Source organism: Paenibacillus sp. ICGEB2008, from assembly GCF_000307675.1.
Classification (GTDB): Bacteria; Bacillota; Bacilli; order Paenibacillales; family Paenibacillaceae; genus Paenibacillus; species Paenibacillus polymyxa.
Genome location: NZ_AMQU01000010.1, coordinates 1 through 96,918, shown reverse-complemented (window position 1 = coordinate 96,918; position 96,918 = coordinate 1). Strand labels below are relative to the sequence as shown.

General features: G+C 47.7%; 69 protein-coding genes, 3 rRNA genes, 3 pseudogenes and 1 riboswitch. Of the genes and pseudogenes, 71 read left to right on the top strand and 4 right to left on the bottom strand.

The annotated features are described in order from the left end of the window. The 3 genes from C400_RS0111550 to C400_RS0111540 all read left to right on the top strand — a co-directional run. Positions 1-282: ribosomal RNA gene (locus tag C400_RS0111550) — 23S ribosomal RNA — on the top strand; the annotation flags it as partial. A gap of 144 nt (positions 283-426) precedes the next feature. After that, a 5S ribosomal RNA gene (rrf, locus tag C400_RS0111545) occupies positions 427-543 on the top strand. A gap of 235 nt (positions 544-778) precedes the next feature. Next, a complete protein-coding gene (locus tag C400_RS0111540; protein WP_013368653.1) occupies positions 779-1,198 on the top strand; it encodes a hypothetical protein in 420 nt (139 codons plus the stop codon). A gap of 372 nt (positions 1,199-1,570) precedes the next feature. Here C400_RS0111540 and C400_RS0111535 read toward each other — a convergent pair whose 3' ends face one another. Beyond that, on the bottom strand, positions 1,571-2,098 hold the full coding sequence (locus C400_RS0111535) for a hypothetical protein (RefSeq protein WP_016818935.1): 528 nt from the start codon (positions 2,096-2,098) through the stop codon (positions 1,571-1,573). A gap of 400 nt (positions 2,099-2,498) precedes the next feature. On the opposite strand from C400_RS0111535, the gene C400_RS0111530 reads away from it, so the two are divergent. The 10 genes and pseudogenes from C400_RS0111530 to rsmI all read left to right on the top strand — a co-directional run bounded on the left by C400_RS0111530 (position 2,499) and on the right by rsmI (position 10,518). Beyond that, positions 2,499-2,684 (top strand): sigma factor G inhibitor Gin, encoded by a 186-nt coding sequence (locus C400_RS0111530; protein ID WP_016818933.1) that lies wholly within the window; start codon positions 2,499-2,501, stop codon positions 2,682-2,684. Between the two features lie 143 nt (positions 2,685-2,827). Beyond that, complete coding sequence (locus C400_RS0111525; RefSeq protein ID WP_017427071.1) at positions 2,828-4,411, top strand: aminotransferase class I/II-fold pyridoxal phosphate-dependent enzyme; 1,584 nt, start codon at positions 2,828-2,830, stop codon at positions 4,409-4,411. Positions 4,412-4,514: 103 nt separating this feature from the next. Beyond that, a complete protein-coding gene (gene tmk / locus C400_RS0111520) occupies positions 4,515-5,162 on the top strand; it encodes a dTMP kinase (protein WP_017427070.1) in 648 nt (215 codons plus the stop codon). A gap of 74 nt (positions 5,163-5,236) precedes the next feature. Further along, positions 5,237-5,566, top strand: a complete 330-nt coding sequence (locus C400_RS0111515; protein ID WP_007427998.1) for a cyclic-di-AMP receptor — start codon at positions 5,237-5,239, stop codon at positions 5,564-5,566. A gap of 197 nt (positions 5,567-5,763) precedes the next feature. Further along, on the top strand, positions 5,764-6,207 hold the full coding sequence (locus C400_RS0111510; RefSeq protein WP_013368659.1) for a YaaR family protein: 444 nt from the start codon (positions 5,764-5,766) through the stop codon (positions 6,205-6,207). 248 nt (positions 6,208-6,455) lie between these two features. After that, a pseudogene (holB, locus tag C400_RS0111505) lies at positions 6,456-7,452 on the top strand (DNA polymerase III subunit delta'). A gap of 138 nt (positions 7,453-7,590) precedes the next feature. After that, complete coding sequence (locus tag C400_RS0111500; protein WP_013368662.1) at positions 7,591-8,391, top strand: PSP1 domain-containing protein; 801 nt, start codon at positions 7,591-7,593, stop codon at positions 8,389-8,391. 27 nt (positions 8,392-8,418) lie between these two features. Beyond that, a complete protein-coding gene (yabA, locus tag C400_RS0111495) occupies positions 8,419-8,793 on the top strand; it encodes a DNA replication initiation control protein YabA (RefSeq protein ID WP_016818929.1) in 375 nt (124 codons plus the stop codon). An 88-nt stretch (positions 8,794-8,881) separates the two neighbouring features. Beyond that, positions 8,882-9,640, top strand: a complete 759-nt coding sequence (locus C400_RS0111490; protein WP_016818928.1) for a tRNA1(Val) (adenine(37)-N6)-methyltransferase — start codon at positions 8,882-8,884, stop codon at positions 9,638-9,640. After that, entirely contained in the window at positions 9,637-10,518 is an 882-nt protein-coding gene (gene rsmI, locus C400_RS0111485) for a 16S rRNA (cytidine(1402)-2'-O)-methyltransferase (RefSeq protein WP_016818927.1), read from the top strand. Before C400_RS0111490 ends, rsmI begins: the two co-directional genes overlap by 4 nt. A 124-nt stretch (positions 10,519-10,642) precedes the next feature. Here the strand turns inward: rsmI and C400_RS0111480 are convergent, their stop codons facing one another. After that, positions 10,643-10,897, bottom strand: coding sequence for an AbrB/MazE/SpoVT family DNA-binding domain-containing protein (locus C400_RS0111480; protein WP_007428005.1), 255 nt, complete (start codon positions 10,895-10,897; stop codon positions 10,643-10,645). A 331-nt stretch (positions 10,898-11,228) separates the two neighbouring features. Between C400_RS0111480 and C400_RS0111475 the strand changes: the two genes are divergently transcribed. The 13 genes from C400_RS0111475 to C400_RS0111415 all read left to right on the top strand — a co-directional run bounded on the left by C400_RS0111475 (position 11,229) and on the right by C400_RS0111415 (position 23,814). Next, positions 11,229-12,512, top strand: a complete 1,284-nt coding sequence (locus tag C400_RS0111475) for an HD domain-containing protein (RefSeq protein WP_017427068.1) — start codon at positions 11,229-11,231, stop codon at positions 12,510-12,512. A 42-nt stretch (positions 12,513-12,554) separates the two neighbouring features. Then, positions 12,555-13,325, top strand: a complete 771-nt coding sequence (locus C400_RS0111470; RefSeq protein WP_016818925.1) for a TatD family hydrolase — start codon at positions 12,555-12,557, stop codon at positions 13,323-13,325. A gap of 200 nt (positions 13,326-13,525) precedes the next feature. Next, positions 13,526-13,805: riboswitch (cyclic di-AMP (ydaO/yuaA leader) on the top strand. Between the two features lie 271 nt (positions 13,806-14,076). Continuing rightward, on the top strand, positions 14,077-15,225 hold the full coding sequence (locus C400_RS0111465; RefSeq protein WP_017427067.1) for a 3D domain-containing protein: 1,149 nt from the start codon (positions 14,077-14,079) through the stop codon (positions 15,223-15,225). Positions 15,226-15,371: 146 nt separating this feature from the next. Continuing rightward, entirely contained in the window at positions 15,372-15,917 is a 546-nt protein-coding gene (rnmV, locus tag C400_RS0111460) for a ribonuclease M5 (RefSeq protein WP_016818923.1), read from the top strand. Between the two features lie 7 nt (positions 15,918-15,924). After that, positions 15,925-16,809 (top strand): 16S rRNA (adenine(1518)-N(6)/adenine(1519)-N(6))-dimethyltransferase RsmA, encoded by an 885-nt coding sequence (gene rsmA / locus C400_RS0111455; RefSeq protein WP_017427066.1) that lies wholly within the window; start codon positions 15,925-15,927, stop codon positions 16,807-16,809. Between the two features lie 55 nt (positions 16,810-16,864). Next, positions 16,865-17,761, top strand: coding sequence for a sporulation peptidase YabG (gene yabG, locus C400_RS0111450; RefSeq protein WP_014599339.1), 897 nt, complete (start codon positions 16,865-16,867; stop codon positions 17,759-17,761). Between the two features lie 199 nt (positions 17,762-17,960). After that, positions 17,961-18,242, top strand: a complete 282-nt coding sequence (gene veg, locus C400_RS0111445) for a biofilm formation stimulator Veg (RefSeq protein ID WP_013308120.1) — start codon at positions 17,961-17,963, stop codon at positions 18,240-18,242. A 165-nt stretch (positions 18,243-18,407) separates the two neighbouring features. Then, entirely contained in the window at positions 18,408-18,587 is a 180-nt protein-coding gene (locus C400_RS0111440) for a small, acid-soluble spore protein, alpha/beta type (RefSeq protein ID WP_007428013.1), read from the top strand. A 144-nt stretch (positions 18,588-18,731) separates the two neighbouring features. Next, positions 18,732-19,586, top strand: a complete 855-nt coding sequence (gene ispE / locus C400_RS0111435) for a 4-(cytidine 5'-diphospho)-2-C-methyl-D-erythritol kinase (RefSeq protein WP_017427065.1) — start codon at positions 18,732-18,734, stop codon at positions 19,584-19,586. A gap of 181 nt (positions 19,587-19,767) precedes the next feature. Further along, complete coding sequence (gene purR / locus C400_RS0111430; RefSeq protein WP_013368673.1) at positions 19,768-20,607, top strand: pur operon repressor; 840 nt, start codon at positions 19,768-19,770, stop codon at positions 20,605-20,607. Between the two features lie 163 nt (positions 20,608-20,770). Next, positions 20,771-21,058, top strand: a complete 288-nt coding sequence (spoVG, locus tag C400_RS0111425; protein ID WP_007428016.1) for a septation regulator SpoVG — start codon at positions 20,771-20,773, stop codon at positions 21,056-21,058. Between the two features lie 345 nt (positions 21,059-21,403). Continuing rightward, entirely contained in the window at positions 21,404-22,801 is a 1,398-nt protein-coding gene (gene glmU / locus C400_RS0111420) for a bifunctional UDP-N-acetylglucosamine diphosphorylase/glucosamine-1-phosphate N-acetyltransferase GlmU (protein WP_017427063.1), read from the top strand. A gap of 59 nt (positions 22,802-22,860) precedes the next feature. Further along, on the top strand, positions 22,861-23,814 hold the full coding sequence (locus C400_RS0111415) for a ribose-phosphate diphosphokinase (protein ID WP_013308125.1): 954 nt from the start codon (positions 22,861-22,863) through the stop codon (positions 23,812-23,814). Between the two features lie 68 nt (positions 23,815-23,882). Here C400_RS0111415 and C400_RS28575 read toward each other — a convergent pair whose 3' ends face one another. After that, positions 23,883-24,083, bottom strand: coding sequence for a hypothetical protein (locus tag C400_RS28575; protein ID WP_013368676.1), 201 nt, complete (start codon positions 24,081-24,083; stop codon positions 23,883-23,885). Between the two features lie 74 nt (positions 24,084-24,157). Here C400_RS28575 and pth point away from each other — a divergent pair, with 74 nt between their 5' ends. The 44 genes and pseudogenes from pth to C400_RS0111195 all read left to right on the top strand — a co-directional run bounded on the left by pth (position 24,158) and on the right by C400_RS0111195 (position 94,736). Beyond that, a complete protein-coding gene (gene pth, locus C400_RS0111405; protein ID WP_016818918.1) occupies positions 24,158-24,718 on the top strand; it encodes an aminoacyl-tRNA hydrolase in 561 nt (186 codons plus the stop codon). An 86-nt stretch (positions 24,719-24,804) separates the two neighbouring features. Further along, positions 24,805-25,035: an anti-sigma-F factor Fin family protein gene (locus C400_RS0111400; protein WP_007428020.1), complete on the top strand. Its 231-nt coding sequence runs from the start codon at positions 24,805-24,807 to the stop codon at positions 25,033-25,035. 134 nt (positions 25,036-25,169) lie between these two features. Further along, positions 25,170-28,697 (top strand): transcription-repair coupling factor, encoded by a 3,528-nt coding sequence (gene mfd / locus C400_RS0111395; protein ID WP_017427062.1) that lies wholly within the window; start codon positions 25,170-25,172, stop codon positions 28,695-28,697. Next, positions 28,681-29,799, top strand: a complete 1,119-nt coding sequence (locus C400_RS0111390) for a peptidylprolyl isomerase (RefSeq protein WP_017427061.1) — start codon at positions 28,681-28,683, stop codon at positions 29,797-29,799. Before mfd ends, C400_RS0111390 begins: the two co-directional genes overlap by 17 nt. A 167-nt stretch (positions 29,800-29,966) precedes the next feature. Next, a complete protein-coding gene (spoVT, locus tag C400_RS0111385) occupies positions 29,967-30,509 on the top strand; it encodes a stage V sporulation protein T (protein WP_017427060.1) in 543 nt (180 codons plus the stop codon). Positions 30,510-30,649: 140 nt separating this feature from the next. Next, positions 30,650-32,308, top strand: coding sequence for a putative polysaccharide biosynthesis protein (locus C400_RS0111380; protein WP_017427059.1), 1,659 nt, complete (start codon positions 30,650-30,652; stop codon positions 32,306-32,308). Positions 32,309-32,475: 167 nt separating this feature from the next. Continuing rightward, the gene (gene mazG, locus C400_RS0111375; protein ID WP_017427058.1) at positions 32,476-33,975 is read left to right on the top strand and encodes a nucleoside triphosphate pyrophosphohydrolase; all 1,500 of its coding nucleotides are present in this window, start codon (positions 32,476-32,478) and stop codon (positions 33,973-33,975) included. Between the two features lie 333 nt (positions 33,976-34,308). After that, positions 34,309-34,581, top strand: coding sequence for an HU family DNA-binding protein (locus C400_RS0111370; protein ID WP_007428028.1), 273 nt, complete (start codon positions 34,309-34,311; stop codon positions 34,579-34,581). Beyond that, on the top strand, positions 34,581-34,859 hold the full coding sequence (locus C400_RS0111365) for an RNA-binding S4 domain-containing protein (RefSeq protein ID WP_017427057.1): 279 nt from the start codon (positions 34,581-34,583) through the stop codon (positions 34,857-34,859). Before C400_RS0111370 ends, C400_RS0111365 begins: the two co-directional genes overlap by 1 nt. Positions 34,860-35,038: 179 nt before the next feature. After that, positions 35,039-35,323, top strand: coding sequence for a sporulation protein YabP (yabP, locus tag C400_RS0111360; protein ID WP_013368685.1), 285 nt, complete (start codon positions 35,039-35,041; stop codon positions 35,321-35,323). Then, positions 35,320-35,898 carry a spore cortex biosynthesis protein YabQ gene (gene yabQ, locus C400_RS0111355; protein ID WP_017427056.1) on the top strand — a complete coding sequence of 193 codons (579 nt, stop codon included), beginning with the start codon at positions 35,320-35,322 and terminating at the stop codon, positions 35,896-35,898. The genes yabP and yabQ overlap by 4 nt, the downstream gene beginning before the upstream one ends. Before the next feature lie 4 nt (positions 35,899-35,902). Then, entirely contained in the window at positions 35,903-36,232 is a 330-nt protein-coding gene (locus C400_RS0111350; protein ID WP_013368687.1) for an FtsB family cell division protein, read from the top strand. A 122-nt stretch (positions 36,233-36,354) separates the two neighbouring features. Further along, the gene (locus tag C400_RS0111345) at positions 36,355-36,870 is read left to right on the top strand and encodes a S1 domain-containing RNA-binding protein (RefSeq protein WP_013368688.1); all 516 of its coding nucleotides are present in this window, start codon (positions 36,355-36,357) and stop codon (positions 36,868-36,870) included. A 507-nt stretch (positions 36,871-37,377) separates the two neighbouring features. Beyond that, entirely contained in the window at positions 37,378-39,885 is a 2,508-nt protein-coding gene (gene spoIIE, locus C400_RS0111340; protein ID WP_017427055.1) for a stage II sporulation protein E, read from the top strand. Between the two features lie 126 nt (positions 39,886-40,011). Then, the gene (locus C400_RS0111335; RefSeq protein WP_017427054.1) at positions 40,012-40,761 is read left to right on the top strand and encodes a vWA domain-containing protein; all 750 of its coding nucleotides are present in this window, start codon (positions 40,012-40,014) and stop codon (positions 40,759-40,761) included. After that, positions 40,745-41,683, top strand: a complete 939-nt coding sequence (locus C400_RS0111330) for a protein kinase domain-containing protein (protein ID WP_016818909.1) — start codon at positions 40,745-40,747, stop codon at positions 41,681-41,683. Before C400_RS0111335 ends, C400_RS0111330 begins: the two co-directional genes overlap by 17 nt. 66 nt (positions 41,684-41,749) lie before the next feature. After that, complete coding sequence (gene tilS, locus C400_RS0111325) at positions 41,750-43,198, top strand: tRNA lysidine(34) synthetase TilS (protein WP_017427053.1); 1,449 nt, start codon at positions 41,750-41,752, stop codon at positions 43,196-43,198. A 47-nt stretch (positions 43,199-43,245) separates the two neighbouring features. Further along, entirely contained in the window at positions 43,246-43,785 is a 540-nt protein-coding gene (hpt, locus tag C400_RS0111320; protein WP_013368693.1) for a hypoxanthine phosphoribosyltransferase, read from the top strand. A 97-nt stretch (positions 43,786-43,882) separates the two neighbouring features. Then, the gene (gene ftsH / locus C400_RS0111315; protein WP_017427052.1) at positions 43,883-45,922 is read left to right on the top strand and encodes an ATP-dependent zinc metalloprotease FtsH; all 2,040 of its coding nucleotides are present in this window, start codon (positions 43,883-43,885) and stop codon (positions 45,920-45,922) included. Positions 45,923-46,202: 280 nt separating this feature from the next. Then, positions 46,203-47,816, top strand: a complete 1,614-nt coding sequence (gene nadB / locus C400_RS0111310) for an L-aspartate oxidase (protein WP_017427051.1) — start codon at positions 46,203-46,205, stop codon at positions 47,814-47,816. Then, entirely contained in the window at positions 47,806-48,696 is an 891-nt protein-coding gene (nadC, locus tag C400_RS0111305) for a carboxylating nicotinate-nucleotide diphosphorylase (protein WP_016818905.1), read from the top strand. The genes nadB and nadC overlap by 11 nt, the downstream gene beginning before the upstream one ends. A gap of 6 nt (positions 48,697-48,702) precedes the next feature. Then, positions 48,703-49,470, top strand: coding sequence for a type III pantothenate kinase (locus tag C400_RS0111300; RefSeq protein ID WP_013308148.1), 768 nt, complete (start codon positions 48,703-48,705; stop codon positions 49,468-49,470). 217 nt (positions 49,471-49,687) lie between these two features. Next, positions 49,688-50,572 carry an Hsp33 family molecular chaperone HslO gene (gene hslO / locus C400_RS0111295; RefSeq protein ID WP_016818903.1) on the top strand — a complete coding sequence of 295 codons (885 nt, stop codon included), beginning with the start codon at positions 49,688-49,690 and terminating at the stop codon, positions 50,570-50,572. Between the two features lie 20 nt (positions 50,573-50,592). Next, positions 50,593-51,543: a peptidyl-prolyl cis-trans isomerase gene (locus C400_RS0111290; protein ID WP_017427050.1), complete on the top strand. Its 951-nt coding sequence runs from the start codon at positions 50,593-50,595 to the stop codon at positions 51,541-51,543. 240 nt (positions 51,544-51,783) lie between these two features. After that, positions 51,784-52,722: a cysteine synthase A gene (gene cysK / locus C400_RS0111285; protein ID WP_016818901.1), complete on the top strand. Its 939-nt coding sequence runs from the start codon at positions 51,784-51,786 to the stop codon at positions 52,720-52,722. A 128-nt stretch (positions 52,723-52,850) separates the two neighbouring features. Continuing rightward, positions 52,851-54,472: pseudogene (locus tag C400_RS0111280) on the top strand (anthranilate synthase component I family protein). 5 nt (positions 54,473-54,477) lie between these two features. Continuing rightward, positions 54,478-55,052 (top strand): annotated as a pseudogene (gene pabA / locus C400_RS0111275) (aminodeoxychorismate/anthranilate synthase component II). A gap of 3 nt (positions 55,053-55,055) precedes the next feature. After that, positions 55,056-55,943: an aminotransferase class IV gene (locus C400_RS0111270; protein WP_017427048.1), complete on the top strand. Its 888-nt coding sequence runs from the start codon at positions 55,056-55,058 to the stop codon at positions 55,941-55,943. Beyond that, a complete protein-coding gene (gene folP / locus C400_RS0111265) occupies positions 55,940-56,806 on the top strand; it encodes a dihydropteroate synthase (protein WP_017427047.1) in 867 nt (288 codons plus the stop codon). The genes C400_RS0111270 and folP overlap by 4 nt, the downstream gene beginning before the upstream one ends. A 71-nt stretch (positions 56,807-56,877) precedes the next feature. Then, a complete protein-coding gene (folB, locus tag C400_RS0111260) occupies positions 56,878-57,240 on the top strand; it encodes a dihydroneopterin aldolase (RefSeq protein WP_013368705.1) in 363 nt (120 codons plus the stop codon). A 9-nt stretch (positions 57,241-57,249) separates the two neighbouring features. Then, positions 57,250-57,798, top strand: a complete 549-nt coding sequence (gene folK / locus C400_RS0111255; RefSeq protein WP_017427046.1) for a 2-amino-4-hydroxy-6-hydroxymethyldihydropteridine diphosphokinase — start codon at positions 57,250-57,252, stop codon at positions 57,796-57,798. After that, the gene (locus C400_RS26805) at positions 57,750-57,950 is read left to right on the top strand and encodes a helix-turn-helix domain-containing protein (protein ID WP_080561116.1); all 201 of its coding nucleotides are present in this window, start codon (positions 57,750-57,752) and stop codon (positions 57,948-57,950) included. Before folK ends, C400_RS26805 begins: the two co-directional genes overlap by 49 nt. Positions 57,951-57,996: 46 nt before the next feature. Continuing rightward, a complete protein-coding gene (gene dusB / locus C400_RS0111250) occupies positions 57,997-59,025 on the top strand; it encodes a tRNA dihydrouridine synthase DusB (RefSeq protein ID WP_017427045.1) in 1,029 nt (342 codons plus the stop codon). A gap of 214 nt (positions 59,026-59,239) precedes the next feature. After that, on the top strand, positions 59,240-59,716 hold the full coding sequence (greA, locus tag C400_RS0111245; RefSeq protein ID WP_013308160.1) for a transcription elongation factor GreA: 477 nt from the start codon (positions 59,240-59,242) through the stop codon (positions 59,714-59,716). Between the two features lie 112 nt (positions 59,717-59,828). Next, on the top strand, positions 59,829-61,355 hold the full coding sequence (gene lysS / locus C400_RS0111240) for a lysine--tRNA ligase (protein ID WP_016818894.1): 1,527 nt from the start codon (positions 59,829-59,831) through the stop codon (positions 61,353-61,355). 87 nt (positions 61,356-61,442) lie between these two features. Next, on the top strand, positions 61,443-62,780 hold the full coding sequence (locus tag C400_RS0111235) for a TrkH family potassium uptake protein (protein WP_017427044.1): 1,338 nt from the start codon (positions 61,443-61,445) through the stop codon (positions 62,778-62,780). A gap of 289 nt (positions 62,781-63,069) precedes the next feature. Then, entirely contained in the window at positions 63,070-63,603 is a 534-nt protein-coding gene (locus C400_RS0111230) for a hypothetical protein (protein ID WP_016818892.1), read from the top strand. A gap of 422 nt (positions 63,604-64,025) precedes the next feature. Continuing rightward, complete coding sequence (gene fabI / locus C400_RS0111225) at positions 64,026-64,796, top strand: enoyl-ACP reductase FabI (RefSeq protein WP_017427043.1); 771 nt, start codon at positions 64,026-64,028, stop codon at positions 64,794-64,796. A gap of 12 nt (positions 64,797-64,808) precedes the next feature. Beyond that, positions 64,809-66,269, top strand: coding sequence for a class I adenylate-forming enzyme family protein (locus C400_RS0111220; protein WP_017427042.1), 1,461 nt, complete (start codon positions 64,809-64,811; stop codon positions 66,267-66,269). 44 nt (positions 66,270-66,313) lie between these two features. Beyond that, positions 66,314-67,537, top strand: coding sequence for an aldehyde dehydrogenase family protein (locus C400_RS0111215; protein ID WP_016818889.1), 1,224 nt, complete (start codon positions 66,314-66,316; stop codon positions 67,535-67,537). After that, positions 67,534-69,234, top strand: coding sequence for a thiamine pyrophosphate-binding protein (locus C400_RS0111210; RefSeq protein WP_017427041.1), 1,701 nt, complete (start codon positions 67,534-67,536; stop codon positions 69,232-69,234). The genes C400_RS0111215 and C400_RS0111210 overlap by 4 nt, the downstream gene beginning before the upstream one ends. A 20-nt stretch (positions 69,235-69,254) precedes the next feature. After that, a complete protein-coding gene (gene fabF, locus C400_RS0111205; protein ID WP_016818887.1) occupies positions 69,255-70,499 on the top strand; it encodes a beta-ketoacyl-ACP synthase II in 1,245 nt (414 codons plus the stop codon). Positions 70,500-70,503: 4 nt separating this feature from the next. Then, positions 70,504-70,911: a 3-hydroxyacyl-ACP dehydratase FabZ family protein gene (locus tag C400_RS0111200; protein WP_017427040.1), complete on the top strand. Its 408-nt coding sequence runs from the start codon at positions 70,504-70,506 to the stop codon at positions 70,909-70,911. Positions 70,912-71,006: 95 nt separating this feature from the next. Continuing rightward, entirely contained in the window at positions 71,007-94,736 is a 23,730-nt protein-coding gene (locus C400_RS0111195; RefSeq protein ID WP_017427039.1) for a non-ribosomal peptide synthase/polyketide synthase, read from the top strand. A 112-nt stretch (positions 94,737-94,848) separates the two neighbouring features. Here C400_RS0111195 and C400_RS0111190 read toward each other — a convergent pair whose 3' ends face one another. Beyond that, positions 94,849-95,883, bottom strand: coding sequence for an alpha/beta hydrolase (locus tag C400_RS0111190; RefSeq protein ID WP_016818884.1), 1,035 nt, complete (start codon positions 95,881-95,883; stop codon positions 94,849-94,851). Between the two features lie 612 nt (positions 95,884-96,495). Between C400_RS0111190 and C400_RS0111185 the strand changes: the two genes are divergently transcribed. Further along, positions 96,496-96,918, top strand: a 16S ribosomal RNA gene (locus tag C400_RS0111185); the annotation flags it as partial.

Genomic DNA, 96,918 nt, shown 5'->3' with positions numbered 1-96,918 from the left:
CCCTATCTGTCGTGGGCGTAGGAAATTTGAGAGGAGCTGTCCTTAGTACGAGAGGACCGGGATGGACGTACCGCTGGTGTACCAGTTGTTCCGCCAGGAGCACCGCTGGGTAGCTATGTACGGAAGGGATAAGCGCTGAAAGCATCTAAGCGTGAAGCCCCCCTCAAGATGAGATTTCCCAGTATGTAAGACCCCTTGAAGACGACGAGGTAGATAGGTTGGGGGTGGAAGTGCAGTAATGCATGGAGCTGACCAATACTAATCGGTCGAGGGCTTATCCTAAAGATAAGACGCAATGAGTTTCGGATCCAGTTTTCAGGGTGTAAGCATCACATCGTATAAGTTCGAGTAGCTTATATGAGACGAGCTAACACACAGCATTTGGCGATGCTGATTCCTGAAAAGAATTTGCAAGGCAAATTCATGTTTGGTGGCGATAGCGGAGGGGTTCCACACGTACCCATCCCGAACACGACCGTTAAGCCCTCCAGCGCCGATGGTACTTGGACCGCAGGGTCCTGGGAGAGTAGGACGTTGCCAAGCAACAAGTAAAGAGGACCATGATCTTATTGAGATTATGGTCCTCTTTTTTGCATATAGATGTAATTTAGAAATATCCTTACAAAAGGAAGGTAACATTTTTGTTACGGAATGTAAGAGCAAACCCTGTATAATATAGGTATTGAATCCCATACACATACGCTGCTATATTGCAGAATTATGCAAACTCCATTATAGGATTTTGTATAGTCAATCAGGCTGGTAAGGAGGGAAGATCATGCGGCGAAATAAATGGCTTGCTCTATTGGTGCTATTCAGTGTCGCTGTCGCGATTCTTACCGGGTGCGTGGAAGAGGAGCCTTCTTGGACATCGTTTGAGGGTGCTGCTAACGAGAAGACGTTTCCAGTTCCCAAAGAAGCTAGTAAAACCGATCGGGCCAGCAGCAATTCGGACATGGACTATGTACGCTATGCACTGCCAGCGTTGAAGGAAAGCGATAGCCTACCTGCTCCTTATCTGGAGGAGATTGCAGCCTGGGGCTGGACTGAGGAACCGAATTTATCTACCTCGAATCAAAAGGTGTTCCAGAAAAATAAACACATGGTGCATTTGTCTGTGCATGATGGTTCTTTTACCGTATTGGTTCCAAAAGACAGAAAAGCTACTGTGAAGAGTAAAAGTGTAGACCTTAATTAAGAGTGCGATTTTCACTCAAGCGTGCAACACAAGATGTATTGTAAGGTCATAATTAACTCATAGCGTATTGGTTGCTGTGCGTATAATGATGAATGATGAGATGGGGAAGCACTTGAAACTGCCGTTGTGTAGAAAGTGGCTTCCTTTTGTATATTTGTGTATAGATCGGTTTACTACTTTTATGACATAGATAATGTGGGTAAATCCTATGTGGGTAAAGTTATTTAATGAGAGAACTAAGGGAATATAATTGCTAAATTATAAAAAAGGAGCAACCCGACCCGGGTTGCTCCTTTTTTATTGTTTTAAGGCTGAAGCGTTGGGGATGTATTAATTGAAGTTTCGATCTGTACAGATGGGAAGTGAATTGATTTACTGTTGATAGTAGGAGGCTTCTTCATCGGTGAACTTCAACATGCCGTCTTTTCTTTCGCCTATAAGCCGACTCAAGACGTATAAACGCGGTGCAATGAGCCATAGGTGCCAGAAGAGTAAGGATACGGTAAAGGCTGGCGGAGACCAGAGAATGAATACGGCTGAAAAGCAGATACCAATCCAGAGTGTATGTATGTGCACACGACGAAAAATCCTATAGCCTATGTATTGGTCTGTCATATAGCCTAGCCAAGGCAACCTGCGATGGAACGCCCAGCGTTTGCGGAAGGCTGTCCCACCACCTATGTATAGGACAGATCGCGAGATTACGAAGTGTACCCATAAGGTTAGGAAAAGGGCAAGAGCAAACAAAAATACACTAGTCCAGGAGAAGGCTAGAAGCAGAAAGAGAAGCATAATAACAGGCAGTGTGAGGTGACTCCATATCAGCTGACGTGGTATATTGATTTTTTTGATGAGCTTGTAGTGATAGTAGGTAGCTTTGGTTCCGGTTTCCTCTGTCATGCGAACAGTCCTTTCATTAATCTACTGCATCACAAGTGGCTTCCCGTCCACAGCCGGAAAAAGGGACGGTACTTCGCTCATGCGGCTTTAATAAGCATCAATCATTTTTTTGTAATAGTATAGAGCAACGACATCTAGCGTTAGCTAACCTATTCTATAATTACAGGAAAAGCTCTCACTGATGAAGTGTGCAAAGGCTTCAATGAAAGGGCATCCATACATAGAAGCTTTTCTTATTATATCGGCATATGCGGCTGTTTTTTTAAACATACGGGGTACAAACACCATAATAGCCCAAGGGGAATATATATAGAGTATATCGTCGAATTGGGCTATGAAAAGGTTTAAAATACTAGAAAGTGACCCATACTAATAGTAAAAGAAACAAGGTGGGATGGATATGCATGATCAAGGTGACCACCGCTGCATCATATGCGGACAACACAAACATGAAGGCATTTTTATCGTTTCCGAGTTTATCTGTGATGCGTGTGAAGCCGAAATGGTGCACACGGATGCAACTGACGCCAAATATCATTTTTTTATTGATCAACTAAAGCAAATTTGGGTTCAGAAAAATGCATAATATCCTTCGCTAGCTAGCGTTTGAAGGATGGGCATTCCAAGGTCTGTCGATACGGGCCTTTTTTCTGTGAGTAAAAGTAGGATTCCGCTTGATTTTACGATAAAATAGGGTAGATATAAAGCTTTGTTTGGAAGGATTGCAGAATGATGGGGAAAAAGGCGGTTCATGCACCATTAGTGGAAGCTCTAATACGTTACAGGTCTCAGGGAAACGCTTCTTTTCATGTACCCGGTCATAAAAACGGGCAAGTCTATAGGTATGAAGAAATGGCATCTCTGTTGCAAGAGGTGATGTCTATTGATGCGACTGAAATTACCGGACTGGATGATTTGCATCACCCAGAAGACGTGATTCGTGAAGGTCAGGAGCTGGCTGCGAAGTGCTTTGGTGCAGAAGAGAGCTTTTGGCTTATTGGAGGCAGCACGGTCGGTAATTTGGCCATGATTTTGACCGTATGTACGAAGCCGGGAGATGTACTACTGGTACAGAGAAATGTACACAAATCTGTTCTGAACGGTCTCATGTTATCGGGAGCCAAGGCCGTATTTCTAGATCCGGAAATAGATACACTAAGCGGGCTGGCGGTTGCTCCATCGACAGACACAATAAAGGCTGCTCTCAAGGCCTATCCATTGGCTAAAGGAGTATTACTTACGCTCCCTAACTATTATGGGATGGGGCATGATCTGACTGCTACAGCTAAAGCTTGTCATGCAGCCGATGTGCCGTTGATGGTAGATGAGGCACATGGTGCTCATTATGGACTGCATCCTCGTTTGCCAGTCTCTGCTCTTTCCTGTGGTGCTGATATAGTTGTCCAATCGACACATAAGATGCTTCCAGCTATGACCATGGGAGCCATGTTACATGTGCAAGGACGGAGAATTCATCGGGAACTGCTCCGTCAGCGGTTGGCTATGGTGCAAAGCTCCAGCCCTTCGTATCCATTAATGGCCTCGCTCGATTTGGCAAGATGGTATATCGATGCTTATGGCACGGATGCCTTTACCGGGGGCCTAGCAGCAGCAGACGCCTTTAGGAAGGGGCTGACGCAGCTCCCACGCTTTCGCTTGGTAGAACCTACACAGCAGGTAAGTGAAGAGTGTGGCGCTCAGAAGGGGATCTCTGAGGCCCTGGAAAGGGACGAGAAGAGAAGTGATGGTTACTCAACTCAGGACCCTTTTAAAATGGTGCTATATGATACATGGGGTGTACTAGATGGCTTTGGGTTAAAACGTGAGTTGGAGACTTACCGGTGTATCTCAGAGATGAGCGATGAGAAGCATGTGGTCTTATTGTTTACGTTAGGCTCTACAGCTAGGGATGCGAGTCACCTGTTGCAGGCTCTTGTGCATATAAATAATGATATAAGGTTTAAGTGGACGGCTGATAAGCCGGAGTTAGCGGGGATAGAGCAGCAGAGACTAGAATTGGATTTTTCCACGTGGAACAATGAGGGAATGAAGGCTTACTCCAGTCCGGTGCAGTTTGGGCTTCAACCGATTAATCCAGATCAGATGGAGATCGTGCCTGTGGAGGAATCAGCTGGCAGGATAGCTGCTGAAATGATTATCCCGTATCCTCCAGGTATCCCGCTGCTATATGCAGGGGAAATGATCACAGAAGTGATTGCTCTACGGATGATTCGTCTACGTGAGCTAGGAGCTAAATGGCAAGGGATAGCAGATGAAAGTATGCTTACGATTCGGGTATTCCGTTTACAATAAAGATTAGATACTAGAGAATTAACAAATACAGAAGACTGGATAAAAGAAGCATACGCAGCCTGTGGATGACTTTTATTTTTCAGGCAGGAAAGCAGGGAATAACATGAATCGCAAAGGCATTTTTATTACGCTGGAGGGGGGAGACGGCTCCGGTAAAACAACCATGATCCAACGACTGGCGAAGTATATGGAGGAAGAAGGCTATCCAGTCGTCACGACGAGGGAACCGGGCGGCATTGAAATTTCTGAAAAGATTCGTTCTATCATTCTGGACCCTGCTCATACCAGTATGGATGCCCGAACAGAGGCGCTTTTATATGCGGCGGCGCGGCGCCAGCATTTGGTGGAGAAGGTAAAGCCGGCTATTGAGCAAGGAGCTATCGTATTGTGTGACCGTTTTGTGGACAGTAGCCTGGTCTATCAAGGGTTTGCAAGAGGCATTGGCATTGAAGAGGTAGCTTCGATTAATCGCTTTGCGGTGGATGATTGGGAGCCGGATGCCACGTTCTATCTGGATATTGAGCCCGAGTTGGGATTGGCAAGAATCAATGCGTCACGAGGAGAGGAAATGGATCGCCTAGATATGGAAAGCATATCGTTTCACCATAAGGTGCGAGAGGCTTATCTGGAGCTAGCTCGCGAATTTCCGGAACGAATTACGATTGTGGATGCCTCTCCCGCACCTGAACAGGTAGAGCAAGTATTGAAGGATTTGCTGAAAAAGCGGTTTATTCAGAATTTTAGCGTATAATTGTCGAAGGATATACGGTAAAATTGAGCTAGGGACAAGGCTGTCTCTAATATGACTTGAAGGAGGAATACAGGATGAAGCTGATTATTGCGATTGTACAGGATAAGGACAGTAATAGATTATCCAGCGGACTGGTGAAAGCTAATTTCCGTGCTACCAAATTGGCCAGCACAGGGGGATTTCTGCGTGCAGGTAATACGACATTTATGATTGGTGTCGATGACAATCAGGTAGACTCGTTGATGAATGTCATTCGCAGCAGTTGCAAGGTACGTGAACAGCTGGTCACACCCGTCACCCCTATGAGTGGGACGACGGACTCTTATCTGCCGTTGCCTGTTGAAGTGCAGGTGGGTGGAGCGACAGTTTTCGTGATGCCTGTAGACCGTTTCGAGCATTTCTGAATCTACACAATAGAACCTATTTTGCCGATATGATAGTGGAAATGCCTGTTTCTCGCTCATACGATGAGAATGAGAAGCAGATCCACTAAAACGGCAGCGCTACAGCGCAGCCCCCGGAAAGCCGAAGAGACTCCCGAGTTCTCTATTGAACTGTTCGTTGAGGCAAAGGAAAGCATCCGGGGAGAAAGCAGGTTTATATGAAAATAAATCCGGGCTACCGCCCTTTACACAGTACATTGTCTACAAATGAAACGAGTGCCAAGCCAATTCAGCCGAAAAGCTTCTCCGATGTTATGCAGCAAAATGGGGAGCAGGCTTCGAAGGAGGAATTGAACCGGCGCTTTAAGGAAATTCAAATGCAGGGAGATCGTCTTGCTCGCTCAATGACGATTCGTGAGTTGAAGGCTTATAAGATGCTGGTTAAACGGTTTTTGGAAGATACGGTTCGGCGGGGCGTGTCTATGAAGGACACAAAGGGATGGGATCGTCGGGGACGCAGCAAGCGTTATAAGCTGATTGATGAAGTGGATGAGCTATTGCTCAAAATGGCAGATGAGCTGCTCGATACCGAGCAAGGGAAGATTGAGCTTTTGCAAGGAGTCGGTGAGATTAGAGGCTTGCTGATTAATCTCTCATTTTAATGCAGTCTTATGTTATAAATGAATACAGACGGGCTGTTGCCACGAAGAAATAATCTGCTTGCTGATCATGCTGGCAGATTATTTTTGACTATGTACATGTGGGCAAACGTAATATGCGAATAGCGGCACAGCTATACTGAAGAACCATGATTTGAGGGTGAGAGCATCACAACATCAACAAACTCGCCCGGGAAAACAATGATTTGCTGATGATTCATCGTTGTTTTCAGTGGAGAAAGTGAGGAAATATGTCTTTCCAACATATATTGGGGCAGGATGTAGCCAAAAAAAATGCTGCAAAGTGCATTGCGAAATCACACAGTCAGCCATGCTTATGTTTTTAGCGGACCGCAGGGAAGCGGACAGATGAACATGGCACAGACCTTTGCCAAGGCTTTATTCTGTGAAAAACAGACGGATGATGCATGTGGCGAGTGCTTATCATGCCGCAAGGTAGAGCACGGGAATCACCCGGACTTGCACATTGTGGAGCCTGATGGAGCAACGGTTAAAATCGATCAGATTCGCGGGCTTCAACGAATATTTTCATACAAATCTGAAAGCTCCAACCCGAAGGTATATATCATTCGACAGGCGGATACCATGACAGTGCAAGCTGCTAACAGCTTGCTTAAGTTTTTGGAGGAGCCTCAGATTCCCGTGGTCGGTATACTCATTTCAGAGAATGGACAGGCGTTGTTGCCTACGATTCAATCGCGGACACAGCAGGTGCCTTTCCACGCTTTACAGCCGGAAATGATGATGCAGGTGTTAATTGGGGAAGGCTATACGGCAGGACTTGTCCGGTCAGTGGTTCATATGGCTTCAGGACTGGAATCATGTAGAGAAATTCTCCAGCAGAATTGGTTTGCAGAAATTAGAAACGTAGTGTTACAATTAGTGAAGGAGTCCATGAGCCGGGGGAGTTCGTCGATTATTCTGGCTCAACAGAAGATTTTTAAAACTGGACTTTCTGAACACCTGGATATTCTGTTTCATCTGTTTCATTTGTGGTTTAAAGATATGCTTCATTTCCGTTACGGAAGGCACGAAAGCATTGTTTTCATAGATCATTTGGAGTCCGTCTCCAAATTGGCAATCACCCGCAGCACGGAACAATGGGTCTCTTATATGGATTTGGCCGCGAATTGCAGGAAGAAGCTCCGTTTTCACGTCAACGGACAATTATGCGTGGAGCAGCTTCTGATTGGGTTGTCCGATACAAGCGGTTCTATCACCGGCTAACAGGAAGGCGCGCTTGTTCCACTCTGCACAATCCGCGACGCCAGGTTCCCGGTTTGTGCGACAGTGAGACTTCAATTGCGGCCATTCTTACAATGTCGGCTACAAATGAGGTTTAGTGGCATACAAGGGGGTTAATTTTTGTATAGTGTAGTGGGTGTCCGTTTCAAGAAGGCGGGCAAGACTTATTATTTTGATCCGCTGGACCTTCCAGTGGAGAAAGAAAACTGCGTCATAGTAGAGACCGCTCGCGGTATTGAATATGGCAAGGTTGTGGTGGGCAAAAAAGAAGTAAATGATTCGGATGTTGTCCTACCCTTAAAAAAAGTCATTCGTATTGCCGGAGATGATGACGCTCTTGTTGTAGAAGAGAATAAATTGGCGGCCAAGGATGCATTCGGTACGTGTTTAAATAAAATTAAAGACCATAACCTTAAAATGAAGCTGGTAGATGTGGAATTTACATTTGACCGCAATAAGATCATTTTTTATTTTACGGCTGAGGGTCGGGTTGATTTTCGAGAGCTTGTAAAGGATTTGGCCAGCATTTTTCGTACACGAATTGAGCTGCGGCAGATCGGAGTACGGGATGAGGCTAAAATGCTTGGTGGAATCGGACCTTGCGGACGTATTCTGTGTTGTTCCTCATGGCTGGGGGATTTTGACCCGGTATCTATTAAGATGGCGAAGGATCAGAGCTTGTCACTGAATCCGACGAAAATTTCCGGGTTGTGCGGAAGATTGATGTGCTGTCTCAAATTTGAACATGATAACTACGAGAGCATGCGGGAAGAGCTGCCTCAGGTAGGTAAGATGGTTATCACCTCTCTGGGAGAAGGGAAAGTGGTAGGTGTCAATGCAGGCCATCGTACGGTACATGTTCAACTGTTTGAGATCAGTAAGGTCAAGGAACTTCCAATGGACGATGTAGTCGTCAAGTAAACCATTAGGTTGCTTCGGGGTGGAAACTTGGATAAATTAAATGTTTTTGCGCGTATTCACGAAATGGAAACCCAAATGGGACAGTTGCATAGCGATCTGGGTGAATTGAAACTGGCAGTAAAAGAGCTGCTGGAGGAAAATCAACGACTAACGATTGAAAACGAACAGGTGCGCAAGATGCTCAAACGTGAAACCTCTGGAGAAGAAAAGACGGCAAGCAAGCCGAAGCTTCCTCCTCCGATTGTCGTTAAGAATGAAGAGGAGACGGGTGAGGTCGTGGGCGAAGGCTACGACAATCTGGCAAGGCTGTATCATGAAGGATTTCATATATGCAACGTGTATTACGGACATTTGCGAACAGAAGGCGATTGCCTCTTCTGTCTGTCATTTTTGAATAAATAAAAACAAGCCGTAGGAGCAAGATGCCTACGGCTTTTTTGTAAGGAAGTATGAGTAAAAAGCGATTTAGGTTATAGGATAGGAGAGCATTATGTACGAAAATGAAAAGAAGTCTGAACGAATTGATGATCTGCTTTCACATAATCTGCGTATTATTCAGAGTGATGAAGTGTTCAGCTTTTCGATGGATGCGGTCTTGCTGGCACGGTTTGCTGGTATTCCGCTTCAGCGTGGGAAGATTCTCGATTTGTGTACGGGCAATGGGGTTGTTCCCATACTGTTGACGACACGCACCAAAGCATCTATTGAAGGAATTGAGATTCAACCACGCCTGGCAGATATGGCTAGACGGTCTGTTAGTTTGAATGGATTAGAATCTGCAATTGAGATTCGGGAAGGAGACTTGCGTGAGCTGGTTCAAATCACGGGACATGGCGTGTATGATGCGATTACCGTGAATCCTCCCTATATGCCGCTAAATGGTAGCGATATCAAGCTGAATCCTCACCAGGCCATTGCTCGTCATGAAGTGAACTGTACACTGGAAGAAGTCATCCAGGCATGTTCTCGGCTTGTCCGAAATGGGGGGAAAGTATCGATGGTTCATCGCCCACAGCGCCTGGGTGAGATTATATCCTTGATGCGCAGTTATAGCCTGGAACCCAAGCGGATACGTTTTGTTCACCCACGGATTCATATGGAAGCAAATATGGTACTTGTTGAAGCAATGCGTGACGGCAAACCGGAAGTTCGTCTATTACCCCCACTCATTGTATATCAGGAAGATGGGAACTATACTCAGGAAATAAGGGAAATCTATGGAGAAGTAAGCAAGGGGGATTCAGTGTGACAGCAGCTGTACAAAAAAGCTTTAGTAACCGTGAAGAGGAACGGGGAAAGTTATATCTCGTTGCTACCCCGATTGGCAATCTGGACGATATGACCTTTAGGGCAATTAACACCCTAAAGTCATGCAATATTATCGCTGCTGAGGATACGAGGCAAACACGCAAATTGCTCACACATTTCGACATCACGCCGGAAATGCTCTTCAGTTATCATGAACATAATAAAGCTGCCAGTGGGCCTGAGCTGATACGTTATATAATAGAAGGAAAAAATTTGGCACTGGTTAGCGATGCAGGTCTACCGGCCATTTCTGATCCTGGTTCGGATCTGGTCAAGCTGGCACTTGAAGCAGAAATCAGTGTTATTCCTATCCCAGGGGCAAATGCTGCACTATCCGCTTTAATTGCCTCAGGACTGGATACAGAGAGGTTTACCTTCGCTGGATTTCCACCAAGGGAGAAAAAGGATCTAGAGAAGTTGTTACAATCATTTCAGGTATCCCATGGCACGATTCTTTTTTATGAGTCGCCCCACCGTATTGTAAAGACATTGACAGTAATAAAGGAAACATTAGGATCACGCAACGTAGTACTTGCCCGTGAACTGACCAAGCTGCATGAGGAATGGGTGCGTGGAACGGTGGAACAATGTCTTGCAAAACTAGAGGAGAATCCACCGATTGGTGAATATTGTCTGGTCGTTGAGGGGAAAAACGAAGAGGAAGAGGAACAGGAGCGTCAGGCATGGTGGCAGGACTTATCTTTGGAGTCTCACGTCGCGCATTACGAGTCAGAGGGGCTTACGCGCAAGGATGCCATGAAGCGTACAGCTACAGACCGTTCAATTTCCAAGAGGGATGTATACAACGCACTTTTATGAGTACGTGTGTAAACAAAAAAGGGCCTTCCAACGGTTGGGTTCAAACCGTGGAAGGCAACAAGGAGTATATATGAAAAAGGTTAGAATTAACAATCTCTGATAAGTCTATTATATACTAAAATTCTCAGTTTGTCACAGGTGTTGGGATTTCGGAAATGCAATCTTGGCAAACAATTTTCCCTTTAAAGTAAATTACGTTCTCAGCATTGCCGCAGAAGATACAAGCAGGCTCGTATTTTTTAAGCATGATGCGCTCACCATCAACGTAAATTTCCAAAGCGTCTTTCTCTCCGATTCCCAGGGTACGGCGCAATTCGATTGGAATAACAACACGTCCGAGCTCGTCAACTTTTCTTACAATACCAGTGGATTTCATCATAATAAATCAGGCTCCTCTCGCCGTTTAAAATAATATAAGTGTCATCATTCGACAAAATTTTCTCTTTTCTGATATTTACTATACCAACGATTCCCAAAACAGTCAACCTTAAAAAAGTAGTAACAGCCTAATTATGCAAAAGTATTTAGAACAAAGAGCTTTATTCATGTGAATTACCTTATTTTACGGATGATTTGTCTTGTGTGTCGATTTGGAAATGTCGAAAAGTGATAATTCGACATATTACGACAAATAATGTCGAATAAGGGAGGGCGTTTAGGATTTTATTGTATTTTAATCCATTATTCCGAATATTAAAGGAGCTGATATCTTGCACCAGCCACTCAGTGAAGAAAAAGTTTTTAAGGACCCGGTACATAATTACATCCATGTTCAGGATACTGCGATATGGCGATTGATCAATACGCCGGAGTTCCAACGTTTACGACGCATTCGGCAGTTAGGCACATCTTATCTTACGTTTCATGGAGCGGAGCATAGCCGGTTTTCACATTCACTGGGCGTATACGAGATTACGAGACGCATCATTTCCCAATTTGAACGTGGAGACTTTCCCGACTGGCCAAAGGAAGAAAGACTGGTTGCTCTGTGTGCTGCTTTGTTGCACGATGTGGGGCACGGTCCATTTTCTCATTCCATTGAAGAAGCCTTTCATATGAACCATGAGGATTGGACATGCCGCATTGTACTGGGGGACACGAAGATTAACGCTGTGCTACGGCAAGTGGATGAGATGCTGCCCCACAAAGTCGCGGCGGTTATAGCCAAAACGTATGATAAGCCGATTGTTGTCAACCTGGTAACAAGTCCGCTCGATGCTGACCGTATGGATTATTTGTTGCGGGATGCTCATTCGACAGGTGTTAACTACGGAACGATTGATTTGGATCGTATTTTACGTTTGTTGCGTCCTCATAATGGGAGAATTGTCGTAAAAGAGTCGGGTATGCATGCTGTAGAGGATTATCTAATGTCACGCTATCAGATGTACTGGCAAATTTATTTCCATCCTGTAACACGCAGCTCGGAAATCCTGTTACGTAAAATTTTTAAGAGAGCAAAGGAATTGTTCAAAAACGGATATGAATTTGGTTTTCTGCTTGATCCGCTGCCCGATCTGTTAAAAGGAGAACTAACAGTGGAGCAGTATTTGATGCTGGATGAGTCCTTGATTCAGACGGTATTTAGCCAATGGAAACGAGAAAAGGATGAAATTTTAAGTGATTTGAGTAGCCGTTTTATGGATCGTAGATTGTATAAATATGTAGAGATTGAAAATATGGATACAGATACCGTTGACCATATTCGAGAGGCTTTGAAAGAGGCTGGATTGCATCCTGAATATGATCTTGAAATTGATTTTCCAACAGATCTTCCTTATGATGTGTTTCGGCAGGGCGGCTCAACGGACAACCAGATTTTACTGCTTGGACGTCAGGGCGAGGTGCGGGAAATATCCGAAGTTTCGGAAATTGTGCGCTCAATAAGTGGCATTCACCGAGGAAAATATCACATGTATTTTCCCCAAAATAAATTGAATGGGGTAAAAGACAGGCTTCCTGCCGAAATAAGGAATTATTTTGTCAAACAATAGACAAATATATAGAAATGTAAGTAAAAAAAGGAGATGAAAACCTTGGATTTATTCGACACTCATACTCACCTGGATGCCCCACAATTTGACGAAGACCGTGAAGAAGTTATAGCACGTGCTGTCGAATCAGGAGTAACACGGATGATCAATATCGGATTTAATCGTGAGACCATTCCATCCACCATGAAGCTGGCTGAGACGTATGATTTTATTTATGCGGCCGTTGGATGGCATCCGCAGGATGCTATTACAATGCAGGAGGGGGATTTAGAATGGATTGCATCGTTATGCAGTCATAAAAAGGTTGTAGCGATCGGAGAGATCGGTCTGGATTACTATTGGGATACATCACCAAAGGATGTACAGCAGCGGGTGCTTCGAAACCAAATTGGTCTGGCACGTGAGCTCAACATGCCAATTGTTATCCATAACCGGGATGCACATGAAGATATTGTGAGAATTTTACGTGAGGAAAAGGCGAGCGAGATTGGCGGAGTCATGCACTCCTTTTCTGGGAGCTGGGAGACCGCTAAAATGGTGCTGGATATGGGCTTTCACCTTTCCTTTGGCGGGCCCATAACGTTCAAAAATGCCAAGCAGCCAAAAGAGGTACTGGCCCAGGTTCCGCTGGATCGTCTGCTGATTGAAACGGACGCGCCATACTTGACGCCTCATCCGTTTCGCGGGAAGCGAAATGAGTCGGCCCATGTGAGATTGGTGGCAGAGGCAGCCGCCCAAATTAAGGGAATTACGGTGGAGGAATTGGTATCCATTACGACCCAAAATGCTTTGGAACGATTTGACATTCAGTGAAAAAGCGAAGAAATCAATCAAAATAAAGAGATAGACGGAGCTAATTATGATTTTGTTGCAGGAAACTCAAGAATATTACAATTTTTTAACCGAATATTTTAAAAAATGTACTTGAAACCTGCTTTACAACATGCATGTAAACAGGATATCATCTTTTCAGTGAATTGTTGTTGAGTGTAAACATCAACAAATCATTTCATGAACCAGTCTCGCTGAGTCCCTTTTGCAGGGAACGGGGGAACCGATATGGCTTACAGTACGTCCGGCGTATGTGCAAGAGAGAATGTCTCTTCAGCAGCCGGCTCAACCGAAATTCATTTCCCGAATGGGATGAACAGGTAGAGAAGCCGTATTTCGATTTCTTTCTGGGTCTTCGGGGTGAATGTGAAGGCGACCGCCATGAGCGGTTGACCTAAGCTAGGGCGACTCTCTACGTCCGAACCCGACAGCTAACCCCGTAAGCGTAACAAGAGAGAAGCCATCTCGTGCATGAGTTTTCCCGCATATTCACACATGTCGGAAGCCACGAAAGAGCTCTCTAGTCTCTTTCTTTGGCTTTTTTTGTTGTGAATAAAAGAAAATCTGTCATCATACTGTGGTTAAACAGGGGAGGACAGCATGCCGCGAAGACGGGTACATGGTGCAGGACAGTCGCAGTACGGGCTTGTCTTGTAGAAAATCTGTTATAGTCACGTCAACGATCAACTATGTCTTACTCCAGACGGCGGGCTATGTAAGGAGGACGGAGGAAATGGGCATTTTCCGAAAAGAGGAGACCCATGAGTCACGCTCATCCAGCATGTCTTACGTATTACGTTGGAAGCAAGAGAATGTGCGCCAGGCTGCTTTGGTTGCTATTTTTCTAATCGCACTAACGATTATGATTTCAATTCTGATGTACACGCAATCTAAAAAACAAGTCTTTTTTGTCATCGATGGTAAGGCATCTGCAGTAGAAACCCGGGAATCCAAGCTCCAAGATTTGCTCAATGAGCATTCTATTTCACTTCAGCCGCATGATACAATTTCCATGCCGCTAAATGGAGCAGTACAGGATGGGGATCGCGTAGTCATTAAACGTGCCAATCAGGTTAAAGTATCCTCAGGCAATAAGACGAAAAAGCTGTACACAACAGAAAATACAGTAGAGGGTGCCATTCGCACTTCGGGCTATAAATTATCATCAACGGATAAAGTTTACCCTGCGTTGGATGCCTCTGTTTCAGCTAACATGGACATAAAAATCGTCCGTGTGAAGAAACAGCAGGTCGAACAGAAAAAACAAGTGCCTTATCAGGTCATCAAAACGGCAGATCCAAGTCTCTATAAAGGCGATAATCGAGTCATTCAAAGTGGCAAATCGGGTGTGGTAGTCCAGCATGTTCAAAAGGTATACCATGATGGAAAATTGGTATCCAAACAGCTGGTCAACAAGGAAGTCGCACAGAATCGTGTGGATAAGGTAATTGCGGTAGGAACGAAGAAAAAACCGGTCGTTCTAGCTGCTTCCATCGGCCCTAAAGATGCAGTTAAGGCTACAAAGGTTAGTTCGGGCAGTGCTGTCCGTAAAGCAGGTATTAATTTTAATTATAAAAAAGTTTTACAAAACGTCTCCATGACGGCGTATTCCGCACAGGAGCCAGGTATCGGTACACGTACCGCCTCCGGCACACGTGTCACGGAAGGACGCACCATCGCTGTCGATCCGAGTGTAATTCCAATCGGGTGGTGGGTGTATATTGAAGGGGTGGGCTTCCGCCGTGCGGAGGATACCGGTGGCGCGATTAAAGGCCACAAAATCGATGTGTATTATGAGAGTTTGAGCCGGGCCAACCAATTTGGTCGTAAGCACGGTAAAACCGTATATGTTATCGGACCTGTAAAGCCGGAAATCAACTAAAACAGGTTGTGTATGTTGAGGACAATGCGATAGTATTAACAACATAGTTATGCCATGCTAAGAAGAGGATACCCTCTTCTTATTTTGTTTTCAAAAGCAGGGAAAGATAAATATATGTTGCTGTGTAGCAGTGGAGGGAAACGAAGATGATCAAGGAAGTGATCGTGGTGGAAGGCCGGGATGATACGGTAGCCATTCGCCGTGCTGTCGAAGCAGATACGATAGAAACTGGCGGTTCAGCCATTAATAAAATGACGCTGCGGAAAATTGCATTGGCGCAGGAACGGCGGGGGGTCATTATTTTAACTGATCCCGATCATGCAGGGGAGCGTATCCGTAAAATCATCGCCTCCAAGGTACCCGGCTGCAAGCAGGCTTTTATACCTGAGGCAGAGGCGACGCGCAAAGGGGATATTGGCGTAGAGAATGCCTCGCCGGAAGCCATCAGACACGCTCTCGCGCGGGTACATACGACAGTGGAAGGTGCCGAACCGCTGATTGAATGGGCGGACCTGATTGACGCTGGACTTATTACCCATCCCAATGCTGCTGCACGCCGTATGGCCTTGGGGAATGTACTGGGTATTGGCTATTGTAACGGAAAGCAGCTACATAAGCGGCTCTCTGTATTTCAGATCAGCCGTGAGGAATTTGCCAGTGCGCTGGCACAAATCGAAAGTGAAGGATTGTGATATCCGTATGACAGGGATTCAAGATATAGCAACACCGCGGCGTACGAAGGAAATTATTCAAAAGCACGGTTTTTCGTTCAAAAAGAGCTTGGGACAAAACTTTTTGATTGATCAAAATATTCTGAGCAAGATCGTAAATGCTGCCGGTTTGGATGATACAAAGGGTGCGCTTGAGATCGGTCCGGGGATTGGAGCTTTGACTGAAAAATTGGCGCAATCGGCTAAGGCAGTTACCGCTGTCGAGATTGATCAGCGGCTGCTGCCCATTCTTGAAGAAGTGCTGGCCCCTTACAATCACGTAAAGGTTCGTCATGGAGACGTATTGAAGCTGGATTTGCGTGAGGTGTTCGCAGTCGATTTTGCAGACGTGAGCAAAGTGAGTGTCGTCGCTAATCTGCCGTATTACGTCACTACACCGATTCTGATGCGTCTACTGGAGGACAAGCTTCCTTTGGAGAATATCGTCGTTATGATTCAAAAGGAGGTGGCTGAGCGCATGGCTGCGTCTCCTGGTACGAAGGATTACGGCAGCTTAAGCATAGCCGTGCAATATTACAGCGAGCCTGAGTTAGTCTGTACGGTGCCGAATACAGTATTTATTCCTCAGCCGAATGTTGATTCGGCAGTTATTCGGCTGCGTGTACGAGAAGTTCCTCCGGTGGAAGTGGTGAACGAGAAGCATTTCTTTGAAGTGGTTCATGCCGCCTTTGCCCAACGTCGTAAAACCATTTCAAATAACCTAAAAAGCCGCTTCTTCACTAAAGAGAACAGGGACACGCTGGAGCCGCTGTTGCAACAAGCTGGTATTGAGCCTTCCCGTCGAGGGGAAACGCTGAGTATCGAGGAATTTGCGCGTCTCAGCGCCGTGCTGTTAGAGGCTGGAATATCCTAAATTGGAACCAAACTGTGCATTCACCCATACGATATAGGAGGGGTGATACAGTGTGATGAGTTTAGGAGACTTGGTCGTTCGGAAATCGTACGGCGGTGATGTCACGTTTCGCGTTGAGGACATCCAGCGGGATAAAGCGATCATTAAGGGGACGGAATTTCGGCTACTGGCCGATTCCCCGGTGAACGATCTGGTCAGAGTGCCGGCAGACCAGATTAGCGGTAAGACTCAACAGGCCCACATTAAGGCCGGGGAGTCTCTTAATCTTTTGCAACGGGCACGCCAGCAGCAAGCTGCCCGTAGCCAGGCGGCTCTGATTGGAGAGTGGAGTGATCCGGTGGAGTCAACGTATTTTGAAATGCCAGGAAAGGTTCTTCATCTGGATGGAGACCCTGGCTATTTAAGGAAATGTCTCAGTCTATATGAACAGCTCCGTGTTCCCGCAGAGGGACATCACGTTCACGAATCGGCAATGGCGGATACGTTATACCGACTGCTTCCCCGCATTCGTCCTGATATTGTAGTCATCACTGGACATGACGGTGTGCTAAAGCAACCGCAGCCTTATGATTTGTACAGCTTGAAAAGCTACAAGAATTCGCAAAATTTTGTGGCAGCGATTCAGGTAGCGAGACAATATGAGCGTCATCTGGATTCACTGACAATTGTAGCGGGTGCGTGCCAGTCCCATTTTGAGGCGCTGCTACGTGCGGGAGCCAACTTTGCCAGTTCCCCAGGGCGTATCTTGATTCACGCTCTGGACCCCGTTTACGTGGCTGCCAAGGCCGCATTTACTTCAATCCGTGATACGGTCAATATGGGAGACTTGTTTCACCAGACCATCAGTGGCAGCCGCGGAGTGGGTGGAATTGAAACAAGGGGAAGCTACCGCATCGGTTTGCCGAAGCTTGAAAATTTGTCAACGCTTAAAGTAACGCCTTCAGCGATCTGACATTCAAATGTGTATGATAGGATTTATCTGAACAAAAGCCTCTTTTTAGAGGCTTTTTGTCATTTTTTATGTATATTATTCCTGTTCGCAAAAAATTAAATTGACAACTTATTTTTCGTGTTGTTATAATATTTAGCTTGATTTGACAATCCCTCTAAAATTCGTTATAATGGACAAGGAAAGAGGTGGTCGTTAGGCAATGGCTAAAAATACGCTGTTGGAAATCAAACGCAGTCTCGACGCACATGTAGGGCAAAAGATTTTGCTGCGGGCTAACGGCGGACGCCGTAAGACCGTCGAACGAACTGGTGTCTTGGAAGAAACGTACCCTTCTGTTTTTATCGTCAAGCTGGATCAGGAGCAACAGACGTTTAAACGTGTCTCCTACAGCTATGCTGACATTCTTACCGAGTCGGTGGAGGTCAGTGTATATGATCCCGACTCTCACACAAGTGTAGTCGAATATTTCGAAACACCTTAATTCTTTTTTACGTGATTTATACCAGCTTTGCAGGTTTAACGGCGACCTCGTCATTTTTAATGGCGGGGTCGTTTTGTATTTACAGAGCAGGATGAAGCATGATATCTCTGCACATACTAAGGCGGGAATGATCTTCCTTATTCCATTGCCGAAGGAGGCGTATGCATGAGCCGAAGAAGACGGAGTGTTATGTCGGAAGAGCTAAAGTACGAACTGGCCAAAGATCTTGGGTTTTACGACACGGTCAAGGAAGAAGGCTGGGGAGGCATTAAAGCCAAGGATGCGGGCAATATGGTCAAGCGGGCCATTCAGCTTGCGGAGCAGGCGGCTTCTCGCAAATCGTAGCTCTCGGTGGTGCTGATGAAAAGCGGGGATATCCGGGGTCATACCGGGGCATCTCCGCTTTTTTGAACCTCATGACTTGACAGGCTGAGTCTGATATAATATGTTAAGCTGTCTTGAGGGAAAAGTTGAAGGTGGGTGAACGCCTTGAAAATATATGAAAAAGCACCGGCGAAAATTAACTTAATGCTTGATGTTCTACGTAAGCGGGATGATGGTTATCACGAGGTCGAAATGATCATGACTATGGTTGATCTATCCGACCGATTGACGATGTCCGAGTTACCGCGTGATACCATTATCATTTCTAGTCAAGCCGGGTACATACCATTGGATGAAAAGAACTTGGCTTTTCAGGCTGCGCGTCTGATCAAAGAACGTTATAACGTGTCTACAGGCGTCCATATCCATCTGGATAAGCATATCCCGGTGGCTGCAGGATTAGCAGGCGGAAGCAGCGATGCTGCTGCAGCATTGCGTGGACTGAACAAGCTGTGGAAACTCGGTATCTCGGATGCGGAATTAAGGGTACTGGGTGCTGAATTGGGTTCAGACGTACCTTTCTGCATTACAGGGGGCACAGCTTTAGCGAGCGGGCGCGGAGAACTGCTCAAGCCACTGCCGAATCCGCCACAATGCTGGGTGATCCTCGCCAAGCCGCCGATTAATGTTTCGACGGCTGAAGTGTATGCTCGTGTCAAAGCGGATCAGATTACGCACCACCCGTCTGCCCGGCAGATGGAACAGGCGATTCGTAACGCTTCTTTTACCGATGTATGCAACGCCCTGGGTAATGTACTGGAGGATGTGACATTAAAGCTGTATCCAGAAGTGGTGCATCTTAAAAACTCCATGATCCGTTTAGGAGCAGATGGCGTGCTGATGTCAGGCAGTGGACCTACAGTGTTCGGGTTGGTATCTAAGGAAGCCAAAGTGCCACGGATCTATAACGGACTAAGAGGCTTTTGTAAAGATGTATACGCAGTACGACTTTTGACCTGATTTTAGATATTTTCTTCATATTATAGTGGTAATTGTTGTACAAATACGTACGAAGATGATATATTTACTATTAAATATTCGGATTTTACTATATCACTTACATTCCGCCAGCAACCGGCCAGTCCGCCGGTGCTTTATTGTACGAAGCGGGCGGCAGGAGAATAGATCGCGAGGAATTGTTGTGAAAAAACTTAAAAGAAGCTCACGATTGGTGGAAATGACACAATTTTTGTTGTCACGGCCGCATACATTGGTGCCTCTTACTCATTTTGCAGATCGATACGGGGCAGCTAAGTCGTCGATAAGCGAGGATCTAGCTATTATCAAAGAAGTATTTGAGGATGAGGGTACTGGCGAGCTTCTGACACTGGCGGGAGCAGCAGGGGGCGTCAAGTTGATCCCACGGCTCTCCAAGCAGCATGCGCTTGCGTTTGCGAATGACTTGTGCGCGCAACTGGAGCAGCCTGATCGTATATTACCGGGAGGGTACCTATATTTATCCGATTTGCTGGGCCAACCAGCGATGATGAACGAAGCAGGTAAAATATTTGCGACCGCTTTTGCCGATCGTCAGATTGATGTGGTTATGACTGTAGAGACGAAGGGCATTCCGCTCGCATATGCAACCGGAGCACAGCTTAATTTGCCAGTCGTGCTTGTACGACGTGACCATCAGGTGACAGAAGGCTCAGCTGTAAGTATTAATTATGTTTCTGGATCACAAAAGAGCCTGCATACGATGTCTTTATCCAGACGTGCAATGCGTGAGAAATCGCGTGTGCTCATCGTAGATGATTTTATGAAGGCTGGCGGCACGATACAAGGAATGGTCGACTTGTTAGCAGAGTTTGATGCTGAGGTAGCTGGTGTCGGTGTTCTGGTAGAGTCGGGCGAGGTGGAGAACGAAGAGCGCCTGTTGCACGATTATATTTCACTGGCAAATCTGACCGCAGTCGATTCTCGAAGCAAGCAAATTACAGTCAAGCTGGGTAATTATTTTGATGAGTTAACAGGGCAGTAAATTGTCACAATTCATCATAAAATACCTAAATATGTCGAAAAGAAATCTTTTCAAAAAAATTACCTGAATTTAGGATACGAATTGTCCAAAAAAAGAAGGAATTCGAAATGCTGTGTGGAATGTATACACCAAGTCCTATTTGGAAAAAGGTGGTGAAACACACATGCAGATTACGGATGTTAGACTCCGCCGAGTGAACTCAGAAGGAAGAATGAAGGCGATTGCATCCATTACAATTGATAACGAGTTTGTTGTTCATGACATCCGAGTTATCGACGGTAACAACGGGATGTTCGTAGCTATGCCAAGCAAACGAACCCCTGACGGAGAGTTTCGCGATATCGCTCACCCGATATCTTCAGGAACTCGTGAAAAGATTCAAGCTGCTGTATTGACTGAGTACGAACGTGCAGCTGTTGATGAAGAAGTTGCTATTGAAGAAGGCGCTTAATTCGCCTAAAGCAGGATTGGGGTACAAAAGAAAAAGAGAGCCACTAACTGTGGCTCTCTTTTCTTTTTGTCTGGAATGAGATATATTCTTTAGTGAGTTAACAGTCAGTTTTAAGGCAACTTGGAGCCATCCGGGCTGCCGAAGCGGCTTTTTCATAAGACAGGGACTAGGCAGCGATGCGTCCCGGGGATGAACGTCCAGCACAAGCTGGCCTGAAAAAATAGCCATTAACCAAAGGTTCGCCGTTATTTTTCAGGAGGATTGTGAAAAGTTAAGCAAAATCTGATCTGGGAATTAACGTTTTAGCCAAGGGGTAACTGTTATTTTCAGGATAGGAGGTTGGACTTGTTGGAAAGGTTGGCAGTCATTCTTGCCGCAGGGCAGGGAAAACGTATGAAATCCAAATTATATAAAGTTCTGCATCCGGTGTGCGGAAAACCGATGGTCGGACATGTGCTCGACACGGTTCGTGAAATCGGTGTGTCCCGAAGTGTAGTCGTCGTGGGTCACGGAGCAGAGGCGGTACAGTCTTATTTGGGACCGTCGGCAGAATATGCGCTTCAGGCAGAGCAGCTGGGAACGGGCCATGCTGTCAAGCAAGCCAAGGACCTGCTCGGCCAGGAACAGGGCACCACAATTGTCATTTGTGGAGATACTCCGTTGATCACAGCGGAAACGCTGGAAGGTTTGGTGCAACTGCACGAAAGCCGCGGAGCGGCAGCAACAATTCTGACCGCTGAGTTGGACAACCCGAAAGGATATGGACGAGTTATCCGTGATACTTCCGGGGCCGTGCTTAAGATCGTGGAACAGAAGGATTGTTCACCTGAGGAAGATGCTGTCTGTGAGATTAACACAGGCACGTATTGCTTTGACAATGCCAAGTTATTTGCAGCGCTGGACAAGGTAACGAACACCAATGCACAGCAGGAATACTACCTGACCGATGTCATTGGTATTTTGCATGGCGAAGGTGAGCAGGTTGAGGCGTATTTGACCAATGACGTGTCGGAATCTATCGGTGTAAACGACAGAGTTGCTTTGTCGGTTGCTGAAGGTTATATGCGCGAGCGTATTGTTCGCAAACATATGCTGAATGGTGTCACCGTCATTGATCCGTCTTCTACCTACATCGGGAGCGATGTTGTCATTGGTTCCGATACAGTATTGTACCCAAATACATGGCTGCATGGTCAAACACAAATCGGAGAAGATTGTGTGATTGGTCCGCAGGCAGAGATCCAGAATACGGTTATCCACTCAGGGGCAACAGTGAAACATTCGGTGTTGAACGAAGCGGAAGTGGGAAGCAGTACATCTGTAGGTCCGTTTGCTTATCTACGTCCAGGCGCGAAGCTTGGCGAACATGTGAAGATTGGTGATTTTGTAGAGGTGAAAAATGCGACCATTGGAGATCATTCCAAGGTGTCTCATTTGAGCTATGTCGGTGATGCCAAGGTGGGTACAAACGTAAATATTGGCTGCGGGGCAATAACGGTTAATTATGATGGATATAATAAATCCATTACAGAAATTGAAGACGATGCCTTTATTGGCAGCAATGTGAATCTGATCGCCCCGATTAAGATTGGAAAAGGTGCTTATGTTGTCGCAGGCTCCACTGTAACACATGCTGTCCCTGATAACGACCTGGCCATTGCCAGACCACGTCAAGAGAACAAAGCCGGATATGCGGACAGAATCCGCGCGCGTGCCAAAGCAAAGAAAAAAAGATCGGAATGACCTTAATCAGCAAGCTGTTGAATCTGTAATGAATGAACCAGCACGGAGGGTTTCTATTAATGACTTATTGCGATTCCAAACTCAAAATATTTACTTGTAACTCCAATCCGAAGTTAGCCCACCAGATTGCGGACTACATCGGAATCCCAATGGGGGAATCCCATACCACATCGTTTAGTGACGGTGAAATTCAGGTTAAGCTGTCGGAAAGTGTTCGCGGCTGCCATGTGTATATTGTACAGTCCACTTGTCTGCCAGTTAACGACAACTTGATGGAGTTATTGGTTATGATTGATGCACTTAAACGCGCTTCTGCCAAAAGTATCAATGTTGTTATGCCATATTACGGTTATGCTCGTCAGGATCGTAAGGCTCGTTCGCGTGATCCAATCACGGCGAAACTTGTCGCTAACTTGATTGAAAAGGCAGGGGCTCACCGCGTAATCAGTATGGATTTGCATGCGATGCAGATTCAGGGATTCTTTGATATTCCAGTTGATCATATGCTGGGAGCGCCAATTCTGGCCCAATATTTCCGTTCCAAGCAAATTGAGAACCCGATTGTCGTTTCACCCGATCATGGTGGGGTTGTTCGTGCGCGCAAGCTGGCGGACTTCCTGAGTGCGCCGCTCGCTATTATTGATAAGCGTCGTCCAGAGCCAAATGTCAGTGAAGTGATGAATATCATCGGGAACATTGAGGGTAAGACGGCTATTTTAATTGATGATATCATTGATACAGCCGGAACGATTGTATTGGGTGCAAATGCGCTTAAAGAAGGCGGCGTAAAAGATGTGTATGCATGTTGTACACATGCCGTGCTGTCCGGTCCTGCGATGGAAAGACTGGAGAATTCGCCATTAAAAGAGGTGGTTGTGACGGATACGATCCCGATCGTTCACCCAAATCCGACAAGCAAGCTGAAGGTACTGTCTGTGGCTCCATTAATGGGAGAAGCCATCATCCGTGTGCATGAAGAATTGTCGATCAGCAAACTGTTTGAAATCGAATAAGCGCTGGCTCATTAAAAAAGGGGTTGCTTTTTCCATATGGAAAAGGTAACCCCTATCAGCATGTCAGGCTAAAAGCCTGGCCGAGATATGAATGTGAAGCGTTGACGATTGTATAGTGTGTCCTCGATTTCGACGAAATGCTCATTAAAACGCGCAACGATGCCAATTTGAACATGTACATTCCCGTCATAAATTTGGACAGGAACGGAATGTTTTAAATGATATAGAAAATGGCTGTCATATAAGAGGATATCACCTTGATTGAGCATATCGGCACGCACCTTCCTGTTCACTAAAACTATTTTACCAAAAAATCAAGACTTCGAAAGAGGTGTCAAGGCTAATGAAGTGGATTGTAGGATTGGGCAACCCCGGTCCCCAATACGAGAAAACGAGACATAATGTCGGATTTATGGCCTTAGATGCACTTGCCTCACGCCATAATATCCAGATTACCCAAAGCAAATGTAAGGCGTTGATTGGTGAGGGTCACATTGGTGGCGTGAAAACGGTATTGATTAAGCCTATGACATATATGAATCTCTCAGGCGAGTCTCTACGTGCATACATGGACTACTATAAGGCCGATATGGAAGATCTGATTGTCGTTTACGATGATCTGGATACAGAGGTCGGTAAAATAAGACTGCGTTATCAAGGTAGCGCAGGCGGTCATAATGGTATTAAATCGATCATTCAGCATACAGGGACGCAATCCTTCAACCGGATTCGCATGGGCATTTCCCGCCCAGAGCCTGGACATGCTATTGTCGATTATGTTTTGGGCACCTTTCCAAAGAAGGAAAAGGAACTATTGACCGGAATGATAGAAGATACGTGCAACGCTTTAGAATACAGTCTGAATCATCCGTTTGAGCGGACGATGGCTGAATTCAACAAGTAAGTTCTGACGTAGGTAGACGGGCTTAAATGGAAGATTGTTGGACATACTGAAAGGTATAGAAAACTTTCAGGAGGCATATACATTACATGGTTGTTAATTATGTATGCAGACATTGTCGAACTTTCTTAGGGCGAATTGACTCCGCTGCAATAACCGAAGAAAGGTTGGGCTTCCATTCCTTGACCCCTGCTGAACGTAGAGATATAATAGCGTATAATTCGGGTGGTGAGGTGACCGTTAAGGTTATTTGCGAGCATTGCAGTCAGGCGCTGGAGAATAATCCGGAGCTGAGTCTGCTCGTAAACCCGCTCCAATAACAGGTATTCAACTGGTCTGATGTACCAGCTTGAGAGGTGAAGCGGCAATTCCGCTTATGGAGCCTTGGCAGCATTGCTGAGGCTTCTTTTTCGGTTTACATGTAACTATTTATAAGCATAAAGGGGTGCCTTTTTTGTTACAAGCACTTATTCAGGCTTTTACGAAGGATGCTGATTATGCATCCATTGCGGCAGGTATTTCCTCAGGCATGAAGGAACAGCTGATATCAGGCTTGTCAGGCTCTTCAAGACAGGTCCTGATGGCCGCGCTTGCTGAAGATACTGGACGACCGTTAATGGTCATGACGCACAATATGTTTGCCGCTCAAAAGATAGCAGATGATTTGCAGGAAGCGCTTTCTCCTGATCAGGTTTTATTGTATCCAGCTAACGAGTTGGTAGCTGCTGAAGCAGCCATATCCAGTCCAGAGACGTTATCCCAACGAATTGATGTATTGATCCGATGTGCCCAGGGTTTTCGTGGGGTTGTTGTCGTGCCGTTTTCTGGAGTCCGGCGTCTACTACCAATCCCGGAAACATGGCGTGAGGCTCGTGTTGAGCTGAAAGAGGGAGAAACGATTCAACTGGAAGCATTTTTGCTGCATATGGTGGAGATGGGATACCAGCGTGTAGAACGTGTTGAATCCCGCGGGGAGATGAGTGTACGCGGGGGAATTGTTGATTTTTATCCAATGACAACCCGTTGGGGCTATCGTGTGGAGTTGTTTGATGATGAAATTGACTCCATCCGTATGTTTGATCCGCAAGATCAGCGTTCGGTGGAAAAGGTACAGGAAGTTACTGTAACGCCATGTAAGGAAGTTATTGCAAGCCACCAGCGTATGGATCAAGCTGCTGATGCCGCTGCTCTGTTGTTGGAGGAACAGCTGGACAAAATGACAGATCGTCAGGCTAAGCAGCATCTGAAAGAGGAAATTCATCGTGAAATTGAGCTGCTGCGGGAGCATGTGTATTTTGACGAAATCTATAAATATATCTCCCTGCTGTATCCTGAACGCAAAACCTTGGCTGATTATATGCCGGAAGATACGATTCTAATCATTGATGAACCAGCACGGATGCTAGAAACAGCTAGGCAGCTAGAGCGGGATGAGTCTGAGTGGAATCTGCATTTGCTTCAAAACGGTAAAACTCTACCGCAACTGGAGCTATCGGATAACTCGGATAATCTGCTGTATAATCGGAGATTTCAAACGCTGTTCCTGTCGATCTTCCTTCGCCAGGTTCCGCATACGCAGCCGCAAAATATTTTGAATTTCATCTGCCGTGGCATGCAGGATTTCCACGGTCAAATGAATGTACTCAAGGCAGAGATGGATCGTTGGCGCAAGGCAGGCACACAGGTTATGATGCTGGCGAGTGGAGATGAACGTCTGGATCGGATGCGGCGAGTGCTTCAAGACTACGGTATTGATGAGCCGACTATGGCGATTGGTAATCTGCAAAGCGGTTTTGAGATGCCGTCTATTCATCTGGCGGTGATTACCGAGGGTGAGATGTTCTCCCAGAAGCAGCGGAAAGCACGTAAGCAGGGCCGACATGTAGACAATGCAGAGCGGATTAAGAGCTATAGCGAGCTGAAGGTGGGCGACTATGTCGTACACCAAAATCACGGGATCGGGAAGTATATGGGAATCGGTACGCTGGAGGTTGGCGGTATCCATAAGGATTACATGCATATCCTCTATGCAGGCGGAGATAAGCTGTCTGTACCGATTGAACAAATTGATCTGATTCAGAAGTATGTGGGCTCAGAGGACAAGGAACCCAAGATTTACAAACTGGGCGGCAATGAGTGGACACGTGTTAAAAGTAAGGTGCGCAGCTCGGTTCAGGACATCGCAGATGACCTGATCAAGCTATATGCGGAAAGACAGTCAGCACCAGGCTTTGCTTTTGAAAAGGATTCGCCGGAGCAACAGGAATTTGAGGATATGTTCCCGTATGATGAGACACGTGACCAGGTTCGGGCTATTGAAGAAATTAAGAAGGACATGGAGCAGAGTCGTCCAATGGATCGTTTGCTGTGCGGTGACGTAGGCTACGGCAAGACTGAGGTGGCTATTCGTGCTGCTTTTAAGTCTGCTATTGAGGGCAAACAAGTGGCTGTGCTGGTACCGACGACGATTTTGGCGCAACAGCACTATGAGACATTCCGTGAGCGCTTTTCTGGGTATCCGTTCAATATTCAGGTATTGAGCCGTTTCCGCTCGCGCAAAGAGCAGAATGAGACGACCAAGGGAGTTCGACAAGGTACGGTTGATATTGTCATTGGTACTCACCGTCTACTTTCACAGGATCTGGTGTTTAAAGATCTGGGGCTGCTTATTGTCGATGAGGAGCAACGTTTTGGTGTCACGCACAAAGAAAAGCTGAAAAAACTGAAAACGAATGTAGACGTGTTGACGCTAACGGCTACACCTATTCCGCGTACGCTGCATATGTCCATGCTGGGTGTACGTGATTTGTCAGTCATTGAGACGCCACCGGAAAATCGTTTTCCAGTGCAAACTTATGTCGTTGAGCATAGCCAGACTCTAGTTCGTGAGGCCATTGAACGCGAGATGGCACGCGGAGGGCAGGTTTATTACCTGTATAATCGCGTGCAGGGCATTCAGGAGATGGCTGCCGAGATCAATGCACTTGTCCCAGACGCCAAGGTGGGCGTAGGCCACGGACAGATGTCTGAAACGGAACTGGAGAAAACCATTTTGGATTTCCTGGATGGTGAATATGATGTACTGGTTAGCACGAGCATTATCGAAACCGGTGTGGATATTCCCAATGTGAATACACTCATTGTGCATGATGCCGATAAAATGGGGCTCTCCCAGCTTTATCAGCTGCGTGGGCGTGTAGGTCGTTCCAACCGGATTGCCTATGCTTATTTCACGTACCAGCGAGATAAGGTGCTTACAGAGGTAGCGGAGAAGCGACTTCAGTCTATCAAAGAATTTACGGAGTTGGGCTCCGGGTTCAAGATTGCAATGCGTGATTTGTCCATCCGCGGAGCGGGTAACTTACTTGGCGCCGAGCAGCACGGATTCATCGCATCCGTCGGTTTTGATCTTTACTCACAAATGCTGGCTGAGGAAATCAATAAACGTAAAGTCAGTGTGCTTGGAGAAGAGGATCAATCCAACCGGAATTGGAGTACATCGATTGATTTGAGCGTCGATGCTTACCTGCCGGGAGACTATATTTATGACAGCATTCAGAAGATTGAGATTTATAAAAAGGTTGCGGCAGTCAGTACCTTTGACGAGGCTTCCGAGCTAGAGGATGAGTTGGTCGACCGGTTTGGCGATCTGCCAGAGGCAGTGCGTCATTTGCTGGCCGTGGCCCGTCTTAAGGTGTATGGACGGATGTATGGCATCGAGTCCATTGTTCAACGGGATGACAATATGGTGTTGAAATTTCACGAGGGGCGCCAGCAGGCGCTGCAGACTGCCAAACTTGCCGAGATTGGCAATCGCTTTGAAAGACGTGTACAATTTGAACAGGGTACTTCTATGAGCGTACGCATAAAGGGTAAAGGTCTAAATGATGCACAACTGCTAGAACTGCTGGAGCAATTTTTGAGTGCATTGAAAGAAGCATTCACATTGAAGGAGGAACTGCAAAATGTCACAACTAAATAAAAGAAAACCTTGGAGAATGCTCTCCTTGGGCATGGCAGCGTTGCTAGCTATATCGGTGCTCGCAGCATGTACGAAGCAAGCGGATGAGAATAAGGTCAAGGATGAGCCGAAAGACAACAGCAAGGTTGTCGTGACCTATAAGGGTGGAACGATTACCGAAAATGAGTTCAACCAAGAAATCAGCATGATGAAATTTCTGTACCCAGAGTATGAGGCTGCTTTAGCTTCTGATCAGGTACGTGAGCAAATTGTAAAGCAGGAAGTAGTGTACAAGCTTTTGGCAGCCAAAGCGGACGACAAAGCCAAGGAAGAGGGCGCCAAACAAGGAAACGAGCAGTTGGAGCAGTATAAAAAGTCGGTCGGAGAAGATAAGTTTAAGACATTTCTAAGTGATCAGAAGCTGACCGAACAAGGTGTGAAAGATTACTTCACGCGTGTAATGACGGTAATCAACAGCGAAACCAATAAAGTAACGGATGATCAGCTGAAACAGGAATTTGAAAAAAATAAAGATCAGTTCACGACAGCAACTGTACGTCATGTATTGATTAATTTTGAAGATCCAAAAACAAAGAAACAGCGTACAAAAGAGGCTACTCTCAAGCTGGCCAAAGAGGTAAAGGCAAAATTGGATGGTGGAGCGGATTTTGCAACGATTGCTAAGAAGTATTCGGAAGACCCAGGTTCCGCATCTAATGGCGGGCTGTATGAGAATGCATCTGTAGCGCAATGGGTACCTGCTTTTAAAGAGGCTGCCGAGACTCAACCAATTAACAAAATTGGTGAACCCGTGGAAACAGAATACGGATATCACGTGATCAAAGTGGAGTCCCGCAATGAGCCGACATTTGATAAATTGAAGGACAACGAAAAGGCTGCCCTGAAAAATAAACTAGCTGGGGAAAGTATCCAAAACTTTACCGAAAATGATTTGACGAAGCTTGATTTGAAAATCAATCTGCCGAAGGCACCTGCTACGCAAGAGAAAAGTGGTGCAACGTCCGGTGCGGGCAGCACAACTACGCCGAGCGGAACAACAAGCGGTACGGGCGATAGCAAAGCTGGAACAGCTAAAGATGGAGCTGCAAACGAAGGTAAATAACTGAACATGCATAAGGAATTGGGAACAGATGAATACTATGGTCAGATATCACCATAAACACCATGACCGCGACGTTCTTCGTGACCGCTTCTGGGGGAGTGGAAGCGTCTTTCGATACCGTCAGTAGTTTACTAAATTCTTCTTGAGAAAGTGGGGCAACATGTGAAATGAAAGCTACTGGTATAGTTCGCCGTATTGATGATCTTGGGCGGGTAGTTATTCCAAAGGAGATTCGCCGCACCTTGAGAATTCGTGAAGGAGATCCGCTTGAGATTTTTGTGGATCGTGACGGAGAAGTCATTTTGAAAAAGTATTCACCTATTGGTGAACTTGGTGATTTCGCCAAAGAGTATGCTGAGTCCCTGTTTGAAAGTACTGGCCATATTACGATGATTACCGATCGTGACACCATTATTACGGTGGCTGGAGGCTCGAAAAAAGAGTTTCTTGACAAGCAAATCGGTAGCATTATTGAAGGTAGCATGGATAATCGCAAGACTGTGCTGGAGACAGCCAGCGGCTCTTACGAGCTGACGCGAGACCACGAAGAAACACTCTCGTCCTTTGTGACGGCTCCCATTGTTTCGGGTGGTGATCCCATTGGTTCTGTTATATTGTTGAACAAGGATGAAAATGTAAAAATGTCCGAAATGGAGATCAAGATGGCTGAAACAGCCGCTGGCTTCCTGGGCAAACAAATGGAACAGTAACACCCCGTTTCACCCCTGTATGACGTACAGAATGGCTAAAGCCGTTCAACGTTGTACAGGGATTTTTTTCTTTCCGGGAGAAGAGACGGTATAATAGGACTCGTAAAAACGCTTATTCCAGGTGGGAGTGGAGACGGAGAATGCAGGAAAATCGCGCTGCTTCGCGGCTGCTACGAGGCGCTGTCATCTTAACACTGGCAGCTGTAGCAAGCAAGCTGATCGGCACATTGCAAAAAATCCCGCTGCAAAATATTGGCGGCGACGGCGTGTTTGGCATTTATAATACGGTTTATCCTTTTTATACGCTGTTCATTACCATTGCAGCTGCTGGATTCCCGGCGGCTGTATCCAAATTTGTAGCTGAGTATGAGGCTGTGGGAAACCAGGCAGCGGGGCAACGTGTTGCCCGAATATCTTCGCTTGTACTAGGCATATTCGGATTGATTCTGGGGCTGCTGATGTATACGTGTGCGCCACTAATCGGCCAGTGGATCGACAATGCTCATGTCATTCCATCGGTGAGGGCGGCGGCAATTGCCTTCTTGTTCGTGCCAGTTATGGCGGGACTGAGAGGCTATTTTCAAGGCTTGCAAAATATGATCCCAACGGCGGTCTCACAAGTGACGGAGCAGGCGATAAGGGTAAGCGTGATGATCATATTGTTGCTGTTCATGCTGTCACAAGGAGCAGGGGCGGATATGATTGCCGCTGGAGCAGTGTTTGGCTCAGCAGCAGGCGGAGCAGCGGGCTTGGTGATCATGCTGCTGTATTGGCGAGGTCACAGAAAGAGACTTAGGCGGCAAGAGACGGTCATGACAACAGTGCAGGCACAGACTGGTGAGCTTCACCCAGCGGAAAGCAGTGGTGCTTTGCTAAAGGCACTGCTACGTTATGCTCTGCCTGTTTGCCTTGGAGCGCTAGCCGTTCCGTTAATAAACCTGGTAGATACATTTACCGTCCCTCGCCTGTTAAAGCAGGAGGGCTTGGATGATACGGCGGTTATGGTGGCCTTCGGCGTGTATAACCGGGGGCTTCCGCTAGTACAGCTGGTCATGATGTTTGCCACCACATTGTCGGCATTGTTCATACCCTCGCTGGCTGAGGCACGGGTGACCGGAGGTACGGAGCTGGCACGTCGTCAGTGCGAGCAATCGCTGCGCTGGTTTTGGCTGCTGGGACTAGCCGCTGCGACAGGTCTGATCGTGCTGGCCGTGCCCGTCAATGTGATGCTGTATGCAGACGACACTGGCAGCACGGTTATGCGCTGGATGGCGCTGACCGCCGTAGGTGGCACGCTCAGCATCATCTCGGCTGCGCTGTTGCAAGGGCTTGGCGCGGTTCGTGCGCCAGCCCTGGCTATGCTCGCGGCCGCTGCGGCCAAGGCGCTGCTAAACTGGCTGCTCGTGCCACAGCTCGGTACGGCGGGCGCCGCCATTGCGGGGGCTGTCGCCTATCTGCTGGCGGCTGTGATCAACATCGCGCTGCTGGCCCGCTTGGTGGGGCTGCGCGGGAGCTGGTCCGCCAGTGTACTCAAACCGGCGGCATTGCTTGTCGCCTTGGCTGGTGCAGCCGGGGCGGCGATGTGGGGCACCAGTGCTGTGCTGGGTGCCTTGGGATGGGCTGCCGGAGGTCGTGCCACGGCAGCGGCGGAGAGCCTGCTGGGAGTAGCTGCAGGCGCCGTGGTGTTCGTGATCGGCCTCGCACGCTTGAGGTTGATCACGGAAGCCGAACTTGTGGCAGTGCCCAAGCTCGGACGACCGCTGGCAGCCGTGCTGCGCAGACTGCGTGTACTGGCTTAGCCGGGGTTATACGACTTGCCGCGCGACAGCTGCGCAAGCCATTTTATGAGCCTATACAACTTTGTGGTATAGTAAATGCCAAAGCAAAGGAAGCGGAAGCTGGATTGGATTGCGCCGGGTGTTTTTTCCGAGCATGAATCCTGCTTTTGCGGAACGGAGGATTGGATATGAGCGTAACATTAACGATCGTAGGTCTGGGCTCGGGAGATCCCGATCAGCTTACGATAGGGATATTGAACAAAATGCGGGGGGCTTCAGCGCTATATCTGCGAACCAAGGAACATCCGGCGGTTCAAGTGCTGGATGAGTTTGAAGTGGCCTTTGAGTCATTTGATGCGGTATATGAGACAAAGGAATCTTTTCCAGAGGTATACGAGGAAATTACCAGTCAATTGATGGCAACAGCTGCTAAGGCGGCAGACGGAAGCGAAATCGTCTATGCGGTTCCCGGTCACCCGATGGTGGCGGAAGCAGCGGTGCAGTTGCTCAAGGAGCGTTGTCCTGCGCAAGGGATTGAACTAAACATCTTGGGGGGCGAAAGTTTCCTGGATGAGGCTTTTGTGCGTCTTGGTTTTGATCCGATTGAGGGTTTCCAGCTGTTGGATGCAGGTACACTGGATGCAAGCTGGCTCCAGCCTCAGTTGCACACGCTGATCGGACAGGTATATGACACCTTTACGGCTTCCGATGTGAAGCTGTGCTTGATGGAGCGGTATCCTGACGATTATGAGGTGTATGTCGGCCACGCGCTTGGGGTAGAAGGTGAGGAAGCAGTCCACAAGGTGCCGCTGTACGAGCTGGATCGAGTAGAGGGCTACGGGAATCTATCCTTGGTGTACATACCTCGCAGTGAGGATGAGGCGCTGAAACGGCGTTCTTTTGACCGTCTACATGAGATTGTCGATATTTTGCGCAGTCCAGAAGGCTGTCCATGGGATCGCGAACAGACACATCAATCGATCCGCAAAAATCTGATCGAGGAAACGTATGAGGTCATTGAAACTATAGATGAGGATGATCCTGAGCATATGAAGGAAGAGCTCGGCGATCTGTTGTTACAAATTTTGCTGCATGCCCAAATGGAAGAGGAAGTCGGAACCTTCAATGTCTATGATGTGATCCAAGGGCTGAATGATAAGCTTATTTTCCGTCACCCGCATGTGTTCGGTGATAATCAAGCGAATGATGCGGAAGAGGCGCTGCAAAACTGGGAACAGATGAAGGCTGAGGAAAAACGACTTAAAGGTACAACGGCAGCAGACCCTTCCGTGCTGGATGGGGTTCCCCGTGATCTACCTGCTCTTATGAAATCGTACAAGCTCCAGAAAAAAGCAGCTAAAGTAGGCTTTAACTGGGATAGCATTGAAGGCGTATTTGATAAACTGGACGAAGAAGTGGCTGAGTTGAAGGAAGCGGTTCGGGAAGGGCATTCCGTGGAAGCTCAGTTGCTGGAGTTGGGCGATGTGTTATTTGTTGCCGTGAATGCAGCCCGGTTCATGGAAGTAGATCCAGAGGAGGCGCTGTCAGCCACTAATCGCAAATTTGTGAGCCGTTTCCAGTATATTGAGCAGAAATTACGCGAGCAGGGACGTCGTCCCGAAGACAGCAGTGTAGATGAAATGGAGACCTACTGGCAGGAAGCGAAAAAGCTCCTTAACAGAAATTGACTCCATAGATTTGATCTTTGGCTGTATGGGCCAGTAAAATGAGACATAAGCAGGGTTGAAAACACGCCCAGCTTGAGCAGACTTGCCAATGGGCAGAGTTTTGTAGTAGGATGTTGGCTTAACTGGGGGTCGAATAAAAAACGCCTGTCATTGCAGGATTTTTAAGGACAAGCCCGAATAACTTGTAATAATTCTGAAAATAACTGTAGCCTATAGTTAACATGTTACAGTAGTATTCAGAAAGGCTACGGCCACAGTTGGACCTCACGTCTGCTCCATTTATGGATATGTAGCGTGATGATTATTTTTTGACATTTAGGAGGCTTTTATCTTATGAACAAGACAGATCTGATCAACAATATTTCCAGCAAAAGCGGTTTGAGCAAACGTGACGTTGAAGCTGTATTGAATGGCGTACTTGGTGAAATTACAGATGCACTTGCAAGTGGCGACAAAGTACAACTGATCGGCTTTGGTACTTTCGAAACGCGCAAGCGTTCTAGCCGTACAGGCCGCAATCCACAAACCGGCAACACGATTGAAATTCCAGAATCGACCGTTCCTGCTTTTAAAGCCGGTAATAAGCTTAAAGAAGCCGTTAACTAATGCGTCTTGATAAATTCTTGAAAGTCTCGCGGCTGATTAAGCGTCGTACAGTAGCCAAGGACGTCTCTGAACAAGGGAGAGTGCTGGTGAATGGACGCGAAGCCAAGCCGAGCAGTGCGGTCAAAGTGGGCGATGAAATTACCGTCCAATTTGGCCAGAAGCTGGTGACCGTGCGAGTGGAACGGCTCGCCGAAACTACACGCAAGGACGAGGCTGCAAGTATGTACACTTTGGTAAAGGAAGAGCCTATTGCCAGGGACAACGGTTTGAACTGGTAAGCAGACATCTGATTTTCTCATAACGTTGTACATAGAAGCATTCCTTCATATTTTATGAAGGGATGCTTTTTTCTTTTGGATAATGAGCTTTCGTCTAATATATGCTCGTGAATAACCAATGCGGTTCTAAATCATGCCCACCCCTTCATAAGCTAAGAACAGAAGGAGGGGTACATGCCATGATTGAACAAGGGAAGTCCAAGCACCATGATCTGCGCATGCAAAGCCGCAAGCAGCTCGACATTTCAGGCGTCAGCAATGTGGAGAGCTTTGACAGTGAAGAGTTTTTGCTTCAGACCGAGCTGGGCCATCTCACCATTCGCGGACAACATTTACATATCAAAAACCTCAGTCTGGAAGAGGGGCTGCTGTCCATTGAAGGTCTGATTACTTCCCTCGTCTACCTAGAGCCTGGGGCCCCGGCCAAAAACGGAAAAAGCCTATTCGGCAAGCTCTTCAAATGAACCCTTACACACAATGGCTGACATTGACGTGGATGCTATTGTCGGGCATAGCGATGGGAGTGGTATTTGACAGCTACCGGGTGCTGTCAATCCGCTTTCATTTTGCCCGTTGGAGTGTTCATATGTTGGACGTGCTGTATTGGGTGGCCTCGGCTTTGTTTATTTTCCGTGTGCTATACGCGAGTAATTGCGGTGAGCTGCGGTTTTATGTCTTTTTAGGACTACTTTTGGGGGTTTGGCTCTATTTTTGGGCCTTTAGTGTTACAACCCAACGTTTTGTGGTAATGTTAATAGAGATCGTTCGCAGACTGACGTTGATCGTGAACAGCATACTGCGCATCCTGATTGTTCTTCCGGTGTTAGCGCTGTATCGGCTGTTACGCAAGCTGGTCGGATGGACATGGGCACTTATTGTGTTCCTAGGAAGGATGCTGATATACATCCTGATGCCGGTTTGGAAGCCGATTCTATGGTTGATCCGTCCGCTTATAGCGCGCTGGAAGACGCCAGATCCGCTCATAAAGCTAGGTACCAGACTGAAAAATACAGCAAAAAGATGGTTTGGAAGGGGGTAGTATCATGCGTAATTCGTCTGTAGATCGCCATTCATCTCCTACGTCCAAGTCCAATGCGGGCGGGCGCAGGCGAATCATGATTTGGTTGCTATCGCTTGCCGCCTTTGGTAGTTGGGCCATATTCACCTTTTTTTCTCAAGGCATGATCATGGCCGATCGAAGTGAACAGCTCACCCAGAAGGAAAAACAGAAGCAAGCTGCTACACAAACGGAACAACAGCTTCAAACCGAAGTGAATCGTCTCAAGGACCCTGAGTACATTGGAGAAATTGCTAGAAGCAAGTACGGTCTTTACAAACCGGAAGAGACGCCAATCATCGGAGATCAAAAATAGAGGCATTATCGGGCCAATGCTTAGTTGACCTTGGTTCCGCCATTTTGTATAATCAAATCACCACAGCGGGATTTTTTTGCAAAAAATCGGTTGTATATTTTAAGGGAGGATCATTTTATTCTATGGCAATTGAAGTGGGCACCAAGTTAGAGGGCAAAGTGACAGGCATCACGCATTTTGGAGCATTTGTGGATTTGTCTGGAGGTGTCACGGGTCTCGTTCACATCTCGGAAATCGCCGATAATTATGTTAAGGATGTTAACGACCACCTGAAGATTAATGATGTTGTGACGGTGAAAGTCATTAATGTTGACAAAGATGGCAAAATCGGACTTTCCATTAAGCAAACGATTGATAAGCCGGCAAGTGAAGCCCGTCCCCCAAGAGCTCCAAGACCGGAGCGTACAGGAGGACCAGGCGGAGGAGACCGTTTTGGCGGCGGAGGTTCAGGTCCAAGTCAGGGACGCGGTGGTGGTTTCAACCGCGATCGTGGAGGCCGTTCTTTCAAGCCTGCACCGGGTAAACCTTCATTTGAGGATAAAATGTCACGCTTCCTGAAAGATAGTGAGGAACGCATTTCGTCGCTGAAAAAGAATACCGAAGGTAAACGCGGAGGACGCGGCGCGAAGCGTGTTTAATTCACTTTGACAACCGTATCAACCATACACGGAAAACCGTACAGTCGAAAGACTGCTACGGTTTTTTTGCGTTCTACCGACAAGAGATGCGACAAGCTGTGGCTGCGGGCAATACATTTGGGCGAAGGTGTACAGGCACATTTTTAAGATTAGTAGTTTCATGAAGAAGAGTAGAAGCATCGTACTGAAATGTTAGATGTTTTTTTTGTCGTGTGGACATAATCGTCCGACAAACTCCAACGGTTTTCCGTCTATCTTCTGTGCAAATCGCTAGTCTGGGAATCAGGGTGGACGACATACAGAGGCCGTGCAAGGCGTGGAGTGATACAACTTCCATCTGCTTCCATACGGGCGCAGCTTGATGTACAGGGGGATGCTCCGTCCTTTCGCGCGGCACGTTTTTTTTGTCGGAAATTTCTTGGAATAAGACGTGAGGTTCTGACAAACTTTCTCAATCGTTCCGGTTTAAGATGGGAACATCAAATTGATGAATGGGGTGCCTGACGCATGATGGAGAAATGGAACGTGGTACATTTTCCGGGGTTAAAATCTAGAAAGTCCAAATCCAAAGAGCGTACGGAAGGTTGGCCTTCCAGACTCAAGAAACGGCTCGATTCACATAAAATGGTGCAATGGGTAACCGCGCAAAGATGGATGCTGCTATTGTCAGCTATGGGAGTTCTACTGGGACGCGCCACTATTTTGGACGAGCTTTCTCCTTTTGCCCTCGCTTATTTTGCGGTCATTACGTTCCTTCGGCGTGATCTAATGCTGCCTGTAGCTGTATCCGTTGTGCTAGGCAGCCTGTTAGCTCCTTACCCATCGTTGTTCATGATTGGTGGTGAGCTAATCGTATTTTATCTCCTGTATCGCGGGCTACGTACCTTCGATCGTCTGGAATTATCCTATGCCCCGCTTATGGTCTTCTTGTCTGTGTTTATGGTCAATTTATTTAACGCCGTGATGGCTCCGGCTTTTACATGGTATGAGCTTGTCATTGTGGGAACGGATGCTGTGCTCAGTTTTATGCTTACATTGGTGTTCACACAGGCCATACCGCTGTTTACGTACCGCAAGAAGGCAAGCCAATTGAAGAACGAAGAAATTTTGTGTCTGATTATTCTATTAGCCTCTGTGATGACGGGAGCAGTAGGATGGACCGTTCATTCACTGTCTGTCGATCATGTGCTTTCACGATATTTGGTCTTGGTGTTTGCTTTGGTGGGAGGTGCTTCGTTGGGTGCTTCGGTCGGTGTGATTACCGGTTTAATTTTAAGCCTGGCCAATATGTCCGCAATTGTGCAGATGAGTCTACTTGCTTTTGCAGGTTTGCTGGCAGGAATGCTGCGTGAAGGGAGAAAAGGTGCAGTGGCCCTTGGCATGCTGTTGGGCTCCTCCATTTTGACGATCTATTTGGATGGGACTGGGGACGTGTTGACATCAACCTGGGAGAGCTGCGCGGCAATTCTATTATTTTTAATGACTCCAAAAAGTTTCTTTAAAGCGGTTTCTACCTATGTCCCTGGTACGCAGGATCACGCCAAGTCCCAGCATGAATATGCCAAAAGAGTTCGTGATCTCACTGCCGAGCGGGTGACGAAATTTTCCCGTGTATTCAGCCAGCTATCGCGCAGCTTCCATCAGATATCTGCGAGTGAGGGAGCAAAACCGGACGGAGAAATGGAACACTTTATGAATGCGGTGGCGGAAGGAACCTGTGCCACTTGCTTTAAGTGCGAGCAGTGCTGGGACGGCAAGTTTATGCAAACCCATCAGTATATGACGGAAATGATGAGTGCCATTGAGGATAATCCTGATTTGGAGCCGGAGCAGATGCCGCCACAATGGAGCAAGGCATGTGCCAAGACGGGCGCTGTCCTGCAGGTAATGAAGCAGCAGTATAGTCTCTACCAACATAATATGCAGTGGAAGCGCCAAGTATACGATAGTCGTCAGCTTGTTGCTGATCAGCTATCCGGTGTATCGCAAATTATGGAGGATTTAGCGCGGGAAATTCAGCGAGAAGGGCAGACCATGCATCGGCAGGAAGAGCAAATCCGAGAGGCTCTTGATCGACTCGGCTTGTCCATCCAATCCATTGAGATTATTAGCCTGGATGCAGGTCAGGTTGAAATAGAGATTGTCCATGCCTATACAAGGGGATTTGATGAATGTCGGAAAATCATTGCTCCACTGCTGTCGGACATACTGGACGAGCATATAGCTGTCATGCGCGAAACGGCGGCAGATCGCCGCCAAGGCTTGGCTACAGTCATGTTCGGCTCTGCTAAAACGTATGAGATTGCTACAGGAGTAGCTAGTGCGGCCAAAGGAGGCGATTTCTTCTCAGGAGACAGTTATAGCATGATGGAGTTAGGGAATGGGACTTTCGCAGTCTCTTTAAGTGACGGTATGGGGAACGGAGAGCGTGCGCAGCAAGAGAGCAGTGCAGCACTTAACATTTTGGAAGAACTACTGCAATCAGGTATGGACGAAAAATTAGCGATCAAGTCGGTTAACTCTGTCCTGATGCTCCGATCACCTGAGGAAATGTATGCTACGGTGGATATGGCGCTGATTGATCAGTATACGGCCCGGACAACCTTTATGAAGATTGGATCTACACCGAGCTTTATTAAAAGAGGGGAGGAGGTCATTCCTGTATCTGCCAGCAATTTACCGATTGGCATTATACAGGATATCGAAGTTGATTTGGTGTCACTGCAACTCCAGCCAGGAGATATTCTCATTATGATAACAGACGGTATATACGATTCACCGGGTTATGCAGTCAATAAAGAAATATGGATGAAACGCATGATTCAAGAGATTGAAAGTGAGGACCCGCAGGAACTGGCCGACTGTTTGCTAGAACGGGTTATTCGATATCAACAAAATCAAATCTATGATGATATGACTGTAGTTGTTAGTAAAATTGATCACTTTCGCCCAGAGTGGGCCACCCTTCATGTACCTGGCATGAGGTGGTTGGAACGTCCGCGGACGGTGAGCTAGACTGACATTGCCCGGGAAATTGCTTATTCATTTTTAAAAATCCGCATCCTTCGTTTGAATCGTTCCGGATTAGGCAAAGATAGAATCTATCGGAATAGATTAAGAGGAAGCGGAGGTCAAAAAGCGATGAAGCAAATTTTGATCATTACAGATGGATGCTCTAACGTAGGGGTTAGCCCAGTGATGGCGGCTGCCCAAGCTTTACGGGAGGGAATTACAGTGAACGTCGCCGGAGTCATAGATTATGGAACCATCGGCGAGCTTGGGAGCGCAGAGATTCAGGAAATTGGTAAAGCAGGGGGAGGGTTTAGCCAAATCGTCGGTACGAAGCAGTTGGCACAAACCATGCAAATGATGACGCGCAAAACAGTGGTTCAAACGATTCAGCAGGCGGTTAATAGAGAGTTAACGCACATTTTGAGTGAGGGCGGCGCCCGGCATATCGGTGAACTGCCTCCGGCCAAACGAGCCCAGGTAGTTGAGGTAATGGATGAACTGACAGAAACAAGCCCTCTGGAAATTGCCTTACTCATTGATGCAAGTGCAAGCATGAAGCCTAAGCTGCCTGCTGTAGAGGATAGTATCCGCGATTTGCTGCTCAGTTTACAGTCCAGAAGCGGACTCAGCCGTATATCTGTATTTCATTTTCCGGGTGGACGAATGGGAGAAGACGCAGTCATGGATATCGGGTGGACCTCTGAGCTAGACCAGATCAAATCGATATTCGGACGCTTGCGGATGAAAGGAGCGACACCGACAGGACCAGCCATTTTACAAGTGATTGATTATTACCGATATGTTACACTAGGGGAACAGAAAGATCTGGAAGAATCCTATGGCAAAGGAGAAGGGATGCTCGGTGACTACGTCGTCTGATCCCGTTCTTGCACCCGGAACGGTCATCAAGGGCAAGTGGAAGCGGAGTAGCTATGTCATCCAGCGCTTGCTGGGCCGGGGAGCGAACGGAACTGTATATTTGGTAAAAGAAGCACAGGCCGATCGGCAATTTGCTCTCAAAATGGGAAAGAACACGCTTGATCTGCAATCGGAGATTAATGTGCTGACCACATTACAGTCTCAAGGGACTCAGGCTGCCCTCCAGCGGAATGGAAATCCTTCCTTCTTGTTTGAAGTGGATGATGTAGTGTTACGCAATGGGGAGATCCCCTTTTATGTTATGCGATACGTTAAAGGAGATCCGCTTCATAAATTTGTGGCAGCCAAAGGGTCTGAATGGTATGGTGTGGCTGGGACTGGCATACTGAATCGTCTGGCCGATCTCCATCAGGCAGGATGGGTGTTTGGCGACCTGAAGCCTCAAAATATATTGGTCAATGCCTATGGAGAGGCTGAGTTGATTGATTATGGTGGCGTGTCCCTTGCAGGTCGGAGTGTTAAACAATTTACAGAATGGTACGATAGGGGATTTTGGAATGCTGGTAGCCGAAATGCTGATCCCCAGTATGATCTGTTTGCCTTTGCTCTTTTAACGGTTCATATATTGGAGAGCGAATCGTTAAAGGCGGCTGCGAGTAGGCTGCCGCAGCTACGTAATACGGCAGAATTGACAGTCATTATTCGTCGCAGTCGTGTATTACGCCCCTACGCCGAATGGCTGCTGGGTGCAGTACGTGGGGAATATTCCGATACTCGTGCAGCGGCCCGAGCTTGGTCGCGTCTGGCTTCCGCGCATGTCAGGCAATCATCTGTCAAAAGAGGAAATCCACGCTGGTTGGGATATGCTTTCACGGTATCGCTTTTGCTGCTTGCTGGAGCGCTCTGGATTGCGTTAAGGTAGCAGCATGACTTACATAAGATAACAGAGGATCATCATTTTTACGGTCGGGAGAAAAGAGGGTCGTGAATGGGAACAACAAAACCGACCGGTGTTGTACAGGAAGTGCTCGCTTTGGCGCGAGAACATTCCCTGTGGAGCCCCGGAGACCGCATTGTGGTTGCTGTATCCGGTGGACCGGATTCGGTGGCCCTTTTGCACATTTTACATGAAATATCCGTTATACATATGCCATTACAACTTGTCTGCGCTCATGTTCATCATGGCTTCAGGCCAGAGGAATCGGATGCGGAGGCTGAAGAGGTACGCAATATTGCCCGAAAGCTCAAGCTTCCATTTGAAATGATCCGGGTTGATGCACCCGCTTATATAAAGGAAAGCGGCAAGGGTCCACAGGAAGCGGCCCGTGAGCTACGGTACAGCTTTTTACATGATACGGCTACGAAGTGGGAGGCACAGCATATTGCTATGGCTCACCATGGCGATGATCAAGCGGAGACAGTCCTCTTGCACTTGCTGCGCGGTAGCGGACCGGCGGGTTTGGCGGGTATGCGTTTGGCACGCACCGAAAAAAATGTGCAACTCATTCGCCCGCTGCTTCGTATGTACAAGGCTGACTTGATTGAGTATTGTAACTTTTATGGTCTTTCCTATGTGACAGACAGCACTAATTTATCGACCAAATACCGTCGTAATGCCATCCGCATGGATGTGCTTCCTTTTTTGGGGCAATATAATGAGCAACTGACACCGTCCCTGAACCGGCTAGCCGAAACGATGGCTGACGAAAATGATTTTATGGAGGCAGCTACACTGTCGGTATACGAGAAAATGGTGCATTTCAATAATGGCAGGTACATGTTTTCCATCGCATCATACCGTGAGCTATCCGTTGCTTTACAACGGAGGTTGATTAAACTAATATTAAATTATCTGCCTTCGGACAGTGGAAATTTTGATTTTCGTAAAATTGAGACCGTTCGACTAAGACTTCTCCAGGAGACAACTTCTACATGGAGCTTGGACTTGGGCGGCGGTGCGGTTGGAGTCCGCGAATATGACCAGGCGGTTTTGTTTGACCGTACGCAAGTCGTTATGGGTGAATGGAGCTATGGACTGAGCGTATTGCCTATTTCCGGTGAGCTTGAGTTGCCTGAAGCGGGTGGTATACTCCGGTGGCAAAGAGCTTCCTATTTGGATGGACAACATCCGGCGAATGAGGAAGAAGCATGGTTCGACGCAGATGAATTGACTCTGCCGTTGACTGTACGCTCGCGATTACCTGGAGATACCATGTATGTAATGGGATTAAACGGAAGAAAAAAGGTTAAAGATATTTTTATTGATGAAAAAATACCTCCTTCAATGCGTTCCGTTCTTCCCATCGTCTGCGACCATTCTGGAGTTGTTCTCTGGATTCCGGGCGTACGACGTTCTGTACATGCTGCGGTGCAAAAGCACACGTCTTCGGTTATATATATGTCATGGCAAAGACGAGAGAGTCCGGGGTACCGGTAATTGCGCAGGAACGGCTTTCATAGTATAAACTTAGGAGGTTTACACCGTTGCAAAATGATATTCAGGAAGTATTGATCAGTGAAGAAGAAATTCAGAGTAAAATCAAGGAATTAGGCGCACAGCTTAGCGTGAAATATGAAGGGAAAAATCCATTGGTGATTTGCGTGCTGAAGGGTGCGTTTATCTTTATGGCCGATTTGGTTAAATCCATTACAGTGCCGTTGGAACTTGATTTCATGGCTGTATCTAGTTATGGAGTATCCACCAAATCATCAGGCGTCGTTAAAATCATCAAAGATTTGGACGCTTCCGTAGAAGGACGCGATGTTCTGATTGTCGAAGATATTATCGACAGTGGTCTGACACTGACACATTTGATTGAATTGCTTAAAAATCGTAATGCCAATTCGGTATGTGTCGTAACTTTGTTCGACAAGCCTGCACGCCGGACAGTTAATCTTGAAGCTGATTACACCGGATTTACACTTCCGGATGCGTTTGTTGTCGGCTATGGTCTGGACTATGCCGAGCACTACCGGAACCTCCCATACATAGGGATTTTAAAGCCGGAAATCTACACCAGCTAATCTCAGCCTCCAGTCCTAGGACTAAATAGGGTCCTTTGTTGAGAAGGGCTTACAGGCTATGGTAAAATAACTTAAGTGTCTCGAGAGGAGGTAGGGGATGAATCGGTTCATCCGGAATTCTGGTTTTTATTTGATTCTTTTTTTAGTTGTGGTGGGTATCGTTCAGTTTGTTAGCAACAGTAACGAAGCCTCCGATCTCCCTAGATATGACCAATTACGGCAAGAGGTTAAAGCTAATAATATCTCTAAAGTAACGGTCCAATTTGACGGTTACGCCTATCTTGTAACCGGTGCATATAAGAAGCAGCCGGCTAATGCTAAATCAACCAATTTTTCCGTATACGTTCCACCAACGGATCAAGCACTAAGTGAACTGGTGAATGCCAGCGAAACGAACGGGTTTGAATACGTACAGAAGAAAATGGAAGGCGAAAGCATTTGGCTGACATTTTTGACTTCTATCATTCCTTTGGTGATCATGTTCCTGTTGTTCTTCTTCCTGTTTAATCAGGCACAGGGCGGTGGCGGCAAAGTAATGAACTTCGGCAAGAGCAAAGCCCGTCTGTATAACGAAGAGAAGAAGAAAGTTACCTTCGAAGACGTAGCAGGGGCTGACGAAGAGAAGCAGGAGCTTGTCGAAGTCGTAGAATTCTTGAAGGACCCACGTAAGTTCGCAGCCGTGGGCGCTCGTATTCCAAAAGGTGTTCTGTTAGTGGGTCCTCCAGGTACGGGTAAAACACTCTTGGCGAGAGCTGTTGCAGGCGAGGCCGGAGTGCCGTTTTTCAGTATCTCAGGTTCTGATTTTGTAGAAATGTTCGTCGGGGTCGGTGCTTCCCGTGTTCGTGACTTGTTCGAGAATGCGAAGAAGAACGCTCCTTGTATCATTTTTATTGATGAAATTGATGCCGTTGGACGTCAACGTGGCGCCGGATTGGGTGGCGGACATGATGAACGTGAGCAAACGCTCAACCAATTGCTCGTAGAGATGGACGGATTTGGCGCAAACGAGGGCATCATCATCGTTGCTGCTACTAACCGTCCGGACATTCTAGATCCAGCCTTGCTTCGTCCTGGACGTTTTGACCGTCAAATTACGGTTGACCGTCCAGATGTTAAAGGTCGCGAAGCAGTATTGCATGTACATGCACGCAACAAACCATTAACGAAGGATGTTAAATTGGACGTCATTGCGAAACGTACAACAGGCTTTACGGGCGCTGATCTGGAAAACTTGTTGAACGAAGCTGCCTTGCTGGCCGCTCGTCGCAACCGTAGAGATATTTCGATGCGAGAAGTAGATGAAGCTATCGACCGCGTGATCGTAGGTACTGAAAAACGCAGCCGCGTAATCAGTGACCGCGAGAAACGGATTGTTGCTTATCATGAAGCAGGGCATACGATTATTGGTTACTTCCTGGAGAATGCCGATATGGTTCACAAGGTAACCATTATTCCACGTGGACGTGCAGGCGGATATGTCATCATGCTTCCGAAGGAAGACCGCATGCTGACAACCAAGCAGGAATTGCTGGACAAAATCACTGGATTGTTGGGTGGACGTGTTTCCGAGGAGCTGTTTATTGGTGAGATCGGAACAGGGGCTTATAGTGACTTCCAACAAGCGACAGGCATTGCGCGTAGCATGATCGTGGAATACGGTATGAGTGAGAAGCTCGGCCCGATGCAGTTCGGAACTTCCCAAGGTCAAGTATTCCTTGGACGTGATATTGGTCATGAGCAAAACTACAGTGATCAGATTGCTTATGAGATTGACCAGGAGATGAATCGCTTCATCACTGACTCCTATGAGCGTGCTAGAGAACTCTTGACGAAGTATTCGAAAGAGGTTCATTTGATCGCTCAAACCTTGTTGGAAGAAGAAACCCTGGAGCTTGAACAAATCAAACGTTTGATCGAGACAGGTTCTTTGAACGGCAATACGAATGAGGGAGAAGGAACACCGGAAAACGGTGAGCCTGTGATCGACAACATCGGTGATGTTCGTGTACGTATTCAAGGTAAGGATGACGAGCCTAAGAATACAACAGATCAACCGAACGATATCCCTAATCTGCAAAAACCAGAGGATGATAACAATTCAGGCAATTCCGGCGGTACTCCACCGACAACAACCTGATCATCTGATGGATAGTTGAATAAGCATATATGTAAGCTTCGGGGAACCAGATCCTATTGGTTTTCCGAAGCTTTTTTAAATGTGGAAGATTATTGCTGACGTGATTTGACAGACACAGGAACGTTGTGTACATTTATTGTTAAATAAACGGCTGTCGCCTTCCTAGCTTAAAAGGCCAACAGCCGCTGCAATCGACTTACTATCATTTTGAACATATCCGTGAGCGCATACTGTACGATCTATGGTGTGCGCTATTCTTCTGTGAAATCAGGTGAAAGGCATGATTCCAAGATATCTAGTTGATTTTAATGTAGCGGAATTGACCCAATACGAAGCCGACGTCTTAATCATCGGCTCCGGTATTGCGGGCTTATATACAGCGATTAAGGCTGCGGAGAATCGGAAAGTGTTGCTGATTACCAAGAAAACTTTAATGGAAAGCAACACACGTTATGCTCAAGGCGGCATTGCTGCTGTCACATCGGACGAGGATACACCGGCTTACCACATGCAAGATACTCTGATTGCTGGTGCAGGTCTGTGTGAACCCGAGGCGGTCAGAACGCTTGTTCATGAAGGCCCAGAAGGTATTAAAGAGTTAATACGATTGGGGACAGCCTTTGACCGTGTGAATGGTGAACTAGCGCTAACCCGAGAGGGGGCGCATAGTCATCGTCGCATTTTGCATGCAAATGGAGATGCCACCGGTTATGAAATCGTGCGTGCCTTGTCACAGCAGGTTGTCGCCCATCCCGGTATTGAGGTGTGGGAAGAGTGCATGGTCATTGACCTGCTGACTGAGCATGGTGAGTGTATTGGGGCCCTCGTTCAAATGCCAGATGGGGAAAGGTCGTATATCACTGCCAATGCAACCATTTTGTGCTCAGGAGGTAGCGGGCAATTATACCGTTACACGACTAACCCGGGTATCGCAACTGGGGACGGTATTGCTATGGCTTATCGTGCGGGGGCAGTTGTACGGGATATGGAGTTCGTACAGTTTCATCCTACGGCGTTGTGCCATCCGGGCGCTCCAAGGTTTCTAATTTCCGAAGCCGTACGGGGAGAAGGGGCCGTGTTACGCAACATTCATGGAGAACGCTTCATGGACAAGTACGATTCCCGACAGGAGCTTGCACCCAGAGATATCGTAGCTCGTGCGATCATCCATGAGATGGAACGCACTCAGTCTACGTTTGTATACCTGGATATTACACACGAGCCGCCTGAGCGGGTAAAGCAACGTTTTCCGACGATTTATCGGACATGTCTGTCATATGGTTTGGATATGACGACAGGCTGGATTCCCATTGCTCCTGCTGCCCATTATATGATGGGTGGTATCCAGACTAATCTATACGGGGAAAGCTCCGTTAGGCGTTTGTTCGCTTGTGGAGAGACTTCTTCCACAGGTGTTCACGGTGCTAATCGTCTGGCGAGCAATTCGTTATCTGAAGCTATTGTGTTCGCCAGCAGGATTATCGAGCGGCTGCATTCATTGCCACCGCTGGTCGGCCATACTTTGATATCTTACAGTGATAACCGTGCAGAGTTCCAGGCTTCATCCGTCGTGGGACAGCGACATAAGCTGCAAGAAACGATGGTTCATTATGCTGGAGTTCGTCGGCATAGTGAAGGGCTGCAAGCAGCTTTAGAAGAGCTGCACGGGCTAGTGTCTGTTTTTCAGGCTGTGATCACCAGCCGGGAAGAGATCGAATTCGCCAATTTGCTCACCTGTGCTTTATTAGTAGCAGATGGTGCGCTACTGCGTGAGGAGAGCCGGGGGGCACACTATCGTGAGGACTTCCCTGAGACAGATGATCGCATGTGGCGAAAGCATGTCCAGCAGCGACGTGAGCAAGGCATAACGGAGGAGAGCGTTCATGACATCTAACAGCGAGCTTTATGGAGAGTTTAGCGGATATCAGGAAGAACTGACGGCACAAATTCGCAGCTGGCTGCGAGAAGATACAGGTTCTGGCGATGTGACCACACGTTGGACGATTGAGCCGGGTCACCAATCCAAGGCTGTCATTCATGCCAAAGAGAGCGGCGTGATTGCGGGTTTACCTGTGGCTGAACTTGTATTTCGAGTAGTGGACCCTTCCTTGTCGTTCACTCCGTTGGTGACCGATGGCCAATGGATTGAAAAGGGGAGCGTTTTGGCAGAAGTGAATGGGAGTACTCATGCGATTTTGACCGGGGAGCGATTGGCATTAAATTTACTTCAGCGGATGTCCGGTATTGCAACGCGGACGCGGACTTTTATAGATCAACTGCATGGACTTTCCACGCGCTTGGTGGACACACGTAAAACAACGCCAGGACATCGACTGTTAGAGAAGTATGCTGTGCGTGTAGGTGGCGGCTCGAATCATCGCTTTGGTCTGTACGATGCGGTTATGATTAAGGATAATCATATTAAGGGCGCGGGTGGGATTGCACAGGCGGTCAGCCGAGCGCGCGCGCATATACCGCATACAATGACGATCGAAGTAGAGACGGAAAACATGACGCAAGTCCGGGAAGCTCTGGAGGCTGGGGCGGATATTATTATGCTGGATAACATGTCCGTCCCAGATATGAAGGAAGCCGTTCGCTTCATTCGTGAACAGGCCCCACACGTCAAAACAGAAGCCTCAGGCAATGTATCGTTGGATACAGTGCGTGAGATGGCTGAGAGCGGCGTAGATGTGATTTCTGTAGGCAGGCTGACATACTCTTTTCATAACCTGGATATCAGCCTTGACCTTAACGCTAAGAAAGATAGGTGACACCGATTGATTCTTGTAGTGGATGTAGGTAATACCAATATTGTTCTAGGAATGTATGAAGGGCGCGAGCTGTTGCACCACTACCGGATCAGCACCTCCAGACAGGCAACAGCGGATGAATACGGCGTACTCATACATAATCTTTTTAGTATGGGCGGCGTATTAAAGGATGACATTCAGGGAGTTATTATTTCCTCTGTCGTTCCGCCGTTGGTCCGTGTATTAGAGGAAATGTGCGATAAATATATAGGCAAAACGCCGTTAATCGTCGGACCGGGAATCAAGACCGGTCTTAACCTGCGTTACGAGAATCCGCGTGAAGTAGGTGCGGATCGGATCGTGAACGCTGTTGCGGCTGTAGAACGGTTCGGCGGGCCTCTCGTTGTGGTGGATTTTGGAACGGCGACGACGTTTGATTGTATTGACGATAAGGGAAACTATCTGGGTGGAGTCATTGTGCCGGGTATCGGCATTTCGACAGAGGCACTGTATCAACGGGCTTCCAAGCTCCCTCGTATCGAGTTGGAGAAACCCAAAAAGGTTATTGGTCGGAATACGGTCCATGCCATGCAAGCCGGGATTATTTTCGGTTACGCTGGGCAAGTGGATGGCATTGTGAGGCGCATTAAGGAAGAAATGCAGGCAGAACCCACGGTTATTGCTACCGGAGGTCTTGCAGAGCTAATCGCATCAGAGACAGAGAGCATTCAGAAAGTGTTGCCGATGTTGACGCTCGAAGGATTACGCATCATTTACCAACGTAACGCCGAATAAAAAGTGGATATAAGCTGCCGCTGAGTCAAGCCGATGATCTTATCGGTTTGGATTAGCGGCGTTTTTCGTCTATACTGAAATATGTTACGTTTTTGAACAATTCGGTGATCTGTTAAGGCAGGTTGTTTATATAGTGGGAAATGATGTTTCAAGGATGAGGAAATACTAACGAAAATAAGCAGCATGGCTGCCTTGGATAATAGGGGAGGATATCAATATGGAAAATAAGCAGGATCGACTTATTCGCGGTACAGCCATGGATGGAAGGGTTAGAGCCTTTGCGGTTCGGACAACTCAATTGGTAGAAGAATTGCGGAGAAGACATGATACTTATCCTACAGCAACTGCTGCTTTGGGACGAACTCTCACAGCAGGTGCAATTATGGGTTCCATGCTCAAAGGCAAAGAAAGACTGACCATTCAAGTCAAAGGTGATGGGCCGATTGGTCAAATCGTCGTGGATGCCAATGCTGTAGGGGAAGTGCGAGGGTATGTTACTGAGCCCCATGTGCATTTGCCAAGCAATAGTATGGGCAAACTGGATGTAGCGGGTGCAGTAGGTACAGAGGGATTTATTCATATCATCAAGGATTTGGGATTAAAAGAGCCGTATCGCGGTAGTATCCCGATTATTTCAGGTGAACTTGGTGAAGACTTTACCTATTATTTTGCCAAATCCGAACAGACTCCGTCAGCGGTGGGTTTGGGTGTGCTGGTAGATACGGATAACTCCGTTATAGTGGCCGGCGGGTTTATTATTCAATTGCTTCCAGGTTTGAATGATGATGAGATTACTGCTATCGAAAATGCAGTCGGCTCCATTCCACCCGTTACCGCTCTGTTGGATCAAGGGCTAGAGCTTGACGAAATGCTGCGTTGGATGCTGCCGGACGTTCGAATCCTTGATGAAATGGATATCCATTTTCAATGTGAGTGCTCACGCGAGCGCGTAGAGAAAACATTGATCAGTCTGGGAGAAAGTGAATTGAAGCAATTGATTGAGGAAGAAGGACAGGCTGAGGTCGTGTGTCACTTTTGTAATGAGGCTTATCAGTTTAATAAGGATGAATTGCAAAATCTGTTAGATCAAGCCAAGGCCTAACCGGATAGGCGGTGTAAGCGATGACTACACGGGAAAAGGGATTATGGACAGCTGTCATTATTCTGACCGTTAGCGTCGCCGCCTTGGGTGGTCTTATCATGCTTCGGGGGCTGTTAAAGCCGGGTGATGTAAGCAAGGATGACGGCGATCATACTGTGGCGGAGATGGGTCAGGAAGGCATATCGGAGGAACAGTGGGTAGCGGAACTGAAAAAGCGATATGGAACGAATACGCTGTTGCAAATGTTGAATCGTAAAGCCGTGCAGGCTGAAACCAAGCGTCTCGGTATCAAGATCACCCAAGAGGATTTACAGCAGGTGCTGGAGCAGGATAGCAAAGGGTACGACTCAGAACACGCCTACTTTGAGGAAATGCAGCGACAATTTGGCCTAGATCCGGTTGACTTGCGGAATGAAGCGGAGTACCGAATTGGCTTGGAGAAAATAGCCACGCAAGGTATTCAGGTTGAGGAAACGGAGATTGACGAGTATTGGGAACAGCACCCTGAGGAATTTGCCGTTGGTAAGCAGATCAAACTGGCAGCTCTTTATGTGGCCAAAGCAGAGGAAGCAGAGGTGTTGCTGGATCGGGTTAAGCAAGGAGAAAGCTTCGACACGCTGCTTCGGGAACATTCAGGCTCAGGTAATCTTCTCGGCGAGGATCATAGCGGACAGCTAGGATGGGTGGATGAATATGACCCATATCAACCGGAGGCGATCATGAAGGCGGCAAGAGAACTAAGCTCCGGGGACGTTGCAGGTCCCATCTCCATTAACGATGGCTATGCGGTCATTTATGTACAGGATGTCAGGCTAAAGAGTTCTTCGGATAAGCGGCAGATTCGTCAGCAAATTCGCCGGTCGCTTGCGCTTGCACAAGCCGCTCCTTTGGATGAGGTCGAGAAGAGTCTGCGTGATAAATATGGAGCTCGTATTTTATCTGGGAAAGAGGTACCTTCCGCTTCTCTATAGCGTCGTAAAAGAATCTAGATTTGAAGGAAGCACGGTGCGGATAACGCGGGCGAACAGCATTGTAGCTTATTTACTCGTATTGACAATGGAATTGAAGATTGTTATGATTAGCGTATAAAACCAACTATTTTTATCGGAAATTAAATGAACGGCATAACACGAAGAATGATTTACCTAGAATCATCTACAATATGTTTTCGCAATTTTTAATATATCATCTACAGTCAGGGAGGAATTATCATGGCTAAAGTTGTTAATAACATCACCGACCTTATCGGGGAGACTCCCCTCGTTCGCCTCAACCGGATCGTACCGGAAGATAGCGCCGAAATTTATTTGAAACTGGAATATCAGAACCCGGGCTCCAGTGTAAAAGACCGTATTGCGATTAGTATGGTGGAAGAAGCTGAGCGTGAAGGTCTGCTTAAGCCGGGCGGTACTATTATTGAAGCAACTAGCGGTAACACAGGAATCGGCTTGGCTATGGTTGCTGCTGCGAAGGGGTATAAAGCAGTAATTGTTATGCCAGAAACGATGAGTATAGAGCGTCGTAATTTGCTGCGTGCTTATGGAGCCGAGCTTGTGTTAACACCTGGCTCAGAGGGTATGAACGGATCTGTTAAGAAAATGGAAGAGCTATTGAGCGAAAACCCGGATTATTTCGCTGCCGAGCAGTTCAAGAACAAAGCTAATATCAAAATTCACCGTGAAACGACGGGTCCTGAGATCGTAGAAGCGATTCGTTCCATTGGCGGCACTCTGGACGCTTTTATAGCAGGTATAGGGACTGGTGGAACTATTTCCGGTGCTGGAGAAGTGCTTAAAAAAGAATTCCCTGATATTAAAATCGTGGCTGTAGAGCCCGCTTCTTCCCCATTGCTAGCAGGCGGCAAGCCAGGACCTCACAAAATTCAAGGGCTGGGTGCCAACTTTATTCCTGAAATTCTAAATCGCGATATCTATGACGAAATTTTTCATGTAGAAAACGATGAAGCTTTCGAGGTAGCGCGTAGAGTGGCCAAGGAAGAGGGCATTTTGTCCGGTATTTCTTCTGGCGCGGCTGTTCACGCGGCCTTGAAGCTTGCTAAGCAATTGGGCAAGGGTAAGCGGATTGTTGTCATTATTCCAAGTAATGGCGAACGTTACCTGAGTACACCACTATACAATTTCGAGCTGTAATTATGTCGTAATTGTGTATACTATACGTAAGGAAACCCTCATTTCCCTGTAACCGGGGGATGAGGGTTTCTTTGTAAGGAGAAGAATGCAGACTTTTGGCAAAGTAATGGAAGGGGTAGCGCACACAGATGAAATGGACAGCTAGAGTGACGGAGGCGCAGTGGCAAACCTGGCAGAAGGAGGGCTGGAGTATACTTCCCTATATTGCTGAGTACCCATTGCCCGGAGGCGGATTGCCTCCATCGTGGCGGAGGCTTGGGAGGATTCGTCGCCATATGCCTTCTTGCTGGAGAGCGCTAAAGGTGGAAGATATACGTATCTAGCCTTGAATCCGGTTGCTATATTGGAAGGCAAGGGAGAACAAGCAGTTTGGACTGATTTGCAAAGCGGGGAGCATGGTGCTATACATGGACAACCTTTGACAGTCATGAACGATTGGATCGCCCCTTACCGTGCGCCACGTGTACCTGGCATGCCTTTTTTCTCTGGGGGATTTGCAGGCTACCTGGGCTACGATGTAGCTCGCTCGTTAGAGCGTTTGCCAACTCAAGCTGCAGACGATACCGATATACCTGATTATGTGTGGATGCGGGTGAATGAGCTATGGATTTATGATCATGAAACATCATGCCTATACTGTGCTGTTCATATGCCTAACCCTGTCCGCTTCGGTGAATTCAGTAGTCAGACTGATTTGGCAAATGAGGTTATGTTGAATGAGACCGCATCGATACTTGGCAAGCATTATACGGAAGCGGTCCAACGTACAGAACGCATGGTGACTCAGTGGAAGAACATTATACATGCGGGAGAGACTGATCCAGCTTACCCTCTTCGTTGTGCTCGGCTGTCCGAAAAAGGATTAGAGGCTGTTCATCAGGAATCTGAGGGCTGGAAAACGGCATTCAGTCAACAAGATTTTGAACATGCTGTGAAACGTGTGCAGGAATACATTGCTCAAGGGGATGTATTTCAGGTGAACTTGTCGATTCGTCAGAAACGTACGCTTGCAGCCCTTCCTGAGAATATATATGAATGGCTTCGTCTGCTGAATCCTTCCCCTTATATGGGGATGCTGCGCATGCCAGATTTGCGGATCGTCAGTGGCTCACCGGAATTGCTGGTGAAGCTGGAGGATGGACGTGTGAGTGCCCGACCTATTGCAGGTACGAGAAGAAGGGGACTAACACCGGATGAAGATGCCGCTATGGCCGCAGAGCTTCTATCAAGTGAAAAAGAACGAGCCGAGCATATTATGCTCGTCGATCTGGAGCGTAACGATATCGGACGGATTGCTGAATACGGATCGGTGCATGTTCCTGAATTGCTGACTGTCGAATATTATTCGCACGTTATGCATCTGGTTTCTCAGGTTGAGGGGAAGTTAGCCACGGGTCGTACAGCTATAGACGTAATTGCTGCTACCTTCCCGGGTGGAACCATTACCGGAGCTCCTAAGGTGCGTACGATGGAAATTATTGAAGAATTAGAGCCCGTCCGTCGGGGTCCTTATACGGGGTCCCTTGGATGGATTGACTATAATGGTAATATGGAATTAAATATTATAATAAGGACATTAGCTGTTCAGGGCAATACTGCCTATTTACAGACAGGTGCGGGTATCGTCATTGATTCAGACCCGTACAGAGAATATCGGGAGTGTCGGAACAAGGCCAGAGCTGTCATGAAGGCGGTACAATGTGGGGAAGAAGAAGCCGCTTTGAGCAGGAGCGGTATCACAGGAGGGTGAGTTTAATGATTTTGGTGATTGATAATTATGATTCATTTACGTACAATCTTGTTCAATATCTGGGTGAACTTGGCGAAGAAGTAACCGTAAAACGGAATGATGAGATTGATGTGAAAGGCATAGAAGAGCTGGCACCAGATCACATTTTGATCTCGCCGGGTCCATGCACGCCGAATGAAGCGGGAATATCGCTGGATGTAATCAGCCATTTTAAAGGCCGGATTCCGATTTTTGGCGTGTGTCTCGGTCACCAGGCCATCGGACAGGCTTTTGGCGGTAAGGTTATCCGGCTGATCGTCTCATGCACGGCAAAACGTCACCGATTCTCCATCACAATACCTCAGTATTTGAAGGCCTGCCTTCTCCATTTACAGCCACCCGGTATCATTCATTGCTTGTAGAGCGCGAGAGCCTGCCTGAATGTCTAGAGATTACCGCTGAAACCGCAGAGGGTGAAATTATGGGTTTGCGGCATAAAGAATTTGCCGTAGAAGGAGTCCAGTTCCATCCCGAATCCATTATTACGGACTACGGGCATCAACTGTTGCGCAATTTCCTAAAACGCAAGGTAGGCGTCTGATTTATGAGATATATCGGAGTCAATGGCGTCCTCACGGAAGCCGCAAAAGCCGTGATTCACGTAAGTGATCACGGCTTTTTATACGGAATGGGCTTGTTTGAGACATTCCGCACCTATAACGGGGTTCCCTTCCTGCTGGATCGGCATCTACGTCGACTGGAGGAAGGCTGCCGAATGCTCGGCATTCCTTTTCAACCGGATAAGGAGCAGCTTACGAAACACATCCAGCATCTGATGGTGGCAAATGGGCTGGATGAAGCCTATATCCGCTACACCGTATCAGCCGGTGAAGAGGCACTGGGCTTGCCATCTGGTGACTACACGCGGCCCAACCATATTTTGTTCGCCAAGCCGCTGCCCTCTACAAATACACAAACCTGGCAATCCTCTGCGCTTCAGTTGCTACGAACCCCCAGAAATACTCCGGAGGGGGAGGTTCGATTAAAATCGCTCCATTATATGAATAATATTCTTGCGAAGCGGGAACTTCAGCAGTATGCCGAGGCTGTCCATTATAAGGCTGAAGGAATAATGCTTACAGCCAACGGTTTTCTGGCAGAGGGAATAGTTAGCAATCTGTTTTTTGTGCGGAATAATACGCTGTATACCCCTGACTTGTCTACAGGAATTCTGCCAGGCATTACACGTGAGTTCATTTTGGAGTTGGCGGACCTGCGGGGCATTCCATGTGAGCAAGGGTTATACCACTGGGATGAGCTGAAACAGGCTGATGAAATTTTTATGACCAACTCTATACAAGAAATACGACCCGTGGATTTATTGTTGGAACCGGGAGGCGTAGCAAGTCATTTATCGGTGCCCTTGGCGCAGACCGAGTCCATAACAGCTTTGCTGTTGCATGATTATAGGCAGAAAGCAGGGATGAAGTGAATATACCAACTCTTTATGAACGCAGCTATCAAATGGGGGATGCCAAGCTTACACTCGGGCATTCCACCCAGATTATGGGCATACTTAATGTGACCCCGGATTCATTTTCGGATGGAGGATTAAATTATAATCCAGAGATTGCTGTTTTACATGCATTGAAGCTAGTGGAGGATGGAGCGAATATCATTGATATTGGTGGGGAATCTACCCGTCCGGGTCATGAACCAGTAGGTGTGGAAGAGGAGCTGGCTCGGGTCATTCCGGTCGTCCAGGCAATCCATCGTATTGCACCGCATATCCCGTTGTCTGTGGATACTTACAAAGCCGAAGTAGCCAGACAGGCGCTTGAAGCAGGCGCACACATCATTAATGATGTGTGGGGGTTTAAGGCAGACCCCGATATGGCACGAGTAGCAGCTGAATTCGATTGTCCGGTCATTTTGATGCATAATCGTCACGACCGTAACTATACCGATTTGGTTTCTGATATGCTGTCCGATTTACAAGAAAGTATCCAATTAGCACTGAAAGCAGGGGTCCGTAAGGAGCAGATCATTTTAGACCCAGGCATCGGTTTTGCCAAAGACTATGATGAAAATATTCATGCCATGACTTCTCTTGATACATTAAGTCAGCTGGGATTTCCGCTGTTGTTGGCTACGTCGCGTAAAAAATTTATCCGTACAGCACTGGATTTGCCAGTGGATGATGTAGTGGAGGGAACTGCGGCTACCGTGGCCTTTGGGATTGCCCAAGGGTGCCAGATTGTGCGTGTACACGATGTGGCACAAATCAAGCGCACTGTACGTATGTGTGATGCGATGGTGTACGGGTCTAAAAATCCACTGAGTTATGGTGGGTAAAGCCCGCTTCACGAATCCTTTATGTGGAACTTATATAGATAAAATCAAAAAAACAGGGGGACTTACCTAAGATGGATAAAATGAAATTGCATCGCATGGAGTATTACGGATATCACGGCGTTTTTCCCGAGGAACGTAAGCTGGGACAGCGTTACTATATTGACTTGGAACTGGAGCTTGATCTGCGTGAAGCAGGGGAGCAGGACGCTTTGGACAAAACGGTTAATTATGCTGAGGTGCATTATACCGTGAAAGATATCGTAGAAAAGGAATCTTACCAATTGATTGAAGCTTTAGGCGAACGTATTGCATCTTCCCTACTGGACACTTATACTAGTGTCAATGCACTGACTGTCAAAGTGACGAAGCCGCATCCGCCGTTTGATATTCATTTTCAGGGTGTGACGGTTGAGCTTTATCGCGCAAGAAAGTAGGAACGATACATGAATGCACATTCGACCTCTGAGGCATCAGAGGCTTATATTGCTTTAGGGGCTAATTTGGGGGAGCGTGAGCATACCCTGTATGAAGCCATTACCGCACTGGACGAACATCCGGCGATACGAGTGCTGCGCTGCTCCAGTCTGTATGAAACAGAGCCTGTTGGATATCTGGATCAGCCTTCTTTTTTGAATATGACGGTAGCCGTATCGACAACACTTGCTCCAGAGGAGCTTTTGTTTTATATGCTGGACGTGGAGAGTCGTCTGGGAAGGGTAAGACATATTCCTAACGGTCCACGAACCATTGATCTGGACTTGTTGTGGATGGAAGCGGAACAACTGGCTACGACGGATTTGGAGCTTCCTCACCCTCGTATGTTGGAGCGTGCTTTTGTGCTGGTTCCCTTGGCTGACATTGTTCCGAACCAAGATTCGTCCGGTCTGTACAGTATCGTGCATACTGCATTGAATTCTGTGGATGGAAAGGACGGCATACAGCTTTGGAAAACTTGCAGCTGGCGCAACGACTCCGCGCCTTTCGGAAGCTAAAAGGGTTCACCCAGCAGGAGTTGGCAGACCGAACGGGCATATCTTTGACTGTATTAGGTGCTGTAGAGCGAGGTAACCGTGCAGTAGACCCAGACATGCTAAACATCATTGCCCAAACGCTAGAGATTGAAGTCCGGGAATTGACGGAATGAAGATAAGTATACGATATATAAAGAAGGAGTAAAGGAGGGAACGGATATGCTGAAAATCGGCGACATTGAAATGAAAAACCAAGTCGTCCTGGCACCAATGGCAGGCGTGTGCAACCCTGCTTTTCGCTTGATCGCCAAGGAATTCGGTACAGGCTTGGTATGTGCAGAAATGGTTAGTGATAAGGCCATCATTCACGGCAACAAGCGTACACGCGAGATGCTGTTTGTAGATGAGCGCGAGAAGCCGCTTAGCTTGCAAATTTTCGGGGGCGACCGCAAATCTTTGGTGGAAGCAGCGAAAGTCGTAGACCAGGAGACGAATGCAGATATTATTGACATCAATATGGGCTGCCCGGTTCCCAAAGTGACCAAATGTGATGCAGGTGCTCGTTGGCTGCTCGATCCAAACAAGATTTATGAGATGGTATCCGCAGTAGTGGAATCGGTGAGCAAGCCGGTTACCGTGAAAATGCGTATCGGTTGGGATAGCGAGCATATTTACGCTGTAGAGAACGCTCGTGCTGTTGAACGTGCCGGAGGTCAGGCCGTCAGCGTACATGGCCGTACACGTGAGCAATTGTATACGGGGCATGCGAATTGGGATATTATAAAAGAAGTTAAAGAAGCAGTATCCATTCCTGTCATTGGAAATGGTGATGTGTTAACTCCGGAAGATGCCCGCCGAATGTTGGATTTGACCAATTGTGATGGCGTTATGATTGGACGCGGCGCTCTGGGGAATCCATGGATGCTGTACCGTACGATTGAGTATTTGCAGACGGGTAAGCTGTTGCCCGATCCATCACCGGAAGAAAAAATCCGTATTGCCATTCTGCATATGGACCGTCTGGTGGCGCTGAAAGGCGAAGCAGTAGCTGTTCGTGAAATGCGCAAGCATCTGGCTTGGTACCTCAAGGGGATTAAAGGTTCTGCACGTATTAAGGATGTAATTATGGAAGAAACAAAGCGCGACGATATGGTACGTATTTTGAATCAATTTGTATCTCAATTGCACATGGTGGAAAACGAGGGGGCTTCTACAAGCGCTGCTTCTCCTGTTACTGTTGCGCAATAAGGAAGCAGTTCCGGCTTGTGCATGCGATTGACTTTTCCAATTGCTTGCCCTATAATCGTTCAGTATAAAATCTTGATGTATATTACAAATTGTATGCAGCTCTCAAGACAACAGCAGGAAATGTTCTCATTCCCTCAGAGTGGCATATTATGTTTTGAAAGCGTGCATTCCGATGCACTTTTAAACTTTTCCCATGACAGGAGAATCGGTTGAGATGAGCGATAAAGAAGTCATTCTGACACAGGAAGGCCTTAGAAAGCTCGAAGATGAGCTTGAGAACTTAAAGTCTGTCAAACGCCGCGAAGTGGCTGAACGGATTAAGGTAGCCATCGGATACGGAGATATTAGTGAAAACTCCGAATACGAGGATGCGAAGAATGAGCAGGCCTTTATTGAAGGCCGTGTAATTACTTTAGAGAAGATGCTACGTAATGCCCGTATTATCAATAGCGATGAAATTGACACCGATGTTGTGGGAGTAGGGGCAACTGTAACCGTTGAAGACTTGGAATTCGGGGATATTACAGAGTATGCTATCGTAGGTTCTGCCGAATCCGACCCGCTCCAGAACAAGATCTCCAATGAAAGCCCGGTTGGCAAGGCTATTCTCGGTAAGAAAAAAGGAACTGTTGTAGATGTAACCGTTCCAGCAGGTGTTATTCAATATAAAATCGTGGATATCAAGAAATAAAAACACGGACTTTGGAATTTAATGTAAAAGCTTCCTTGTGGAAGCTTTTTTTCTCTACACCCGAGACGGACCCCGGCCCGTCTATTCATATTGAAGGAGCTGATTTAGCACCATGTCGGATGAAACTACTAACCAGGAATTACAGGAAAATCGCGAGGAATTAAGTGAATTATTGCAAATTCGTCGTGCCAAATTGGACGAGCTTCGCTCATTGGGCATTGATCCTTTTGGACGCAAATACATACGCACGGATGAAGCGGGCGTACTACTGAGCAAGTATGACAGCTTGACCAAGGAAGAATTGGAAGAAAAAAATATTGAAGTTAGCATAGCAGGCCGCATTATGGCTAAACGAGTGATGGGGAAAGCCAGCTTTGCTCATATACAGGATCTTAGCGGACGTATTCAAATCTATGTTCGTCAAGACACTGTACCTGAAGCGAATTATAAAGCATTTGGTATTTTGGATCTCGGCGATATTGTTGGTGTTAAGGGCGTGCTCTTTAAAACCAAGACAGGCGAAACGACGATCAAAGTATTGGATATTGAAGTCTTGTCCAAATCCTTGTATCCATTGCCGGAGAAATATCATGGTTTGAAGGATGTTGAATTGCGTTATCGTCAGCGTTACGTAGATCTGATTATGAACCCAGAAGTACAAAAAACGTTCATTATGCGGTCCCGTATTATTCAATCCATGCGTCGTTATCTGGATTCGCTCGGTTATTTGGAAGTTGAAACTCCAACGTTGCATGCCATTGCTGGCGGGGCGGCGGCGAAGCCATTTATTACGCACCATAATGCATTGGACACACAGCTTTATATGCGTATTGCTATTGAACTTCATTTGAAACGACTAATTGTTGGCGGAATGGAGAAAGTATATGAGATCGGGCGTGTATACCGTAACGAAGGTGTATCGACTCGTCATAACCCTGAGTTTACGTTGATTGAGCTGTATGAGGCGTATGCTGATTATAAAGATATCATGCAATTGACGGAAAACATGATTGCACATATTGCGCAGGAAGTACTGGGCACACAGCACATTCAGTATCAAGGTCAGGAAGTCGATCTGACGCCGCAATGGCGCAGAGTTTCCATGGTGGATGCTGTTAAAGAAGTAACAGGCGTAGACTTTAGTGTGCAAATGAGTAATGAAGAAGCTCATCGCCTTGCGAAAGAGCATAAGGTTCCGGTTGAACCGCACATGACATTTGGACATATCCTGAATGCATTCTTTGAGCATTTTGTAGAGGAAACGCTCATTCAGCCGACCTTTATTACTGGACATCCGGTTGAAATCTCGCCATTGGCGAAGAAAAATGAACAGGACCCGCGTTTTACGGATCGCTTCGAGCTGTTCATGGTCGCTCGTGAGCATGCGAATGCGTTCACTGAGCTGAATGATCCAATTGACCAGCGCCAACGTTTTGAATCGCAATTGCTGGAACGTGAGCATGGCAATGATGAAGCTCATCAAATGGATGATGACTTTATCCGCGCCTTGGAATACGGTATGCCGCCAACAGGCGGGCTGGGCATCGGCATCGATCGTTTGGTTATGTTGCTGACAGATGCGCCTTCCATTCGCGATGTGCTGCTTTTCCCGCATATGCGTAACCGTACAGTAGAATAACATCACATTATGAATATAGAGGATCAGCCGGGGTTCCCGTGTCTTGTTCCTCTTTTTCATAAGAACGGATGGAGAGGAATAGTTCTGATGAAACGCAGCGTCAAGCTTAGTCGGTTCGCATCGCCTCCTTTTATATTGGTCATCGGATATGTATTGATTATTGCATTGGGTACTTTGCTGCTGATGCTTCCTATTGCCAATCATGGTGGACATGCTCCGCATTGGATTGATTCGCTTTTTACGTCCGTCTCTGCTGCTTGTGTCACAGGATTGGTCGTCGTTGACGTCGATTCGACCTATACGGTATTTGGAGAAACCGTCATTTTGGTGCTGATGCAGCTAGGTGGGCTAGGGTTTATGACCTTAGCGACCTTGTTTGCGCTGTTGATGGGACGACGGCTATCGTTGAAGGATCGGCTGCTGCTTAAGGAAGCGATTAACGCTGATAGCATGGAAGGGATCGTGCGCATTATTCGCAAGGTGCTGATCTTTTCTTTTACCATTGAAGCAATTGCGGCTGTCGTCTTAGCTTTGCGGTGGATGCGAGAGATGCCGGTCGGACAGGCGATATATTATGGGATTTTTCATTCCGTATCCCTCTTTAATAACGGGGGGTTCGATCTGTTTGGGACCAGCTTTCAACAATACGCTGGAGATTTTGTTTTCAATATGATTGCATCTGTGCTTGTGATTTCGGGAGGATTGGGTTTCCTTGTACTAAGCGACTTGTTCGATTTTCGTCGTACCCGGAGACTGACTTTACACTCTAAAATGGTGCTAAGCGTGTCGGGAGCGCTCATTGTCATTGGTGCGCTGGTTATATTTATTTTTGAGTTTACCAATGCACGAACCTTGGGTGGACTGAACTGGGAAGGCAAAGTATATGCCGCTGTCTTTCAATCCGTCTCCACGAGATCATCGGGTACAAGCACAGTCGACATCAGCGGGTTAAGGCAGGCCAGTCAATTTTTTATTATGCTGCTGATGATTATCGGTGCTTCCCCAGGCTCTACTGGAGGAGGAATTAAAACAACTACGTTTCTGCTTATGGTAGGTGCGTTAATCGCCGTCATGCGAGGACAGAAGGAGATTGTGTTTTTCCGTCATAGAGTTCCTCAGGATATCATGATGCGGGCGTTGACCATTATTGTAATGGCGCTATTTATATTCTCGATTGTGGTTATACTGCTCTTAATGACCGAGGATGCCCCATTTCTCTCTCTTGCCTTTGAGGCGGCTTCTGCCATCGGAACGGTAGGGCTGTCTGTAGGAGTGACGCCAGGATTGTCTGACGCAGGCAAGCTGATTATTTGTGTGACGATGTTTATTGGTCGAATCGGTCCTCTTACGATCGCTTATGCCATTCGCCCACGTTCGACCAAGACGTTGTACCGTCGTCCTGAAGGACATATTGTAATTGGATAGCTTATCTATATAAAAGATGCACCCGTGCTGATGACAGGGGCGCATCTTTTTTTTATTGCATATAACATAATCCTTTATTTGCAGCATATTATGAAAAATGCCCAATTTGAGAATAAGAGGAAATGGACTAAATAGCCGCAATTTTATTGTAAAAAAACGGCTATTTGTTCCCTTTTATGTAATTATAGACAAAATACTAGGAATATTATGTATAATATTGTATGATAGTGGGCATGAAGGGGGGGACTTAGGGAAATACCAATTTCAAATTTGAAAGGAATCGTCCATTATGTATTTATTTATTATTAGTGCTGAGGTTTTATTTTGGGTTTTTGTTGTTGCAGGGTTAGTCGCAAGGTATATGTTTGGGTTGAAGAAATTAGGGGGCCTTCTTTTACTCTTTACCCCAATTATTGATATCCTGTTGCTGATTGCGGTGTTCATCACGGTGAGAAGTGGCATGGAGATTACGACTGCTACTGGCCTGGCAGCCTGTTATTTTGGTATTACAGTGGCATTTGGTCATAGGTTAATTAAGTGGGCCGATGTACGATTCTCTCATTGGTTTGGTAAAGGACCCAAGCCTGAACGCAAGTATGGTGCTGCTCATGCAAAAGAGGAGCGTATAGGTTGGTTGCTTCACCTGTTGGGGTGGGCTATAGGCAACGCTTTGTTGCTCGCCATCATTGTATATGTAGGTGATCCGCAGCGTACGGCGGCACTGGAGGGCATCATGCAAACATGGGCGATCGTTCTGGCAATCGACTTTGTTGTCTCCTTCAGCTATACCTTAGCTCCTAAAAAACATAAACATAAGGCTTAGCCAAGAGGAATAGAGCCGCAAGCTTGAAACGAATCAGGCTGGTCACTCAGGATGTTCAAATCGGGAGAGTCATTGATGGTGAAATGAAGTGGTTACTTTCGATAATGGGATGAGTCTATCGTCGGAATGGAAATATTTATAAGAGTATGATATTTTTATATTAAAATCGCTTTGACAGTCATCTTATCGTTGCCTCACCACTTTTTTCACACGCATGGACTCCTTTCGATTTGAACACAGACCAACAGAAACCACATTCACAATTTTTAAAATATTCTTGCCATCTGCCTAAAACGGCGCCTATATAAGTTTGGCAACTGACGAGATAATATTCCAGGAAAGATTATATATGTCTATATATGTAGACAAACGCAATTAAGTTGTTATTATGTTTAAAAATGTAAAAAGGAAAGGTGGTTTCTGTGGCAGTACTACTGAGTGGAAAGAACATTTTGATTATGGGTGTGGCTAATAACAGGAGTATTGCCTGGGGGACAGCCCAATCTTTAGCTGCGGAAGGAGCAAATCTCATTTTTACTTACGAAAATGAGAGGGTTGCAGAACGGGTGCTAAAGCTCGCTGAAACCATTCCGGGTTCCATTGTCTGTCCTTGCAATGTACAGAGCGATGAAGAATTGGATGCACTGGCGGACTTTCTCAAGGAGAAGGTAGGCGTCTTACACGGATATTTCCACAGTGTTGCGTTTGCTAAGGCTGAGGATTTGGAAGGCTCGTTCGTCGATACTTCTCGCGAGGGATTCGCGGTTGCTCAAGAAATCAGTGCCTATTCTCTGGCTGCTGTATCCCGCCGCGTATACCCGCTGATGACGGAGGGTGGAAGTATCGTCACCATGACGTATATCGGCGCAGAACGAGCCATCAAGAATTACAACATTATGGGTGTAGCAAAGGCCTCACTAGAAGCCAGCATGCGCTATCTGTCGAATGATCTGGGTACTTACGGCATTCGTGTAAATGCGATTTCGGCTGGTCCTATACGTACTTTGGCCGCCTATGGCATTAAAGATTTTAACACAATGCTAAAGCATATTGAAGAAACTACGCCCCTACGCAAGACGGTCGATACGTCTGAAGTCGGAGATACGGCGTTATTCCTATTTTCCCATTTATCGAGAGGCATTACGGGTGAAGTTATCCATGTAGATGCTGGATACCATATTACGGGGATGTAAGGAGGGAACGTTGTGCTTATTACGCATACGGATTGCCGTATTATCTCACCTGAAGGAATTATGAGCAGGAAACGTCTGGAGCGGGATGTGACGATCTTCTCACGGATGTTGGCTCTCAGAGGAATTCCTAAAGACGGTAGAGTGATTCTGAAAGCGGCCAATTCCTATTGGTTTGTTGTTTCTCTGTTTTCCCTGTGTCATCTCGCAGTTTCGGTAACTGTGGTGGACGAGCAGACGGTAATTGATGAGGTGGCCCAAATCTATGATGAGGCGGGTGCCTGTTGCATTCTGACGGATTCCGATTTAGAAGTTCCTCATGCTCTCGTTATTCTGATTCAAGATCTCATTCAAGAAGAAGCAGTACACCCGCATTGGGTGGGAGAGCCAAAGCCCGAAGCCCTCGACTTTAACAAGTGGTGCGAGAGACCGGATGCGCTCATTCTGTATTCTTCAGGTACGACGGGAAAACCCAAGGGAATCGTGAAAGCTGGTTCAGCTTTTATGGAGAATATCAGACATTCCATACACGCTATGAACTACATACCGTCTGACCATATGCTCCCCGTAGTGCCTTTCTCTCATTTTTATGGAATTTCACTTATCTTCTCCTGGTGGTTAACCTCATGTTCTCTCATCATCTGCAATCCAAAAAACCTCTGGAGCGTCATTGCAAGTATTACGAAAGACCGGGCGACGGTCGTAGACGCTAACCCCTCTGCTTTTTACACCTTGTTGCGTATGCTAAGCCGAAAACCCGAACAACTGGAATTGATCAAGCAATCCCCAGTCCGCATGTGGTGCGTAGGCGGCTCTCCACTTACTCAAGACCTCGAAGAGAAATTTAACAACATATTTGGACAGCCCCTGCTGAATGGTTATGGCCTTTCTGAACTGGGCAACGTCACGCTGGGGACGCTGGAGTGTCCGAAGGGGTGTGGCAAACCATTACCTGGTGTGGATTTGAAAATACTTGATTCTACTGGCAACCATCAGGTGGACGGTATCGTAGGCGAAGTGTGGATACGAAGTGCCGGGTGCATGGAAGGTTATCTGAATCGTCCCGACCTGACACAATCTGTTCTCCAGGATGGCTGGTTCAAGACGGGAGATTTAGGCTATCTGGATGACGGAATGCTGTATGTTATTGGTCGCAGTGGTAAGACAGTCAACCGGATGGGCTACATGGTCTCCCCAGTCTATATCGAAGACCGGATTGGTTCACTAGGTTACCGATCCTGTGTGATTACTTTGGAGGATGAGGCAAAAGGTACTTTGCTTGTTGCATTCATCGAAAGTGAATCCTCACAGGTCTTACCTGTGCTCCGCAAAGAGATGAATCGGGTACTCCCTTCTTACATGTTTCCCGATCTTTTGCTTCCGCTCGACCATTTTCCTTTAAATCGCAATGGAAAAGTAGATCGTCTGGAGATGGAGCGCACTGCTCTAGAGAAAGCTGCTTCTCGCAAAGCATAACAAGATATTTACCAAAATCGCATATAGGAAAGGGAGAATGTGCCATGAGTATAAATCCAGAACTGGCAGAAAACACGCTGTTTTTGAAAAGGCATGAATCTATTCTGAAATGCCTCAATTATTTGATTGAAAATCGGCAAGAAGTGATGGATATTCTCACACAATTTTCATCCTATCGGGCCGCCAATGCAGAAATTGACTCCACGATCCTCACACTTCAAGGTGCATTGCAAGAAGTGCAGACCCATCAGCCAAGCTGGCAACGATCTATGGCTGTATTCATGCCCTCCAACGTCATTTTGTACTCCTATGCATTATACCTCTTGATTCCATCCCTGTACGTTGAAAATATAGACTTTCGTCCTTCTTCTCACGTAAACGAGTATGTCGATATGTTGCATGAAAAGCTGCAAGCAGTACACCAATTACCTATCTATATTCGCAAAGTTAGCCAGAAGGTGTTCATGGAGAATTCCGTGATGCCAGCTGATATTGTGGTGTTCACCGGGAGCTATACCAATGCGGAGAAGATCAAAAAACAGATTCGCAAGGATCAGCTCTACATTTTTTATGGACAAGGGATCAATCCTTTCATCATTGGACCAGATGCCGATCTGGAGCTGGCGGTTACCGATGTGATTCGCATGAGATTGTTCAACTCTGGACAGGACTGCCTGGGGCCCGACATCATCCTGGTACATCAAGAGGTGAGCGAGCCATTTAAAAACTTGCTGATTCAACGGATTGACGAACTCGTATTTGGGGCCAACAATGATCCGAACGCGAACTACTCCCCTATATTCTATAAAGACACGCTATATTCGGTTTCTGAATATTTTAATACGAACGATAAGTTTATTATTTACGGCGGCGGCATTGATTTCCGTACGAAAAAAATGGAGCCAACGGTTGTATATAGCGAATTGGATCAGAACTTGGAGATTATTGAGTATTTTTCGCCAGTGTTCAATGTAGTTAGCTACCAAGACGACGAGCAATTGATCAAGCGCATTTCCTCCAGTTATTTCAGCGAACGGGCAATGGGTTGCAGCTTATACGGGTCAGAGCATCTGGCAGACGTTCTACGAAAGAAGCACACATTGACCATTAATCAAACCCTTGAGGATGTGGATCAAGGCAATAAGCCTTTTGGTGGCTATGGCACGATGTCGAACTATATTTTTTACGATTATAAGCTCGTTTCGAAGCCGATCTTGATCTCGGAAATTGTCGCAGAATATTTGTCAGAAAAGAGGAGTTTGGTATGACCGCGAGCATATCCCCCTGGGATGCCATCATTGGCTACTTACAATCGGCTGGGGCCCAGCACCTCTTTGGATTACCAAGTGACGATCTCAATATTGTAGCGTCACTCCCCTCATCCGGTATGGATTTTATTTTGTGCAAAGATCAGCGTAATGCTGTGTTTATGGCTGCAGGCTATGCGCTCACAACTAACCAGATGTCCGTATGTGTTGTGGGAAAAGGTCCTGCGCTCAGCAATACACTTACGGGGCTACTGGAAGCCAAGAACCTGGGTGCCCCGCTCCTGCTCTTGGCGCTCGGCACCGGAGGAGACAAGCTGGGTACCCGATCCTTTCAGGAAGCCGATCAAATCTCACTCGTGAAGCCGCTCGTCAAATGGGCTTATCGTGTTGAGCATGTGGATCGGCTTGTATGGGCGATGGAGCGGGCTGCCTTTTTGGCTATCAATGGAGCACCAGGTCCTGTCTATATAGAATTACCCGAAAACCTGATGGACCAGTCTGTGCCAACAGGGATTCAGTTTGCCCCGCCAGAAAAGCTCTCGTGCTCTCCGTCTGTTAGGGAACTGGATGCGGCATGGAACATCATTGAGAATGCCCGTAGACCACTCGTTCTAGTCGGAGGCGGAATGAAGTCAGGGACAAGCGATGTGATTGAGCGGTTCGCTAACCAACATGGAGCGGCTGTGTTCGCAACTGCCTCGGGACGAGGTGTAGTGAATGAAGACCATGAACTTTTCTGTGGTGTTGCCGGTCTTTATACCGATCTTAGTCTGAGACAAATCTGGCAGGAATCCGATGTGGTCATTACGCTTGGCAGTCGATTGGAAGAAACGGCTACGTTCGAGTGGGATATTTTGCTACAGGATACGCCTTTAATTCAAGTCAATGTAGAGCTGGAGGATTTTGCGCACGAATTCAGAGGCATCAAGGTGCTTGGCGATGGATATGCGGCAGTGGAGCAATGGCTAGAACGGCGCGGACAGGAGCCCGATGGAGCGTGGCTTGAAACGATCAGAGGATGTAAACAAAAGGCTTTTTCAGAGAGGACTAATTATTTGGAAGGGTTGAAAAAGGCCCCCGGCATCCACGTTCCAGAACTGTTGGACATGATTCAGACGGAGTTTCCTGAAGACCTAGTGCTTCTACAAGAGAACGGATTGCAGGATATGTGGTCCTACTTTTATCCATATTTCCGTTTTACCACAGGCTCACTTTCCATTGTCCCCAGTGACCAAACGAGTCTTGGATTCGGTGCGGCCGCTGCTCTGGGGGCAAGTGTGGCGACAGAACGCCCGGTAGTAGCGCTTGTAGGTGACGGTGCATTCAATCTATTTTGTTCAGATTTTATGACGGCGGTACAGTATCAAATACCAGTAATTTATCTTGTACTTAATAATGGCGGCTACGGTTGGCTGCAAAACCAGATGAATTATAAGCATATCTCAGGACAAGCCTTCCCATTTGTTTCGGAGGCGGTCAAGACAGGAATCCAAATTCCCCAGTATGAATTTGTCGAAAGTCTGGCAATCCGCAGCAAGGGAGAGGCTCGGGAGCAGCTTCAGCTTGCTTGGCAAAAGTACAAGGAGAACAAGCTTGTGGTCGTCGAGGTGTTTGCTGATCTTGCAGATGTGCATGAGAAAATTAGTCATGTATATGGCGACTTTCCTCTCTACGAGCAACAGGCTTCCAAGAATTAATTTCAGCGAAGGACGTGGGTATGGTGAGAAGACGTGTTGTAGTGACAGGACAGGGAGTCGTAACGCCGATCGGGCTTCATCTTACAGATTTCTGGAATTCACTGCTGGAAGGAAAGAGTGGAATCGGACCTGTCACTGTTTTCGATACAGCAAATATACCAACAAAAATTGGTGCACAAGTTACGGGCTTTGACCCGTTGGAGTATATGAGCAAAAAGGAAGCCCAAAAGGTTGCACAGTTCACTCAATTCGCTTTGGCGGCTGCCCGTCAGGCAGTCGAGCAATCGAGGTTAGTCATAGACGAACGAAATGCAGGTCGTGTGGGTGTTATCGTCGGCTCTGGAGCAGGCGGCCTCGATGTCATAGAGGAGAACTACAGAAAATTAACGGAGCTTGGTCCTAAAAGGGTCTCTCCTTATTTTGTTTCCTCGATGATGATTAATTCCGCGCCTGGCGAAATTTCTATTGCCATTGGTGCTAAGGGACCTTCGTTTGCTGTGGTCACTGCTTGTGCCACAGGAAGCAATGCCATCGGTGAAGCATTACGTACGATCCAATACGGCACAGCTGATGTCGTAGTGGCTGGAGGAGCAGAGGCCAACTTTAGTCAGCTTGATTTGGCTTCTTTTGCGAATATTCACGCTCTTTCCAGACGTAATGAAGAGCCACAGAAAGCCAGTCGCCCGTTTGATACGGATCGCGACGGTTTTGTCATCGGTGGTGGGGCAGGGGTTCTAGTGCTGGAGGAGTTGGAACATGCCTTGAACCGGGGCGCCACCATTTTGGCCGAAGTAGCGGGTTATGGATGCACAACGGACGCATATCATATCACGGCTCCAGATCCCTCGGGCTCCGGCCCGGCAGAAGCGATCAATATAGCGCTGCAAGATGGGGGCTTAACACCGCAGGAGATTGACTATGTCAATGCCCACGGTACGAGTACGCCATTTAATGATCGCATGGAGATTAATGCTATTCAAAAAGTATTTGGAGAGCATGCACCCCGGTTGGCAATATCGTCTATTAAATCCATGACAGGCCATTTAATGGGCGGTGCTGGGGCAGTCGAATTAATTGCAACGGTACAGAGCATGATCCACAGCAAAGTACCACCGACACTCAATTGTGACAATCCCGAAGCCCCTGAACTGAATTTTGTACCGCATGTATATCAGGAACGTGAAGTCCGTGCGGCGATTAGTAATTCTTTTGGTTTTGGAGGACACAACGTCTGTCTTGCCGTTCGTAAGTGGGAGGGGGTATAAGCCTGTGAGCGAAGAGCTAGTCCATATTCAGGATGTGCTTCCGCACAGGTACCCATTTCTTCTGCTCGATGGCGTGACCGGGTACGAAACGTCGCAATGGGCGAAGGGGTACAAGCTTGTTACCTCAAGCGAATGGTTTATTACAGAAGCTAATCCATACATGCCTCCTATGCTGATCGTGGAGTCGCTTGCACAATTAGCGGCATTCGCTGCGATTGACAAAAGAGGTATTTCATACCTAACCAACCTCAATGGCGTTCGCTTTCATAGCCTTGCGAAGCCTGGGGACCGAATAGATCTCTATTTTGAAGTGGTCAAGCGTCGGCGTGGTTATATTCTCGGAAGTGGCCGGGCTACCGTAGGCGAACGATTGGTGGCTGAGGCGGAAGAAATTGTTTCACTTGATCAATGACGGGGTGGAAGCGCGCGTTAAACTGTCTTTTTGTCCTCCTGACTGCCAAGTGCAGCGGGAGGATATTCACATCACGGAAATAGGAGTGAAATGAGATGAATAACATGCAGTTATTTGATTTAACGAATGCGCAAAAGCGTATATGGTATACCGAATTACTCTATCCAGATACATCCGTGTCACAGCTATCCGGTACAGCCAAGATGAAGGGTCACATCAATATCGCTGCCTTCATGCAGTCCATCAATTTGATTATCAAACAGTATGATGCGTTCCGCATTCGTATTACTTCAGTGGATGGAGTGCCCCAGCAGTATGTCGTTCCTTATGAAGAAAGACAGTTGGAGTGCTTGGATCTTACTCATATCGATAGTATTTCCGAGGTGGAAGCCTTACTTGAGCAGCACAAAAGCAAACCTCTGCCATTGCTGGACTCTGAACTCTTCCAGTTTTTGATTGTGAAGATTAGTGAGGAAGAGTATTGGATTAATATCAAAATGCATCATATTATTTCTGACGGGATCTCTATGGTGGTTTATGGAAATCAACTGACAGCCTTTTATATGGATTTAATTCAAGGAAATGAACCTAAGCTGAGCGATGATTGCTCTTATATTGAATATATTGCAGATGAGAACGCATATGAGCTTTCTGACAGGTACCAAAAGGATAAGGCATACTGGCTGGATAAGTTTTCTGACTTGCCTGAGCTGACAGGTTGGAAGTCATATAATCCATTATCGCTAAGTACCCAAGCTGTTCGAGAACATTTTACTGTGCCGGAGACGCTATATAACGAGCTACAGGCATTTTGCCAACAAAATAGGATTTCTCTGTTCCAATTCTTCATGGGTGCGATGTATATCTACATACACAAAGTGACGAATCAGCCGGATGTGGTGATCGGTACCTCGTTCGCTAACCGGGGGAACAAGAAAGAGAAGCAAAAGATCGGTATGTTTGTCAGCACGGCTGCCGCCAGAACATACGTTGACAAGGATGTAGAGGTGTTAAGCTTCCTGCAGGAAGTAGCCAGGGACCAAATGTCAGTCTTGCGGCATCAGAAATATCCATACAATCAGTTAATTCAGGATCTTAGAGAAATGCACGGCAACAAGGATATTCAGCGGCTTTTTGGTGTTTCCATGGAATACCGCCTTATCAACTGGGTTGACTTGGATGACGTGCGCATTTTGACGGATTATGATTTTTGCGGCGATGAAGTGAATGATTTCGTGCTTCATATCGTGGAAATCTTGGATGAAGGCGAGCTTGTACTGGATATCGATTATCGGACAGAGCTGTTCGAACGCAGTGAAGTAACGGACATGGTGTCCCAGCTGCTTACGATCGCCGAGCAGATCATTCATACACCGCAGCTTTCCATTGCAGAAGTAAATCTATTGGGAGAAGCAGAAGAGCAATCCATTCTGGCTCTTTCGGAAGGCGATGTAGTGGATTACCCGCGTGATAAGACCATTCATGGCTTATTCGAGGAACAAGCTGAGCGCACGCCGGACCACGTAGCTGTTCAGATGGGCGAGCAGAGCATTACATACCTAGCTCTAAATGAGCAGGCTAACCAGCTTGCGAGATATTTGCGCACCGAAGGCGTTGGTGCAGATGTACTCGTGGGGATTATGGCGGATCGTTCCCTAGATATGGTCGTCGGCATGTTGGCGGTTTTGAAGGCAGGAGGGGCCTATGTGCCAATTGATCCTGAATATCCTGAAGAACGCATTCGTTACATGCTAGAGGATTCAGGAGTCCGTCTATTGCTCACCCAAAGCCATCTATGGGAGAGTACCATTTTTGACGGAAAGCTTGTGAGTTTGGACGAAGCGGCAACGTATACAGGAGATGCTTCTAATCTGGAGAGCATTTCGGGACCGAGCCATTTGGCCTATGTTATCTACACATCGGGTACAACTGGCAAGCCGAAGGGAACGCTGATCGAGCACAAAAATGTAGTTCGCCTGCTCTTTAACGATAACAATTTATTTGATTTCAGTTCCCAGGATACATGGACGCTATTCCATTCGTTCTGCTTCGATTTCTCTGTTTGGGAGATGTATGGAGCGCTTCTTTACGGAGGAAAACTGGTAATTGTCCCATCCCTTACAGCCAAGAGTCCGGCAGCTTTCTTAGAGCTGTTGAGGGACAATCAAGTCACTATTTTGAACCAGACGCCAACATACTTTTATCAGGTTATACAGGAAGAATTGGCACAATCGTCCACAGAACTTAGCCTTAGAAAAATTATTTTTGGCGGAGAGGCTTTGAGCCCATCTCTTCTTAAAAACTGGCGGGCAAAGTATCCTGATGTGCAGCTGATTAATATGTACGGAATTACGGAAACGACGGTTCATGTCACTTACAAGGAAATCACAGAACATGAGATAGAAGCAGGCAAAAGCAATATTGGTAGAACCATTCCAACGCTTAGCGCTTATATTTTTGATGAGCACAGACGCTTGCAGCCTGTCGGGGTTCCGGGAGAGCTATACATTGCGGGGGATGGTCTTGCCCGTGGGTATTTGAACCGGCCAGATTTGACGGCTGAGAAATTTGTAGAACATCCGTATCGAGCGGGAGAACGCCTGTACCGAACTGGGGACCTGGCTCGCTGGTTGCCTGACGGCAATATTGAATATTTGGGCCGGATCGATCATCAGGTCAAAATTCGCGGCTACCGAATTGAGCTGGGCGAGGTCGAAGCCCAAATTCTCAAAGCTCCGGGCGTACGGGAAACGATTGTCCTCGCCCGGGACGACGAACAGGGACAAAAATTGCTGTGCGCCTACTATGTAGCCTCCAGCGATCTTTCGCCAGGGGAATTGCGGTCTCAGCTGGCAACGGAATTACCAGCTTACATGATTCCCTCTTATTTTGTTCGGTTGGAGCAAATGCCGCTTACACCTAATGGCAAGCTGGATCGCCGCGCGTTGCCGGCTCCTGAGGGTAGCGTACAATCCGGCGAGGATTATCTGGCTCCAAGAACTGCAGTGGAAGCACAGCTGGTGCTTATTTGGCAGGATATCCTGGGAGCTGCCCGCGTTGGCGTCCACGATAATTTCTTTGAGATCGGTGGTCACTCTTTGCGGGCAACATTGCTCGTTACGCGGATTCGCAAAGAGCTGGGATGCAGCATTTCGCTGCGTGAAGTATTTCAATCGCCTACGGTTGAATCCCTGGCGCGACTGGTGAAGGAACGCATTCCAACCGTGTACGAGTCCATTCCACAGGCTGAAGAAAGCGAAGCATACCCAGTGTCCTCAGCGCAAAAGAGGTTATACGTGCTGAGACAGATGGATGGGGGAGAGCTCAGCTACAATATGCCAGGTGCCTTCACCGTGGACGGACCGTTGGATCGCGTGCGGCTGGAGTCTGCGTTCAAGGCACTGATCCAGCGCCATGAATCGCTGAGAACTGGCTTTTATATGCGGGATGGAGAGCTTGTTCAGCATGTGCATAAGGATGTTCCGTTCACGTTGGGCTACACAGAGGCTTCAGCGGAGGAGACGGATACGCTCATTCACAGCTTTACCCGTGCCTTTGATCTGAGCCAGGCTCCATTGCTTCGTGTTAGCTTAGTGAAGCTGCAGGAGGAGCATCATCTGTTGCTGTTTGATATGCACCACATCATTTCAGATGGGGTTTCCATTCAAATACTAGTGGAGGAACTCACGCAATTATATCAAGGAGAACAACTACCAGAACTGCATATTCAATACAAGGATTATGCGGTATGGCAACGGGAACAGTCGGCAAGAGAATGGCAAGATCTTGAAGCGTATTGGCTGCAAACCTTTGAAGGAGAGTTGCCGGTATTGGATTTGCCTACGGACTTCCAGCGCCCTTCGGTTCGGAGCTTCGAGGGTAGCCGTATTGATTTTACATTGGACGAGTCTGGCAATAAGGCGATACAAGAGCTTGCATCCCGTACAGGTACTACACTGTATATGGTATTGCTGGCCGCTTATTCGGTGCTGCTGCACAAATATACAGGGCAGAAGGACATCGTCGTAGGTTCTCCAGTAGCCGGCAGACCACAAGCGGAGCTTGAGGGCATCATTGGTATGTTTGTCAATACACTGGCTTTGCGCAGCTACCCGGCAGGAGAAAAAACCTTTCAGAATTATCTTCTGGAAGTCAAGGAAACAGCGCTCAAGGCGTTCGAGCATCAGGATTACCCTTTTGAGAAATTGGTCGAAAAACTGGGCGTAGGACGTGATGTCAGCCGCAATCCGCTCTTTGACACCCTGTTGGTATTACAAAATACGGAGCAGGAAGAGCAAGACATGGATGGCGTGCACTTTACTCCTTACCCGATGGACACAGTTACAGCCAAATTTGACCTGTCCCTCAATGTAGAGGAGAAGGGCGCTGAACTAGCCTTTGGCCTCGAATATAGTACAGCTTTGTATCGGCGGGAAACTGTAGAGCGACTGGCCACGCACTTGCTCCGGGTTCTGCATGCAGTCGCGGCCAATCCTCAGTTGCAACTGGCTGAGATTGAAATGATTACACCGGAGGAGAAAGTACAGATCATTGAAGTATTCAACGCGACAGCTACTCCTTATCCAAGGGATAAGACCATTCATGAATTGTTCGCGGAACAAGTCAAGCATACACCAGAGCAGACGGCGTTGGTATTCGGCGATGTCCGGTTAACATACCTTGAGTTGGAAGACAAGGCGAGCCGCTTGGCCCAAACACTGCGTCGTTTGGGGACGCTAAGGGAGCAACCGGTGGCTATTATGGGCGGACGGAGTATCGAGATGGTGGTTGGTATGCTCGCCGTGCTTCAGGCTGGTGGAGCCTATGTGCCAATCGATCCTGATTACCCGGAAGATCGGGTTCGTTATATGCTCGAAGATTCCAATGCCAAGCTACTACTGGTACAAAAGGGCGAGCTTATAAATGTAGACTACGGTATACCGATTGTTGACCTCAGCAGTGAAGAGGCTTATGCATCTGATCCTGTCCAAGCTGAGGAGACAGTTCAGGGACCACAGGGACTCGCTTATGTTATCTATACCTCGGGTACGACAGGTAGACCGAAGGGCGTTATGGTTGAACATCGGAACGTGGTCCGTCTGGTCAAAGAAACAAATTATGTGGAGCTGAACGAATCCACGCGAATTTTGCAGACAGGAGCCGTGGCCTTCGATGCCTCGACCTTTGAGATATGGGGAGCGTTGCTTAACGGCGGACAGCTTTATTTCGTAGAGAACGACGATATCCTGATTGCCGATCGGCTCAAAGCAGCTATTGCCAAATACGGAATTACGACCATGTGGCTTACTTCACCGCTTTTCAATCAGCTTTCACTGCAGGATGAGTACCTGTTCAGAGGATTGAAAGCATTGCTGGTGGGCGGTGACGTACTGTCCATATCTCATATAAACCGTGTCATCGAGGCTAATCCTGGTCTTGTCCCTATCAATGGCTATGGTCCGACAGAGAATACGACCTTCTCCACCACCTACAAGATTCCGGGTCGTGCTGAAGGGGGCGTGCCGATTGGGCGCCCGATTAGTAACTCGACCGCTTATGTGGTCAATGGATCGCTGCAATTACAGCCCATTGGTGCTTGGGGCGAGCTGATTGTCGGTGGTGAAGGTGTAGCGCGCGGATACCTCAATCGTCCTGACCTCACAGCAGAAAAATTTGTCCCTAGTCCTGTTAAGGAAGGGGAACGCTGCTATCGAACTGGTGATTTGGTTCGCTGGCTTCCAGATGGGAACCTGGAATTTAAGGGAAGAATTGATGAGCAGGTCAAAATACGCGGTTACCGTATCGAACTCCCCGAAATCGAGGCTCAATTAGCCAAGGTGGAGTCAGTAGTTGAAGCCGTGGTCGTCGTTCGTGCGGATGAGCTTGGAGAGAAGCAGCTTTGCGCTTATTATGTGGCAGATCGTACGCTCACGGCAGGCGAAGTACGCCTTGCCCTATCGCAGGTACTTCCGGGCTACATGATGCCATCCTACTTTATCCAGATGGATCGAATGCCATTAACGTCGAACGGAAAAGTGGACCGCAGATCTCTGCCAGCTCCGCAAGTAGGTGCGCATACAGGACGGAAGTATACAGCTCCTCGTACACCGGCTGAGGAAGCTTTGGCATCTGTCTGGCAAGGAGTGCTGGGTGCCGAACAGGTGGGGATCCATGACAATTTCTTTGAATTGGGTGGAGACTCTATCAAGGCCATTCAGGTGTCGTCACGGTTACTGCAAGCTGGTTATCGGTTAGAGATGAAGCAACTGTTCAAATCCCCAACCATTGCCGAGCTAGGTGCAGAAATACAAACAGCCGTGCATATGGCTGAGCAGGGAGTTGTGCGTGGAGCGGCTCGCTTGACTCCAGTCCAGCAGTGGTTCTTTGGGCGGAAGCAGACAGAGCCCCATCACTTCAATCAAGCAGTTATGCTGTACCGTGAACAGGGATTTGAGGAAACGGCCTTGCATCAAGTGCTGAGAAAATTGGCAGAGCATCATGATGCCCTTCGCATGGCTTTTCGTCAGACCGAGCAGGGCTACGAGGCTTGGAACCGTGATCTTGGAGAAGGAGAGCTGTATAGCCTGATCACTGCTGATTTACGGAGCGAATCTAATCCGGTTGCAGCCATTACAACGCTGTCGGATGACATCCAGCGCAGCATCAATCTGGCAGAAGGTCCACTGATGAAGTTAGGGCTTTTCCATTGTCAGGATGGAGACCACCTCCTGATCGTGATCCATCATTTAGTGGTGGACGGAGTATCCTGGCGGATTTTGTTCGAGGACTTCGCAGCAGGCTATGAACAGGTGATCCAAGGACAAGCACTGACCTTTCCGCAGAAAACGGATTCCTTCCGTGATTGGGGAGACGCTATTGCTCGTTATTCGGAAGGACCAGAAATCGAGGTGCATCGGGCGTATTGGAGCAAGCTTGGGGATCAGCCACTAGAGCAGTTGCCGAAGGATGAGGCTGTGGAAAGCCTTTTATTGCAGGATAGCGAAGTGGTGACAGCACAATGGACGGTAGAAGAAACCGATCAACTGCTGAGAAAAGCCCATCGTGCTTACCAAACGGAGACGAACGATCTGCTATTGACTGCTCTAGGCATGGCGGTATCCAAATGGTCTGGTATTGGAAAGATCGCTGTGAATCTTGAGGGGCACGGTCGTGAGCCGATTATACCGAATATCGATATTACCCGTACTGTTGGCTGGTTTACAAGCCAATACCCAGTCATTTTAGACTTGGGAAATGATCTTGAGTTGTCAGCCTTAATCAAATCAGTGAAAGAAGAGCTGCGCCGTATTCCGAATAAAGGTATCGGATATGGGTTGCTCAAAACGATGGCGAGTCAGGAGGACGCAGACAGTTTCAATTTGCAGCCTGAAATTTCTTTTAACTATCTGGGGCAGTTTGATCAGGATTTGCAAGGAAGCTCGTTGCAGGTTTCTCCTTATCCGACCGGAAGCGCGCAAAGCCTGTTGGGAGAGCCAGCCTATACGCTAGATATTAATGGCATGGTGACAGACGGAGCCTTGACTCTGACGATGAGTTATAACGGAAAACAGTATAAGTCATCTACAATGAAACAGCTCGCTGGATATATTGAAGAAAGCCTACGGCAGCTTCTTCAGCATTGTGTAACCCAGGAAAGAACTGTATTGACACCAAGCGATGTGCTTGCCAAGGGGCTGAGCATTGCTGATCTGGAGGAGCTTTCTAAGCAGACCAGCCACATAGGCGATATTGAGAATGTATACAGCCTGACGCCGATGCAGAAGGGCATGCTGTTTCATGATATGTTCGAGCCGCATACAGGTGCTTATTTTGAGCAGGCCGCCTTTGACTTTAAGGGTAGTTTTGATCCGACCGCTTTCGGACATAGTCTGGATGCAGTGGTGGAGCGTCATGCCATTCTGCGCACGAACTTCTACAGTGGTTGGGGCAGTGAGCCTTTACAAGTCGTATTTCGGCACAGAGGCGCCAAACTGGTGTATGAAGACCTGCGTGAGATGAATGCACCGCAGCGTGAAGCTTACCTAAAGACATTTGCCGCTGAGGACAAAGCACAGGGCTTCAACCTGTCTGAAGATGAGCTTCTCCGTGTATCGATTTTGCAAACAGATGAAGAGAGCTTCCGTCTCTTGTGGAGCTTTCACCATATCGTCATGGATGGATGGTGTGTTCCATTAATTACACAGGAGGTGTTTGAACACTATTTTGCCCTCCTGGAAGGAAGAGAGCCTCAGCTGGCAGAGGTCCAGCCGTATAGCCGATATATTGAATGGCTGGAACAGCAGGATGAAGCAGCTGCGGCCGACTATTGGAGCCGATATCTGGCCGGTTATGAGCAACAGACGCTTTTACCTCAAGTCGGTGGAGCAGTCAAAGGAGAAGGCTATGTAGCAGAAAAGCTGAACTATCCTGTCAGCAGGGAATTGACTGAACGTCTGGAAAAGGTGGCCAGAGATGCTCATGTCACGATGAATATATTGCTGCAGTCCATCTGGGGCGTTGCGCTTCAACGCTATAACGGTAGTCGGGATGTTGTATACGGAAGTGTAGTGTCAGGCAGACCGGCTGAAATTCCGGGAATTGACCGGATGATCGGTTTGTTCATTAATACAATTCCAGTTCGTGTGAAGACGGAAGAACATCTCCCCTTCACAGTCCTGATGAAGCAACAGCAGGAGCAATATATGGCTTCTCATATGTATGACACCTACCCGTTGTTTGAAATTCAGGCTCAGACGGACCAAAAGCAGGATCTAATCTCACATATTATGGTATTTGAGAATTATCCTGTGGAAGAGGAAGTAGAGCGTCTAGGAGATGGCGAGGCTGCCTTTGAGATTGAGGAAGCGGAGCTTCTTGAACAAACGAATTACGATTTTAACTTAATTGTTCTACCGGGCAAAGAGATGAGATTGTTGTTCCAATACAATGCGCTCGTCTATGATTCAGCCACGATTGAACAAATCAAGGGTCACTTGTTTCACCTCATGGAACAAATTGTGGAGAATCCTGCAATTTCCGTGGATGCTCTGGAATTGGTTACGCCGCAGGAGAGAGAACAGATTCTGAGCGTATGGGGAGAAACGGAAGCCAGCTCCAAACACCGTACCACGTTTCACGGGCTGTTAGAGGAACAGGCGGCTCGAACGCCGGACGCGACTGCCATTCTGTTTGAGAACGAGATGCTGACCTATGCCGAGCTGAACGCAAAAGCCAATGGATTGGCGAGAAGACTGCGTGCTGAGGGAATCAAGACGGGAGACCTAGTGGGGCTGCTTGTTGAACGGTCAACGGATATGATCGTTGGGATGTACGGCATTATGAAAGCCGGGGGCGCCTACGTTCCAATGGATCCAGAGTATCCGAAAGAGCGAATCAACTACATGCTCGAAGATTCGGGGACGAAGATGATCCTTACCCAAGCGCATCTTTTGGAGCATATAGGCTGGATGGGAAATGTCCTGTTGCTGGAAGAACCGTCGACCTATGATGCCGATGAATCGAATTTGAAGGATACGGCCGACTCTGATGATCTGGCTTACGTGATCTATACCTCAGGCACGACGGGTCAGCCTAAAGGCGTATTAGTGGAACACCGCGGACTACGAAATTTGTCGGACGTATATCGGGGACTCTTCGAAGTTACACCGCAGGATCGGATCGTTCAGTTTGCAAGTCTGTCGTTCGATGCATCGGTTTCCGAGATTATAACGGCACTGAGCCACGGGGCTACTCTATGCATTCCTTCTACGCAAGATATTTTAGATCATGCCCTGTTCGAGCAGTTCATGAACAGCAAGGCAATTACGATAGCGACTCTGCCACCAGCTTACATTATTCACCTTGAGCCGGAGCGCCTGCCAGCACTGCGATGCCTGCTAACCGCCGGATCGGCCACATCGGTCGAGTTGATCGAAAAATGGAGGAAGCACGTACAGTACTTCAATGGCTATGGCCCAACAGAGGATTCTGTATGCACCACAATGTGGACGGTCCCGGACAGTGAAGAAACGATGGAACGGGTGTCCATTGGACAACCCATTGCTAACCATCGTGTGTATATCTTGGATGACCATTTCAGAGTGCTGCCTGTCGGCGTAGCTGGAGAGCTATGCATTTCAGGTATCGGGTTAGCCCGGGGCTATCATAACCAGCCTGCGTTAATGGATGAGAAGTTCGTGGACAATCCGTTTACTCCAGGAGAGCGTATGTATCGGACGGGTGATTTGGTTCGTTGGTTACCAGATGGAACTATCGAGTACTTAGGCCGAATAGATCACCAAGTCAAAATTCGTGGCTATCGGATCGAGCTGGGCGAGGTCGAAGCACACATGCTCAGAGTGCCGTTCGTTCAGGAAGTCGTGGCCTTGGCTGTGGAAAGTGAGGATGGCTACAAAGATCTAGTCGCTTACTTTGTAGCTGCTCAGAAGCTTGAGGTATCGGAGCTCCGGGCAGTTCTGTCGGAGATGTTACCTGGATATATGATCCCTTCCCGCTTCGTACAACTGGAGGACATGCCTCTGACGTCGAACGGAAAAATAGATCGAAAAGCGCTGCAGGGAGAGCAAGGATGGGCAGTTGCTTCATCTGAGGCTCCACAGACACCTGTAGAAATTCAATTAGCCGAAATCTGGCAAGAGGTGCTGGGTGTAGAGAGCGCGGGAGTAAAGGATAATTTCTTCCATTTTGGAGGCCATTCACTGCGTGCAGCTCTGCTAGTCTCACGAATTCGTAAGGAGATGAACCGCGAGATTAGCCTAAGAGAAGTGTTCGAGTCGCCTACCATTGAAGGCTTGGCTCGTGCCATTGAGGGCTATACACCGCTGAATTTTGAAGAAATTCCTACAGCGGGAGCGCGAGAGCACTACCCATTGTCCTCAGCCCAAAAGCGGCTGTTTATCCTTAGCCAGCTGGAAGGCGGAGAGCTGAGCTACAATATGCCAGGTATCCTTACGGTTGAGGGAGCCCTGAATCGGGAACGACTGGAGCAGGCATTCCGACGTCTGATTCATCGTCATGGTTCACTGCGCACCCGTTTTGTGACGGTTAACGGTGAACCTGTACAGCAGATCCTACCGGATGTTCCGTTTACGGTGGAATATGCGGAGTTGAGCGAGACAGAGGCAGAAGCTGCCCTTCAGCAGTTTGTTCATCCTTTTGACCTTGGCGAAGCACCATTGCTGCGGGTAGGTCTCATTCGAATTGCACACGAGCGCCATTTACTGTTGTTCGATATGCATCATATTGTCTCGGATGGGGTTTCTATGAATATTCTCATAGAAGAGTTCCTTCACTTCTACCAAGAAGAGGACGTATTGCCTGCGTTGCAGATCCAGTACACGGACTATGCGGTATGGCAGCAAGAGCAGCTCGGAAGCGAGCGTCTCAAAGCCCAGGAAGCTTACTGGCTGGATGCATTCCGCGGAAGCTTGCCAGTGCTGGATTTGCCAGTAGATGAAGTTCGTCCTGCGGTACGAAGCTTTGCGGGAGATCGGATTGACTTTCAGATTGATGCTTCTCTGAGCGCTTCACTCCAGGAGCTGGCTACCCGAACAGGTTCTACGCTGTTCATGGTGCTGCTGGCAGCCTATACGACGCTCTTGCACAAGTACACGGGGCAGGAAGATGTCATTGTCGGTTCACCAGTGGCGGGAAGATCCCATGCCACACTCGAGGGCCTTATCGGTATGTTCGTAGGCACAGTGGCACTGCGTACTTATCCAGAGGGCGAAAAGTCTTTCGAGGCTTTTTTGAAGGAAGTGAAGGAAACAGCACTGCGGGCCTATGAAAACCAGGATTATCCGTTCGAGGAGCTGGTAGAGAAGCTGGAGCTTCAGCGTGACCTGAGTCGTAACCCACTATTTGATACTATGTTTGTTCTGCAAAATATCGAGCAGGGAGAACAAGAAATAGAGGGATTGCGTTTCACTCCTTACGATCAGGGCCATCCTGCTGCCAAGTTCGACCTCACGCTGACAGTGAGTGAAGCGGATGGGGCATTGAACTGCACGTTGGAATACGCGACTGCAATCTACAAGCGGGAGACCGCTGAGCGGATGGCAGGCCACTTTGTACAGCTTATTCAGGAAGCTATCGCCAATCCGGGATTGTCGTTGTCATCCCTTGATATCGTGACACCGCAGGAAAAGTCGATGCTGATGAAAGATGCGGACGAAGCCAAAGCAGATTATCCTCGTGACCAAACGATTCATGCACTGTTCGAGGAACAGGCTGTCCGTAATCCGGATGCAGCAGCGGTCGTATGTGAAGAGGCAACCTTGTCCTATAGCGAGCTGAATGAGCGGGCCAATGGACTTGCCAGAACGCTCCGCGAGCGTGGTCTGCAACCAGACGGTTTGGTTGGAATCATGGCGGATCGTTCCCTTGAAATGGTCGTTGGGATTTTGGCCATCTTGAAGGCAGGCGGGGCTTATGTCCCTGTCGACCCTGAATATCCGGAGGACCGCATTCGCTTTATGCTTGAGGATTCGGGAGCCAAGCTGCTGCTGACACAAGCGCATCTGGAGACACGTATCTCCTTCACCGGGGACATCGTTAATCTGGACGAGGCGGCTTCCTACAAGGAAGATGTCTCAAATCTGGAGCCTACGGCTGGACCGAATCATCTTGCCTACGTTATCTACACATCGGGTACGACAGGCAAGCCAAAGGGAACGCTGATCGAGCACAAAAATGTAGTCCGCTTGCTCTTTAATGATAAAAATATGTTTGATTTCGGTCCTCAGGATACGTGGACGCTGTTCCATTCATTCTGTTTCGACTTCTCCGTATGGGAGATGTACGGGGCATTGCTGAACGGAGGTCGTCTGGTCATCGTTCCATCGCTTACTGCGAAGAGCCCAGAGCGTTTCTTGCAGTTGCTTAAGGACCAGAAGGTTACCGTGTTGAACCAGACGCCAACATACTTCTATCAGTTACTACAAGAAGAACTTAGTCATCGCGCGGCAGAATTGAGTCTTCGCATGATTATCTTCGGCGGGGAGGCATTAAGCCCGGCCTTGCTCAAGGACTGGAGAGCGAAATATCCGCAAGTGCAGCTCATCAACATGTATGGCATCACGGAAACGACCGTGCATGTAACGTATAAGGAAATTACGGAACTGGAAATTGGACAGGGCCGCAGCAATATCGGTATACCGATTCCGACACTACGTGCGTACATTCTGGATGAACAACGCCGTCCACAACCGATTGGCATTCCGGGTGAACTCTATGTGGCGGGCGAAGGCCTGGCGCGTGGCTACCTGAACCGACCGGAATTGACGGCAGAGAAGTTTGTAGCTCATCCGTTTGAAGCGGGCGAGCGCATGTACCGCTCAGGTGACTTGGCACGCTGGTTGCCGGATGGCAGCATGGAGTATTTGGGACGGATTGACCATCAGGTTAAAATCCGTGGTTACCGTATCGAACTAGGAGAAGTGGAGGCGAAGTTGCTCCATGCTCCGTCTGTGAGGGAGGCCGTTGTGCTTGCCCGGGAGGATGGAAGTGGACAAAAAGTACTGGTGGGCTATTTCACTGCCGATCAGATGCTGACAGTAGGCGAATTGAGAAAAGCCTTGGCTGCTGAGCTGCCGGCTTATATGATTCCGTCTTACTTCATGCAATTGGAACAGATGCCGTTGACACCAAATGGTAAGCTGGATCGCAAAGCACTTCCAGCTCCTGAGACCAATGTGCAGACTGGAGCGGTTTATGAAGCGCCGAGGAACGCAGCTGAGGAAGCTTTGGCTTCTGTATGGCAAGGTGTGTTAGGAGCACAGCAGGTCGGCATCCATGATCACTTCTTCGATCTGGGTGGTGACTCCATCAAGGCGATTCAGGTGTCCTCTAGATTGTTCCAATTAGGATATAAATTAGAGATGAAGGATCTCTTCAAATATCCGACAATTGCTGAGCTAAGCCCGTATCTTCAAGTAGCCGGACGCACAGCAGAGCAGGGTGAAATCAAAGGTGCAGCGGAGTTAATGCCAATTCAGCGCTGGTTCTTTGAACGTCACACAGCGGAGCCACATCATTACAATCATGCTGTCATGCTCCATCGGAAAGACGGCTTTGATGAGGCTGCACTCCGGTTGACAATGGACCAAGTTGCGATTCATCATGACGCGCTACGTATGGTTTTCCGGTCTACAGAAGCTGGATATGCAGCTTGGAATCGGGGAATTGACGAAGGCGAACGCTACACATTGGACATCGTCGATATGAGACAGGTAGAAGACCAGGCAGCTGCTGTTCAAGCCCAGGCCGATGCCATCCAGGCAAGCTTCCACTTGGAAGACGGCCCTCTGTTCAAGCTAGGCTTGTTCCATTGTAATGATGGCGATCATTTGTTGATTGTCATTCATCACCTCTTGGTTGACGGCGTATCCTGGCGCATCCTGTTTGAAGACATTGCAACAGGATACGAGCAGGCGTTGAATGGACAAGCGATTGTTCTTCCGCAAAAGACCGATTCGTATCTTGTATGGTCCGAGCAAGCGGCGAAATATGCAGCAGGCCCTGCCCTGGACGAGGAACGTTCATACTGGCAGCAGATTGAGGAGACGATGCTGGCTCCACTGCCAAAGGATGAGGATCAGGAACCGGGCACCATTCGGGATACCGAGTCGGTTACGGTAACGTGGTCTGCTGAAGAAACAGACCTGCTGTTGCGACAAGCAAACCGGGCTTATCATACGGAGACGAATGATTTGCTCTTGACTGCGCTGGGAGCAGCTATTCAGCGCTGGACAGGCATGGAACAGATTTTGGTTAACCTTGAAGGGCATGGCCGGGAAATGATCGTACCAGATCTGGATATTACCCGTACCGTGGGCTGGTTCACCACCCAATACCCTGTTCTGCTGAACGTGCAAGGTGGGCAGGAAGTATCTGCCCAAATCAAGCGCATCAAGGAGAATTTGCGAGAGGTTCCGCACAAAGGCATCGGCTACGGTTTGCTGAAGTATATGGCACCGGAAAAAGGTACTCGATTCAGCGTAGAACCGGAAGTTTCCTTCAACTACCTTGGACAGTTTGATCAGGATTTGGAAGGCAATGCTCTTAGCCTGTCTACACATTCAGTCGGTAAGGCGCTCAGTGATCACACACCACAGCAATATGCTCTGGATGTGAATGGCATGATTGCCGAAGGCCAGCTATCACTGACGATTACGTACAGCAACAGGCAGTACCGTAAGGAGACGGTAAGTCATTTTGCTGAATTATTACAGTCAAGTCTTAGCGAGGTCATCCAGCATTGTGTGACTCAGGAGCGTTCGCAGCTTACGCCGAGTGATGTTCTGTTCCAAGGACTGACCCTGGAGCAGCTTGATCGACTCACAGCCCAAACGGCCCATATTGGAGAGATTGAGGATGTGTACAAGCTAACGGCAATGCAGAAGGGCATGCTCTTCCACAGCTTGCTGGAGCCGGACTCCTCTTCATACTTTGAGCAGGCAACGTTTGAGCTACGTGGCAGCTTCGATGTAGATATCTTCTTCGAGAGCTTCCAGGCTTTGGCGCAACGACATGCCATATTGCGTACCGGCTTTTACAACAATATCGCTGATGTACCGCTGCAAGTTGTCTTTAAGCAACGGCCAATCCCTCTGAACTACGTAGATTTGCGTGCCGGTACGTTGCAGGAGCAAGAAGCCCAAATTCAGGCTTATACTACTGAAGATATGGCTAAGGGATTCAGCTTGTCAGAAGATCCGCTGATGCGAGTGACTGTTTTGCAAAAGGAACAAAGCTGCCTTGTATTGTGGAGCTTCCATCATATTGTCATGGATGGCTGGTGCATCCCGATTATTACACAGGAGCTGTTCGATTATTATTCTGCCCTGCGTCAGCAAGTACAGCCTGTACTACCACCGGCTCAGCCCTACAGCCGTTATATAGAATGGCTTGATGCACAGGACGATCAAGAGTCTTCAACATATTGGAGCCAATATCTCGAAGACTATGACGGTAATACTGTATTGCCGGAAGCTAAAACGAAATCTCAAGCTAAAGTAGAGGGTTACGTTCTGAATGAGCATGTTCTCCATTTGGGCGCGTCCTTGACCCATAAAATGGATGTTGTCGCGAAGCGCAATCATGTGACCGTCAACACACTCATGCAGACAGCCTGGGGCCTGATTCTCCAACATTACAATGCCAGCTCCGATGTTGTTTTCGGTGGCGTTGTATCAGGTAGACCTGCTGAGATCGCGGGGATCGAGAATATGGTGGGTCTGTTTATTAATACAGTACCTATCCGCGTACAGACATCCAAAGACGAGGCCTTTGTCGATGTGATGAAACGTACACAAGCACATTCGTTGGCTGGTCGTGCCTACGACACCTATCCGCTGTATGAGATTCAGGGGAAAACAAGCCAAAAGCAAGACCTGATTTCTCATATTATGATCTTTGAAAATTATCCGCTCGACGAACAGGTAGAACAGTCGGGTAATCACACAGAGGACAATCTCGAAGTCGCCAACTTCGCCATGTTTGAGCAAACCAACTATGACTTTAACCTCGTTGTCATTCCAGGCGAGGACATTAAGGTCTGCATTCGCTACAACGCTTCGGTCTACGAGCAAGAAAGCATTGCGCGAATGGGAGGACATTTGTTGCAAATGCTCGATCAGGTAGCTACTCGTCCGCAAGCGACGATACAGGAGCTGGAGATTGTAACACCGGAGGAACGGACGAAGCTGCTTGACTGGGGTGGCAAGGCTCATGCCTATCCAAGTGATCAGGGTCTGCATACCTTGTTTGAGGAACAGGTTGTCCGTACGCCAGATAATATCGCAGCAGTAAGCGGCGATATCCAGATCACGTATCGGGAGTTGAACGAGCGGGCGAACAGACTGGCTTCGACCTTGATAGACCAGGGACTGCGGAGTGAACAAGTAGTGGGTCTGTTGGCGGATCGGTCAGTGGAACTGCTGGTTGCCATCATGGGTGTACTCAAAGCGGGCGGAGCCTATGTACCTATTGATCCTGAATATCCGCAGGAGCGGATTCAGTATATTCTGAAGGACTCCGGCGCTGAGATTCTGCTCACACAGAGCCACCTGACGAAGCTGGCCTCCTTTGAGGGAATGGTTATGGAATTGGATTCTCCGCACATCTACGGAACCGGAGTGGATAATCCTAATATTCCTGTAAGAGGAAACGACCTAGTGTATTTAATCTATACCTCAGGTACAACAGGGAATCCGAAGGGAACCATGATTAACCATAAAGGGATCGTGAACTACATCTGGTGGGCCAATAAGGTCTATTGTGCAGGGCAACCAACGGACTTCCCGCTGTACTCATCCATTTCGTTTGACTTGACGATGACATCAATGTTTACTCCGTTAATAAACGGAGGAATAGTACGGATTTATGATGGTATAGATAAGGCAGAGGTCGTTCAGCATATTTTGCGCGAAAATGCGGTCGATATTCTCAAGCTGACGCCGACGCATCTCAGTCTCATAAAAGACATGACCATTCCAGCGGAGAGTCGTATTCAGCAGCTTATTGTGGGTGGAGAGAATCTGACCACTCATTTGTCCAAAACGATTACCGATCTCTTTGGCGGCAACATCAAAATTTACAATGAATACGGCCCAACCGAAACCGTCGTTGGCTGCATGATTCACCTGTACGATCCTGCGAAGGATACACGGGAATCTGTACCGATTGGATTGCCGTCCGACAACATATACATTCATATCCTGGATGAACAGCTTCGTCTTGTACCGTTAGGTGTGGAGGGCGAAATGTACATCGCCGGGGACGGAGTAGCCCGTGGATACCTGAATCGTCCAGATCTTACCGCAGAAAAATTCATTAGGGATCCGTTCGCTGCGGAAGGAAATATGTATCGGACCGGAGATTTGGCTCGTCGCCTTCCTAATGGAGACATTGAGTACATTGGGCGTATTGACCATCAAGTTAAAATACGGGGCTATCGTATTGAGCTCGGTGAGATTGAGGCCAAGTTGCTGGATATGCCACTTGTGGAGGAAGCTCTCGTTGTTGCGTGGGCAGACGCCAATGGACAGAAGTCTCTATGTGCTTACTTTGTAGCTGATCGGGAAATGTCTGTCAGCGAGCTGAGAAATGAACTGTCTGCCGAACTGCCTGCATATATGATTCCGTCTTACTTTGTCCAAATGGACGTAATGCCTTTGACACCAAATGGCAAGCTGGATCGTAAGGCACTGCCTGAACCAAACTTGGGTGTGAAAGCAGGAGCCGCCTTTGCTGCTCCGCGGACGGATGTGGAGAATATTTTGGCTTCGATTTGGCAAGGTGTGCTCGGCGTACCGCTTGTTGGCATACATGATAATTTCTTTGAACTTGGAGGCGACTCGATCAAATCGATTCAGGTTTCATCAAGACTTCTCCACGCAGGCTACAAACTGGAAATGAAGAATTTATTCAGCTATCCAACAATTGCGGAACTGGCTCAGCGTGTTAGCGCAGTCAGCCGAATTGCAGATCAGGGCGAGGTACACGGAACGGTAAAACTGGGACCTGCCCAGCGCAGATTTTTCGAAGAGCAGTCAAAGGATCTACATCACTTTAATCAGTCGGTCATGCTGTACCGACGCGAAGGCTTTAATACCGATGCGCTCGCCAAGGTTATTCAAAAAATTGCAGAACACCATGATGCGCTGCGACTGGTATTCCGCCAAGGAGAGCACGGAGTAGAAGCGTGGAACCGCAGTTTGGGCGAAGGTGAGCTGTATAGCCTCCAAATCCACGATTTGCAGGATGAAAAAGACCCGGCTTTGGCAATAGAAGCTGGTGCAGAAGCCATTCAGCGCAGCATCTCTCTGGAGGATGGACCGCTCTTTAGACTAGGTTTGTTCCGTTGTGCGGAAGGCGAACATTTGTTGATCGTTATTCATCATTTAGCTGTGGATGGCGTATCCTGGCGTATTCTCTTTGAGGACTTGCAGGAAGGCTACGAACAAGCAGCACGTGGAGAAGCGGTCAAGCTCCCACAAAAGACGGATTCGTACCGGGCATGGGTTGATGGGATCACGCAATACGCCAACAGCCCGGCGGCTGAACAAGAACGCAGCTTTTGGGCAGAGGTGGAAGGAAAGGGATTTGCCCTTCTTCCAAAAGACAAGGTAGACGGCGCTCTTCTCATAAAAGACACCGAGGCTGTTACGGTAACATGGTCGCCAGAAGAGACAGAGCAGTTCCTGAAAGAGGCGAATCGCGCTTACAATACGGAAGTTAACGATCTGCTCTTGACGGCCCTAGGTATGGCTGTTCACGAGTGGACAGGGATCGAACGTGTAGGCATCGTGCTGGAAGGACATGGACGGGAGCCTGTTGTACCGGAATTAGATATCACTCGCACAATAGGCTGGTTTACAAGTCAGTATCCTGTCGCCCTTGAGATGGGAGGCGAAATGGAGATCGGCGCCAGAATCAAGCGTATTAAGGAAGGCCTGCGTCGTATCCCGAACAAAGGTGTAGGATATGGTATTTTGAAATATTTGAGTGACGTATCCACTGGCTCCTCCTTCTCGGCAGAACCGGAGATTACCTTCAACTACCTGGGGCAGTTTGACCAGGATCTTGCAGAAGGAACGATGGAGGTGTCCCCTTACTCGGCAGGGTCTGAGGTCAGTGAGGAGATGGTGCAGCATCAGGCCTTGAATATTAATGGACTGATTACCGAAGGACAGCTTCAGCTTTCGGTCAGCTATAACCATCAACAATTCCATGTGGATTCGGTAGAAAAGTTTGCCGGTATCTTGAAGGAACGTCTCAGTGAAGTCATTGGACACTGTGCAGGCAAGGATAGAACCGAGCTTACACCAAGCGATGTACTCCTCAACGATATCAGCTTGGAGGAAATCGAGGAGCTGGAAGAGCAGACACGGCACATCGGTAGCATTGAAAATGTGTATAAACTGACACCGATGCAAAAGGGAATGCTGTTCCACAGCTTGCTGGAGCCTCATTCAGAGGTCTACTTTGAGCAGGCCACATTTGAAATTCAGGGAGTATTCTATCCTGAGGATTTCAAACGCAGCTTACAGCATCTGATGAAACGGCATGCCATACTGAGAACGAATTTCCATGCTGGATGGGGCGACTTCCCTATACAGATTGTGTTCAAAGAAAGAGCATGCGATTTCGTATACGAGGAATTGCATGAGCTGGAACCGGGCGAAATGGAAACGCGTCTTGCAGCTTATATGGACCAGGACAAAGCGAGAGGTTTTGATCTGACGAATGAAGCCTTGCTGCGTGTTGCTATTCTACGTACTGCAAAAGAGCACTACCATCTATTGTGGAGCTCTCATCACATCATTTTGGATGGCTGGTGTATGCCTCTTGTGCTCCAGGAAGTGTTTGAAACGTACGGAGCTCTGCGTGAGCAAAGGGAGCCTGAACTTCCTGTAGCAGCATCGTACAGCCAGTACATTCAATGGTTAGAGAAACAAGGCGAGGAAGAGGCATCCTCCTACTGGAGAGGGTATCTGGAAGGCTACGAGCAGCAGACGAAGCTGCCACAGGCCATCACACAGCCATCGGCAAAAGCAGAAGCCTACGTGTCGGAGAAGCTGGTATTCACGTTGGATGCAGATTTGACTGAGCGCTTGGAACAAGTGGCCAAACAGCATCAAGTGACGATGAACACGCTGATGCAAGCTGCTTGGGGAATCGTATTGCAACGCTACAATAGAAGTCAGGATGTCGTCTTCGGAAGTGTGGTTTCGGGGAGACCTGCCGAGATTCCAGGCATCGAAAGCATGATCGGTCTCTTCATTAATACAGTTCCAGTTCGAGTTCAGGCCGAAGGAAGCGAAACGTTCTCTCATGTGATGAAGAGACAGCAGGAATTATATTTGGCTGGGCATGCTTATGATTCCTATCCGCTCTATGAGATTCAGGCACAGAGCGAACAAAAGCAAGATTTGATTTCCCATATCATGGTATTTGAGAATTACCCGGTAGAAGAGCATATGGAAGAGAAAATTGCCAATGATGAGGCTGAATACAAAATTACGGATGTTCAGATGTTTGAACAGACAAATTATGATTTTAACCTCATTGTGCTGCCGGGACGTAGTCTGGAGTTCTTGTATCGTTATAATGCCCGTGTCTATGACCGGGAGAGCGTGGAACGGATTCAAGGGCACTTGACGAAAATTCTGACAAACGTATCTGTACAACCTGCTATCCGTATTGATGAGCTGGAGCTGATAACGCCAGAAGAGAAATCACAAATTATAGAGGTATGGGGAGACACAGCAGCTCCTTATCCGCGTGAGAAGACCCTTCACGGCATATTTGAGGAAAAAGCTGCACTCACACCGGATCATACAGCACTTATTTTCGGCGAAACGGAGCTTACCTACGGAGAACTTCATCAGCAGGCCAACCGCCTCGCACGTACGCTCCGCGCGCAAGGGGTCAGACCAGATCAGCCAGTCGGCATCATGGTCGAGCGTTCGCTTGAGATGATCATAGGTATCCATGCCATTCTAAAAGCGGGCGGCGCTTATGTTCCGATTGATCCGGAATTCCCTGAGGATCGTATTCACCACATGCTGGAGGATTCGGGAGCGAAGCTTCTGCTGACGAAGAGCCATCTCAAGGATCGTTTCCCATTCACTGGCACGATCCTGGCACTGGATGATCCGCAGGCGTATCATGCGGATGACTCCAATCTGGAGCCAATTGCAGGACCAGAACATCTGGCGTATATCATTTACACGTCGGGTTCAACCGGCAAGCCGAAAGGTGTAATGATTGAGCATCGCTCCGCCGTCCATACACTGAGTCAGTTGGAAGCTGAATATCCTATGTTGGCAGGTGACCGATTCCTGCTCAAAACGACATTCACCTTTGACTTCTCCGTACCGGAGCTGTTCTGTTGGTTCTTTGGACAGGGGACGCTCGTGATCCTACCGCAGGGCGTGGACAAAGATCCGGTCGCACTGCTGGAGGCTGTGGATGCGAACCGAATCACGCATCTTAATTTGGTACCTTCGATGCTCAGTGTGCTCGTTCAATATTTGAAAGAAAGCAGTACCCAAGGATTCCTTACTCTGAAATATCTGTTTGCCTGCGGCGAGACGCTGCCTGCCAAACTTGTGGAAGAGTACTATAAAGTGTCTCCTTATGCCGTACTGGAGAACATCTACGGTCCTACGGAGGCGGCTGTATATGCGACTCGATATACAACGAGTCGTGAGACTGCGACTCTAACGCATGTGCCTATCGGCAAACCGTACGCTAACGTCCAAGTATGGATGATGGATAGCGCTTCTCAGGTATCCCCAGTAGGTGTGCCGGGGGAACTCTGCATTGCAGGTGAAGGGGTAGCGAGAGGGTATTTCAATCAGCCGGAACTGACAGCAGAGAAGTTCATTCCTCATCCGTACAAGTCGGGTGAACGGATTTACCGAACGGGCGATTTGGCTCGGTGGTTGCCTGACGGGAATATTGAGTACTTGGGACGGATTGATCACCAGGTAAAAATCCGCGGTTACCGCATTGAGCTGGGAGAAGTGGAAGCACAAATTCTGAAGGTACCATCGGTGCAGGAAGCGGTTGTTCTAGCACTGGCTGACTCCAGCGAAAGTACTCAGCTTTGTGCATACTTTGTGGCCGAGGAGGCGCTCGCAGCGGGCGTACTACGCGAGGCACTGGCCAGCGAGCTGCCAAGCTACATGATTCCATCTGCTTTCGTGCAGTTGGGGCAAATGCCGCTGAATCCGAATGGCAAATTGGATCGCAAAGCGCTACCGGCACCGGAAACACTTCTGCGGAGCACAGCCGAGTATATCGCGCCGCGTACGCAGACAGAAGTAGAGCTCGCTCAGATTTGGTCCGAGGTGCTCGGAGTACAGGAAATCGGGATCAGGGATCAATTCTTCGAACTTGGCGGTCATTCCCTGAAAGTATTGGGCTTGATCCAAAGGATCTCGTCCAGTATGGGTGTTCATCTCCCACTTCAAGCCGTATTTAATCTGCCGACTGTGGAAGAAATGGCGCATGAAATTTTCAAGCTGCAGGCAACAACTGCTGCCGATGAACAAGAAATGGAAATTATCCACTTCCCAGGGAAAGGAACGCTTAAAGTATTTTGCTTCCCTCCTCGGGTAGGTCACTCTCTGGGGTACTATGAGATGGCCAAGGAGCTGGATGGGCTTTGCGAGGTGTATGGGATGGAATTTATCGGCGACCGTTTCCAGGGTCAAGATATGTTGGATCGATACATCGATGCCATCGTAGATATTCAAGCAGAGGGTCCATATATATTCTTGGGATACTCACTTGGAGGAAATCTTGCCTTTGAGGTAGCTAAAGCCATGGAAAGCCGAGGTTACCATGTTGGGGACATTATTATGGTAGATGCTATGAGAAAGATGTCCAAGGATGAATCGACACCTGAGGAGCTTGAAGAGATTGTCGAGACGGTGCTGGACAGCATTAGGGAGCAGTACAAAGCATTCCTGGCCGATCCAGCCGACAGGGAGCGAGTCATGGACAAAATGTTGGTTTACTCCAGCTACCGCGATGAGCTTATTAACGCAGGTGAAGTTCATGCGAATATCCATGCTATGATTGCAGAGGATGATAGTGTTGGTCCGGATACATCATTAGATAAATTGTTATGGCAACAGGCAACACTTGGCCAATACAAAGAATACGGGGTCATCGGAACGCACGATGTGCTGCTTGATTCCGGTTTTGTTGGGGAGAATGCTAAAGTACTGAGACAGATACTTGGTAAAATTGCAGAAGCCTCATCTAAAAACAAGCCTATTTTGTCTTAATATCAATCAACCAGAATAGTAGTGAGCAACAAAGACGCCCGGGTTCCTTTATAAAGGAACCCGGGCGTCCTTTTTATTTTATGAAATCCGCAACATGCAGAGAGTAGTGCCCTTAATGATCAGTGTTTGTTTTAGCAATGGTTGACCGAGAATAATGGATATTGGAGATGAGATCACGGATGACTTGAATGACGAGCTCAGGTTGATCATGGATAATCATATGTTCGCTCTTTTTGGCGACAATAAGCTTGCTGTTGTTAGAGATGTGGAGCATCTCGCGCTGCCCGATTTGCCAGCTTTGTTCGATCTGATCATTTCCACGCTTACTTATACCGAACTGAGTCAAATTTTGCTGAATGCCTCGGGCAATTACGCGTACAGGGAGGTTGCCCAAATGCTGGCCGCGTATGGCATCTTCGGTAGTGCTCGCCAGATCACCCTCCTCGGCAACAGAGCGAAAGTACTTGGGGGAAGCAACAATGTTCACGAAAGATTTTCTATCTCGATACTCCACCCGACCGTTTAGCATTAAGTTGGGGAACAGACGAAAAGCCCCCGATCTTTCTAGGAGAATGGATATGAGCGGCGAGGGATTGACCTTAGGCCGTTCTTTGGCATAGATCTTATTTGTCCGCCGGGCATCATTCTCAGGCCTAGCATCCACCAGAACCAATCCTGCGACTTCGTCTCTGTACGTCTGTGCATAGAGTCTTGAGTACATCCCCCCGAGGGAATGGCCTACAAGGATATATGGAGCTTGGATGTCTGCATTTTTTAGAGCGGTATGAAGCTCCCGAACGATGTTTTCGCCGGTACGTGGAGTATTTGCCTCTTCGCTCCATGCATAGCCTGCCCGATCATAGGATACAACGGTGGCAAAGGATGATAGCTTCTCGGGAATATCTCTCCAAGAAAGGCTACTTTCCCCGCTCCCTGATTCAAGCACTATCGTTGGAGAGCCGGCACCCATTTTATGAATATGGAGACGATAACCTCCAGCGTCGACCATTCTCCCCAGAGGAGGATGTTGCGACTTATCATGTTTGGATGCAATCCACTCATACACAAATCCAGAGATAACGACAAGCAGTAAGCAGGAGATAACCCAAAACACAACTTTCGTCCAGGTCAGCCTTCGTTGTTTCATATAACATCTACTCCTCTATAAGGTCATTATTCAATTCACAACATCTATTTCATATGAGGTAAAATTGCTTTGGTGTGGTTGGGCCATGATGAACTTTCATGTAAACATTAAGTTGGAATTCCGTAGTATCTACCTTTTCACTATTAAAGGCTGAGGGGAATGGCGCGGGCGTTCCTTATCATTTATACCCATCCTTTGTTTGTCAAATCATCAATATTAAAGAAAAAATGAATATACAATCTAGGAACCATTTGAACAAAAGCCTAGGGCCCAGCTACAAACATATAGGTGTGAAAACAATTTAATAAAAAAAACTTGCATTTAAAAATCCAGAATGATATACTCTAATTCCGGCCAAGAAGACATAGTAGTTGCGAGCGAGAGATACAAAAAAATGTTTTAAAAAATGCTTGCAAAGTTGGTTCGGAAGTGATATGATATAAGAGTTGATGAGGCGATGAGTTGATTCAACGAAAGAAATGTTTGATCTTTGAAAACTGAACAACGAGTGAGTAAACTGATTTTGTTCGCAAAATCAAACAAAGAGATATTTTATCTCGTCAGTTTCAAAATGAGCTAATCGCTCTTTCTATAACCAGCTTCGGCTGGTCTTTAATGGAGAGTTTGATCCTGGCTCAGGACGAACGCTGGCGGCGTGCCTAATACATGCAAGTCGAGCGGGGTTAGTTAGAAGCTTGCTTCTAACTAACCTAGCGGCGGACGGGTGAGTAACACGTAGGCAACCTGCCCACAAGACAGGGATAACTACCGGAAACGGTAGCTAATACCCGATACATCCTTTTCCTGCATGGGAGAAGGAGGAAAGGCGGAGCAATCTGTCACTTGTGGATGGGCCTGCGGCGCATTAGCTAGTTGGTGGGGTAAAGGCCTACCAAGGCGACGATGCGTAGCCGACCTGAGAGGGTGATCGGCCACACTGGGACTGAGACACGGCCCAGACTCCTACGGGAGGCAGCAGTAGGGAATCTTCCGCAATGGGCGAAAGCCTGACGGAGCAACGCCGCGTGAGTGATG

Coding starts and splice junctions, on each gene's coding strand:
- C400_RS0111540 (WP_013368653.1), top strand. CDS start 779: ATGCGGCGAAATAAATGGCTTGCTCTATTGGTGCTATTCAGTGTCGCT.
- C400_RS0111535 (WP_016818935.1), bottom strand. CDS start 2,098: ATGACAGAGGAAACCGGAACCAAAGCTACCTACTATCACTACAAGCTC.
- C400_RS0111530 (WP_016818933.1), top strand. CDS start 2,499: ATGCATGATCAAGGTGACCACCGCTGCATCATATGCGGACAACACAAA.
- C400_RS0111525 (WP_017427071.1), top strand. CDS start 2,828: ATGATGGGGAAAAAGGCGGTTCATGCACCATTAGTGGAAGCTCTAATA.
- tmk (WP_017427070.1), top strand. CDS start 4,515: ATGAATCGCAAAGGCATTTTTATTACGCTGGAGGGGGGAGACGGCTCC.
- C400_RS0111515 (WP_007427998.1), top strand. CDS start 5,237: ATGAAGCTGATTATTGCGATTGTACAGGATAAGGACAGTAATAGATTA.
- C400_RS0111510 (WP_013368659.1), top strand. CDS start 5,764: ATGAAAATAAATCCGGGCTACCGCCCTTTACACAGTACATTGTCTACA.
- C400_RS0111490 (WP_016818928.1), top strand. CDS start 8,882: ATGTACGAAAATGAAAAGAAGTCTGAACGAATTGATGATCTGCTTTCA.
- C400_RS0111480 (WP_007428005.1), bottom strand. CDS start 10,897: ATGATGAAATCCACTGGTATTGTAAGAAAAGTTGACGAGCTCGGACGT.
- C400_RS0111465 (WP_017427067.1), top strand. CDS start 14,077: ATGGGCATTTTCCGAAAAGAGGAGACCCATGAGTCACGCTCATCCAGC.
- rnmV (WP_016818923.1), top strand. CDS start 15,372: ATGATCAAGGAAGTGATCGTGGTGGAAGGCCGGGATGATACGGTAGCC.
- rsmA (WP_017427066.1), top strand. CDS start 15,925: ATGACAGGGATTCAAGATATAGCAACACCGCGGCGTACGAAGGAAATT.
- yabG (WP_014599339.1), top strand. CDS start 16,865: ATGAGTTTAGGAGACTTGGTCGTTCGGAAATCGTACGGCGGTGATGTC.
- veg (WP_013308120.1), top strand. CDS start 17,961: ATGGCTAAAAATACGCTGTTGGAAATCAAACGCAGTCTCGACGCACAT.
- C400_RS0111440 (WP_007428013.1), top strand. CDS start 18,408: ATGAGCCGAAGAAGACGGAGTGTTATGTCGGAAGAGCTAAAGTACGAA.
- spoVG (WP_007428016.1), top strand. CDS start 20,771: ATGCAGATTACGGATGTTAGACTCCGCCGAGTGAACTCAGAAGGAAGA.
- C400_RS0111415 (WP_013308125.1), top strand. CDS start 22,861: ATGACTTATTGCGATTCCAAACTCAAAATATTTACTTGTAACTCCAAT.
- C400_RS28575 (WP_013368676.1), bottom strand. CDS start 24,083: ATGCTCAATCAAGGTGATATCCTCTTATATGACAGCCATTTTCTATAT.
- pth (WP_016818918.1), top strand. CDS start 24,158: ATGAAGTGGATTGTAGGATTGGGCAACCCCGGTCCCCAATACGAGAAA.
- C400_RS0111400 (WP_007428020.1), top strand. CDS start 24,805: ATGGTTGTTAATTATGTATGCAGACATTGTCGAACTTTCTTAGGGCGA.
- C400_RS0111390 (WP_017427061.1), top strand. CDS start 28,681: ATGTCACAACTAAATAAAAGAAAACCTTGGAGAATGCTCTCCTTGGGC.
- spoVT (WP_017427060.1), top strand. CDS start 29,967: ATGAAAGCTACTGGTATAGTTCGCCGTATTGATGATCTTGGGCGGGTA.
- C400_RS0111380 (WP_017427059.1), top strand. CDS start 30,650: ATGCAGGAAAATCGCGCTGCTTCGCGGCTGCTACGAGGCGCTGTCATC.
- mazG (WP_017427058.1), top strand. CDS start 32,476: ATGAGCGTAACATTAACGATCGTAGGTCTGGGCTCGGGAGATCCCGAT.
- C400_RS0111370 (WP_007428028.1), top strand. CDS start 34,309: ATGAACAAGACAGATCTGATCAACAATATTTCCAGCAAAAGCGGTTTG.
- C400_RS0111365 (WP_017427057.1), top strand. CDS start 34,581: ATGCGTCTTGATAAATTCTTGAAAGTCTCGCGGCTGATTAAGCGTCGT.
- yabP (WP_013368685.1), top strand. CDS start 35,039: ATGATTGAACAAGGGAAGTCCAAGCACCATGATCTGCGCATGCAAAGC.
- yabQ (WP_017427056.1), top strand. CDS start 35,320: ATGAACCCTTACACACAATGGCTGACATTGACGTGGATGCTATTGTCG.
- C400_RS0111350 (WP_013368687.1), top strand. CDS start 35,903: ATGCGTAATTCGTCTGTAGATCGCCATTCATCTCCTACGTCCAAGTCC.
- C400_RS0111345 (WP_013368688.1), top strand. CDS start 36,355: ATGGCAATTGAAGTGGGCACCAAGTTAGAGGGCAAAGTGACAGGCATC.
- spoIIE (WP_017427055.1), top strand. CDS start 37,378: ATGATGGAGAAATGGAACGTGGTACATTTTCCGGGGTTAAAATCTAGA.
- C400_RS0111335 (WP_017427054.1), top strand. CDS start 40,012: ATGAAGCAAATTTTGATCATTACAGATGGATGCTCTAACGTAGGGGTT.
- tilS (WP_017427053.1), top strand. CDS start 41,750: ATGGGAACAACAAAACCGACCGGTGTTGTACAGGAAGTGCTCGCTTTG.
- ftsH (WP_017427052.1), top strand. CDS start 43,883: ATGAATCGGTTCATCCGGAATTCTGGTTTTTATTTGATTCTTTTTTTA.
- nadB (WP_017427051.1), top strand. CDS start 46,203: ATGATTCCAAGATATCTAGTTGATTTTAATGTAGCGGAATTGACCCAA.
- nadC (WP_016818905.1), top strand. CDS start 47,806: ATGACATCTAACAGCGAGCTTTATGGAGAGTTTAGCGGATATCAGGAA.
- hslO (WP_016818903.1), top strand. CDS start 49,688: ATGGAAAATAAGCAGGATCGACTTATTCGCGGTACAGCCATGGATGGA.
- C400_RS0111290 (WP_017427050.1), top strand. CDS start 50,593: ATGACTACACGGGAAAAGGGATTATGGACAGCTGTCATTATTCTGACC.
- cysK (WP_016818901.1), top strand. CDS start 51,784: ATGGCTAAAGTTGTTAATAACATCACCGACCTTATCGGGGAGACTCCC.
- C400_RS0111270 (WP_017427048.1), top strand. CDS start 55,056: ATGAGATATATCGGAGTCAATGGCGTCCTCACGGAAGCCGCAAAAGCC.
- folB (WP_013368705.1), top strand. CDS start 56,878: ATGGATAAAATGAAATTGCATCGCATGGAGTATTACGGATATCACGGC.
- folK (WP_017427046.1), top strand. CDS start 57,250: ATGAATGCACATTCGACCTCTGAGGCATCAGAGGCTTATATTGCTTTA.
- dusB (WP_017427045.1), top strand. CDS start 57,997: ATGCTGAAAATCGGCGACATTGAAATGAAAAACCAAGTCGTCCTGGCA.
- greA (WP_013308160.1), top strand. CDS start 59,240: ATGAGCGATAAAGAAGTCATTCTGACACAGGAAGGCCTTAGAAAGCTC.
- lysS (WP_016818894.1), top strand. CDS start 59,829: ATGTCGGATGAAACTACTAACCAGGAATTACAGGAAAATCGCGAGGAA.
- C400_RS0111235 (WP_017427044.1), top strand. CDS start 61,443: ATGAAACGCAGCGTCAAGCTTAGTCGGTTCGCATCGCCTCCTTTTATA.
- C400_RS0111230 (WP_016818892.1), top strand. CDS start 63,070: ATGTATTTATTTATTATTAGTGCTGAGGTTTTATTTTGGGTTTTTGTT.
- C400_RS0111215 (WP_016818889.1), top strand. CDS start 66,314: ATGAGTATAAATCCAGAACTGGCAGAAAACACGCTGTTTTTGAAAAGG.
- C400_RS0111210 (WP_017427041.1), top strand. CDS start 67,534: ATGACCGCGAGCATATCCCCCTGGGATGCCATCATTGGCTACTTACAA.
- fabF (WP_016818887.1), top strand. CDS start 69,255: ATGGTGAGAAGACGTGTTGTAGTGACAGGACAGGGAGTCGTAACGCCG.
- C400_RS0111195 (WP_017427039.1), top strand. CDS start 71,007: ATGAATAACATGCAGTTATTTGATTTAACGAATGCGCAAAAGCGTATA.
- C400_RS0111190 (WP_016818884.1), bottom strand. CDS start 95,883: ATGAAACAACGAAGGCTGACCTGGACGAAAGTTGTGTTTTGGGTTATC.